Source organism: Bradyrhizobium aeschynomenes (genome assembly GCF_013178945.1).
Lineage (GTDB): Bacteria > Pseudomonadota > Alphaproteobacteria > Rhizobiales > Xanthobacteraceae > Bradyrhizobium > Bradyrhizobium aeschynomenes.
In genome coordinates, this window is record NZ_JABFDM010000006.1 from 57095 (window position 1) to 170822 (window position 113728).

Here is a 113728-nt window from a genome sequence, read left to right on the forward strand (position 1 = left end):
GTCCCCGTACCGCCACCGCCCGTCACGGGCGTGAAGGTGGTGGCGGCATGGTTGGCGGTCAACACCTTGGACGCAACGGCCTGCGTCGCCGTCACGGCGCCGTTGACCGTCAGGCTGAACGTGTTCGATGCGGTCGCGCTGTTGGCATCGGTGACCGTGACCGTGTAGGTCGTGGCGCCGCTCGTGACGGTCGGCGTTCCCGTGATCGCGCCGGTCGAGGTGTTCAACGACAGGCCGGTCGGCAGGGGGGGAGAGATGCCGTACGACAAGGGCGAGGTGCCCCCCGATCCGGTGACCGGCGTGAACGAGGCAGCGGAGGCATTCTGCGTCAGCGACTGGGTCGCCACAGACTGTGTCGCGCTGACGGCCTGGTTGACCGTCAGACTGAACGTATTGCTGGCCGTCGCGCTATTGGCGTCCGTGATGGTCACGGTGTAGGTGGTCGCGCCGCTGATCGCCGTCGGCGTGCCGGTAATCGCGCCGGTCGATGTGTTGAACGACAAGCCGGCGGGGAGCGACGGCGAGACCCCATAGCTGAGCGGTGCCGCGCCGCCTGAACCAGTGACGGGCGTGAACGACGTGGCCGCGAAGTTCTGTGTCAACGCTTTCGAGGCGATCGATTGTGTCGCCGTAGGGCCGACCACGCTCAAAGGCGTCGGGGTGGTCGCGGTACTGCCGGAGACGGAGCCCGGTCCGGTCGCCGATACGATACCCGTCGTGTAGGAATACGAGCCCGGCGTCGACGACGACACGGTCAGCGTCACGGTACAGCTCGAGCTGGCATTCACCGTGGCGCCACTCAGGCTGAGGCTGCTGCCCGCGAGCGTCGCCGTGCCGCCGCTACATGTTGTCCCTGCACCGGACCCCGCCAGGCCAGCCGGCAGCGCACTCGCGGCCACCGCGACGCCGGTCAAGGCAAAGCCAGAATTGGGGTTGTTGATCGTCAACGTGAGGGTCGCGGCCGACCCCGACGGAATTGATGTTGGCGAGAACGCTGCCGAGATGGTCGGCGCAACGATGTTGGCCGGGAGATTGGTGATGTTGACCGTGAAAGGGGTTGTGGCGTTGCCGTAGATATTGCTGTTCGTGTCAGAACCGGGTGCGTAGTACATTGTGAAGGAGTCGGCGCCGCCGGTCTCACCCACAGCCAGCGACGTGATCGTCACCTTGTAGTCGACGACGTAGCCCGAGATACCGTTGATGCCGGTTGGGCCGATGACCACTTGATAGGTGGCTTTCGAGGTGGAGAACGTACCCGCGTCGCCGCTGGCCGTGATTCCACCCGATCCCGAAACCGGAACGTTGTTACCAATGTCGGCGCCGTTCTGCTGATACAAACCGCTCTTGATGGCAGCGCAGTTGCCGGCCACGGAGAAGGTGACGCCCGACCCGTTGGCCACCTGCCCGTTCATGTCCACGCTTGAGCTGGGTGTGCACGACTGAGCCTGTGCCGCCGTCGGCAGCGAGGCTGCGGCTGCGAGCACGATGATCGCGATCAGAGCGTCCAAAGATGATTTCGACCAGCGCTGCAACTGCGCGTGCAGACGCTGAACAACTCGGTCGCCGAGTCTGGCTGCCAGTCTCACAATGCCCCCTCACGGCATCTCCTGATTCGGGAGCGCCGCCCTAAAAAACTTGATTCCAAATTAAGATAACTGAGGATTCAGCTTGGAGGCCCGTTCTCTCCCGGGCAAGTTATTTCACCGCGAAGGCATTGCTGTTTCTCTGTCAAGTTGCAGGACTGCCACAACCTCATCTGCCCGAAGCACTGCCCTTGACCAACGTCCTGCTCTCGACATACAATCTTTGCTTGAGTTTCTGATTTTCACAGTCGAAGATATATGGTGTGCGTGGAACGTGTTTCGGCGCGGTGGCCACGTTGACTCAATTAAGAAGCAGCCGTTTTGGGAGATAACGCATGCCATTGCAGCCCATCCTCGGGCAGATCATGCCTTTTGCCGGACCGCAGCCACCCAAGGGATGGGCGTTTTGCAACGGCGCGCTGCTGGCCGTTCAGACCAACCAGGCCTTGTTCTCGCTGCTCGGAACGTATTACGGCGGCAACGGCGTCACGACGTTCGCGCTGCCCGATCTCCGCGGCCGGGCCATCCTCGGGTCGACGGGAAGCGCTGGCCAGTATCCCGCCGGAATGATGAGCGGCTCTGAGACGGTGACGCTGACCCCTCCGCAGCTGCCCTCTCACAATCATCTGCTTTCGGCGAGGACCGACACCGGATCTGGGCGCGGGGCGAGCCCGTTGAACAATCTGTTCGCCACCAACACGCTGCCGACCGACAATCCCGGGCTGATCTTCACCGTTGCGGGGGCAGGCGAGGTGCCGCTGGCGCCCGATACCAACGTCGGCTCGTCCGGGGGCGGCCAGGCCCACAATAACATGCAGCCTTATCTGGCGATCAGCTACGTGATCGCGCTCAACGGCGTCTATCCCTCGCGGAACTGAGCGTTTCGTCGGAGCCTTCGGGGGTCTCGATCAGTTGCGTCGACACCGCCCATTTTCAACGAACGACGTCTTCAACGTATGACGTCCGTGCTCGGGCCGCGAAGCGAGGTCCGTGCTCGCCAAATGAAAGGAGCCCGGGATGTCTGACCCGTTTATCGCCGAGATCAGGTTATTCGCATTTCCACGCGTTCCAGACGGGTGGCTGTTGTGCGACGGAAAGTCTCTACCGATCTCGGAATACGAGACGCTGTATACGATCATTGGCACCACGTATGGCGGCGATGGCGTCCAGACCTTCAATACACCTGATTTGCGCGGCCGCGTTCCGATCGGACAAGGCACGGGGACCGGCTTGCAGACCTACGTGATCGGCCAGGCCGCGGGAGAAGACGAGCACAGCTTGAATAGCAACGAGATTCCGTCGCACAGCCATTCACTGCTGGCGTCAACGCAGCCCGCAAGCACGGCGACACCTGGCGAATCCGTTATTCTCGGGACGGCATCCGTCGACAATCTGTATGCGCCGGTCGCCAATGCGGCCCCTTATACGACGATGTCGACCCAAGCCGTCACGACCGCGGGGCAGGGCCTTGGCCACAACAACCTGATGCCAACCGTCGTTGGCAACTACTGCATCTGCTACGCGGGCGTTTTTCCTTCTCCCGGTTGAGCGGCTGCGCTTCGATCGACGTGATGGCGCATTCCAAGGAGACACAGCTTGTCAGATCCCTATATCGGCGAAATCCAGGCCTTTCCTTTCACTTTCGCGACCGATGGCTTCAACAATGCCTGGCTGCCTTGTTTCGGTCAGTTGCTCCCGATCCAGCGCTTTACGCCGCTATTCGCGCTGATCGGCACCTACTATGGCGGCAACGGCACCAGCAATTTCCAGCTGCCCAACCTGAGCGGCAGCATCACCAACGGCCAGGGTGACGGACCCGGCCTGCAGCCGCGCGTGATCGGCCAGACGATGGGCAGCAGCACCGTGAGCCTCACGACCGCCGAATTGGCGGGGCACACCCACGTGCTCCAGCTTGGCAACAAGGCTGCGGAGGGTGGCGCACTCGGCCCCGGCACCGGCAACGCCATCGCGGCCATCGATCCCGCATTCAACGGTTTCCTGCCGCCGCCCGCTCAGGTCACGCTCTCACCGCAGGCGATGACATTCACCGGGCAGAACATCCCGCACGACAACATGCAGCCGACCCAGGCGCTGATCTGGTGCATCGCCTATGCCGGCGTCTTCCCGTCGTTCAACAATTCCTGACCGAGCGTGACGACGATCGCAAGCGAGATCGTCTCGCAGGATGCCCGCTTGCGGCTAAGGCTTGCCGAAGCCGATGACGAGCCGTTCCTGCGCGACCTCTTCAAATCCGTCAAAGGCGCGCAGCTTTCCGCGGCCAATCTGCCGGAAGCGATGCTCGATCTTGTGGTGGCGCAACAATATCGCGCGCAGGTCGCGGGCCATGCGGCGCAGTGTCCTCAAGCGCAATCTCTGATCATCCTACGTGATGGGTCGCCGGTCGGGCGGCTGCTGCTCGATCGCGCGGCGTTGCGATGGCACGTGGTCGATCTCGCGCTGCTGCCGGGCACGCGCAACGCCGGCGTCGGGCGCGAGATCATGCAGTCGGTCGCCACGGCGGCCCGGGAGCAGGGCGCCGATGTGCTCTCGCTCGCGGTCGCCACCACGAACGACGATGCGTTGCGGTTCTATGCCCGATTGGGCTTCTGCGAGATCGCGGATGAGGCAAGCGCCTCGCATCGCTCGATGGAACTCGCGCTCGCGCGCTAGCGAACCGGGGCCACCTCGCGCAGGAACGCGATCAGCGCCGCATTCACCTCGTCGGCGCATTCCTGCTGGATCCAGTGACCCGCGCCGTCGATGATCAGCTTGCGCGTCAGGTTCGGCAGCACGCGCTCCATGTCCTGCAGGCGCTTGGCGCCGATAATGCCCTTGATCACGGCATCGTCGCTGCCGGCGACGAACAGTGAAGGCTGGCGGATCTGCGCATCCTGCCACGGCGCGGTCAGCTCCCAGTTGCGATCGATGTTGCGGTACCAGTTGAGGCCGCCGCGGAAGCCGGAGGCGCGGTAGGCGGCGATGAAGTCGGCAAAATCGGATTCGCTGAGCCATGCCGGTAAGGGCAAATTGGGATTCGTCTCCCCGAGGAAGCCCTTGCCGGGCGCGACGAACAGCGACTGCGGATCGGAGAAGCCGCGCGCCAGCATCGTGCGCATGGTCAGCGCGACGTCGCGCTCGAGCTCCGCCTCGGCAATCCCGGGTGTCTGAAAGTACTGCCAGTAGAAGTTCTCGACGCCGCCGGCGCGGAGCGTGTCGAGCGGCCGAGCGCGGCCGCGGAACGGCGGCGGCACGCTCAAGCCCGCGACGGCGGTGAACATGTCGGGGCGGAACAGCGCCGCGTGCCAGGCCACCGGCGCACCCCAATCATGGCCGATGATCACGGCCCTGTCTGCGCCGAGCGCTGAGACCAGCGCGACCATGTCGCCGACGTTGTCAAAGATGGAGTAGGCGGCGACATCGCGAGGTGCCTGCGAGCGGCCGAAGCCACGCATGTCGGGCGCTGCGACCCGATAGCCAGCCTCGGCCAGCGCCAGGATCTGATGCCGCCACGAATAGGACAGTTCAGGCCAGCCGTGGCAGAGCAGAACGAGCGGACCTTCGCCCTGTTCGCGCACGAACAGCTCGATCCCGTTGGCTTTGACGATCCGCCCCTGTGACACCGCGTCCTCCCTGTCGATTGTTCGTTCTTGGTCCAACGGTATCGCATCGCGCGCAGGGTGGTGCAAATCGCGGGACAGCCGCCTTTAGCGGCGGACTGCCGAGTTGTTTGCGCACCGCCCAGATGCTAGATTCCGAGCGCGCTCCAGAGCTTAGCCGATGAATCTCATGCCTTTACCGTTCCGCCGCGCCGGCACCACGTCCGGGCGGACGACGCGTGCCATCATCGCCCTGGCGGCCGCGCTGGCCGTCGGCTGGAGCGGCATGCTCTACGCCGCCAATCAGAGCGTCCAGGGCGCGAAGAAGGATGACGGCGGCTTCGACGGCGACGCGCCGACGGCGATTTTGATCGAGGCGAACAGCGGCAGCGTGCTGTTCGAGAAGAACGCGGATGAGCTGCGCGCGCCCTCCAGCATGATGAAGCTGATGACCGCCGAGGTGGTCTTCAACGCCGTCAAGCAGGGCACCATCAAGCTCAACGACGAATACCGGATCAGCGAGAATGCCTGGCGCAAGGGCGGGGCACCGTCGGGCACCTCGACGATGTTCGCCGCGCTCAACAGCAAGGTGTCGGTCAGCGACCTCCTGCACGGCGCGATCATCCAGAGCGGCAACGACGCCTGTATCGCACTCGCCGAGGGCATGGCCGGCAATGAGAAGATCTTTGCGGCCGATTACATGACCAAGCGGGCGCGCGAGCTCGGCCTGACCAAATCGACCTTCGCCAATTCGAACGGGCTGCCCGATCCCGGCAACAAGATGACGGTGCGCGAGCTGTCGATGCTCGCCCGCCACATCATCCTGGACTTCCCCGAATTCTATAAGCTGTTCGGGGAGAAGGAATTCACCTGGAACAAGATCCGGCAGCAGAATCGCAATCCCTTGCTCAATGCGATGGAAGGCGCCGACGGGCTGAAGACCGGCTACACCAAGGAGGGCGGCTACGGCATGGTCGGCTCGGCCGTGCAGAACGGCACGCGGCTGATCGTCGTGGTCAACGGCCTGGAGGATCCCGAGGATCGCGCCACCGAGGCCAAGAAGATGCTGGAATGGGGGTTCCGCAACTTCGAGACCCGCACTCTGTTCGCGGCGGGGCAGCCGGTCGGGTACGCCAAGGTGTTCGGCGGCGAGAGCCGTTCCGTCAAGCTGTCGAGCCCGGTGCCGCTCAAGGTGATGGTGCAGAAGAACGGCGGCGACAAGCTGATCGCGCGCATCGTCTACAGCGGCCCAGTCAAGGCTCCGATCGAGCCGGGGCAGAAGGTCGGGGTTGTCAGGGTCTGGCGCGGCCCCAATATCGCCATGGAGGCCCCCGTCTATGCGGCGGAGGCGGTGGGCAGGGGGTCCACGATGCGGCGCGCGATCGATGGGGCCAGCGAGCTCGTGATCGGGATGTTCCGCGCCGGAGCCGAGAAGCTCTAGAGACATGGCGGAAGCAGCTTTGAAACGTGGTCCGGGCCGCGGCCGATTCGTCACCTTCGAGGGCGGCGAGGGCGCCGGAAAATCCACGCAGATCAAGATGTTGGCAGACCGTCTGGAGAAAGAGGGTGTGCGCGTCGTCCTGACCCGCGAGCCCGGCGGCTCGCCCGGCGCCGAGATCATGCGCCACCTGGTGCTCTCCGGGATGGGCAAGCTGCTCGGCGCGGAAGCAGAGACGCTGCTGTTCGCCGCCGCCCGCGATGACCACGTCCGCAACGTGATTCTGCCGGCGCTGAACCAGGGCAGCTGGGTGCTGTGCGACCGCTTCTTCGATTCGACCAGGGCCTATCAGGGCAGCCAGGGTAAGGTCGCGCCCGACGTGCTCAATGCGATGCAGCGGGTGACGATCGGCGACCTCAAGCCGGACCTGACGCTCATCCTCGACGTGCCCGTCGAGGTCGGCCTGCAGCGCGCCTCGGCGCGGCGTGGCGGCGGCACGCCGGACCGCTTCGAGGGCGAGGATATCAAGTTCCACAAGGGCTTGCGCGACGCCTTTCACAAGATCGCGGCCGACGAGCCGCGGCGTTGCGTGTTGATCGATGCCACGGCGAACGCCGAGACCGTCTCGCTCATCGTGTGGGATGCCGTACGCGAGCGCCTGTTCACGGCGGTGGCGGCGGCATCATGAGCGCGCGCAAGGTCGAGCCGGAGATCACGGTCCGCCATCCGCGCGAGACCACGGCGCTGTTCGGGCATCGCGAGGCGGAGGCGGCGCTGCTAGCCGCCTATCGCAGCGGACGGATGGCCCATGCCTGGCTGATCGGCGGCCCGCAGGGCATCGGCAAGGCGACGCTGGCCTATCGCATGGCGCGCTTCGTGCTGACCCATCGTGATCCCCAATCGTCCGAGGTGCGCGCAGCCGAGTCGCTCCATGTCGATGCCGACGACCACGTCGCGCGGCTGATCGCCTCCGAAGCGCATGGCGGCTTGCTGACGCTCGAGCGCTCGGCCAACGACAAGGGCGTGTTGCGCACCGTCATCACAGTGGACGAGACGCGCGAGACGATCTCGTTCTTCGGCTCGACCGCGGCCGTCGAGGGCTGGCGGGTGTGCATCGTCGACACGGTCGACGAGCTCAATCCCAACGCGGCGAATGCGCTGCTCAAGATCCTCGAGGAGCCGCCGCAGCAATCGCTGTTCCTGCTCGTCAGCCACGCGCCGGCGCGGGTGCTCGCCACGATCAAATCGCGCTGCCGAAGGCTCTCGCTGCGGGCGCTGTCGACCGAGGACGTCATCAGCGCCGCGGCCGAGGCGACCGGCATGGACGGTGGCGATCCGGCGCTGCGCGAGGCCGCCAAGGCGTCCGAGGGCAGCGTCGCCCGGACCCTGATGCTGATGGGCGGTGACGGGCTGCAGCTGCAGACCCGCACCGCGGCGCTGCTCGCGAGCCTGCCCCGGATCGATCCAGGCGAGTTGCACGCACTGGGAGACGCGCTGGGCACCAGCGACCGCGTCGCCCTGGCAAGTTTCCTCGACAGCATCGAGCGCTGGGTGGCGGACCGGCTGCGGGCCGCCGATCCCAACGCGGAACTGCCGCGCCTTGCACGGCTGGCGGAGGTATGGGAAAAGATCGTCCGCGCCGCGCGCGACACCGAATCCTATAATCTGGAGCGAAAACCGCTGGTTTTCTCGGTGTTCGGGATGCTCGCCGAAGCCACGCGGTAACGCGCCGACCATCATCCCGGGATCATCAGGATCAATCCGTCGACCGACGACGTCAAAGAGGACTCTGCCGTGGCCAAGGCCAGCAAGACAACCGCGAAAAAGGGCAAGCCGGCGACCAAGGGCGCCACGAAGAAGGCTGTTGCCAAGAAGGCCACCAAGAAAGCTGCCAAGGCGCCTGCGAAGGCCAAGGCCGGCAAGTCCAAAGCCGCGGCGGACAAGGACGCAAAGGCCAAAGCCGCGAAAGCCAAGACGTCACCGGCGCCCGCCAAGAGCAGAGCTCCGAAGGCAGCCAAAAAGGGTGCTGGCAAAGGGGCTGCCAATAAGGCCGTGAAGGCGCCTGCCAAGAAGGCCGCGGCCAAGCCTGCAGCACCGGCCAAGAAGACCGCCACCAAGGCCGCCGCCAACAAGCCTGCGCCCTCGAAGAAGCCCGCAGCATCGAAGCCGGCGCCTGCTCCGAAGCAGGCTGCGCCAGCGGTCGCCGAGAGCCCTAAGCCGCCGCGCGCTGCAAAGCCGAAGGCGGCGCGCAAGCCGAAGGTTGAAGTCGTGGCAATTCCCGAGGTCGAAACGGCCGAGGTGGTTGATATCGTCGAGGTCGAGATTGCCGAAATCGAGGTGACCGAGGTCGAAGAGGCCGCCGCGCCCGTCGCGGCCGCGCCGGCCGACGCCAACACCTTCTACGTCACGACCGCGATCGCCTATCCCAATGGCAGCCCGCATATCGGCCACGCCTATGAGGCGATCGCGACAGATGCCATCGCGCGATTTGCGCGCCTCGACGGCAAGGACGTGTTCTTCCTGACCGGCACTGACGAGCACGGCCTTAAGATGGTTCAGACCGCGCAGAACGAGGGAATGACGCCGTCCGAGCTCGCGACCCGCAACGCCGGCCGCTTCCGCGAGATGGACGAGCGGCTCAATGTGTCGTTCGACCGCTTCATCCGCACCACCGAGCCCGCCCACCACAAATCGGTGCAGGCGATCTGGACGCGCATGCTCGAGAACGGCGACATCTACGCCGACGCCTATTCCGGCTGGTACTCGGTCCGCGATGAGGCCTATTACGCCGAGGACGAGACCACAGTCGGCGAGGACAACGTTCGCCGCGGGCCGCAGGGTACGCCGGTCGAGTGGGTCGAGGAAAAGAGCTACTTCTTCCGCCTCTCCGCCTATCAGGACAGGCTGCTGGCGCTGTATGAGAGCCAGCCCGATTTCATCGGGCCGGACGCGCGGCGCAATGAGATCACGAGCTTCGTCAAGGGCGGACTGAAGGACCTCTCGATCTCGCGCACCACCTTCGACTGGGGCGTCCGCGTGCCGCATGACGACGAGCACGTGATGTATGTCTGGGTCGATGCGCTGACCAACTACATCACCGGTGTCGGCTTCCCCGACGAGACCGATGCGAACTGGAAATATTGGCCAGCCGACGTGCACGTCATCGGCAAGGACATCATCCGCTTCCACGCGGTGTACTGGCCGGCGTTCCTGATGTCGGCCGGCGTGCCCGTGCCGAAGCGCGTCTATGCGCACGGCTTCCTGTTCAACAGGGGCGAGAAGATGTCGAAGTCGGTCGGCAACGTCGTCGATCCGTTCAATCTCGCCGACCAGTATGGCGTCGACCAATTGCGCTATTTCTTCCTGCGCGAGGTGCCGTTCGGCCAGGACGGCAACTACAATCACGAGGCGATCGTCGCGCGTATCAACGCCGATCTCGCCAACGACCTCGGCAACCTCGCGCAGCGCTCGCTGTCGATGATCACCAAGCAGCTCGGCGGCGTGCTGCCGGAGCCCGGCGAGTTCTCGGCCAACGACAAGGCGATCCTCGCCGAGGCCGATGCGATGATCGGCGCGGCGCGAAAGGCCATGGCGACGCAGCAGATTCATCAATGGCTCAACGCCGTGTGGTCGGTCGTGGCCGAGGCCAACCGCTATTTCGCGGGCGAGGCGCCGTGGGCGCTGGCGAAGACCGATCCGAAGCGCCAGCACACCGTGCTCTACGTCACCGCCGAGGTGATCCGCCAGGTCGCGATCCTGACCCAGCCGGTGATGCCCGCAGCGTCCGCAAAACTGCTCGACAGCCTGGGGATCCCCGAGGGTGAGCGGAGCTTCGCGCAGCTCGGGGGCGAGGTTCGCATCGCAGCCGGCACACAGCTGCCGGCGCCGCAGGCGGTGTTCCCGCGCTACATCGAGCCGACGGCGGCGTGATGCTGGTCGACAGCCACTGCCATCTGGATTTTCCGGATTTCGCCGAGGATCTGGACGGCATCGTCACGCGTGCCGCCGCCGCCGGCGTCGGCCGCCTGGTGACGATATCGACGCGCGTGCGCAGGCTGCCCGAGCTGCTGGCCATCGCCGAGCGGTTCGACAACGTCTACTGCTCGGTCGGCACGCATCCTCACAATGCGGACGAGGAGGACGGCATCCCCGCCGAGGAGCTGATCGCGCTGACGAAGCACCCGAAGGTGGTCGCGCTGGGCGAGGCCGGGCTCGACAATTTCTACGACCATGGCTCCAAGGACGCCCAGGAACGCGGGTTCCGCGCGCATATCGCGGCGGCCCGCGAAACCGGCCTGCCGCTCGTCATCCACACCCGCGAGGCCGACGAGCATTGCGGCCGCATCCTCGACGAGGAAATGGCGCGCGGACCTTTCAAGGCCGTGCTGCATTGCTACACCGGCGGACGCGAGCTGGCGATGAAGGCGATCGATCTCGGACTGCACATCTCGTTCACGGGCATCGTGACGTTCAAAAAGTCCGACACGCTGCGGGCGCTCGCCGCCGAGGTGCCGGCCGACCGCATCATGGTCGAGACCGACGCGCCGTATCTCGCGCCCGGCAAGTTCCGCGGCAAGCGCAACGAGCCGGCCTATGTCGTGGAGACCGCCAAGGTGCTGGCGGAGACGCGCGGCGTCTCGTTCGAGGATTTCTCGCGCCAGACCTCGGACACGTTCTTCAAGCTGTTCTCCAAGGTGCCGCGACCCGAGGTGCCAGCATGACCCTGACGCTCACCATTCTCGGCTGCGGCTCCTCGGCCGGCGTGCCGCGTCCGGCGCTGGGTTGGGGCGCCTGCGATCCAAACAATCCCAAGAATCGCCGGCGGCGCTGTTCGCTGCTGGCCGAGCGCCGCGGGCCGCATGGCGTGACGCGCGTCGTGATCGACACCTCGCCCGACCTGCGCGAGCAGTTGATCGATACGCAAGTCGATCACATCGACGCGGTGTTTCTCACGCATGAGCACGCCGACCAGACACATGGCATCGACGACCTGCGCTCCGTGGTGATGCATCAGCGTCGGCGCATTCCGGTCTACCTGAACCAGTCGACCGCCAAGGACATCATGCACCGGTTCTCGTATTGCTTCATTTCGCCTGCGGGGAGCGACTATCCGCCAATCCTGACGCAGCATTCCATCGAGGCCGGCGAGACCCAGGCAGTGGAAGGGAAGGGCGGCGAGTTGAATCTGACCGCGTTCCTGGTCCAGCACGGCAACATCCCCGCGCTCGGCTACCGCATCGGCAATGCCGCCTACACGCCGGATCTCAACGACATTCCTGAAGAGAGCTGGGGCGCGCTGGAGGACCTCGACCTCTGGATCGTCGACGGCCTGCGCCCGGCCTCGCATCCGAGCCATTTTTCGGTCAACGACGCGCTGGCCTGGATCGAGCGCTTCAAGCCGAAGCGCGCCGTCATCACCAACATGACCGCCGATCTCGACTACGAGGTGCTGCGCCAGAGCCTGCCGGCCGGTGTGGTGCCGGCGTATGACGGTATGCGGCTGGAGCTGACGGCGTAGGCCACCACGGCCGTCATTGCGAGGAGCCGAAGGCGACGAAGCAATCCAGAGCCGTTGCGGGACTCTGGATTGCTTCGCTTCGCTCGCAATGACGGTTTTGGCCAGCCACGAGGTTTCAAGCTCGGCCAATACCAGGGACATGGAGGCGCTACATGCTGTCGCTGTTCTTCGAGGTCGAGGTCAAGCCCGGCCATCTCGACCAGTATCTGCAGCTCGCAGCCGCGCTGCGGCCGGAGCTCGACGCGCTCGGCGGCTGCCTCTTTCTCGACCGCTTCAAGAGCCTGTCGCGCGCCAACCTGATCCTGTCCTACCAGATCTGGCAGGACGAGGGCGCCATGACCGCCTGGCGCGTCCACGCGCATCACCACGACATCCAGACGCTCGGCCGCGACAAGGTGTTTTCCGACTACCGCCTGCGCGTCGCGGAGCTGGTCCATGAGGCGAGGCCGGGGCAGGCGGCGTGGGTGCCGGAGCGGCGAGGGACGTACAACGATCCGAAGCGGCGTGCACCGACCTATGTGCTGGTGTTGGAGACGTCAGAGCCGGAGCTGAGCGCCGCTACAAACCTATCGGTCGAGAGCTTTTCCAGCGTCTATCGCGAAGGCCGCTTCGCGCATTTGATCGAGCTGCCGGACGAAGCCACCGGCATTGCGCTGAGCACGCAGCTGCTTGCCGAACCCGGCGCCGACAACATTCGCATCGTTGAAGTCAGCAGAGACTACGGCATGTACGACCGCCGCGAGGCGCCGCAGTATTATCCCGCGAAGAGTAGGGGCGGCTGAATCATGGTTCGCCTTTCCCTGGAAAATCAATCGCCGCCACCCGTCTGCCAATTTCGGTGTATCAGGACCGGCGAGCCCAAAGTATGCATGGTCGACGATGACAATGCGCAACAGAGAACTGGTTCTGGGCACACCTCGCGGAAGAGTGAGGGTGTTGGATGAGCCGACCTACACGTTTGGATCGGCCGACAATTTGCGTCGCTACGAAAGTGAAATCCATCTGGATGCCTCCAAACCTCATTCGATCCACGGGGTCAGCATCGACGAGAAGTGGTCGGTCGTTTTCGGTGCGGGTGGAGGGCCGACGACCGTACATCAACATTCTGCCGTCGAATTCGACGGTCGGTTGTTCCTTGCAGTCGGCAACCAGGTTGTGTGCCTCGACATGCAGACCGCGAGGATGGAATGGTCATTGGAGGTCGATTGGGCATCGTGTTTCGGTTTGTATTGGGACAACCGGCATCACGCGCTCATCTCCCACGGCGAACTCCAGATCTCGCGGCTATCCCTCAAGGGGGAAAAGATCTGGGCCACGGACGGTCGCGATATCTTCACCGAGGGATTTCGGTGCCTCCCAATGGCGATTGAAGTGATCGACTTCAATCACGAGGTTTATCTGCTGGACTACCTGACGGGCAGGGTGCTGAACCGGCGATAGGCCGCGCTGGTCTGGACCGATCCCTCAGCCACGCCATCCTGACGAGGAGCAAACGAGAGTTAGGACACCAAAGAAGCCGGCGGCAGCCGCAGCCGTGATGGCCCTGACTGTGCCCTCGCCCCTTGTGGGAGAGGGCTCAATGGTGCTCGCTGCGGACTCACTCGGGTGAGGGGTTCGTGCCTCAAACTCCGCTCCGAGTTCGTGGCAACCCCTCACCCGGTTTCGATGCTTTGCATCGAAACCACCCTCTCCCACAAGGGGCTAGTTTCAGCACACATCTTGGCCGCGACGAAATTTACCTCGCCCGCTTGCGGGGAGAGGTCGGATTGCATCGCGAGATGCAATCCGGGTGAGGGGGGCTTTCCGCATGGTCGGTGGGTGCGGCTGCCCCTCACCCCAACCCTCTCCCCGCAAGCGGGGCGAGGGAGCCTACCGTCCGTGCATTGAAGTGACTGGATCCGACTTCGAGATGTGTGCTCACGCTAGCCCACAAGGGGAGAGGGTGCACCGTCCGTGTCGATGCAGCTCATCAGCTCAGCTGATAGTTCGGCAGTCCTACGCCGAGATCGCCTTGGCCGAGTTCACCTCGTTCCGCAGCAGGAATTTCTGGATCTTCCCCGTCGACGTCTTGGGGATCGGGCCGAACACCACGACCTTCGGCGTCTTGAAGCCGGACATGTGGCTGCGGCAATAGGCGATGATCTCGGCTTCGGTGGCCTGGGCGCCGTCCTTCAGCTCGATGAAGGCGCAGGGGACCTCGCCCCATTTCGGATCGGGCTTGGCGACCACGGCCGCGAACAGCACGGCCGGGTGCTTGTAGAGGATGTCCTCGACCTCGACGGAGGAGATGTTCTCGCCGCCGGAGATGATGATGTCCTTGGAGCGGTCCTTGATGATGACGTAGCCGTGCTCGTCGAGCACGCCGAGATCGCCGGTGTGAAACCAGCCGCCGGCAAACGCCTCCTGGGTTGCCGTCTCGTTCTTCAGATAACCCTTCATGACGATGTTGCCGCGGAACATGACCTCGCCGATGGTCTCGCCGTCGCGTGGCACCTCCTGCATCGTCTCCGGATCGAGCACGGTGACGGCTTCCTGCAGCGGATACGGCACGCCCTGGCGGCGCTTCAGCCGAGCGCGCTCGGGCGCCGGCAAGTCGTCCCAACCCGGCTGCTCGGCGCAGACGGAGGCGGGGCCGTAGACCTCGGTGAGGCCGTAGACATGGGTCAGCTTGATGCCGATGCTCTCGGCGCCCTCGAGCACCGCGACCGGCGGTGCGGCGCCGGCGATCAGGCCGACCACCGGCTTGTCGCGCTTGGCCTTGGGTGCGTCGGGGGCGTTGATCAGCACGTTGTAGACGATCGGCGCACCGCACATGTGGGTGACGCCGTGGGTCTTGATCAGTTCGAAGATCTTCGTCGGTTCGACCTTGCGCAGGCAGACATTGACGCCGGCGGCCGCCGCCATGGTCCACGGGAAGCACCAGCCGTTGCAGTGGAACATCGGCAGCGTCCAGAGATAGACCGGATGCTGGCCGAGCCCGCCCGCAAGGATGTTGCTCACGGCGTTGAGATAGGCGCCGCGATGATGGGTGACGACGCCCTTGGGATTGCCTGTTGTCCCCGACGTGTAGCTCATCGCGATCGCGTCCCATTCGTCCGTGGGACGGCGCGGCTCGAAGGAGGGATCGCCCGCGGCGACGGCTTCCTCGTACTCGATCTCGCCGATGCGGCTGCCGCCGGCATAGGAGGCATCGTCGACGTCGATGACGAACGGCTTCGCGCCGCTCATCAGCTTCAGCGCCTCGCTGATCACGCCCGAGAATTCAGGGTCGACCAGGATGATCTTGGCCAGCCCGTGATCGAGCTGGAACGCGATCGACGGCGCGTCGAGCCGGATGTTCAGCGTATTGAGCACCGCGCCGGCCATCGGCACGGCGAAATGGACCTCGTTCATCGCCGGGATGTTCGGCAGCATCGCCGCGACCGTGTCGCCCTCACCGATGCCACGGCCCGCGAGATACGACGCGAAGCGCCGGCAGCGCTCATAGGTCTGGCGCCAGGTGAAGCTGCGGCCCTCATAGACCGTGCTGACATGGTCGGGATAGACGGCCGCGCTGCGGGCCAGGAAGCTGAGCGGGGTCAGAGGCACGTAGTTGGCCGGCGTCTTGTCCAGGCCGATCTGATACTGGTTCGTGCTCATCGCTGTCCTCCCTCGTCACCTCAAGAGTTTACAGGAACCCGGTCGAAATCCACGGAAAAATCGCAACGATGATCAGGCCGATGAGAAGCGCCAGCATGTAGCCCCAGATCGGCCGGATGCCCTCGGCAGGATCGACCCGGCCGATCGCGCAGGCGGCGTAATATCCGACCCCGAACGGCGGCGCGAACAGGCCGATTCCCATCGCCAGGATGACGATCATGGCATAATGCACCTCGTGAACGCCGACGGCGCGCGCGATCGGAAACAGCAAGGGACCGAACAGCACGATCGCCGGGATGCCCTCGAGCACGCTGCCGAGGATCGTGAAGGCCACGATCGAGACTGCGATGAAGGTCGCAGGCCCGCCCGGCAGCCCGGTCATCGCGGCCGCCAGCGAGCGCGAGAAGCCAGACTGCGTCAGGCCCCAGGCCATGCCGGTGGCCGTGCCGATGATCAGCAGGATGGCACCGGACAGCGCCGCGGTCTCGATCAGCATCGGCATCAGCCGGCGCCAGTCGAAGCGACGATAGATCAGCAGGCCGGCGAGCACGCCATAGACGATGCCGATGGTCGAGACTTCTGTGGCTGTGGCGATGCCCTCGACCACAGCGGCGCGGATCACGAAGGGCAGGGCCAGGGCAGGGACCGAGACGACGAACGCCTTGCCGATCTCGGCGCCGGTGGCGCGGCGCACGCCGCTCATGTCCTCGCCCCGATAGCGCCACCACACCAGCGCGCACAGCGTGGCTGCCAGCACCACGCCCGGCAGCAGGCCGCCGGTGAACAGCGCCGCGATCGAGACGCCGGTGACCGAGCCGATGGTGATCAGCACCAGGCTCGGCGGAATGGTCTCGGTCTGCGCGCCGGTCGCGGCGAGCAGGGCGACGAGATCGCCCGGCTTGGCGCCGCGCGCCTTCATCTCCGGAAACAGCACCGGCGCGACCGCCGCCATATCAGCGGCTTTGGCACCGGAGATGCCGGACACGAGATACATCGCGCCGACCAGCACGTAATGCAGTCCGCCGCGGACGTGGCCGAGCAGGCTCGCGAGGAACGCCACCATGGCGCGGGCCATGCCGGTCATTTCGATCAAGAGGCCGAGGAAGACGAACAGCGGCACGGAGAGCAGGATCAGGTGGCTCATGCCCTCGTCCATGCGGCCGACCAGCACCATCAGCGGCGTGCGCGTCGTCAGCGCCAGATAGCCGAAGATCGCGAGCCCGAACGCGAACGCGATCGGCACGCCGGCGAAGACGCAGAAGCCGACCACGCCGACGAAGAAGATCACGAGGTTGAGGTTGCCGAGCGGCTTCAGGACCGGCTGCGCCAGCCAGAACAGCGCCAGGATTGCCGCGATGGACACGACGGCCAGCAGCATCGTCCTGGCGTTTGCCGCGCGCGCCAGGCGGATCAGCGCGAACAGCGCCATCAGGCCGATGCCGACCGGCAGCGCCGCCGCGCGGCAGATGTTGGAGATCTGCAGCGCCGGCGTGGTGATGTAGCTTTCCTCGTAGGCGTATTCCCAGGCCGGCCAGGCGATCATGACCAGGAACGCCAGCGCGGCGGACGTTGCGACGAGATCGAGATAGGCACGCAAGCTCGGGCTTGCGCGCGCCACCATGGCCGTCATGCGCATGTGCTCGCCGCGACGGAACGCCACTGCGGCGCCGAGCATCGCGAGCCACAGGAACAGGATCGAGGCCAGCTCGTCCGACCAGATCAGCGGCTGGTGCAGGACGTAGCGCGCGACCACGCCAGCGAACAGGATGACGATCTCGGCCACGACGAGCAGCGCAGCCGGGATCTCGACCAGGAGGCCGAGCAGGGCCTCCAGCCGGTCGAGCCAGGACCACCGGCGAGGGGTCTCGATGACCACCTCGCTGATGGCTATTTCCGTGAACTCGGCATGCGCCATGACGTCACCCGAACGCGCGCAACTGAGACCAGCCTACGACAGCTTGCCGACCGCCTTTTCCAGCAAACCCCAGGCCTCGTCGCCATACTTGCCCTTCCATTCGGCGTAGAAGCCGGCGGTGCGCAGCTTGTCGCGGAACGGCGCGACGTTGGGCTGATTGAACGTCAGGCCCTTGGCCGCAAGGTCCGCCTGCAGGCCCGCATTGAGCTTGGCGACGTCCTCGCGCTCCTTCACCGCGGCGGCGTTGATGTGCTTGGCGACGGTCGCGCGCATATCGGCCGGCACGGCCTCCCAGGCGCGGCGATTGGCCAGGAACCAGAAGCCGTCCCACATGTGGTTGGTCAGCGAGCAGTATTTCTGGACCTCGTACAGCTTGGCCGTCGAGATGATCGCCAGCGGATTCTCCTGGCCTTCGACGACCTTGGTCTGCAGCGCCGAATAGACCTCGCTGAAATTGATCGAGGCGGGCGCCGCCTCGAACGCCTTGAACATCGAGGTCCACAGCGGCGACACCGGCACGCGGATCTTGAAGCCCTTGAGATCGTCCGGACCGTTGATCGCCTTGGTCGACGATGTCGTCTGGCGGAAGCCGTTGTCCCAGATCTTGTCCATGACCATCAGACCGGCCTTGTTGATCTGGCCGCGCACATAGGCGCCGAGATCGCCGTCCATGGCCTTCCAGACCGTATCGTAGTCCGGAAACGCAAAGCCGATGCCGTTGATGGATGCTGCCGGCACCAGGGTCGCCAGGATCAGGCCGGACAACGTGAAAAACTCGACGCCGCCGGAACGGATCTGGCTCAGCATGTCGGTGTCGGAGCCGAGCTGGTTGTTCGGGAAGATCTGCAGGTCGAACTTGCCGTTGGTCTCGGCCTTGATCGCCGCCGCCATCTCCTTGGCGCGGACGTTGAGCGGATGCGTGTCGGGCAGGTTGTTGGCGTATTTGTAGGTGAACTCGGCGCTCTCAGCGCGCGCGACATGCGGGGCCGCAATCCCACCCAGAACGGCCGAGGCCGCCGTGGCCTTCAACAGCGCGCGTCGTGACAGGCTCATTCTCGTTTCTCCCTGAAGAAGCTTCTTCTTGTTGCATCGCGCCGCGGGCGACGCCGGACGAATCCGGCGACGTCAGCGACATCATCTGCGCTTATTGCAGCGATGGGCCGCAGCAGCAATATCGGCGTTCGCAGCGGGCCATGCGCGGTGCGATTCCCGCCTGTCTGCAAGGTGCGGAAGATCGAGCTGCCGAGGCGTGCCGGAGCGTCCGCCGCGGCCGAAATATGAGGCTTTGGCGCCAAGCCCTTGATCTGTCGCGACATATAAATATTCCATAATATACCTTATGCGAATTGGTCATCTGGGGCTTGGCCAGCGCCCTCTATGGGTCCTCGTCTTCGCTTAGCATCGGGTCTCTCGCTATTTTGGGATTCAGGGCCCGCGTCCCCGCGCGAGCTGTCGCGACCGGACCATGACCAGATCACATGAGCCTCAGGGACCCAGACAGTGATACAACGGAGAATACTGAGCATCGTCAGGCGCGGGAATCCAGTCCATCGGATGGGCACAGAAGCCGCGCGCTTCGGCCAGCATGAGAAAGTCACGAAGCGAGCCGTTGCCGAACGGCGTTTCGTAGTCGAGAATGGCACGAAAGGCCATGCGCGCCCCATCGTTCATGCACGCGAGGCCGAGCTTCGGCAGATGCGACGTCAGTTGGGCGTCGGCGGCGCGGGTGACGGCATGGCGTCGTTTGATCTTCCGCAGCTGGCCAATGGACATCCGTTCATCCTTCGACCGTGTGGCGTTTGCCGCCAATTGATTTGTCTGCTTGTGCGCCCGGCCCTTTGACGCGGCACCCTAGCGGCCAGAGATTGAGGTTCGGCTAAGATCCATGCCCGGTCATCGAAACTGCACGTGGTCTTGTTTCCCTGTGCGAAATCGCCCCTCGTTGGTCACCCCTCAGTCTTCGTTTGGTCAAAGCCCTTGGCCAAATCGCTGGCGGGATTGGGCACGGGCGCATCGCGTACAGGACCCGAGGACATGTCAGTTCAGTCGACGCCGAAGGAAGTTGATCCGGGCGATGTCGCCGCGCTGCCGCCCGAGAAGGACATTTGCGAGGATATCTATCAGCGTGTCCTGGCCGAGGTCCGCGTCCGCATCGATCAGAGGATCGCGGCGATCGAGGCACGGGCGGCAGCTGACGCGGTCGAAGCCGGCGTCATTCCTGCAGACGACGAAGCTGCAGATGTGGAAGCTGTAGATGCGCCTCCGCCCCCACGCCGCCGGCCGCTGTTGCGAGCCGCCGTCACGCTGCTGGCCTCGGCCGGACTGGTCGGCGCTGTCGTCACCTTGGCGCGTGATCATACCGAGGCCATCACATCGGTCACGGACCGGATCGACGCAGCCATTCAGTCCGTCCGCGAGAACCTGCCGAAGACGGCGTCGACCGGCGCGTCCGACACGGTGACCAGTCAACCGCGTGCCGACGATCACGCGCAGATGGACCTTGCCTCAGCACCGCAGCCGGCCATCCCGTTGCCGGATGCCTCCCCCTCGCCCGATACGTCGGCTGGACGATCCAGCGACCCATCCTCGGCGATGGCCGAGGCCACGCCCGAACGGGACATGCCCCCAGCCGGCGATCGCGATATCGCTCCTCTGATCGAGAAGATCGCCCATGATGTCGCCGAGCTGCAGAGCGGGCTCCAGAACCTGAAGGCGAGCCAGGAGCAGGCGAGCCGCGATCACACCAGGGCGATCGAGCAGTTGCAGGCGAGCCAAGACCAGCTCGCGCGCGCATTCCGCGCCTCGAAGGCCGAGCCGGCGACCGTCGGCGCCGCTGCGCGGCTGGCGCCCCGACCGCCGCAGGCGCGCCCTCCCCGGTTTCCATGACGGCAGACCCAGCCGCCCGATTCCGATCGTTCGCGGCGGCTCGGATCTCCGCAGGCATCGCGTGCTCGACAGCATTGAAACGAGCCGGACGATCCCTGCTCTCCGCTCAAAACCTCACAGATAGTTCGCCGCGGCTTCGGCCTCGAATCGACCAGGCGGACCTTCCCAGACGATCCTGGCGTGATCGAGCACATAGACACGGTCGGCGTGCGGCAGCGCGAAGGTGACGTTCTGCTCGCCGAGCAGCACCGTGATGTTCGTCGTCTCGCGCAAGCGATCCAGCGCCTTCGACAGCGTTTCCAGGATGACCGGCGCGAGCCCGAGCGTCGGCTCGTCGAGGATCAGGAGCTTGGGCCTCATCATCAGCGCGCGGGCAATCGCCAGCATCTGCTGCTCGCCGCCGGACAACGTGCGTGCGAGCTGCGGCTGTCGCGACTTGAGAATGGGGAAGAGCCCGAACAGCCATTCGAGGCGGGCGCTGCGCTCCGCGTCTTCCAATGCATTGCCGCCGAGCTCGAGATTTTCGCGTACGGTCATGTCGCCGAACAGCTCGCGCGTTTCTGGGCATTGCACGATGCCGGAGCGCGCGATCTGCGCCGCCGAGCTGCCCAAAAGGCTGCGCCCTGCCCATTTCACCTCCCCGGAATACGGCACGAGACCTGAGATCGCGTTGAACAGCGTCGTCTTGCCGGCGCCGTTGAGGCCGACGACAGAGACGAACTCGCCCTCATGGACGTGCAGCGAGACGTCCTGCAGCGCCTGCGCCTTGCCATAGAGCACGCCGACATTGTCGACCTGCAGTGCGGGCAACACATCCTTGAAGCTCGCCTCCGGCCGCGCAGTCGAGACCAGCGCGCCGCCGAGATAGACGCGCCGGACGGTCTCGTCCTGCATCACGTCGGTCGCCCGTCCCTCGGCGATCCTCTCGCCGAGATACATCGCCAGCACGCGGTCGACCAGCGCCGAGACGCTCTTGACGTTGTGATCGACCAGCAGCACGGCCCTGCCGTCGTCGCGAAACTCGCGGATCAGATTGGAGAAGTCGGCGACCTCGGACGCGGTCAGGCCGGCAAAAGGCTCGTCCACCAGCACCAGCTTGGGGCTGCGCGCCACGGCCTTCGCAAGCTCCAGACGGCGCAGATCGGCAAAGGCGAGTGTCGGCGGCCGCCGGTCGATGACGCCACCGAGCCCGACGCGCTCGGCGATCGATCGCGCCCTGTGGTCCACGTCCTTGTCGGCGAACAGCCGCGTCAGCTTGTCGGGCAGCAGCGCGACCTTGATGTTCTCCAGCACGGTCTGGCGCGCGAGTGGACGGGAATGCTGAAACACCAGCCCGACGCCCATGCGCGCGATGCGGTGCGACGGCAACCCGGCCAGCTCGACGCCATCGAGCTTGACCGAGCCCGCGGTCGGCCGCTCGACGCCCATGACGCTTTTCATCGCGGTCGACTTGCCCGAGCCGTTCGGCCCGATCAGCCCGAGGATCTCACCGGGTCGGATCGAGAAGCTCAGGTTCTTGACGGCGACGAGGCCGCCGAAGCGCTTGGTGAGACCGCTGACCTCCAGCATCGGCGCACTCATGCTCTGGCCCCTCCCCTGATGATGCCGAGGAAACCGTCGGGAAAGAACAGGATGACCGCGAGCGCGATGACCGAGACGATCAGCGTGGCGAGCTCACCAAGCGGCCGCAGCAGCTCGCCCATGCCGATCAGGAAGACCGCACCGATCGCGGCGCCGATCACCGTGCGCCGGCCGCCGAGCACGGCGGCAATGATGATCTGCACGCCGACGCCGACATCGACGAAGGTCGAGACTGACGCCGTCCCCATGTAGAACACCATCAGCGCGCCGGCGAGCCCGGAGAAGAACGCGCTGACGACGAAGGCGGCGAGCTTGTGCTTGGTGACGTTGAAGCCGAGTGCGCCGGCCTGGACCTTGTCCTGGCCGCTCGCCTGCAGGATCAGGCCGATGGCGCTGCGCGACAAGCCGAACAGGATCGCGCCTGAGACCAGCATGAAGCCGAGCGCGATCCAGTAGTTGGTCCTGGCATCGATCGAGATCACGTCGGGCACGGCCAGGCCGATCTCACCGCCGGTGAGCCCCGCCGCGACGACGATGAAGTTCTGCAGCATCAGCACCGCCACCAGCGTGGTCAGGCCGAAATACGGCCCGCTGACGCGCAAGGCCGGCAGCGCCAGCACGACGCCGCCGATCACGGCCGCCAGCGCGCCGGCCGCGATGCACAGCCAGATCGACAGGCCTGGCGAAAAATGCGCATCGAGAATGCCCGCCGTATAGGCGCCGACGCCGATCAGGAAGGTCGGGCCGAAATTCACCTCGCCGGCAAAGCCGAACAGCAGGTCCCAGGACATTGCGAACACGGCCGTGTAGTACGCGACCGTCAACAGCCCGAGGACGTAGCCGGAGACGTAGGTCGGCAGCACCAGCGCGACGAGGACGGTGACCAGGCCGATCCAGAACAGTCGTGATGAAACGAATGCCGGCATGCTCACCTCCGTCCGAACAGCCCTTGCGGGCGCAGATACATGACGACGACGAGCAGCAGCAGCGCCGGGATGGTCCGGTAGGCCGGCGAGATCAGATAGGCCGTCCCCGTCTCCAGATAGCCGACGACATAGGCCGCGATCAGCGAGCCGGAGACGCTGCCGAGGCCGCCGAGCACCACGATCGAGAACGCGCTCGCCGTCAGCGGACCGACGCTGTAGGAGCTGACGCCCAAGAACATGCCGAGCAGGATGCCGGCCACCCCCGCCAGCAGGCCGTAGATGGCCCAGACGGTTAGGTAGATCGACGATAGTTCGATGCCCAGCAAGGTGACGCCGCGCGGATTCATCGACGCCGCCATGACAGCCTTGCCGCGCCTGGTGCGGTTGACCAGGAACCACAACAGCCCGATGGCGACCCAGCAGATCACGGCGGTGAAGTATTCGTTGCGTGGCGTGCGCACGCCGAGCACCGTAGTGACCCCCTCGACGATCGGCAGCACGGTCTTGGCATTGTTGGTGAAAAGATACGCGATCGCCTCCTGGATGATGATGCCCCACAGCAGCGTCGCGGTCAGGATGAAGATCTCCTTCTCCGATTCAGCAATCACCTTGGAGCGCTGGATCGGCCTGACGGCGATGAAGTAGGTGGCGAAGGCCAAAATGAAGCCGGCGAGGACTCCGATCAGCGCGCCGGTGTAGGGCCCGACACCGAATTCGCTGGCGGCAGCCCAGGCTGCAACCGCGGCGCCGACCATGATGGCGCCGTGGGAAAGGTTGAGCACACCCGAGACACCGAAGATCAGTGTGAAGCCGGTCGCGCCAAGGGCATACAGCGCGCTGATGGCAAAGCCATCGATCAAGATCTGCCAGAAAAGCATTGAAAATCGACCTGCAACGTCAGACTGAGGCACCAAGAAAATGGGCCGCTCCTTGAAGGAGCGGCCCCGCGATGCGTCAGTTGCTGGCCGCCTTGAGCTTGATGAAGGACGGCCAGGTGGCGGTGCCGGCGGCGAGCTCCTTGGGCCAGACGTTGACCTGCTTGCCGCTCTGCCATTGCAGCATCAGCCCGGTGATGTAGCCCTTTCCGGTCCGCAGCGCGTGCGGGTTCGGGTCGCCCTTCGGCTTGAAGGCGATGCGGCCGATCGTCCCGACATAGTCGGTCGCTTCCATCGCCTCGACCATCTTGTCGGGATCGGTGCCGCCGGCCCGATGGATCGCATCCGCGATCATGTAGACGTCGTCATAGGAGGTATAGCCGGCATAGGACGGGAAGTTTCCGAACTTCTTCTGATAGGCCTCCACGAACGGCAGCGTCTTCGGCGTCACCGCGACGCCCGGTCCCGACACGGCATTGTACATGACGCCCTCGACGGCGCCGTTGGTGTCTTTCCAGAACGTCGAGTTTGTCGCCTGCGAGGAGATGCCGAACATCGGGATCGGCACCTGCTGGCTCTTCCACTGCACCGTCGGCTGGGTGCCGACATGGGAGATGCCGGTGATCATCACATCCGGCTTCAGGCCTTCGATCTTGTTGAAGATCGGCGTGAAGTCGGTCGTGTCGGGCGACATGCGGATGTGGTCGACGACCTTCAGTCCGATCTCCGGCAGGCACTTCTCGTAGCCGGCATCGAGCGGCGTCGTCCACGCCGCGTCCTCGCTCATGATCACCGCCGTCTTCATCTTGTACGGCTCGACCAGCAGATCCTTGGCGGCGTCGCAGACCAGGCCCGCCAGCGAGGTCGATGTCAGATAGCCGTGGAAGGTGTATTTGAGCTGGTCGTAGTTCTTGGCAATGTTCTGGGTGATGACGTCGGAGGCGGCGCCGGGCGTGATCATCACGGTCTTGAGGCGCCCTGCCCACGGCTCGAGCGCGAGCACGACCTCGGAGATATAGCTCGCAATGACAGCGTTGACCTTGTCCTCACTGACCGCGCGCTGAAAGGCGCGTACCGACTCGGCTGACGACGAATGATTGTCGTAGACGACGATCTCGATCTTGCGCCCGTCGATGCCGCCCTTGGCGTTGATTTCTTCGGCCGCGAGCTGCGCGGCGGGTGCGATCGAGGAGCCGGCGACGGCTTGCGCTTCGGCGATGACGCCGATCTTGATCGGATCTGCGGCCCAGGCCGCCGACGACATGAGCGCAGTTGCGCAGCTCGCAAGCAAGAATGACTTGAGCGAAACCATGAGACCTCCCGAACTTTCTGGTGCGCCTCTGACGGGCGCTCGAGACATATGTGCGCGGACGCGCGACGGCCGCGAACTCGCAACGCTCTGTAAGCCTCTCAGCGTGAATTTGTTCCTCGCGAGCTGCACGGCATGTCACTGGGCAACCATGATGCAATGCAACGTCACGGGCTGCGAGCGGGCGGGAGGGAAGGTCGGGAGCGAAATGGAACTTCTGATCTTGGTTTTCGGCGCGGTTCAAGCGAACGTCCGCCACGCGCCCAGCATCTGGTGGACGTCATGGGTCATGCCGGCGGGAAGCGCCGCCGGCAGCAGCGTCTTCACGGACGACCGCTTGCGCTGTCGTTCCGCCGCTTGCGGCGCACAAAGCTCATGACCGCAGCTCCGACGCCGATGACGGCGAAGACGATGATCTTTGCGAACTTCAGGATGAAGGCGCCGGCCAGGGCCAGCAGGCCGAGCTTCTTGGCGGCGACGCCGCCGACCAGCGCCAGCAATCCATATTCGGCGACCCGGTCCGTGCCAGCGCTGAAATCCTCATAGCGCTTTCCGGCATTGTAGGAGAGATCGGACAGCAGCTCGTGCGCGACCGCCTTGTCGCCCGCGATCCGCTCCGAGCCGGACAGGAGGTTCAGGCTGAAATAGCCGTCGCGTCCGAGCGCGTAGGTGTTGTAGTTGACGTTCTTCGGCGCATCGTCGGGCTGGCCCTTCTCCTTCGCCAGGAGCGACCAGACGAGACGATGCGTCGTCGCGTCGTAGGCGGGTGGCTCGACCCAGCCGACGACAGCCATCTCCGGAAATCCGCGCGCAAGCCGATCCTTGTTCGCCTCCTCCGCGCCGGCGCGCAGATTGCTCAGGAGCTCGTCGGCATTCCAGTTCTTGGCATCGTCGTCTCTGATGTAGCCGTCCTTGATGTGCTTGAGCACCACCATCCAGTCGTCGTTCTGGCGTCTGCCGACGACCAGCCCGACGAAGGTCGCATCGTTGACGACGTTGCCGAGGGCGCGCAGCACACGCAGTCCCTCGCCCTTCGGAACGTAGAAGTAGTCTGGGGGGAGCTTCAGCACGCCCTGATCAGTCAGTGCGACGTCGCTCGGTCCGTCCGTACCGGCCTGGCTCGCGGCCTGCCAGGCCGCCATCAGCTCCGCCTTGCGCGTCGCCTCATCCGCCGGTGCGGCCTGCACGACCGCCGTCAGGCCCACGAATGCCGCGCACAGCACAGCGCACGCGACGGCAACCAAGATTCTCACAAGCGTCGATCCTTCAACCTCAGGACGATCCGCCGAATGCTACCTTGACCGTGCGCATCGATGCAAGGAACCCGGGCTTTTTCCGCGGCTCACCGTCGTTTCGAGGCACCGCTGCGGGGGTGAAGATTGTCCGAAAAGGCCCCCTCCTCGTCACGACGCTGTCTTGCTTTCGGCCAAAGCGGCGGGTCGAGTCACGTTTGAAAATTCAAAGAGAAATCGGCGTCGGCGGCGGGCGTTCAGGGTTTGGGGATCACCAATGCAGTCCACACAGAATGTGCAACAGATCGATCCGAGCGAGATCGGCCTCGCCCCGGAGAAGCCGGAGAAGACCAGCTACGATCAGTTGTATCGGCGGGTCCTGCGCGAGGTGCTGACGCGGATCGACACGCGGCTGGCGGCGATCGAGAAACCGGGCGTGGCGGCGGATGCTGCCGCAGCCGCCAGTACCCGCGACGCTGCAGGTCCTGCGGGCAGCCGCTGGACGCGCATCAAGGCACCGCTCGGCAAGTTGCGCGGCCGCAACGCCGTGGGGCTCGCGCTGCTGGTCGTCCTGGTCGGCGGATCCGTCGCCTGGTCGCAGCGCGACGCCGGCTCGTCGTTGATGGACCGCTGGATGCCTGGCGCGACCGAGGGGACACAGGACGAGGCGTCGGCCCAGCCGGGCAATGAGGACGCCATGATGTCGAACGCCTCGTTGAGAGGATCGGAAGACGGCGCCCGTGAGCCGGGAACGTTGATGCAGCGGATGGCGCGCGACATCGCCGAGCTGCAGCAGGGCATCGAGCAGATCAAGTCCACGCAGGATCAGGCCAGCCGCGATCATACCCGGGCCATCGAGCAGTTGCAGGCCGGCCAGGACCAGCTGATGCGCCTGGTGTCACGGATGTCGAACCAGGCAGCCCAGGCGCGCGGCGCAGGCGCGCCCCCGGCTCCGCCGCAGCAGATCGTGGTGACGCCGCAGCCGCGCACCACGACGGGGCTGGCGCGAAACCAGCCGCCGCAGCAGGGCTCGACGTTCGGGACGTTCCTGACCCGCAACAATTCGGGCATTCAATCGCCGATGCCGCGCTGATCCTGGATCAGCAGCGGCCGCCGGCACGATCCCAGCAATCGCGGTCAGGAGCAGGCGTGGAATTGCCCATCATAGCCGCGATAGGTGCCCTTCGCCGCATCATAGGTGCGGAAGGTCTTGCAGCTGACGCTGCCCCCCTTCGCCTCCCGCTTCAACTCGCTCTTCTTGCCGGCGTTGCGCTTTCGCTTGGCGGGCTTGTCCTGATCGCCATTGGCATGGTGATGGTGCGCGTGACCCTGGCGTTCGGGCTTGGCTGACGGGCTCGCAACGTCCTGCTTGGCGGCAGGCTTGTCCTGAGCGGCCGTCGGCTGCGCGGCCACGGCCGCAGACGGCAATTCGGGCTTGTTGGTCTCGGCTGCAGCAGGCGTTGGCTTCGCCTCCGCAGCGGCGGCAGGCTTCTCGGCAGGCGCTGAGACGGCGGGCTTGCTGTCAGCCTTTTCCTCAGGCTTGTCTTGGGCCGGGGCGGCGGCGTCCTTGGCGACGGCCGGCTGAACGACCGGCTCCGCCGGCTTGACCTCGGTGACGGCGGGCTTGGAAGCGGCATCGGCCTCCGGCTTGGATTCAGCCTTGGACTCGTCGGCCTTCGGCTCTCCGGGTTTGCTGGCTGCCGTTTCCGTCGGCGCCTCGGCGGCAGCCGCCGGCGGTGCGGGTTGGGCGGGCTTTTCGGCCGCCACCTTCTCCGGCTCAGCCGCACCCGCCGGCCGATCCGCGGCCTGCTCCACGGACTTGCCGTCGGTGCCCGCAGGTTTCGCGTCGGCCTCTACGAGCTTGTCGGACGGCGCGGTCGCGGAGCTTTCGGTGGCGGCCTTGGCCGCATCACCCGCCGAGCTCTGCGCCCAGGCGCCGGAGTTCGCGACCGCCCCCACGATGCACGACAACACGGCAGCGCGCAGGATCAGCGCGGGCGAACGAATGACAAAGATTTGCATGCAGGAATTCTCTGTTGAGGAGCCGACAGTCAGCGGTTTACGTCAAATTTCTCGTCCTTTCGCCCCGAAAACCTCGCATACGCAAAAGAGTCGCACGCGGTGTGCTTTCCAGATCATCGATCTGCAATCAGCACGTGAAAATTGCCGCTGATCAATCGACGCCGTGCGCGGCCCACCTGCTCACGCGCTCACGGCGTTGCGCGTGATGACGTGGCGATAATAGGACGCGCTGAGCTTGGGCGTGCGCACCTGGGTGTCGAAGTCGACGTGATAGACGCCGAAACGCTGCTTGTAGCCGAACACCCACTCGAAATTGTCCATCAGGCTCCACAGGAAATAGCCCTTCACCGGCACCCCTTCGGACGTCGCGCGCTGCAACTGGGCGAGATAGTTGCGCAAGTACATCACGCGATCGAGGTCGTGGACCTTGCCGTCGGCCGTGATCATGTCGTCCGACGAGGTGCCGTTCTCGGTAATGTAGATGGTCTTGAGATTCCAGATCTTGGCGGCGAGCTTCGGCACCCAATAGGCCGTCTCGGGCCCGACCAAGAGCCACGGCGAGCTCATATGGGGAAATGAAGCCGGCATCGGCAGCACTTCGAATCCCGCCGGCCGGTCCGAGGCCACGACATAGGCCTGCGGCGCGTAGATGTTGAGCCCGACGAAATCGACCGGCGCGGCGATCGTCTTCAGCTCGTCCGCCGTGAAGACCGGCGCATCCTTGCCCGACCAGGCCAGGAAGCCGTCGGTGTAGCGGCCCTCCAGGATGACGTTGAGGAATCCGGCATTCATCTCGCGCGTCGCGATCTCGGCGGCGCGGATGTTCTCCGGCGTATCGATCGCCGGCAGGCAGGCGGTGATGTTCTCGGCCATGCCGACACGCGTGCCCGCCCGTCCCTGGGCGCGGATCGCCTGGACGGCAAGACCGTGCGCCAGCGCCACGTGATGGCGCGCCTGATTGACCTCCTGCGGCGGCAGCTTCAGGCCGGGCGCATCGACGCCGAGGCCGTAGCCGAACGGGATGAAGCGGCCGCATTCGTTGATGGTGAAGATGGTCTTGACCCGGTCGCTCAGATGCTGCGCGACGTAGCCGGCGTAATGCGCAAAGGCCTTGGCGGTGTCGGCCGAGCGCCAGCCGCCGATGCGGTCCTGCAGCGCCTGCGGCAGGTCCCAATGGTACAGCGTCGCGTACGGCTCGATGCCGTTGGCCAGGAGCTCGTCGACCAGGCGGCTGTAGAAGTCGAGTCCCTTCGGATTGGGCGTCAGCCCGCCATCCGGAAACAACCGCGGCCAGGCGATCGAGAAGCGATAGGCGCGGCAGCCCAGCTCCCTGATGAGCCGTACGTCATCCTTGTAGCGGTTGTAGTGATCGCAAGCGACGTCGCCGGTGCTGGCGTCCTCGATGTTGCCCTGAATGCGCGTGAACACGTCCCAGATCGAGGGGCCGCGGCCATCGGCAGTGGCGCCGCCCTCGATCTGATAGGACGAGGTCGCCGTGCCCCAGACGAAATCGGCGGGGAAACGACGGCTGGCATCTTCCCTCACGGCGGCCTCCTCGGCTTGCGCCGGCCCGTTCGCCGCCCCAAGGGCAGCCAGTCCGGCCAGCTTCGCAAGATCACGGCGGGAGACGTCGTTCGGCATTGATGAACCTCAATCCTCTGGTCGTTTTGCCCCCTGCCCGGCAGGCATCGTCCAACAGGAAGCATAACTCGGCGCCGATTTGAACCTGTGGAACCCGCCGAAATGAAGTTACATTTTCAGCGTGCCTTCGCTACGCCTCACCACCAGGGAAACGCCTTGCTCGACAGTGCAGCGGGATCGCCCTATTTTCACGCCATGACCGATCACGATCACCCCCACGACCATCACCACGATCACTCGGAATTGTCCGAGACCGAGCTGCGTGTCCGGGCACTCGAGAGCATCCTTACCGAGAAGGGCTATATCGACCCGGCCGCGCTGGATGTGCTCATCGAGACCTATGAGAGCAAGGTCGGCCCCCGCAACGGCGCCCAGGTCGTGGCGCGGGCCTGGACCGACCCGGCCTTTCGCGACCGCCTGCTGTCGGATGCCACGCCGGCAATCGGCGAGCTCGGCTATGCCGGGCGGCAGGGCGAGCACATCGTGACCGTCGAGAACACGCCCGAGCTGCACAACATGGTGGTGTGCACCTTGTGCTCCTGCTATCCCTGGCCCGTGCTCGGCCTGCCGCCGGTCTGGTACAAGTCCGCCCCCTATCGCGCCAAGGCGGTCAAGGATCCGCGCGGCGTGCTCAAGGATTTCGGCTTCGAGCTGCCGCCGACGACCAGGATCCGGGTCTGGGATTCGACCGCGGAAATCCGCTATTTCGTGTTGCCGATGCGCCCCGCCGGCACCGACGGCTGGAGCGAGGAGCAGCTTGCGGAGCTCGTCACGCGCGACAGCATGATCGGCACCGGCCTGCCGAAGCGACCCGATGAGGTGCAGCGCTCCGAGGGGCGATCCTGATGGATGGCGCGCATGACATGGGCGGCGCGTCCGGCTTCGGCCCGGTCCGCCCCGAGCCGAACGAGCCGGTGTTTCACGCCCCGTGGGAGCGTCGCGCGCTCGCCATCACGTTGGCGATGGCGATGCCGGGCGGCTGGAACATCGACATGTCGCGCTTTGCGCGCGAGAACCGGCCGGCCGACGATTACCTCGGCATGAGCTACTACCAGATCTGGCTCGCCGGTCTCGCGCGCCTCATGCAGGAGCGCCATCTCGTCGAAGCCGACGAGCTCGCCGCCGGCAAGGTCCTGCATCCGCCGAAGCCCGTCGCGCGCATCCTCACGGCCGACGAGGTTGCTGGCACACTGCGTCGGGGTGGCCCGACGGAGCGCCCGGCAACCAGGCCCGCGCTGTTTGCGGTCGGCGACCGCGTGCGCGCCAAGGACATGCATCCGCCGACCCATACCCGCCTGCCGCGCTACGTCCGCGGCCATCTCGGCCGCATCGAGGCGGTCAGAGGGACGCACGTCTTCCCGGACAGCAACGCACATGGCGGCGGTGAGGATCCGCAATGGCTCTATACGGTGTCGTTCAGCGGCGCCGAGTTGTGGGCCGATGCGCCCGACCCGCTGCTCGAGGTGACCGTCGACGCCTTCGAGCCGTATCTGGAGCGCGCATGACGGGCCCCGATCATCACGCCGCGCTGGCGGCGACGCATGCCTTGCCCGGCATTCCCGTCGATGCCGACGGGCCGGTGTTTCGCGAGCCGTGGGAGGCCCACGCCTTCGCGATGGCGGTGACCTTGCACGCGCGCGGGCTGTTCACCTGGCCCGAATGGGCCGCAGCGCTCGCCGAGGAGATTGCGCGCGCGCAGGCCGAAGGCGATTCCGATTGCGGTGACACTTATTACCGGCATTGGCTCGCGACTCTGGAGCGCCTGGTCGCGGACAAGGGCGTGACCACGTCGGCCAACCTTGCCCGTTACCGCGACGCCTGGGATCACGCTGCCGACCGCACGCCCCACGGCAAGCCGATCGAGCTCTCGCCCGAAGATTTCGCCGGCTGAGCAGCGTTAAGCGCTGGTGACCAGCTTGCACGGCATTTGACGATCATGTCTTAACGGGCCGGTATTCATGACGCGAAGAGCCGTATTTGCGCGAAATTGAACGTTCACGAGTGTGTCCGTAGCGTCCTGCGCATCTTCTGTGCTGAAGTTGAGGGGGACGCCGACATGCCCGCGCCTGAGTCTTTCGCCACCGTCATCGACACGCTCATGAGCGTGCGCCGCGACTATCACGAAAAGCTGAAATCGATCCCGCAATACGAGGCCTTCCTGCTGATCGAGGACTCGACCGAGAAGGCGGCCGGCGCGCTGCATGGCACGGAGGCCTCTGGTTCGTCGATCGCGACCGACGTGATCGACTCGCTGCAATATGCGCGCACCCGGTTCGAGCAGCACATGACCTCGATCCCGCAATATCGCGTGCTCGTGGCGATCGACAGGGTGATCAAGGAAATCTCGCAGCATCTCGGCCTCACCGCGCAAGACGATGCGGCGGACGCGCCGAGTGTGGCTGCAGCCGCCGATCATGCGAAGCCCGAGACCGCCGCTGTGGACGCGGAGGCTGCGAGCACGACCGCGGAGACCGTCGCCGCCGAGGCGGAGGTCGAGCAGGACAATGCCGAGAACGAGGCGGTCGAGCCCGAGGTCGCAGAACGGCCCGCCGCCGAGCCCGCGGAAGCCGAGGTCGAAGCAGAGCCGGACACTCCCGCGCTGCGCGTCGTCGAGGCCAAATCGCCGTCGATCGTGCCCGCGGATCATGAGGCCGATGCCGGCCATGACGACGACATCGTCGTGCTCAACGCGCCAGCCTGGGAGAAGAGCGGCAAGGATGCGAAGGACGACATCACCGCCCGTCTCGCGGCCCAGGCGGCCTCCGCTGCCGTCAACCAGGCCGACGACAGCCATGACGAGGCCGACACCGATCTCGTCGTCGTCAGCAAGCGCGAGCCGTCCGACCACGAAGCGGCCTGACCTCGATCACGTCAATCTGCGCCTGAGGCGGGGCCCGATGGCCCCGCTTTCGTATCAGGACCCGCCGCCGACATACGCGTGCCAGCCATTGGCGCGCAGCTCGCAGGCGGGACATTGACCGCAGCCGTGCCCCCAATCGTGCCGTGCGCCGCGCTCGCCGAGGTAGCAGGTGTGCGACTGGTCGCGGATGAGATCGACGAGGCCCCTGCCCCCGAGATCATGGGCAAGCTGCCAGGTCGCCGCCTTCGACAGCCACATCAGCGGTGTATGCAGTTCGAAGGAACGGGCCATGCCGAGGCTCAGCGCCGTCTGCAGCGCCTTGATGGTCTCATCGCGGCAGTCCGGATAGCCGGAATAGTCGGTCTCGCACATGCCGCCGACGATGTGGCGGATGCCGCGCCGATAGGCCAAGGCCGCAGCAAAGGTCAGGAACACGAGGTTGCGGCCCGGCACGAAGGTGTTGGGCAGGCCGTCGGCGCCGATCTCGATGGCGACGTCGCGCGTCAGCGCTGTCTCCGAGATCGCCGCCAGCGTCGGAATGTCCAGCGTATGCTCGCAGCCGAGTTTGGCCGCCCAGTCGGGGCGCATGTGCGCAAGGCCTTCGAGCAGCCGGGCGCGGCAATCGAGCTCGATCGCATGGCGCTGTCCATAAGCGAATCCGATCGTCTCAACGCGGGCGAAGCGATCGAGCGCCCATGCGAGGCAGGTCGTCGAATCCTGCCCGCCCGAGAACAGCACCAGGGCCGTGTCATCCTGTTCACTCATGCCTCTCCGCTTAGCATCATCATCAGATCCGGCCAACCCGCTGCTCGATGCGCTCTCCGGCCGTTTTTGCTGGGACCAGCGCGTGGCTTGGGGCATACAGGAGCCGATCGAAAGACGCCGTCAGGACCTGCCATGATCCCTTCCCGCGACATCTCACGCCTGATCGAAATCATGGCAGCGCTGCGGACGCCCGTCACCGGCTGTCCTTGGGACGTCGAGCAGACCTTCCAGACGATCGCGCCCTATACGATCGAGGAAGCCTATGAGGTGGCGGATGCGATCACGCGCGAGGATCTCGACGACCTGCGCGAGGAGCTCGGCGATCTCCTGCTGCAGGTGGTGTATCACGCCCGCATCGCCGAGGAGCAAGGCGCGTTCGCGTTCGGTGACGTCGTCGAAGGCATCACGAAAAAGATGATCCGCCGCCATCCCCATGTGTTTCCCGATGCGGACGGCAAGGTCGCCAAGCCCAACAAGGGCAATTGGGATCGCATCAAGGCCGAGGAAAAGGCCGAGCGCGCCGCGCGGCGGCCGGCCGAGGAGCACACCAGCAAGTCCCCGCTGCTATCGGGCGTCAAGGCCGGGCAGCCGGCGCTGGTGCGCGCGATGGAGCTGCAGAAGAAGGCTGCCACCGTCGGCTTCGACTGGAACGATCCACGCGCGGTGTTGCAGAAGATCCGCGAGGAGGCCGACGAGATCGAAGCCGCGCTCGACAAGAGGGACGCGACCGAGCTGACTGCCGAGACCGGCGACCTGCTGTTCGCGCTGGTCAACCTCGCCCGCCACGCCCAAGTCGATCCCGAGACTGCGCTGCGCAGCACCAACGCCAAGTTCGAGCGTCGCTTCGCTCACATCGAGCACGCCCTCGCCGCCAAGGGACGCACGCTTGCGGAGGCCTCTCTCGACGAGATGGACGAGCTGTGGAACGAGGCGAAGCGGTTGGAGAAGTAGTAGAGCAAGCCGAATGGCGGCGGCCGTTCGGCTCCTCGGCGAACTCAGATCGACGACATTCTCGACATCGACGTCATAATAGCAGATCGTCAACGGCTCGAAGCGGTGTTTGAATCCATGCCCCATCTCGAGGGCGCAGGTCTCGACAGTCAATCCCAGGTAAAGCGCCGGAACTCGAATGGGATTGAACCGCCCACCCGGGCTCCTTCCCCTGACGTTGGCGAGAAAGCCCAACTCGGATCGTGCGCCCGATAGGCTAACCCAGCAAACCTCAAGCGAGTCCGCCAAGCGCCACGTAATCGAGAAAGTCCCTCACGGTCTCAGCCATTACCCCGTCCAGTTGGCGTTGGTGCCGCGGGTGTCGACGTGCACGAAGGACCGGTACACACCGATGCCTCCAGAGAAGACGCCGCGTGACCGGTACTCCTTCAGCTTGGCGGCCCAGATCGCCGGCGAGCCGGTGTCACAGCTGAAGTCGATCGCCTTGAACTGCATGTGGAAGCTGTTGACGGCCGATCCGTCGATGCACCTGTTGTAGAGCGGCGAGCGGTAGATGCTGAGGATGCGAATGGGGACGCCGAGGTCCTCCCGCAGCTTGTCGAGCACGGCCGCCGTCGGCGCAATGTTGGGCCACAGCGCTTCCGCCGGATAGGTGTTGAGGCCCTTGCAGGACCCTCCCGTATTCTGGCTTCCGAGGAACAGCAGCTCGTCGGCATCGAAGTGACGGAGGCCGAGTTGCGCGACGAAAGCGGCAAACCTGGCATAGAGCGGCCAGCCGGCATGGGGACTGGTGCCGGCCGCGGCTTCGACCAGCGGCGCCGAGCCACCTACCATCGCGGCTTCGCCCGATTCATCGGTTGGCGCCGTGATCTCGTCCTGCGACGACGTCGCCACGGAGCTGACGAGATCGATGATGGCCGAAGGCGCTGCGAGATCATCTGCGCTCGCCGCGGCAGAGCCGATGCCCCAGCACTCCAGCGAATATTGCGAGTCATGCACGGTGCCGGAGCCGTCGACGAACGTCATCTTGCGCGACAACACGTCCCGGCGCCATTTCGGGCTGCTGCCGTCGGCGATGATCGTCGCGAAGGCCCGCCGCAGCTCGTTGCCTGTCGCCGCGGAATGGCTCGCCTCCAGCAGCAACTCCCGCTCCTCGTTGTCGAGGGAGTTCTGAACGGCCGCGTCGAACCAGAACGCGGCATCCTCGACCGTCACCGGCTTTCCCGACATGAAGTCGGACATGCGAGACCGGGCGGTCTTCCAATAGACTTCATAGGCATGCTCGATCTGGGCGCGCCTGGCCTGCGGATAGGCGCCGACCCGCTTGAAGGCATCCTGCCAGGGCCTCGCCACATCGTACTTCTTCGCGCCGAGCGAGATGCTGTCGGCCCATGCGATCCGCTCGGTCCTGGAGGCGGACAGGATGGACATCAGCTGCGGATAGAGCGCGCCGAACGCCGTTGCAATCGAGCCGGGGCGCAGCGCCTCGATCCTGGTCAGCAGGCGGCCGATCTCGCCGTTTGCGAGCGTGAAGCCGATCAGTCCGAACGTGATGCCGGCGCCGTCGAAATTGCCGACCACACGATCGAACGAGGTGCCTTCGTAGTCGGCGGTGATGTTGAGACAGATATCGAACAATGCGGGAGCGCGTTCGCTGCGCGTGAGCTTCTTCCACTGCGCTTCGTCGATGCCGTCATGCTCCTCGAAGCCATTCGCCCTCTGCCAGCGGCGCAGCGCACCCGCGGTGATCTTGCCGAAGGAGCCGTCGGGCTCCAAGGCCTGGCCGGCCCGGATCAGGGCCGCCTGGAGTGCCATCACCAGCGGGCCATTTGGATCGCGGCAGCCGGCCGGCGCGCGGCCGAGCAGCAGGCGCCCGACCGGCGCGTGCGCGATCGGCGGCGGTGGCGGTGGCGGCGGTACCACGACGTTGGCCGGTCCACCGCCAAGATGGGGCGATGCCGGACCTGCCGGTGTCTTTCCGGCCTTCCGGTCGATCTTGTCCTTGAGCTCGTTGAGATCATCCAGGAAGAAGTTCGCGATGTTGTGCTTGATGCTCTCGATGGCCGTTTCGAGAATGGCACTGAGCCGATTGAGGACCGCGGCCCTTCTGAGCAGCTCGCCGAGCGCGATGTCTTCCTGGAGATCGGCCAGCGCGATGAGCTGCTCACGGATGTCCTGCTGGACCTCGGCGTTGTCCTTCGCTTCGGCAAACGCCGCGCGCAGGCTGTCTCTGGTCTCGTCGATCAGATCGTCCAGCTCGGCCATGAGTGCGTCCCCCTCGAGGGTTGGCGGCTATTTGGTTGCCAGCTCCGCCAGATGCTTGCGGGCGGCCTGGGATGCGGTTTCGAGCTCGGTTGCGACGGTGGTCAGTCCGGTGATCGATCCGCTCAGGGTGGGTGCCGCTTCCGCTGCCGCTCTTGCAAGATCGATCGACTTGATCGTCGCGTCGATCAGGATGACCCAGTCGGCGAGCAGCTTGCGATAGCCCTCGAGCTTCTCGATCTCCTGCTGTGTGAGCTTGCCATCCGCCACGCCCGTTGCGTCGCGCGACCGTCTCAATGTCGCTGCCGTCAGGACAGGGAAGATCGCCTCCGTGCCCTGTCGGAGCTCGACGAGAATGGCCCGCACCGGCTCGTGATACTCGATGACATAGCGGCGGAATTCCTCGCGCGACTGATAGGTCAGCCCCATCTGAACGAACGGCTGCGCCTGGGTGAAGGCCGCCTTCAAGAGTCCGCCGAGAACCTGAATCTTCGCCTGGTTCGCGATCCCGAGCAGCGCTCCGGCTTCACCCGCGGCATCGACGATCTTGCTGTTGAGCTGTCCCACCTTCGCGGTCAGGGTCGCTGCGGTCTGTCCCGTCGCCAGTCCATAGAGGAGTTCGTTGTACGCCTTGACGAGATCGATGGAATGACGGAACGCGGCCGTTCCAGGCGGATCGACGGCATCGGTGTAGTAGCGAGCGAGAGAGGGATCGAACCTCTGCGAGCTCGTCCTGCCGTTGATCGGATGCCGCCGCAAGAAAAGCGCCCGCTCCTGAACGGCGAGCTGATCGAGAATGGCCGTCGAGGCACCATACGTCTTGTCGAATGCTGCCCGGTAAGCTTCGAACTGCTCGACGCCCTGAATGCCGGCGCAGGAAGAGACGGCTAAGCCGACCATCACAATGGCCAGGACTCGCAACCGTCCAACGAACGTCGAATACGCCCTCGCCACGCCCGCCCCCACAAACGAGGTCCAGCTCTGTTGTTGTTATGAGCTCCGACGGTCTTCGCTGTGTCGCTATGAGCTCTGCTGGCCACCCCAAAAGCAATATGGCGAGAGTAAGTCATAATTGGGCACAGTGCAACTCGAAGCTGTCTCAGGGCGCCGCACGACGTTGGTCTCATTCCCGCAGCTGGCGGTGCTCGACCAGTTCACGCCACGCGCGGCACACCATGGTAGCGCTCCACCACGATGTCGCGCTTGGTAGCGTCGACGCGCACGGTCATGTCGTAGTGGCCCTCGTGCAGTTCCTTGGCGAGCACCTCGGCATTGCGATGCAGCCAGGAGATGCCGGCGCCGTCGGCGGCATCGATGGTGAGATCGAGTGTGGTTCGCGCCGCGGCGAGGCGATCCTCGATCGCTTGCAGCAGCGCGTCGACGCCCTCCCCGGTCTCGGCCGAGACCATCAGGCACGGCCGCTCCGGCGGCCGCCGGCTGGCGATGTTGGCAAGGTTCTCGCGCGCCGCGTCGTCGAGCCGGTCGATCTTGTTCCAGACCTCGATGAGGCTGTCGGTCGCCTCGGGATCGATGCCGAGCTGGCTGAGCACCAGCTCGACATCGTGCTGCTGCGCCTCGGCGTCCTCATGCGACATGTCGCGGACGTGCAGAATGACATCCGCCTCCAGCACCTCCTCCAGCGTGGCGCGGAACGCTGCGACGAGTTGCGTCGGCAGGTTGGAGATGAAGCCGACGGTATCGGACAGCATGGCCTTGCCACCATGCGGCAGACTGATTGCACGCAAGGTCGGATCGAGCGTTGCGAACAGCATGTCGGCCGCCTGCACGTCGGCGCGGGTCAGGCGATTGAACAGTGTCGACTTGCCCGCATTGGTGTAACCGACCAGCGCGACCACGCGATAAGGCACGCGCTGGCGGCCCGCGCGATGCAGCCGCCGCGTCGCCTGGACCTTCTTCAGCTCGTTTTCGAGTCGCGTGATGCGATCGCCGATCAATCGCCGATCCGCTTCGATCTGCGTCTCGCCGGGGCCCCCCATGAAGCCGAAGCCGCCGCGCTGGCGCTCGAGGTGGGTCCAGGACCGCACCAGACGGCTGCGTTGATAGTTGAGATGCGCGAGCTCGACCTGCAGCGCGCCTTCCTTGGTCTTGGCGCGGCGGCCGAAGATTTCGAGAATGAGCCCGGTGCGATCGAGCACCTTGGTGTTCCACGCCTTTTCGAGGTTGCGTTGCTGGATCGGCGACAGCGCGCAATCCATCACCACGAGCTCGGCATCCTGGCTGGCGATGACGCCGGCGATCTCGTCGACCTTGCCCTTGCCGAGATAGGTCGCAGGACGAATCTGACCGATCAGTGCGAGGATGGACTCGGCCACGGTGAGATTGATGGCGCGCGCCAGCCCCGCGGCCTCGTCGATCCGCGCCTCGACGTCACGCATTTCGGATTGGCTGGCCGACGCGCCGTCGTCACCGCGTCGTGTCCGCAAATACGGGCCGACCACGATGACTCGGCCCGTTGTCTTGACGTCATCCGGCCTCGCAAGGCCGATGGTCCCTTCGCGATCCCTGGGTTCCAATCAGGTTACTCTCACGCAGAGGCGTCCTCGCCGCCTTCGAACAGCTGGATCGGCGCGCCAGGCATGATGGTGGAGATCGCATGCTTGTAGACGAGCTGCGAATGACCGTCGCGCCGGAGCAACAGGCAGAAATTGTCGAACCATGTGACAATCCCCTGCAGTTTCACGCCATTGACCAGAAAGATCGTCAGCGGAGTCTTGGTTTTGCGGACATGGTTGAGAAAGGTGTCTTGTAGGTTTTGTGCGCGGTCTGCCGCCATTGTTGTTATCTCGCAGTCTTGTGCTTTTTCTTATTGAACCTCCGACGATCCGATCGCAGGCCCCGGATTCGTCGAGGTGGCCCATGGTCCATTGAGATCCCCCTCGAGGGACCATGGGATGCCGGATTAGAAGACAGGCGAGCATATTAGGCAAGCCGCTTGCAGCGAAGCCGGTTCCAAAAGAACCGGATTCGCCCGTAAAATTCCGGAACTGGACGAATTTTCCAATGTAAATTCGTCCAGCTCGGCAATTTTGGCCGGCCCGCGCGGATCACCCCACCCCGAGCGCCTTGAGCTTGCGATGCAGAGCCGAGCGCTCCATGCCGACGAACTCCGCGGTGCGCGAGATGTTGCCGGAGAAGCGGCTGATCTGCGCGATCAGATAATCGCGCTCGAACACCTCGCGGGCCTCGCGCAGCGGCAGCCCCATGATGTGCTCGCCATTGTTGCTGGTCGGCATCGCCGGCACCATCGAGCCGACGTCGGGCGGCAGCATGTCGGCGGTGATGATCACCTCCGGCCCGCCGGCGGCGAGAATCATCACGCGCTCGACGTTGTTGCGGAGCTGGCGGACGTTGCCGGGCCAGACGTGCGACTGCAGCACCGCCATTGCGTCCTGGCCGATCTGCCGCTTCGGCAGACCGGTCGTGACCGAGATCTGGTCCATGAAATAGTCGATCAGCTCGGGAATGTCCTCGCGCCGCTCCGACAGCGGCGGCACGCGGATCGGAACCACCGAGAGACGATGATAGAGATCCTCGCGGAAGCGGCCGCTGGCGATCTCCTCCTCCAGGTTCCGCGCCGTCGACGAGATGATGCGCACGTCAACGTGCACCTTGGTGGTGCCGCCGGCGCGCTGGAAGGTCTGATCGACCAGCACACGCAGAATCTTGTTCTGCGTCTCCCGCGGCATGTCGGCGATCTCGTCCACGAACAAGGTGCCGCCATGCGCCTCTTCGAGCGCGCCGGTCTTGCGCGACTGCTCGCCGTTGGACTGCTCGATGCCGAACAGCTCCTCTTCCATCCGTTCCGGCGTGATCGCGGCGGCGTTGATGACGACGAACGGTCCTTCGGCGCGCGGCGATTGCGCGTGCAGCGTGCGCGCGGCAAGCTCCTTGCCGGAGCCGGGAGGACCGACGATCAGGATGCGACTGTTGGCCTTGGCGGCGCGCTCGATGGTCTGGCGCAGCTGATTCATCGACGGCGAGCGGCCGGTCATCGCGCTTGCGGTCGGCGCCAGCTGCTTGAGCTCGCGTACCTCGCGCTTCAACCGGGAGGTCTCCAGCGCCCGCGTCGCGACCAGGATCAGGCGGTCCGACTTGAATGGCTTCTCGATGAAGTCGTAGGCGCCACGCTTGATCGCCGCGACCGCGGTCTCGATGTTGCCGTGGCCGGAGATCATCACGACCGGCAGATCCGGGTGATCCTTCTTGATCTGCTCGAGCAGCTGCAGGCCATCGAGCTTCGAGCCCTGCAGCCAGATGTCGAGAAACACGAGATTCGGCCGGCGGCCCGCGATCTCGGCGAGCGCCGAATCGCTGTCGCGAGCCGTTCGAGTCGTGAAGCCTTCGTCGTCCAGGATGCCGGCCACCAGCTCCCGGATATCGGCCTCGTCGTCGACAATCAGAATATCACTCGCCATGGGTCACGCCTGTCTCGTCAGCTGCCGGTTGCGGCTTGGATTTTTGGTTGATCATTGGTCGCTTGAACGGTGCCCGCGGTTTCCCCGCTGGCCTCGGTCGTCTGCGTATTGCTCGAAGCGGCCGCGAGCTCCTTCGACCCGGGCTGCTGCGCGGCCTGGCCGGACACCGCAAAGCGCAGCCGCATCCAGGCCCCGCGCTGACCGGAACGGAAGTCGGACGCGTCTTTCAGCTCCAGCTTGCCGCCATGGTCTTCCAGCACACGGCCGACGATCGCGAGCCCGAGGCCGGTGCCCTTGGCGCGCGTGGTGACGTACGGCTCGAGCAGCCGCTGCCGTGCCACCTTCGGCAGGCCGATGCCATTGTCGATCACGTCGATCAGCACGTCGTCGCCTTCGCGCGAGGCCACGACGTCGATGCGCCCCTTGCCGAGCTCCGCCTCGGGCACCACCTCGATCGCTTCGGTCGCGTTCTTGATGATGTTGGTCAGCGCCTGCGAGATCAGCCGGCGATCGAACTGCGCGCGCAGCGGGTCCTGCTTGATCTCGGTCTCGATATCGATCTCGGGATGCGCGACCTTCATCAGGAACACGGCCTGACGCACCGTGTCGGCGACGTCCTCGCCTTCCATCACCGGCTTCGGCATCCGCGCAAAGCGCGAGAACTCGTCGACCATTCGCCTGATGTCGTCGACCTGCCGCACGATCGTCTCGGTACATTGCTCAAATACGGCCTTGTCCTCGGTGATGACCTTGCCGAATTTGCGGCGGATTCGCTCGGCCGAGAGTTGAATAGGCGTCAGCGGATTCTTGATCTCATGCGCGATGCGGCGCGCGACGTCGCCCCAGGCCGAGGTGCGCTGCGCCGACACCAGTTCGGTGATGTCGTCGAGCGTGATGATGTAGCTGTCGCGTGCCTGGTTGGTCTGCTCGGCGGTGACGCGCACCGAGAGATTGCGCTCATGTCCGTCGCGCTGGATCGTGATCTGCCCCTGCACCAGGCGCTGCTTGCCCTCGCGCGCGGTCTTCATCATGTCGTCGAGCTCGGGCAGCACGTCCGACAGCGGATGATCGAGCACCTCCTGCTCGGCATGACCGATCAGCTTCTCGGCGGAGCGGTTGAGGATGCCGACGCTGCCGGACGCATCGACGCCGATGATGCCGGCGGAGGCCGACGACAGCACCGCCTCGATGAAGCGCCGCCGGCTGTCGATGAGTTCGCTGGCGCTGACCAGCTCGTCGCGCTGGGTGCGCAGCTCCTGCGTCATCTTGTTGAAGGTGTGGCCGAGCTGGGCGAGATCGCCTTCGGAGCGATGCTCTGGGACCCGGACGTTGAGATCGCCGGTCGCAACCGTGTGCGCGGCGTTCATCAGCTGCCGGATCGGCGACACCAACCAGTTGGCGAAGTTCAATCCGATCAGCACCGAGGCCATCAGGATGGTCAGCGCGATCACCGCGAACATCAGGGCGAAGGCGACCTGGATGCCGAGGCGGCGCGACTCGACCTGGGCGTATTCGGCGACCGAGGTCTCGGTCTGCTTGAGCTGCGCGATCACCCGCGGATCGAGCAGCCGCGCGACGTAGAGGAAGGTGTCGTTGAAGGCGCGCAGGCGGATCACGGCGGCGACGTAATTGGCGTCGGGGAACACCGCGATCTGCGGCTCGGTCTCGTTGACGTTGCTGAGGAAGTCGGCCGGCGGCGTCTGGAAGGTCTGCTGGATGCCGGTCTCGGCGGTCTCCAGGACGTTGCGGTCCTTGTCGATCAGCATCGCGCCCGGCAGATTGCGCGAGGCGGCGCTGGCGGTGAGCAGCTCGCGGAACGTGCCGCGGTCCTGGTCGTAGAGCGGCCGGGCGTGCGCGATGTCGTTGGCCATGCCGAGGATATCGCCGCGGATCAGCTGGGCATGCTCATAGGTGTAGGCGCGGGCCACCGTCAGCGAGTTCTGGATTGCCTCCTTGGCGGGCCCCGAGAACAGCCGGTCGAGACCGCGGTCGATGGTGACGTTGGCGACCAGCGACACCAGAACGGCCGGCAGCACCGCGATCACCGAGAACAGGCTGACGATCTGGACATGCAGGCGCGCCGCGGCCCGGCCCCGCCGCCGCGCCTGGACCATCTGCCAGACCTCGCGGATGATGATCCCGACCAGGATCAGGATCGTTCCGGCGTCGATCAGCAGGAAGGTGCTGACGACCTCGGGCGTCGGCTCGATCGGGCTCAGGCCCACCAGCACGATGAAGGTCAAAAAGGCCGACAGCAGTGCGAGCCCGACCGCCACCGGCGCCAGCCAGGTGCGCCAGGTCCAGCGCCGGCCATCGGCGGACGAGGAGTCGAAGGGGGTGGCCGAGGCCTCTGCGCTGGTCATTCCGGCAATTGGTGTGATGCTGAACGCGGCACGTCCGGGAATCGGACTGATGCATTCCTACCACGCTGTTGCCAAATTGCGACAAATCCGCGGCGCGGGAGGGCGTCGCGGATTTGTCTACAATATTTCTCATCTGCGGCCGTCCCGGCCGGGCCGGTATGGTATTATTTAACCGTCATCAACCGCCGCTGCGGTAGACCTGGATGTCGAGGTCACGGATCTTCTTGCGCAGCGTGTTGCGGTTGAGGCCGAGCAAATCGGCCGCGCGGATCTGATTTCCCCGTGTCGCCGCCAGCGCGGCGGTGAGCAACGGGATCTCGATTTCCTTCAGGATGCGGTGATACAGGCCCGGCGGCGGCACGCCGTTCGGAAATCCCTGGAAATGCGACGACAGGTAGGCCTCTACCGCGCCGCCGAGATTGTCGATCGAAGTCGGCGTGTTGGAGCCGGTGGTCACCGCCGGCGGCGCCAGCTCGCCATCGATCACCGACGCGGTGATGACGTCCTGCGGATACAGCGCGGCGAGGCGGCGGGCGAGATTCTCCAGCTCGCGGACGTTGCCCGGCCAGCGGTGCTGCTTGAGCCGTTCGAGCGCGGCGGCATCGAGCTTCTTTGGCGGCAGCCCGTCCTTCTCGGCCAGCGCAAAGAAGTGGCGGACGAGATCCGGCAAATCCTCGATGCGCTCGCGCAGCGGCGGCAGCCGCAGCGGCACGACGTTGAGGCGGAAGAACAGATCTTCCCGGAACAGACCCTGCTGGATCAGGATGCGCAGGTCCTTGTTCGACGCCGCGACGATACGCACGTCGGTCTTGATCGGGGTGCGGCCGCCGACGGTGGTGTACTCGCCCTGCTGCAGCACGCGCAAAAGCCGCGTCTGCGCCTCCATCGGCATGTCGCCGATCTCGTCGAGGAACAAGGTGCCGCCCTCGGCCTGCTCGAACCGGCCGGAGGCGCGGGTGTTGGCGCCGGTGAACGCGCCGCGCTCGTGGCCGAACAATTCCGATTCGATCAGGTCGCGCGGGATCGCCGCCATGTTGACGGCGACGAACGGGCCGTTGCGGCGCTTGCCGTAATCGTGCAGCGCGCGCGCCACCAGCTCCTTGCCGGTGCCGCTCTCGCCGGAGATCATCACCGTGAGGTCGGTCTGCATCAGACGCGCCAGCACGCGGTAGATGTCCTGCATCGCCGGCGAGCGGCCGACCAGCGGGATCGATTCGAACTCGCTGTCATCGGGCTGGCTCGCCGCCCGCTCCTTCGGCTCGGCCAGCGCGCGGCCGACGATCGCGATCAGCTCCTTCAGGTCGAACGGCTTCGGCAGATACTCATAGGCGCCGCGCTCGGAGGCCTTGATCGCGGTCATGAAGGTGTTCTGCGCGCTCATCACGATGACCGGCAGGTTCGGCCGCATCTTCTTGATCCGCGGCAAGAGGTCGAACGCGTTCTCGTCGGGCATCACCACGTCGGTGATGACGAGATCACCCTCGCCCTGGCTCACCCAGCGCCACAGCGTCGCGGCATTGCCGGTCAGCCGCACCTCGTAGCCGGCGCGTGACAGCGCCTGGTTCAGGACCGTGCGGATGGCCGTATCGTCGTCGGCAACGAGAATGCTACCTGCAGGCATAGGTGGTCCTCAATTTGATCCCTGAGAGGCATGCAACGGCGTCCCCGAAACGTCATCGCGATTGCTTTGGTCTGGTTGTTTGCTTGCGCTGTACATCGGCATCAGCACCCGGAAGGTCGTCTTGCGCGGCTGCGACTCGCACTCGATGATCCCGCCATGGTCGCCGATGATCTTGGCGACCAATGCAAGACCGAGGCCGCTTCCTGTCGGCTTGGTGGTCACGAACGGATCGAACAAATTGGGCATCAGGTCTTCCGGCACGCCGGGGCCGTTGTCCTTGACGCAGAACTCCAGCGGCAGCGACACGCGCGACTTCTTGCCGGGTACCGACAGCCGCACGCCCGGGCGGAACGCGGTGGTCAGCTGGATCTCGGCATCCGAACCGAGGTCGACGACCGCCTCGGCGGCGTTCTTGACCAGGTTCAGGAATACCTGGATCAGCTGATCCTGGTTGGCCAGCACGGGCGGCAGCGACGGGTCGTAGTCCTCGATGAAGCGGATGTTGCGGGCAAAGCCCGACTGCGCCAGCCGCTTCACGTGGTCGAGCACGGAGTGGATGTTGACCGGCCCGCGCGCCACCGGGCGGTCGTCGCCGAACACCTCCATGCGGTCGACCAAAGTGACGATGCGGTCGGCCTCGTCGCAGATCAGCCGGGTCAGCATGCGGTCCTCGGACGAGGCCTGCTGCTCCAGGAGCTGCGCAGCGCCGCGGATGCCCGACAGCGGGTTCTTGATCTCATGCGCTAGCATCGCGGCCAGCGCGATCACCGAGCGCGCGGCGCTGCGGTGGGTGAGCTGGCGGTCCATCTTGTCGGCGATGGTGCGCTCCTGCAGCATCACCACGATATGGCCCGGCCGCTCCGGCAATGGGGCGACGTGAAGATCGACGAGCCGGTCTGCGCCGGTGCGCGGCGTGCCCAGATCGACCTTGTACTCGTTGACCGGCGCGCTGGTCGTCCGCACCTGGTCGATCAGCGCCAGCAAGGGACTACCGAATGGCACAAGCTTCTTCAGCGACTGCCGCTGCAGAAACTGCGTCGAGGAATCGAAGAACGATTCCGCCGCCATGTTGGCGTCCATGATCATGCCGTCCGGGCCGATGACGAGCACCGGATTCGGCAGAGCGTTGAGGATGGCGTCGCCATCCGAGGGAAGGCGCTTGCGCTGTTCTGCGGCTGAGCTCATGCGGCTGCACTCCAGGCAAAATCGTCGAAGGCGTCACGCAGCGCCCGATGCACCAGGGACGGCTGCTCGGATGTCAGGATACGCTCGCGCCACGCCTTCAGTTTTTCGGCAGGCGCGTCGGCGTGCCGGGCGGCGACGTCGAGCCCCCAGCCGAGATGCTTGCGGGCGTGGCGCAGGCCGACACGCTCGCCATAGTGGCGGCAGATCTCGTCATAGAGCGCCGTGAGAAGTGCGAGCTGCTGCGCCAGCTCCGGCGCTCCCTCCTCCGCGCCGCCGTCGAGGCGGCGGCCGATCTGGCCCGGCAGCCAGGGGGCGCCCTGCGCGCCCCGGCCGATCATCACGGCATCGGCGCCGGAGGCGTCGAGCGCCTCGCGCGCATCCGCGTAGGTGGTGATGTCGCCGTTGACGACGACCGGCAGGTCGACGGCATCCTTCACCGCGCGCACCGCGCTCCAGTCCGCCTCGCCCTTGTAGAACTGCTGCCGCGTGCGGCCGTGCACGGTGATCAGCTTTACGCCGGCGGCTTCGGCGCGGCGCGCCAGCTCCGGCGCATTGAGGCTGCGCTCGTCCCAGCCGAGTCGCATCTTCAGGGTGACCGGCACGTCGACAGCTTCGACCGTCGCCTCGATCAGGGTCAGCGCATGGTCGAGATCGCGCATCAGCGCCGAGCCGGACTGGCCGCCGGTGACATGCCGCGCCGGGCAGCCCATGTTGATGTCGATGATGTCGGCGCCGCCATCCTCGGCGACCTTGGCGCCCTCGGCCATCCAGTGCGCCTCGCAGCCGGCGAGTTGCACCACATGCGGCCCGATGCCGCTGGCCTCGCAGCGCAACCGGGATATCCACCGCCCGCGCACCAGATCGTCGCTTGCGGTCATCTCGGACACCACCAGCCCGGCACCGAGCTCGGCCGCGAGTCGGCGAAACGGCGCGTCGGTGATGCCCGACATTGGCGCGAGAATGGCCCGGTTCGCGAGCGAAACGTCGCCTATCTTCAAAGCGTTGGCGGGTGTATTGGCCGGACCGGTCACGAACGACTCTTAAAGCTCTTCCGACGCATCATTGCGTCTGCCTGCACTGTTGAGCACAATTCTTGGGCAGTCAAGCGTCATGCCTACACTTTAGCCAAAACCCCCAGCATTTCAAGTGCAGTGCAGCAAATTATGCTTGTTCGGCAGTCATGGTAAACCCTTGAGCCGCCGGATTTTTGCATGGCTCGCGGGCGACTTCCGCGAGCCGGTCGTCGGACCCACGATGCGTCCTGCACCTGCGTCGGGATTGCAGCCGCCGCTCATGCAATGTGTGATCCTGCTCGCTTAACATCCTCTGCAGATGTAAGAAGCCGCGACCATTCACCGCTTCCTCATCTCCTCAGCACCGATACCCTGTTCCCATGACGACTTCTCAGCGGACTGCAGCCATTCTCGTCGCGGCCGGACGCGGCCTGCGTGCCGGCGCCGGCGGTCCGAAGCAATACCGCACGATCGGCGGCCGCACCGTCATCCATCGCGCGCTCGCGGCGTTCGCGGATCATCCCGACGTGGCCGTCGTGCAGCCGGTGGTGAACCCCGATGACATCGACGTCTTCAATGCCGCGGTATCGGGCCTGCGCCACGAGGCGCCCGCGCATGGCGGCGCGACGCGCCAGGCCTCGGTGCTATCAGGACTCGAAGCGCTGGTGCCGCACAAGCCGGAGATCGTGCTGATCCACGACGCCGCCCGCCCCTTCGTGACGCCGGCGGTGATCTCGCGCGCGATTCAAGCTGCGAACAAGACCGGCGCCGCGATCCCCGTCGTGCCGGTCACCGACACGATCAAGGAGGTCGGCGCCGGCGGTGACATCACCGCGACGCCGGAGCGCGCCAAGCTGCGCATTGCGCAGACTCCGCAGACCTTCAAGTTCGAGGCGATCCTCGAGGCGCATCGCCGCGCCGCGCGCGAGGGCCTCACCGAGTTCACAGATGATGCGGCGATTGCCGAATGGGCGGGATTGACCGTCGCGACCTTTGAGGGCGATGTTGCCAACATGAAGCTCACCACACCGGAAGATTTCGTGCGCGAGGAAGCGCGGCTGGCAGCCTCGCTCGGCGACATCAGGACCGGCACCGGCTACGACGTCCACGCCTTCGGCGAAGGCGACCATGTCTGGCTGTGCGGCCTGCGTGTGCCGCATAGCAAGGGCTTCCTGGCCCACTCCGACGGCGACGTCGGCCTGCACGCTCTGGTTGATGCAATTTTGGGCGCCCTGGCCGACGGCGACATCGGCTCGCACTTCCCACCCTCCGACATGAAGTGGAAGGGCGCCTCCTCCGACCAGTTCCTGAAATACGCCATCGAGCGCGTCACCGCCCGCGGCGGCCGCGTCGCCAATCTCGAGGTCACGATGATCTGCGAGCGCCCGAAGATCGGCCCTCTCCGCGACCAGATGCGCGCCCGCATCGCCGAGATCTCCGGCGTCGACATCTCCCGCATCGCGGTGAAAGCCACCACCAGCGAACGCCTCGGCTTCACCGGCCGCGAGGAAGGCATTGCAGCGACCGCCAGCGCGACGATCAGGTTGCCGTGGGGTGGGTAGCGAGTGGGACTGGATCGATCTGACTGGTTGGTGGAGACCTCCGCCACCGACATTGACCTACGAGATCGATCCAATCCGAGTTTGAGTCGAGCTATCACCGCGACAGCGGTGCGCCCCCTCGCCCCGTTCTTACGGGGAGAGGGTTGGGGTGAGGGGCAGCCGCACGGGAAGTGTGTGCGGATAGCCCCTCACCCGAGCCCATGGAAGCGTCTCGAATCCATCGGGGCACTCTATTTTCGGCGCGGTGTTGTTGAAGTAGCTATCGCTTCGAGGATGAGCGGGGACATGGCGAGCGAACGTCAAATCGGCTCCACCAGCGCGCTGGCCCGCTCGCTGCTCGACCTCTGCCGGTCGCGCAAGCTGATGATCGCGACCGCCGAGTCCTGCACTGGCGGCCTGGTCGCCGCGGCGCTGACCGAGATCCCCGGCTCCTCCGACGTCATCGACCGCGGCTTCGTCACCTACTCCAACGAGGCCAAGCGCGCGATGCTCGGCGTCGAGGCCTCGACCCTGCAGACCTTCGGCGCCGTCTCCAAGGAGACCGCGATCCAGATGGCCGTCGGCGCGCTCGAACGCGCCGACGTCGACCTCGCGGTGGCCATCACCGGCATCGCCGGCCCCGGCGGTGCCACCCCCGGCAAGCCGGTCGGCCTCGTGCATTTCGCCGTCGCCGCCCGCGACGGCCGCATCACCCACCGCGAACACCGTTTTGGTGCCATCGGCCGCAGCACGGTGCGGACACGGTCGGTGATCGAGGCGCTGCGGATGCTGATGGAACTGGCAAGGCCGCAGGTGCCGGCGAAGCCGAAGCGCGCGGCGGCGACCCGGCTGCGTCCACGCGTGGCACGGGCGCCGCGGCTGCATCCGGTGAAGCGGCCGAGACGGCCGCGGACTTAACTGGCCACAGGATGCGGGCCGCACGAGTCGTGAAGCGAAGCCTCAGAGACCGTGCTTGGCCCATATGGCCTTGATCTCGTCTGCCGCCTCAACCTCCGTCGTCATCCCCGCGAAAGCGGGGATCCATAGCCACAGAATCCCGTGTGGCGGCACGTCGGTGGCTCAGATCTCATTCCACCACACCTGCTGCGGCGTATGGATTCCGGGTCGGCGCCTCCACGGCGCTTCGCGCCGTTCCGGCTTGCCCGGGATGACAATTGTGGGTGGGCCGCCACTTCGGTCTCAGCTCGAAGTCCTCATGCGCGCCAGAACGGCCGCCGGCACAGCCGCCGCGCTTCGTCGCGCGTCAGGCCGTAGTCCTCCAGCACCTCGTCGGCGAGCCAGGGCAGCTCCCTGACGAAGCGGCGCCGCTCGCGCCAGCGTGCCCACCAGAGCCGAAGCAGCGATTTTGACTCGGGCTCAGCGCGGGCGGGGTCGGCAACCACATGCGGCAAGTAGTAGACGTTGCCTCCAGGCTTCGGCGAAGCAGGACGTCGCGCGGAGCGATCGCGACCGCGCTCGAAGATCCGCGGCCCATGCGCGACACCACGAAATCCGCGCGTGCCGATGGCGCTGAGGCTCGGATCGTCGGTCGTGCTCTGCATGGCGGACTCCCTTGAAAAGAAGAACCTGCCGGCAACAAAAAAGCCGCCAGGTTCCTGGCGGCTGTTCGGATCAAAAACTGCAATTCATCAGATTGCGCGTGATCCTCCCGCCGCCCGCGAGCTACGGTGCGTCCAACGACCGAAACGATGGGTGGCGACGGTGATCATGGTTGGCTCTATAGCTGATCGATCTGAGGTTGTCATCTGCCGGTCCGGCCAAAGATCGGCACCCGCCCTGTCCAATCCGTCAGGCCGGAAAAGCGTCCACCGTCCGCGCAAGCTGCCGCGCCAACGGTCCCGGCAACACCTGATCGAAGATCCCGCTCAGCGTGCGGTAGTACCAGATCGTCCCATCTTTTCCGCCGCTGAAGCGCTGCCACACAGCGTCGCCGACCTCGGCGAAGTCGCACGCGATCGCCTCGGCATTGTCGACCTTGTCCGCGAGAGAGACCAAGAGCGATGACGCGGGCTTGTGCGGCAGCTTCGCGAGATAGGCTTCCTTTCGGGGACGCCATTCCGGCTTCGGCTCTACCCAGGAATCCGTACAGTCCGCGACGATGTCGGCGACGCCATCACCGAACCGCCGGCGGATCTCGTCCAGAATCGGCTGGCCGCCCTGGTCTTCGGCGGCGTCGTGCAGCAGGCCGGCGATCGCCTGCACCTCGCTGCCGCCGGCGGACAGCACACGGCTGGAGACGCTCAGCAGATGCGCGATGTAGGGCACGTTGCTGCCCTTGCGGAATTGGCTGCGATGCAGCTGCGCTGCATAGACCAGCGCGTCGTCGTAGATTGTCGAGAGTGACATCGGTTCGCTTTCTTCTCCTCGTGATCGCAGATCATCGTCGCAGACGTGAGATGTAGCCAGTCGCCCCAGGGGACATCGTGCGCCAGCATAGCCCGCCCGTCGGGCAAATCAGCAATGCTCCCGGCTTGCGGCGGTCGCCGTTTCCACCCTGCAGCGGCCGGAAAGCGAAGCAGAAGCCGTGCGTCGCGCGGCGAATTTCTCCTGTGCATTCAACACCCGACTCACTGTCCAGTCCTCACAGCAAAAATATCCTACTTTCATTTTTCCGAATTTCATGTTTTCTCCCCTCATCCCGCCTCGACACGAGGGACGTATCGCGATCGTCACGAGACGCGAGGTGGGGAGGCGATGGCCGCCGGTGAGCCGCAGCGCGTCCAAGGACGTGCCGACGAACGGCTCTGGGCGGACGTGAAGTCGCAGCGTCCTGACACCCCGATGCTGGTGTCACGCCGGCGGTGATGATCCGCCGGTCACGGGGGCAAGACAGCCGGTCCCCGGGGAGACTGCGTATAAGCGTGAAGACCATCGCGCAGGGAATGCCGGATGTCGGCTGAACCTGTGGTGACTGCCGCCTGCTTTTTTGTTGCAGGCGGGCCATGGGTTGCGGCCAGCGCCCGGCATTCCCTGCGCCCTCGTGATTGTCCGAGGGTGATCGACGAGCACAGCCCGGGCGTTATCGCGCCGCGGAAGACGCGGCTGCACGCCCGCAGCCACTCACACCCGTATTTGTCCGGACCGCGCCCCTCCCGATGAATATCGCTCACCGGCCGTGCGCCGAAAGGTTTTGGTTAATTTTGTCCTGCTAGCTCTCGCTCATTCTTCTCTGACAGTGGATTCGGTATCCCCATGGCTTTCTTCTCCGGCAAGTCGGCTGATCGCGTGCACAACCTCCTGATGGCCGAGCTGTTCGAACGCCATCGCGACGCCATCCTGGTGATGTCCGAGGGCAAGATCATCGCCTGCAACGAAAGTGCGGTGCGCTTCGGCGGTTTCCGCAGCAAGCAGGATCTGCTGTCGCGCTCGCCGGCGGCGATGGCGCCGGAAGTCCAGCCCAACGGCAAGAAATCCGCCGACATGGTGCGCGAGATGGACGCCAAGGCCAAGCGCGAGGGCCACGCCAGCTTCGAATGGACCACCAAGCGCGCTGACGGCAGCCCGGCGCTGGTGCAGATCACGCTGGTGCCGACCACGATCGAGGGCCAGACCTACGTCTTCAGCTTCCGCCGCGATCTCTCCGACCTCGTCGCCGCGCGCGAGGAGAAAAAGCGTGCGCTGGACCGGATCGCCAAGGATTTCGAGGCTAGCGTCGGCGCGATCGCCAATGCCATCTCCGGCGCCTCGCGGGAGGTCGAGACCACGGCGGCCTCGCTGACCACGACGGCGGATCAGGCCGCGCAGCGTGTGGCGCTGGTGGCCTCGGCTTCGAGCTCGGCGTCGTCCAACGTCCAGTCGGTGGCCGGCGCGACTGAGGAGCTGTCGACCTCGGTCAGCGAGATCAACCGCCAGGTCGCGACCTCCTCGACCATCGCCGCCGAGGCGGTCGAGGCGTCCTCGCGCACCAATGATCTCGTCAACAGCCTCGCGGACGCCGCCGCCAAGATCGGCGCGGTCACCGACATGATCAACGCGATCGCGAGCCAGACCAACCTGCTGGCGTTGAACGCGACCATCGAGGCAGCACGCGCCGGCGATGCCGGTCGCGGCTTCGCCGTCGTGGCCTCCGAGGTGAAGAGCCTGTCGAGCCAGACAGCCAAGGCGACCGACGAGATCTCGGCCCACATCAGCGCGATGCAGCGCGCCACCAGCGACACGGTCGCGGCGATCCAGGGCATCGGCGGCACCATCGGCCAGATCAGCGAGATCGCCAAAACGATTGCGACCGCGGTCGATCAGCAGGGCCACGCGACGCAGGAGATCGCGCGCTCGGTGAGCCAGGCCGCCAGCGGCACCCGCGAGGTCGCCACCAACATCGGCTCGGTCAGCCAGACGGTGGAATCCGCCGGCGGCGCCGCGCGGCAGATGCTGGGAGCTGCGGGTCAGCTCTCCAAGCATGCCGACGAGCTGCGCGGCAAGGTGAAGGACTTTTTGACCGCCGTGCAGGCGGCGTAGGGTTCGGTCGTCCACGGCTGACGTCGGCGCTCAGGACGGCTCCGCGGGTTTAGCTCGCGGAGCAGCTGTTTGAAGACGTGGATAGGATTTTGAAGCCAAGTCGCGCTGGCAGCGGCTCGGCCGGTGCAGCTCTGCTCTGAGTTGGCACGCGGCCAACCCCACCCTCCGCTGTCGTCCCGGGCAAGCCGCAGCGGCGCAAAGCGCCGCGGAGGCGGTGACCCGGGATCCATACTCCGCGGCGGATGTGGTGAGACGAGTTGGAAACGACGGGCGTGCCGCCACACGGCACCCTGTGGTTATGGGTCACGGCGTTCGCCGGGACGACAGCGGAGACTGGGGCGCGGCCGGAGATCGATCGCTGGCGGCGATCAACGAGCCTTACGTCGACGACACCGCCGCCTTACGCCCATAGATCGCGTCGGCGCGCTTCTCGAACGCCGCAGACATCCGTGCGAACACCGTGTCGAACATCGAGCCCATCAGCATCGACAGCATCCGGCTCTTGAATTCATAGGCGATGAAGAACGACACGTCGCAGGCGCCCTCGCCGCTCGGCTCGAAGCTCCAGCGGTTCTCCAGGCTCGAGAACGGCCCGTTGACATACTCGACCAGGATCTTACGGCCCGCGCGATCGAGCGTGACGCGGCTGGTGAAGGTCTCGCGTACCAGCTTGAACGACACCGTCATGTCGGCGACGATCATCTCGGTGCCGTCGGGCCGCTGGGTGCGCTGGCGCACCACCAGCCGCTGGCACAGCGGCACGAACTCGGGATAGCGCTCGACATCGGCGACCAGGTCGAACATCTGGTCGGCCGTATGCGGCACGCGGCGCTTGTTGGAAAATCTCGGCATCTGGTCTCGATCAGCGCGCGAGCGCGTCGCGCGCGGCCTTCAGCTTGGCGAAATCCTCGCCGGCATGGTGCGAGGAGCGCGTGAGCGGGCTCGCCGACACCATCAGGAAGCCCTTGGTGTAGGCGACGGTCTCGTAGCTCGAGAACTCCTCCGGCGTGACGTAGTTCATCACGGCGTGGTGCTTCCTGGTCGGCTGCAGATACTGCCCGATGGTGAGGAAGTCGACCTCGGCCGAGCGCAAATCGTCCATCACCTGCAGCACCTCGTGGCGCTGCTCGCCGAGGCCGACCATGATGCCGGACTTGGTGAAGATGGTGGGATCGATCTCCTTGACCCGCTGCAGCAGCCGGATCGAGTGGAAATAGCGTGCACCGGGACGCACCGACAGGTAGCGCGACGGCACGGTCTCGAGATTGTGGTTGAAGACGTCGGGCTTCGCGGCGACGACCTGCTCCAATGCGCCATCCTTGCGCAGGAAGTCGGGCGTGAGCACCTCGATCGTCGTGGTCGGGCACTTCGCGCGGATAGCGCGGATGGTCGCGGCGATATGCGCGGCGCCGCCGTCGGCGAGATCGTCGCGGTCGACCGAGGTGACGACGACATGGGTCAGGCCGAGCTTGAAGGTCGCCTCCGCGACGTGCTCGGGCTCACCGGCATCGAGCGCGGCCGGCAGGCCGGTCTTGACGTTGCAGAAGGCGCAGGCCCGCGTGCAGGTGTCGCCCATGATCATGAAGGTGGCGTGCTTCTTGTCCCAGCACTCGCCGATGTTCGGGCAGCCGGCCTCCTCGCACACCGTGACGAGGCCGTTCTCGCGGACGATGTTGCGGGTGTCGGCATAGCCGCGCGTGGTGGGCGCCTTGACCCGGATCCAGGACGGCTTGGCCGGCGAGACCGAGTCCGGGCGGTTCGCCTTCTCCGGGTGGCGCGGGCGCAGCGGCGTGTTCGCGTTGATGTCGACGATGGTGACCATGATGCCCAGCAAATCTCTGTTGCGCCCTAGCTATTCCGTGTCGGCCCGCGCCGCAACCGGCTGGCCGAGGATACCAAGGCATGGCAGATATGGGCAGCGCGGAACAGCGCTGATCCCGGCGGAATTCTTCGAGAATGGCGCAAAAACCGGCAAGAACCACCGGAGTTTCACGGCCGCGGCGCGTCGCGCCGGGCAAGCGGCTCACGCGGGCGTTCTTCGCCCGTGACGTGCTCGTGGTGGCGCCGGAGCTGATCGGGGCGACGTTCCTGGTCGACGGCGTCGGCGGGGTGATCGTCGAGGTCGAGGCGTATCACCACACCGACCCGGCGGCGCATTCGTTCCGGGGGCCGACGCCGCGCAACCAGGTGATGTTCGGTCCGCCCGGCTTTGCCTATGTCTACCGTTCCTACGGCATCCACTGGTGCGTGAACTTCGTGTGCGAGCCGGAGGGCTCGGCCAGCGCGGTGCTGATCCGGGCGATCGAGCCGACGCTGGGGATCGGGGAGATGAAGCGGCGGCGCGGGATCGAGGATGTTAGGGCGCTGTGCTCCGGGCCGGGCAAGCTGACGGAGGCGATGGGCGTGACGATCGCGCACAACGCGCTGCCCCTCGATGCTCCGCCGATCGAGCTGTTTGCCCGCCCCGATGATGTCGAGGTGGTCACCGGCGTCCGCATCGGCATCACCAAGGCTGTCGAGAAGCCCTGGCGCTTCGGCCTAAAGGGCTCGCGGTTCGTGAGCAAGCCGTTTCCGCCGTCATCGCGAGGAGCATAAGCGACGAAGCGATCCAGGGGGCTGCGCGTGGGACCCTGGATTGCTTCGCTGCGCCGCTGCGCTCGCAATACGCGGAGGGCGCGTCGCGTCAGACGCCCTGAAGCCGCGACAGCGCGTCCTGGAACTTGGCCTTGCGGGCCAGCGCCGCCTCGCGCTTCTCCTTCTCCTCCTCGACGAGTTCCTCGGGCGCGTTGGCGACGAACTTCTCGTTGCCGAGCTTCTTGTCGACGCGCTCGATGTCCGCCTCGGCCTTGGCGATTTCTTTTCCGAGCCGGGTGCGCTCGGCAGCGAGATCGACGACGCCCTTGAGCGGCAGCGCGGCCACCTCGCCGCGAACCACCAGCTGGGCGGAGCCTTCGGGTGCCGTGTCAGCGAAGGTGATGTCCGACAGCCTGGCGAGGCGCTTGATCACCTCGCTCCAGCGCGGCGCGCGGTCACGGGTCTCCGCGGAGGCACCGACCAGCGCGAGCGGCATCAGAGTCGCCGGCGGGATGTTCATCTCCGCGCGGACCGAGCGGATCGCGGTGACGAGATCGACCACCCAGCCGATCTCGGCCTCGGCCGCCTCGTCCTTGAAGCTGGCGGCGTCGAACGACACCAGCACCGGCGGCACCAGCGGATCGCCGAAGCTGGCAGCGGACAGCGCGGCGATCTTGGCGACGGTCGGCGTGTCGACGCGATGCGGCCACGGCGAGAGCGTGAGAAGGCTGTCGCGCTTCGCCGTCGACTCCCACAGCGCCTCGGTGATGAAGGGCATGAAGGGATGCAGGAGCTTGAGAATCTCGTCGCGCGCCCAGGCGACCATCGCCTTGGTCTCGTTCTTGGCCGGTCCCTCGTCGCCGAGCAAGGTCGGCTTGGAGAGCTCGACATACCAGTCGCAATAGACGTCCCAGACGAAGCGGTAGATCGCGTTGGCCGCATCGTTGAAGCGATAGGCCTCGAGCGCCTCGGTGACCTCGCGCGTGGCAGCGGCCGCCTCATGGGCGATCCAGCGGTTGAGCGTCTCCTTGGCCGAGGCCGGATCGAAGCCCTCGGGCACGGTGCAGCCGTTCATCTCGGCGAAGCGGCTGGCGTTCCAGAGCTTGTTGGCGAACTTGCGATAGCCCTCGACGCGCTGCGTCGACAGCTTGATGTCGCGGCCCTGGGCGGCCATCGCGGCCAAGGTGAAGCGCAGCGCGTCCGCGCCGTGCTCGTCGATCAGCGCGAGGGGGTCGATGACGTTGCCCTTCGACTTCGACATCTTGGCGCCCTTCTCGTCGCGGACGAGCGCGTGGATGTAGACAGTCGAGAACGGCACCTCCTTCATGAAATGGATGCCCATCATCATCATGCGGGCGACCCAGAAGAAGATGATGTCGAAGCCGGTGACCAGCACGTTGGTCGGGTAGTAGCGCTTCACCTCCGGCGTATCGTCGGGCCAGCCGAGCGTCGAGAAAGGCCACAGCGCCGAGGAGAACCAGGTGTCGAGCACGTCCTCGTCACGCGTGATGAAGCCCTCGCGCTTGTTGCGGTCGAGCGCCATCTCGCGGCCCTGCTCCGCCGTGATGACCTCCTGCTCGACGTAGTAGCCGATGGCGTGGCCGACGGCCTCCTCCTCGGTCTCGGCGACGAACACCTTGCCGTCGGGGCCGTACCAGGCCGGGATCTGATGGCCCCACCACAGCTGGCGCGAGATGCACCAGGGCTGGATGTTCTCCATCCACTCGAAATAGGTCTTCTCCCAGTTGCGCGGCACGAATGTCGTCGCGCCCGAACGCACCGCGGCGATCGCCGGCTGCGCCAGGGTCTTGGCGTCGACATACCACTGGTCAGTCAGATAGGGCTCGATGACGACGCCGGAGCGATCGCCATGCGGCACCATGTGCGTGTTGGGCTCGACCCTCTCCAGGAAGCCGAAGGTCTCCAGCCGCTCCAGGATCTTCTTGCGCGCGGCAAAGCGCTCGACGCCGTGGAACTCCCTGGCGAACTCTTCCGAACCCTCGGGAAGGCCGTGCAAATAATCCTCGTTGTCGACCAGCGCGATGCAGCCCTCGCGGTCGAGGATGCTGATCTGCGGCAGGCCGTGGCGGCGGCCGACCTCGAAGTCGTTGAAGTCGTGCGCCGGCGTGATCTTGACCGCGCCGGTGCCCTTCTCCGGATCCGAATACGTATCGGCGACGATCGGGATCTCGCGCCCGACCAGCGGCAGGATCACCCGCTTGCCGACGAGATGCTGATAGCGCTCGTCGTCCGGGTGCACGGCGACCGCGCTGTCGCCGAGCATGGTCTCGGGACGCGTCGTGGCGACGACGATGAAGCTCGTGGGGTCCTCCGGGCTGAATGTCTTGCCCTCGATCGGATAGCGCAGGTACCAGAGGTTGCCCTTGACCTCGATCTGCTGGACCTCGAGGTCGGAGATCGCGGTCAAGAGCTTCGGGTCCCAGTTGACGAGCCGCTTGTCCTTGTAGATCAGGCCGGCGCGGTGCAGCTCGACGAACACCTTCACGACGGCCTTGGACAGGCCCTCGTCCATGGTGAAGCGCTCGCGGCCCCAGTCGCAGGACGCGCCGAGGCGCTTGAGCTGGTTGATGATGGTGCCGCCGCTCTCGTCCTTCCACTGCCAGACGCGTTCGAGAAACTTCTCGCGGCCCATCTCGCGGCGGCCGGGCTGCTGGCGCTCCATCAGCTGGCGCTCCACGACCATCTGGGTGGCGATGCCGGCATGGTCGGTGCCGGGCTGCCACAGCACGTCCCGGCCGCGCATGCGCTCGAACCGGCACAGGATGTCCTGCAGCGTGTTGTTGAGCGCGTGCCCCATGTGCAGCGAGCCGGTAACGTTCGGCGGCGGGATCACGATGGTGAAGGGATCGGCGCCGCGGCGATCGGGGCGGCCGGCGGAGAACGCGCGGGCATCCTCCCAGATCAGGGACATGCGTCCCTCGAGGTCGGCGGGCTGATAATTCTTCTCGATCATGACACTTCCAGCGGGCGCAAGGCCGCCGTCCAATTCGGGATGGCGCGGCTCGTCCGGGTCTTCATGCGACCTGAAAAAGCTCGCGCAAGCTATTGGGGCTTGGGCTCTTTTCGGACCGACGTCCGGCCACCTTTCGCGCTCTCGGAGAGCTCTCTCCGATCCGCCCGGCCGGCATCAGCTTGAACAGGCTAGAAAGCCGCCGCGGGCCGCCAAGTCAACAGCGGCGGCCAACATTGACGGCAGCGTGAGAGCCCTGCCCTGTCCTCAGCGGCCCCGCGAGACCCGTTCGATTTCGGCCTTGACGATGCGCTCGACCAGGGCCGGAAGATTGTCGTCCAGCCAGGATTTGAGCATCGGGCGCAGCATCTCCTTGACGAGATCCTCCAGCGTCCGGGCATTGTTGCTCAGCACCGTGTTGGCCAGCGCGTTGAACGCGGACTCGACGGCGTTGACCGTGGATGGCGCCATGATCGGCTGCTTCGGCGAGACCTGCTCGAACGAGGATTCGAAGCTGGCGGCCTTGTGGTTGAGCCGCCCGGACTCGATGAACTCGATGTCGTCCTGCGGATCCACCTTGCGGAAGGAGGCCGCGGCGGGGGCCGGAGCGGGGGTCGGTGGTGCCACTGCCATGTCGTCCGTCAACTCGAGTACTTCTGGTTCGGGATCAGGCTCGGGTTCCGCCGGCCTGGCCTCCGCGACCGGAGTCGTTTCATCCAAACCCGCCAGCAATGCGTCAATGTCGTCCTGATTGTTCGTCGCAGCCGGCGCAGGCGGCGGCGCCGGTGGCGCAGGCTTGGCGGGAGCCGCCGCAATCTTCGACGGCGGGATGTCGTTCATCACGGGCTTGGGGGCTGGAGCGGGCGCAGCAGCAGGCTTCTCGGCCTTCACGGGCTCCGGGGCAGCCGCCTTCTCGGCTGCCGGCGGCTTGGCTTCGTCGTCGGCAATGATACGCCGGATCGACGCCAGAATCTCCTCCATGGAGGGTTCTTGGACCTTCGCAGGCTGCGTCATTTCCGACTCCAAATCAGCGATGCCGCCGCACGCGTCGGCTTAGCGCAAAAGTCCCAGGCGCCGGATCCAATTGGCTTGGACTTCTCAACGGACATGCCAAACTGTCTCCAGACGAGGCCCGATTGATACAAAACAACAGAACGATACTGCTCATCTCGGAGTCTATTCTTGGAACAACATCCGACGTAGTCCGAATCGTTCGGCGGCCATTTTGAGGCTATGTCATGGCAACAAATGAAAGCAAGCAACGCCCGCCGCGAACCGGTGGAGCACGGAGTTCGCCGGGCAAGCGTCGCGCAATCATCACAACCACAGCATGTGCCATAAAAAAATCCCCCGGCCAAGGACCGAGGGATCAGCACCGATATTAAGATTTCACTAACGACCATCGGGGGTCCGTGCACCCGCCCAACTGTCCCGAACCTGGTGGTAGTGCACGCTCGGATCGTAGGTGGTCGTCGGCAGGTTCAGCACCTGCGGCGAAAGGCGTCCGACGGTCTGAAGGACCGAATAGGATGCAACCACGCGGTCGTGCTGAGCGGTCACGAGCGAGACCCGCGCGTTGACGAGCGCCTGCTGGGCGTTCAGGACGTCGAGAGTGGTGCGCTGGCCGGCCTTGGCCTCCTCGCGGACGCCATTCAAGGCGATCTCCGAGGCCGAGACCTGGGCCTGCGCCGACTGCACCTGGGCCTTGCCGGCGAGCAGCTTGCCCCAGGCAGATACCACATCGGAGCGAGCCTGATCACGCGTCTGCTCAAGGACCAGACGCTGCTGCGACAACGACTCCTTGGATTGACGGATAAGCGCATATTCCGCGCCTCCGTTGTAGATCGGGACGTTCACCGAGGCGACGGCCGAAGCGGTGAAGCCACGGTAGGACTGCAGGCTCGACTCATAGCCTTGCTGAGCTTGAGCCTGGAGGTTGACCGTCGGCAGCAACGCACCTTCGTTGATCCTGACCTGCAGGTATTGGACGTCGATGCCGTACATCGCCGAGGTCACGCTCGGGCTTTCCGTCAGCGCCGTTTCGATCGACTGCTGCAGAGACGGCGGCAAGTACCGGTCGACAGGAGAGCCCGGCGCCAAGTTCTCGGGATCGTTGCCGATGATGCGGCGAAAATTCGAGCGCGTCGCAGTCAGGTTGGCTTCGGCCGTGAGCTGCTGGGTGCGGCCCGCGGCGAGCTGCGCTTCGGATTGTGCGACGTCGGTTCGGGTCACCTCGCCAACGTTGAAACGATCGCGGGTCTGCTTGAGTGTCTGCTCCAGCACCCGCGTGTTGCTGCGCTGGACCTCGACGATCGCCGCGTCGCGCAGATAGTCCATGTAGATAGTGGCCGCCTGCAGCAGGACCTGCTGCTCCAGCACGCGGAGGGCCTCGCGTTGCGCCGAGACGTTCGCCTCGGCCCTGCGCACGCCGTTTGCCGTCTGCTGGCCGTTGTAGAGATTCTGGTTGACGGTCAGACCGACGCTGCGGGGCCTTTGTACGCCGTTAGCGGCCGGTGCCCCCGGCGCTGCCTGCAAGTCCGTATATTGAATGCCCGCTGTCGCAGTCAGATTGACCTTCGGCCGATACCCGGAGAGCGCCTGAGGGACGCCTTCGTCGACCGCACGCGCCTGCGCCCGCGACGCGTTCAGTTGCGGGTTGTTCTGATAAGCGCGCACCAGCGCAGCCTCGATCGTGTCGGCAAGCGCAGGCGCCGGGCCCGCACAAGCCATCACGAGAACCGCAGCCGCCGCCGCGGTGACGAGCTTCACCCCAAACATCCCTGTTCCATTCATTTTGTTACCGGCTCGAACGCCAGAGCCGGGCCGTAACTTGTTGAAGAGACTCCCGCGCACCTCGCACCTTATTCCCCATGCAAGCGCAACGGAACCACCCTCCCCTGGAACTCCTGCGGAAATCTCCCCACGTGCAGCATCCGAGCCACACTTCTGATTTGAAACAGAATTTTGCCTGAGCGGAGCCGCCAAGACGACTCAACGACGTCCCATTGCACGACCGGAATTGCACGACCGGATGACCGCGCGCCCGAGCGAATCGAGAGGGAACGTCGACGAACGTCTAGAACACGAACTCGGGGACCCGTTCGAGACCGGGAATGACCGGTGCCGCGGCATCGAAGAGGACCCTGCTGCCGATGTCACCATGCGATCGCGTAAAGATCATGGCACGGGCGGGCCTGGTTTTGGCGAAGACGCCGACGAGCCGTCCGGCGTCCTTGAGCTGGCGACAGAGGCCGTCGACAGCGATCTCGGTGGCCCCATTGAGCAGAATCACGTCGAACCGGCCGTCGGCCGGATCGCCCTGCACGGCAGGCGCCACGCGAATCGTAACAGGGCACCCTTCGGCCGCGCCGAGCAACTGCTTGGCACGGCCTTCCAAGGCGGGATCGATCTCGGTGGCGGTCACGCTGCCGGCCAGCCTGGCGGCCAGGGCGGCGAGATAGCCGGTCGCGCAGCCCACGACCAGGACGCTGTCGGTCGGCTTGATCTCGGCAGCCTGAAGCAGCTTTCCTGTCAGCATCGGCTTCATCAGAAACCGCTTCGTGCCAGCAGTTTCAGACACGTCGAGATCGAGATCCAGATAGGCCAGCGCCTGTCGGTCGGCGGGAGCATAAGCCTCCCGCGGCACGGTCAACATGGCGTCCAGCACGCGGTGGTCGGTAACGTCGTTGGTCCGTACCTGACCATCGACCATTTTCTGGCGCGCCGTCGCGAATGAAGACATGAGCAGACCTGCAAGCAAAGCGGATGGACCGCGAACGATCTGCGCAATCTTTTGGTACAAGGCTCCCGAAAAGGCAACACGCGGTTCGAACGGATCCGCCGCGATGTCCGGTGATCGTCGACGGGACTACTCGATCACCACAGCCAGCCGGCCGATCAGTTGCACGATCTCGTCCAGATGCTCCGATTCGCCGCGCGTCACGGCGTCGGCCAATCGCGTGAGGCACTCGTCATCGCTGAGACGCTCGAGCGGGTCGGGAATCAGCGAGGGCGCAGCGACAGCCTGGGTAAACTGGATGATGGTGTTCGGCATCTGACAACACTCCCCTGACCCGGTGACTGGCAAGTTCCAGCAACTATCGGTGCCGGTTTGCCGCCGTCCAAGTGAAATTCTTGTCATCCAACTGTGGGCGCCAGCTGCCCACCAACCGTTCAAAATCAGAGTAAGCTGCTGAAAAATCATGAAATTGGCTGCGCAACCGTAATTGTCATCGAGATGCGATTTCGTTCTATGCAAGGCGAAAGGGCTTTGTTATACGCACCCCGCTCGCGAACATTGCTTCGCCTGTTCCTCGGTAGCTCAGCGGTAGAGCATTCGACTGTTAATCGAATGGTCGCTGGTTCGAATCCAGCCCGGGGAGCCATTCTGGCCATGCCGAATGGTTCTTCTTCACCCCCATCTCTTCACCCCGTGAATGATCCCTCTCGGCGTTCGGTGCGGACCGATGCGCTGCCACATGGGCAGCCCGCACGATCACCGGCCGAATCCAGCCGGGATCTGCTCGCGGAGGGCCCGTCTTGACGGCGCCCGAGGGCTCGGGCAAGCGGGGCCCGACCTCCTGCGAGTGACGACCAGAGATGCCCATTTCCGATCATCTGAAAGCCATCCGCAGCAAGATCGGCCACGATCTCCTGGCGACGACGGCGGTCTCGATCTCCATTTTCGACGACCAAGGCCGAATCCTGCTGGGGCGCGACGCCGAAACCAACCTTTGGACCTTGCCCGGCGGCGCCATCGATCCGAACGAGCATCCGGCCGACGCAGCCAGCCGAGAATGCTTCGAGGAGACTGGGCTCATCGTGCGGCCGCGGCGCCTGCTCGGCGTCTTCGGCGGCCCCGAATTTCTCATCCGCTACCCCAATGGCGACCTGACCTATTACACCGTGATCGCCTTTGAAGCCGTGATCGTCGGCGGCGCGCTCGTGCCCGACGGCGAGGAGATCGCGACCCTGCGATTCGTCGATCGCGAGGAATGGGAACAGCTCCCAGTGTCGCCGTCGAGCCGAATCATCTCTCGCCAGGCGTTTGACCACGAGGTGGCACCGTATTTTGCTGCAGCAGGCTGGCAGCCCGAGAACTGATCTCCGAGCCCCGATACACCAAGGCCCTGCAACGTTGGACCCTGTCGCTGCCATTCTGATGCTGCTGGCTGGTCTGTTGCATGCGACCTGGCATGCGATCGTCAAGACCGGCAGCGGGCTGTCCATCCTGGCCGGCATGGGTCTGGTGAGCAGCGTGCTGACGATGCCCTTCATGTTCGTCGTTCCAATGCCATCCGGATCGACATGGCCTATCATTCTCGCTTCGCTCGTTTTGCACGCCGGATACAAGACAAGTCTGGCAACGGCCTACCGCTCGGCCGAGTTCGGGCGCTCCTACCCGATCGCCCGCGGCACCGTGCCACTGTTCGCGACGCTGTTCGCCTATGTCGGGCTGCAGCAACGGCCCGGCCTCGAGCAGCTCGTCGGCGTCCTCATCGTCGTCCTTGGCATCCTCGGCCTTGCACGTGACCGCATCCATGGTCCGATCGACCGCCGTGCGTTCTGGGCTGCAGTCTCTGCCGCGGCCATGGTCGCCGCCTACTCTGTCGTTGATGGCGCGGGCACCAGGCAGATCGAGGGATGGGCGTCATTCACGGTCTGGCTGATCGTGCTCGACAGCGTCGTCTTCTTCGGTGTCGCGACAGCACTGCAAGGCCCGGCAATCCTGTCGGATATTCGTAACGCCCTGCTCCCGGTTCTCGTCGCGGGAGCATTGGGCGTCATCTCGTTCGCCGTTTTCCTGTGGGCCCTGAGCCGAAATCCGATCGCCAGCGTCGTCGCCTTTCGCGAATGCAGCGTCTTGTTTGCGACGTTGATCGGCGTGCTGTTTCTGAAAGAGCGTCCAACACCACGACGGCTCTGCTGCGCAGCACTGATCGCAGGAGGCCTGGTCGTCATCGCATTGCTCAAGCCGGCCTGAGCTATCCTGTCGCTGCACCCTGCGGAGGAACGCTGCCGAACGCCATAGTTCCATGTTCATCGCAGTGTGCATAGATGTGCCGCGATGATGCACGAGAACGAAACTTCCGTAAAACTCCTGGTTGCAAATCGGAGGCAACTAATTCAGTGTTAATCACTTTGTCATTTTTGAGTCCCGGCCCCATTGTCCTTGTAGCGTGAGAGTCCTTCAGTCCAGCTGATACTGAGGTGGCCCATGCCTACTGTCCTCATTATTGATGATGATTATGCCACGCGCGCTGCGCTGGAAACGTTGTTGAAGAAGAAGCGATTCTGCGTGTTTCTTGCGCCGGACGGACCAACCGGCATTCGGCTGATCGGCAGCGTCTCGTTCGATGCCGTCGTGATCGACATGTTCATGCCGGGCATGGACGGAATCGCGACCATTCGCGAGCTTATCAAGATTGATCCCACGGTGCCGTTCATCGCGATCTCCGGCTACGCCTTCACCGACAAGAAGCAGGGAGCTCCGGACTTCCTCGGCATGGCGATCAAGCTCGGAGCGACGGCGGCTCTGCAGAAGCCGTTCGACATTCTTGACCTGCTCGAGGCCGTGGATCGCGCGATCGAGGTCCGTCAACAGCTGCTGGTCGAAGCCCGGCAACCCGGCTCTGCAGCCACATCTGTCAGGAAAGCCTCATGACGAACATCCTGGTTGTCGATGACGAGGTTGGCGTCTGCTGTGTCATCCAACACCTTCTGGTTCGCGAAGGCTATGCTGTCACCGCTGTCACGGACGGTCGACTGGCGATGGACGCCGTGGCACGCGACGATTTCGCCGCCGCCCTGATCGATCTCAACTTGGCCGATATGGACGGTAACGAGGTCATTCGGGCCGCGCGAGCAGCGCGGCCGCACATGCCGATCGTGATGATGTCGGGCATGGTACTGGAGTCCGGACATGGCACGCCCGACTTCCTCGGACTCTCGGCCCGGGTGGTCGGCCTGCATCGTCTGGCAAAGCCGTTCAAGCCACGCGATCTGTCGCAGCTGATGCGAGACATTCTCGCGCACGACGCCGAGCCCCTTGCCGTCGCGACGATGACCCGGCAGTAGGATGACGCGGACGTGAGTCGTTGACGCGCGCGCCGGCTCCGCCGTTCGTTACGGGACGGCATGCGTCGCCGACAGTCGGGGCCGCCGCGCGCGAGTCGCCGAATTGCAGCGGTGCACATTCATGCCGGAACGCGCGCTCGCGAGGTTGACTCGTCAGCCCCGGGCGATCGCGAATCGCCTGAACGGCCGGCGCCGGACTGATGCGAGAAGGAACAGGTTCAGAAAGAGCTTGAGCGTCGAGCTTGGCGAAGCTCGATAGCCTGCGACAAAGCGTCGTCCGAATCGCGGCTTCATCTTTTTCATCCCATTCTATCCGGACACGCGCTGTCCTGGAGCCATTGAGGAACGATTAAGTTCGATGGGATGTGACCTCGTTCACACCAGACGGCTCGCAGACTGAGATACCTATCGCTGGAACGAAAGGCACCGGTAACCAATTAGGTCTTTCGCTCCGGATCGATAGAATTTGAGTGATCCGCTCAATTTGAACAAAGTGAAGCTTTGCGATCTTGCTCGCAGTTGCGCGAGGTCACGATGAGCGAAGCCGAATACGAGTTGTTGATGGACGTTGTAAGAACGGCTATTGCGCCAGAGCTTGAGATCGATTCCATGGCCCGCTTGTTTTCAATTTCAACCTTCCCGAAGGCTGCCAACGACAATCAGGGCGCTTGGCCGCTGATCCCGTTTCCGGATGGCTGGTTCGCGGCCTGCTGATTGCTGCCGGTCCTGCCTGCGTCCGGTTAGCCTCGAGATCCGATCAACGGCCACCATCTGACTTGGCGCGTCGCCGATTGCCGTCGATTCAATGGCGACGGCTCCGAGGCCGCCGCCATGCTGATCCCGCCGGCTACTTCTTGATGGCGAAGACCCAGACCACGCCGCCTTGCGGCACGTTGTCCTCCAGCCCCGTGTTCCCCTTGGCGAGCGCATCCTGAATGCGCTGCGCATCGACGCCCCAGCCGGACTGCACGGCGATGTACTGGGTACCGTCGACCTCATAGGCAACCGGCATGCCCATGATTCCCGAGTTGGTCTTCTGCTCCCACAGCAGCTCACCGGTCTTGGCGTGGAAGGCGCGGAACATCCGGTCGTTGGTACCGCCAACCAGGACGAGATCGCCCGCGGTCGCCGTCACCGAGCCGAACAATTGCGACTTCGGGAAGTTGTGCGACCAGACCTTCTTGCCTGACGCCGGATCCCAGGCCTGCAGCTCGCCGAAATGATCCGCGCCGGGCCGCACCGTCAACCCGATGTCCTCGGCCTTGGTGCCGAGCCAGAGCTGCCCGGGAACGAGCGGCAGCTTCTCGCCGGTAAAGCCGCCGCAGAAGTTCTCGTTGGCCGGCACGTAGACGAAGCGCGTCTTCTGGCTGTACGCCGCCGACGGCCAATCCTTACCGCCCCAGAGCGATGGACAGAAATCGACGCGCTTGCCGAGCGTCGGCTTGTGCGCGGGATCGACGATCGGCCGCCCCGTCTCCGGCTCGATGCCCTTCCAGACGTCGGTGTGAACGAAGTTCCAGCCGTTGACGTATTTGATGCGCTCCGGCGTGCTCTCGAGCACCCAGAAGATCGCATCGCGTCCGGGATGGATCAGGCTCTTGAAGGTGCGGCCGTCGCGCTGCAGATCGATCAGCATGGGTGCATCGACCTCATCCCAATCCCATGAATCGTTCTGGTGATATTGGAAGTGCGTCTTGATCTTGCCGGTCGACGGATCGAGCGCGATGACCGAGCTGGTATAGAGATTGTCACCGGGATGCAGGTTCCCCGGCCATGGTGCGGCGTTGCCCACGCCCCAATACACCGTCTTCGTGTCCTTGTCGTAGGTGCCGGTCATCCAGGCAGAACCACCGCCGTTCTTCCAATCGTCGCCACTCCAGGTGTCATGCCCGGGCTCGCCCTCGGCCGGGATCGTGAAGGTGCGCCACAGCTCCTTGCCGTCCTCGGCATCGTAAGCGGCGACATAGCCGCGCACGCCGAACTCTCCGCCCGAGCCGCCGACCATGACCTTGCCGTCGACGACGAGCGGCATCAGCGTGAGATATTGTCCCTTCTTGTAGTCCTGGACCTTCTTGTCCCACAGCACCTTGCCGGTCTTGGCGTCGAGCGCGACGAGATGATCGTCCGTGGTGGCGAGATAGAGCTTGTCCTGCCACAACCCGACGCCGCGGTTGGTCGGATGCAGCTGGAACAGATCCTCGGGCAGCTCGCGCTTGTAGCGCCAGTACTGATCGCCGGTCTTGGCATTGAGCGCGATCACCTGCCCCATCGGCGTCGTGATGAACATGACGCCGTTGTTCACCAGCGGCGGCGCCTCGTGCCCCTCGACCACGCCAGTAGCGAAGGTCCAGACCGGCACCATGCTCTTGACGTTGGCGGTATTGATCTGGTCGAGCGGGCTGTAGCCATGGCCATCATAGGTGCGGCGATAGAGCATCCAGTTGCCGGGCTCCGGATTTTCGAGCCGCGCCGGCGTAACCGGACTGTAATTGTCGATCGGACCGGCGATGGCCGCCGGTGCGGCGAGACAGCTGAACGCGACGGCGCTCGATAGCAGCCATTGTTTGATCGTGGTGGACGTGATGGACATGGACAAACCTCCCCTGCTTCGTTTTTCGCTTCAATTGTCGTGACAGTAATTTGTCGTGACAGTCGTCCTGAGGACGCGAGTTCCGATAGGCACACGAGATCTCATCAGCCCTGCTGGCCACCTACCTTTCCGATGAAAGGCGCGGCGATCACGAGCACGCCGTCCTTGATCACGAGGGGCAACGCGGCAAGCCGCCGCGGCGCGGGACCGAACACGACCTGCGCCCCGCGCCGTGGGTCGTATTCGGAGTTGTGGCACATGCATTTGAAGACATCGTCGTTGCCTTCGCTGGCCTTGATCCAGGCGGTCACCGGGCATCCCGCATGCGAGCAGATCGCCGAATAGGCGACGATGCCCTCCGCTGCGCGCGGACGCGTGGTCTCGTCGAGCTCGTTCGGATCCAGCCTGACGAGAAGCACTTCGTTCAGCCGCGAACCGTCGCGCACGATCGCATCCATCGGATCCTTCGGCCATGCATGAACCGGAGGCTCTCCGACCTTCATGTCGCTGAGCGTGATCGTCTGTCCTTCGCGCGCCCCTTCCGAGAAGACGAGCAGGTCGCCTTTTTGTGGCCGCTTCTCCTTACGAGGATCATCGTCATCGGCCGCTGCGCCTGCGACCGACGCGCAAGCAGCAAGCGTGCCGAGAACCACCGAACGACGTGTCGGATGCTCGTCCATGATAGATCTTTGCATGTGATGTTGTGTGTGAGTTCTGGGAATGCTGCCTTACACCCGCCGTCCCGCAGCGCACCCTGACATAGAATGATTAGAACAATACAACCCGACGAAATCAAGGCGCGCAGCGCGATTTCGCCGCGATGTTTTCAAATATCGTCGCTGCTTCGCGTCATCGCGGCCGCAGCAGCCGGCGAACGCAGCGGTTGCAGGGCGTGCGCTCACGCACTACGATTGTGTCATGGATCGCGCTTGAGCATCCTGCAGCAAGGATCCGACAGTCGCAGCGCGGGGCCCTTCATTTTGCGGCGGCCGATCACACGGATATGCAGGAAATCGAACTCGATGCGAGGAACTGGAGAACGCCTGACGATTTCCGATCGGCGCTGAAAAGTGCGATTGGAGCGCCGATATGGCACGGCGACAGCTTAGGTGCGTTCTTGGATTCTATTTTTGGAGGCGGCTTGAACACGCTCAAGCCGCCCTACATCATCAAGGTCGTGAACACGGCGGGCCAATCAACCGAACTGAAGGCATTGATCCAAGATTTGTCCTCCGCAATTGATGACACGCGAACTCGGAGGCTTGCACGGACAGGCGAGGATGTTGTGGTTGGTCTCACCATCGCGGAATGAACGCCGCAACGTCATGTTGGAAGCCATGATCAGATCTCGCCGGACGATCGGCGATGTAGCTTGAAACGTACACGGAACGTGACATCCGGCGGGTGCGTGACGATAGCGCCTCCGCTCGGCCAACCGTTACACTTGCGACATGCGACGGAAAAGTCTAAGGCATGCGCCATGGGGCCACGTGGCGGAGTGGTTACGCAGCGGTCTGCAAAACCGTTTACACCAGTTCAATTCTGGTCGTGGCCTCCACTCAATCAAATCAAGCGGTTGGACCACCCGTCGCATCGAGATCGGCGCTAGATGGGCAGATCGTCGATGCCGCCGGGATAGCTGACCTGAGCACGCGGCCAGGTCAGGACCGCCCCTCGCTCGCCAGCCGAGACACCGGCCCGTTCGGAGCCGGACCTGCCGGCCCGCCGGGGCGCATAGTCTCGGAACTGCACCACGTTGGATTTTTCTGCTTCCTGCATGGCTCTCATCCTCGTTCCATGCTGCAATGCAAGAAGCGTACCTAGGGTTCCTAAACCCGGCGTTTACGGCTACGCCAGTCGGGCTTGCGGGGCTTGGGCCGCGGCGTGAGTTCGGGGTGCGCCTTCTCCACCTCCCGATACCTTGCCAGCATCCGCTCGAAGCTGGCGTCGAGGGTCGTGGCAATCTCCGGCCGGCGCTCCAGCGCCGCCATCAGCAGGCCCGCCGCCTCGATGGTCGACAGACCGTCGCGGCGCGGCTCGCGGCGCAGATGCCCATAGCGGGAGGGGCGGCGCGGTCCGAGAATGACGCGCTGGCATTTCAGCATCCACGGATTGCGCCACCACAGCGCCTTGGCCTGGCTCCAGGTGCCGTCGAGCAGGATCACGCCCTCGATCGATTTGAGGATGGCGCGCTGGTTCTCGGCCATCTCGCCCTTGCGGGTCAGCGCCATCACCTCGCTCTCGGGATCCAACTCGGCCGCCTTGGCCGAGCCGAGATAGAGGATCGCCCAGCGGGCCGGGTCCGCAACCGGCCGGCCCAGCGCCTTGGCAAGGCTCGGCCAGGACAGCCCGACCTTGACCACCGCGTTCTTGAAATGCTGCGCGGCCAGCCGCGCGGTGCCGAGCGCGCGGTTCTGCTCCTGCGGGTGCTGCAGAATCAGGAGCCCCAGCCGGCTCTCCAGCGGGATGACGCTGTCGCAGACGCACAGCGGCAACGGCTTCTGGCAGCGCGGACAGTCGGGCGGCGGCTCGGCGGCGAGCGGCGGATGGTGGTGAGACTGGTCGGACATATCGCGCCTATACGCGCCCGCAGGCAGCGCGACAATCGCTCATTCCGCGGGCGCGGCCAGCGGCTCCGGCGCGGAGCGGCGGCGCAGCCGGTCGATCAGCAGATAGATCACCGGCGTGGTGTAGAGCGTCAGGATCTGCGACACCAGCAGACCGCCGATGATGGTGATGCCGAGCGGCCGGCGCAGCTCGGTGCCGGGGCCGGTCGCGATCACCAGCGGCAGGCCGGCGAACAGCGCCGCCAGCGTCGTCATCAGGATCGGCCGAAAACGGACCCGGCACGCCTCGAAGATCGCGTCCGCCGAAGACATGCCCCGCTGGCGCTCGGCCTCGAGCGCGAAGTCGACCAGCATGATGCCGTTCTTTTTGACGATGCCGATCAGGAGGATGATGCCGACGAAGGCGATCACGGTGAGCGGCGTATTGGTGATCTGCAAGGCGAGCAGCGCGCCGAGCCCGGCCGACGGCAGGGTCGAGATGATGGTCAACGGATGCGCCAGGCTCTCATAGAGCACGCCGAGCACGATATACATCGCGACCAGCGCGGAGAGGATCAGCAGCGGCTGCCGTCCGCTGCTCTTGTTGAAATCGCCGGCATTGCCGTCGAAGCTGCCGCGGATGCCCTCGGGCATATGCAACTCGTCGACGGCGCGCTGGATGTTCGTCGTTGCCGCCTGCAGCGGCACGTCGGGCAGCAGGTTGAACGATACGGTGGTCGAGGGGAACGACTGCGAGTGATAGACCGCGAGCGGCGACAAGCCGCGCTCGGCCTTCACCAGCGCCGAGAGCGGGACCTGCGCGTCCCCTGCCCCGGCCACATAGATGCGGTCGAGATTCGACGGATCGGTCTGAAGCTTCGGATCGATCTCCAGCACCACCATGTACTGGTTGCGCTGGCTGTAGACGATCGAGACCTGGCGTTGCGCGAACGCGTTGTTGAGCGCGTTGTCGATGTCCTGGACGCGCACGCCCATGCTCGCCGCCTTCTGCCGATCGATCTTCAGCGCCAGCTGCAGGCCGCCGGGATCGCGGTCGCTGGAGATGTCGGTGATGCCCTCGACCGTCTCCAGCCGCTTGGCCACGATCGGCGCCCATTTCTGCAACAGGTCCAGATCGGGGCTGCTCAGCGTGTATTGATAGTCGGAATCGCTCTGCCGACCGCCCGTGCGCACGTCCTGGGCGGCGAACATGAAGAGACGGATGCCGGGAACCATGAACAGGCTCCGCCGCAGACGGTCGATCACGGCCTGCGTCGAGACGCCCCCCCGCTCCTCCGGCGGCTTGAGATTGATGAACATCGTGCCCCGGTTCGACGTCGCGCCGCCCGGCCCGCCGCCGCCTCCGATCGTCGAGCCGAGACCCGCCACGGCGGGATCGGCCATCACGATGTCGGCGAGGCGCTGCTGCAGGCTCAGCATCGACTGGAACGAGATGTCGGCGGAGGCGCGCGTCGCGCCGATGATGAAGCCGGAATCATCGGTCGGAAAATAGCCCTTGGGCACCTTGATGTAGAGCGTCACCGTGAGCGCGATCGTGGCGAAGAACACGAGCAGGGTCAGGAACGGAAACATCAGCACGGTACGGAGAGTCCACGTGTAGAAGCCGACCATGCCCGAAAGCGTGCCTTCAACGATGCGGTCGAACCAGGTGGCACGGTCGGACGGCGTCTCCTTGATGTAATGCGCGCAGATCATCGGCGTGACCGTCAGCGACACCAGGGTCGACACCACGATCGCAAAGGTCAGCGTCAGGGAGAACTCGCGCAGGAGACGGCCGACCACGCCATCCATGAAGATCAGCGGCACGAAGGCGGCAATCAACGAGAGACTGATCGACAGCACGGTGAAGCCGATCTGGCGCGCGCCGTCGAGCGCCGCGCGCATCGGCGACAGGCCATGCTCGAGATTGCGGAACATGTTCTCGATCATCACGATGGCGTCGTCGACCACGAAGCCGACGGAGATCGCAAGCGCCATCAGCGACAGATTGTCGATCGAGAAGCCGGCGAGCCACATCGCGGCACAGGTGCCGGCCAGCGCCAGCGGCACCGAGACGCCGGCCGCGACCGTCGGCACCAAGCGGCGCAGGAACAGGAACACGACCACCATCACCAGCACGGCGGTCGCGAGCAGGGTCCACTGCATGTCCTCGACCGAGGCGCGGATGGTGCCGGTGCGGTCGACCAGAGTGGCGATCTCGATGCCCGCCGGCAGCCATTGCTTGAGCTCCGGGATCAGCGCCTTCACGCGGTCGACGGTCTCGATCACGTTCGCATCGCCCTGCTTGGCGATCTGGATCAGCACCGCCGGCTGCTTGTTGAACCAGGCGATCGAGCGCACGTTGCGCACGGAATCCTCGACATCGGCGACATCCGACAGCCGTACGAAGCTGCCATTGCTGCTCTTGATCAGAATGTCGCGGAATTCCGCGGCGGTGCGCATCTGCTTGTTGACCGCGATAGTCTCGCTCTGCCGTCCGCCCTCGAAGATCCCGACCGGCCCGATCGGATTGGCGTTGACGATGGCGGTCCTGACGTCGTCGGTCGAAATCCCGGCATTGGCGAGTGACACCGGATTGAGCGCGATGCGCACCGCCGGCTGATCGGCGCCGCTGACCGTGACATTGCCGACGCCCGGCACCTGGAACAGGCGCTGCGCCAGAACGGTGTCGGCGACGTCGTACATCGTGCTCGGCGTCAGCGTCTTCGAGGTCAGCGCCAGCACGAACACGGGAGCAGCCGCCGTGTTGGCCTTGCGGAAGCGCGGCAGCGCCGGCAGGTCGCTCGGCAGGTCCGACAGCGAAGCGTTGATCGCCGCCTGCACGTCGCGCGCCGCCTTGTCGATGTCGCGGCCGATCGAGAACTGGATCTGGATGTTGGTGGTGCCGAGCGAACTCGTCGAGGTGATCTGGTCGACGCCGGCGATCTCGCCGAGCCGCCGCTCCAGCGGTGCTGCGACCGTCGCCGCCATGACCGAGGGATCGGCGCCCGGCCGCGATGCGCTCACGAAGATCGACGGGAAATCGACATTCGGAACCGGCGCGACCGGCAGGAAAATGTAGGCCACGATGCCGAGCAGGAACAGGCCGATCGACAGCAGCGTGGTGCCGACCGGCCGGCGAATGAACGGCTCGGAGATCGAGGCCATCACTGGATGCCTTCGGTGGCACCCGCGATCGGCGGCGATGGCAGGTCGGGCGCAGGCGGCAAGGCGCGCTCGAAGCGGCGATTGATCCGGTCGAGCGCAAGATAGATAACCGGCGTCGTGTACAGTGTCAGCAGCTGGCTGAGCAGCAGGCCGCCGATGATGGAGATGCCGAGCGGAAAGCGCAGCTCCGAGCCGGTGCCGCTTTCGATCGCCAGCGGCAGCGCGCCGAACAGCGCGGCGAGCGTCGTCATCATGATCGGCCGGAAGCGCAGCAGGCAGGCCTGCACGATCGCGTCGTAAGGCGTGCGGCTGTCGTGCCGCTCGGCCTCGAGCGCGAAGTCGATCATCATGATCGCGTTCTTCTTGACGATGCCCATCAACAGGATGATGCCGATCAGCCCGATCACGGAGAGATCCTGGCCAAACAGCATCAAGGCGAGGATGGCGCCGACGCCGGCCGACGGCAATGTCGAAAGGATCGTGATGGGATGGATGTAGCTCTCATAGAGCACGCCGAGCACGATGTAGATCGTAATGACGGCGGCCAGCAGCAGCCAGGGCTGGCCGGCCAGCGATTTGGCGAATTCGGCAGCATCGCCCGAGTACACGCCGATGATGCTGCCGGGCATGCCGATACGGTTCTCCGTGGCGTGGAGCGCGTCCACCGCTTCGCTCAGCGCCACACCGGGCGCGAGGTTGAAGCTCAAGGAGACCGCCGGGAATTGCGCCTGATGCGAGATCGCCAGCGGCGCCGTGGTGCGCTTCAGGCTGGCCACCGCCGACAGCGGCACCTGGCCGCCGGCGCCGGGCAGGTAGAGCTTGGACAGGATCGACGGATCGCGCTGATACATCGGCAGCGCCTCCAGCACCACGCGGTACTGGTTGGCCTGACCGTAGATGGTCGAGATCTGCCGCTGCGCGAAGGCGTCGTTGAGCGTATCCGTGACGCCCTGCAGGCTGACGCCGAGTTGGCCGGCGCGCTGGCGATCGATCGTCAGCTCCGCGCGCAGGCCCCCCTCTTGTGCCTCTGAGGAGACGTCGCGGAACAGCGGATCGCGCCGCATCTCCGCCACCAACTGCCGCGCCCATTTCGACACGTCGCCGGCATCGGCGCCGGTCAGCGTGTACTGGTATTGCGAGCGGCTCGCCTGCGTCGAGATCTGCACGTCCTGGACCGGCTGGAAGTACACGGTCATGCCGGGGACGCCCGACGTTTTCTGCTTGAGCCGGTCGATGACCTCGGAGACGCCATCATGGCGTTCGCCGAGCGGCTTCAAGGTCATGACCAGGCGGCCGACATTGGTGGTCGGGTTGACCGATCCGGCGCCGATCACCGAGACCACGCCGATCACATCGGGATCGGCCTGGATGGCGGCCGCGACCTCCGCCTGCCGCTTCTTCATCTCGGTAAACGAGACATCGGGACCTGCCTCGGTCACCGCGGTGATCGAGCCGGTGTCCTGCAGCGGCAGGAACCCCTTGGGCGCGGCGACATAAAGCGCCAGCGTCGCGGCCAGGGTCGCGAAGGTGACGACCAGAGTCTCGGTCTGGCGGTCCAGCACCCAAAGCAGGCTGCGGTGATAGACGGCCACCGTGCGGTCGATGAAGCGGCTGATCGCGTTCAGCCCGGGCAGCACCCATTCCTCGCTGGCATGCTTGAGCAGCCTCGAGCACATCATTGGCGTCAGCGTCAGCGACACCACCGCCGAGGTCACCACCGCGATCGTCAGCGTCAGCGCAAATTCGCGGAACATGCGGCCGACCAGTCCGGACATGAACAGCAGCGGAATAAAGACCGCGATCAGCGACACCGTCAGCGAGATCACGGTGAAGCCGATCTCACGCGCGCCGCGCAGCGAGGCATTCATCGCGCTCTCGCCGTTCTCCATGTGGCGCACGATGTTCTCGATCATGACGATCGCATCGTCGACCACGAAGCCGGTCCCGATCGTCAGCGCCATCAGCGAGAGATTGTCGAGGCTGAAGCCGGCGAAATACATCACGCCGAAGCTCGTGATCAGCGACAGCGGCAATGCGACGCCGGCGATGATCGTGGCGCGCAGCGAACGCAGGAACAGCAGCACGACGAGCGTCACCAGCACCACGCTCAGCACCAGGGTGAACTGCACGTCGTGCACCGAGGCGCGGATCGTGACCGTACGGTCGCTGACAATGGCGAGCTTCACGCCGGCGGGGATCGTGCGCTGCAGCTTGGGAATCTCGGCGCGGATCTGCCGGACGACCTCGATGACATTGGCGCCGGGCTGGCGCTGAATATCGAGGATCACGGCCGGCACGCCCTGGTACCAGCCGCCGGTGCGGTCGTTTTCGAGTCCATCGACGATGGTGGCGACGTCGCCGATCGTGACCGGCGAGCCGTTGCGGTAGGCGATAATGATCGGCTTGTAGGCGTCGGCGGCCGCAATCTGATCGTTGGCCGTAATCAGATAGGCCTGCTGGGCGCCGTCCAGCGAGCCCTTGGGACCAGAGACGTTGGCGCCGGCGATGGCGGCGCGCAGATCCTCCATCGAGATGCCGTAGGCCGCGAGCCGCGCCAGATCAGCCTGAACACGGACCGCCGGCTTCAGCCCGCCGAGCACCGACACGCGGCCGACGCCGGACACCTGACTTAGCCGCTGCGCCAGGATCGTATCGGCCATGTCGCTCATCGCACGCAGCGAGATCGTGTCCGAGGTCAGCGCGAGCGTCATCACGGGGGCGTCGGCCGGATTGACCTTGGCGTAGGTCGGCGGATAGGGCAGCGACTTCGGCAGCACGCCGGCAGCGGCGTTGATCGCGGCCTGCACGTCCTGCGTGGCGCCGTCAATGTCGCGTCCGAGATCGAACTGCAGCGAGATCTGGCTGACGCCGAACGAACTCGTCGAGTTCATCGCCGAGAGCGAGGGGATCTGACCGAGCTGACGCTCCAGCGGCGCAGTAATCAGCGAGGCGATCACGTCAGGGCTGCCGCCCGGCAGCTGTGTCGTCACCTGCACCGTCGGGAAGTCGACCTGCGGCAGCGCCGAGACCGGCAGCGCGAGATAGCCGAGCAGGCCGCCGATCAGCAGCGCGACGCCGAGCAGCGACGTTGCGATCGGACGGCGGATGAAGGGTTCTGAGACGCTCATCGCGACCTGCTCGTCAGCCTCTCATTCGGGTCATGGCTGCGCCCTCGTGCCGCGCCCCTGCTCACCACCTCCCTGGGATGGCGCACCGCCGGTGTCGTTCTGACCATCGGCTTGCGGTCTGCGACGGCGCTCGCCATCCTTCGGCGCGCCTTCGCGCAGAGCGCCCTCCTTCGCCTGATCCTTGCCCTGCGGGTTGCGGCTACGCTTGCGCGGCGCGAGATCCGCCTGCGGCGTCTGCTCGGCGCGTCCGACCACGACCTTCACACCATCGGCAAGATTGGCGAAGCCCGTCGTGACAACCCGATCCGAGGGGCTCAAGCCGCTCGCGATCACCGCCTCACTCTCGTTCTGCTGAACGACAGTCACCGGATGCGCCGAGGCGATGTCGCCTTCCCCGATCACATAGCTGAAGGTGCCCGCGGGCCCGCGCTGCACGGCCGACGTCGGCACCGTGATCGCCTGGGACAAGGTCTCCACCTTCAGGCGGACATTGACGAACTGGCCGGGCCAGAGCTGAAACTTGGCATTGGGGAACTCCGCCTTCAGCTTCAGCGTGCCGGTGGTCTGATCGACCTGATTGTCGATGCCCCTCAACGTTCCGGTGTCGATGACGGTCGCGCCGTCATTGCCGAACACATCGACCGCGAGCGGTCCTTTCGCCGAGGCCGCGTTGACCCGCATGATCTGCTGCTGCGGCAGGCTGAACTGGACCGCGATCGGCTGCAATTGCGTGATCACGACGAGGCCGGTCGTATCCGACGCGCGGATGATGTTGCCCTGGTCGACCTGGCGCAGACCAGCGCGGCCCGAGATCGGCGCCACGATCTTGGTGTAGCTCAGCGTTGCCGCGGCATTGTCGATCGCGGCCTGATCGGCCTTGATCAGCGCCTGCTGCTGCGCCACGACGGCGCGCTGCGTGTCGGCCTGCTGTTTGGAGCCGGCACTGCTGGCGGCGAGTTGCTCATAACGGGCGAGGTCGAGCTTCTGGTTGGCGAGCTGCGCCTCGTCCTGCGCCTTCTTGGCGACGGCCTGGTCGTACTGGGCCTGATAGATCGCCGGATCGATCTCGGCGAGCACGTCGCCCTGTTTGACGTCCTGCCCTTCGACGAAATTCACCGCGATCAGCTTGCCGTCGACCTGCGAGCGCACCGTCACCGTGTTGAGCGCGCGCACCGAGCCGACGCCGTCGAGATAGACCGGCACGTCCTTGATCGCCGGCGACGCCGCCAGGACGGGTACGGGAAGGTCGGGCCGGGCGAAGCGGTTGTTGGCCTGCTGCTTCTGCTGCATCGCCATCCAGCCGACATAGCCGAGGCCGCCGACGATCAGCAGCGTGATCGTGATCGACACCAGCCGCCGGGCAACGCTCGACCGCGCCCGCTTCACCGCGCCTGCCCCGCCTTCGTCAGGTTTAAAGAGCATCGGCCGACTTCTCCATGCGCGGCTCCCAGCCGCCGCCGAGCGCCTGATAGAGGCTGACGAACGCCTGCAGGCGGGCCAGCTGCGCCTGCCATAGCGCGTCCTCGGCCTGGAACAGCGTCAATTGCGTATTCAAGACGGTCACGATGTCGGCAGTTCCAGCACGCAGCTGCTGCTCCGAAAGCTCGAACGCGCGGCGCGAGGCGGCCACGACCTGGCGCTGCAATTGCAGCCTCAGCGTGGTCTGCTTGATCGAAAACAGCGCATTGTTGACGTCAGTGAAGGCCTGGATGACGGTCTTGCGATAGGTCTGCAACAGCTCGTCCTGGCGCGCCCTCGCATTCTCGAAATTGCCCAGGATCCGGCCGCCGTCGAAGATCGGCTGGGTGAGGCTGCCGGCCAGGCTGAAGAATGCCGCATGCGGCTGAAACAGCGAGACGAGTGCAGCACTCTGATAGCCGCCGTTGCTCGTCAGTTGGATGCTCGGGAAGAACTGCGCGCGCGCGCTGCCGACGTTGGCGGTGGCCGATGCGAGCTGTGCCTCCTGGCGGCGGATGTCCGGCCGCTGCGTCAGGAGCTCCGACGGCAGCCCTGGCGTGACGCGGGGCGTCCTGATCTGATCCAGCGATCCGCCTGAAATGCGGATGCCCTCGGGCGAGCGCGCCACCAGCACGGCGAGCGCGTTGACGTTCTGATCGAGCGTCTGGCGAAGCGGTGGCACCGCGGCCTTCTGGTTGGCGAGCACGCTTTCCTGTTGGGCGACGTCGAGATCGTTGCCGGTGCCCGCTTTCTGCCGCTCGCGGATCGCATCGAGCACGCGCGTGGCGCTTGCGATGTTGCGCTCGGCGGTGCGAATGCGATCCTGCGCCGCCAACACCTGGAAATAGGCGTTCGCAACGGTCGCGAGCGTCGTCAGCTGGGTGACGTCGCGGTCGAAGCGGTTTGCGACCGCGGTTTCCTCGGCCGCCTGCAGCGCATCGCGATTCTGGCCAAAGAAGTCGAGCTGATAGCTGGCCGAGAGCGAGGCCTGGTAATTGACGACCTCGCGGCCGCCATTGGTGAGCCCGCTCGAGCTCGAGCCCGACGTGCGCGAGTATGTCTCCTGCCCCGTCGTCGACAGGCTCGGCAGCAGCGCGGCACCGGCCTGGCGGGCCAACGCATCGGCCTGCCTGAACCTTGCCACAGCGGCGGCGATATCGAGGTTCACGCTCTGCGCTTCCTCCATCAGCTGCGTCAGCTCGCGCGAACCGAAGCCGCGCCACCAGTCGAGGGGCGGAGGTGCCTCGAGGTCGGCTCCCGAAGCAGACTTGTAGCGCCTTGGGAGGTCCAGGGCCGGATCGGGGATGTCCTGCGTCAGGAGGCAGCCGGCCGAGCTGGCCGCCAGTCCGACCGCTGCGATCCAGCGGGCGAAATGTCGCAGGCCCGCCCGGTTGCGGCTCTCGCGCTTTCCCGCGACAGTCCGCGTGTGAGCTGACGCGCGGCAAGGCTCGTCGACGGCGATTCCCACTGGTGACACTGGCGTGATGCTTCCCTGTAGTCTTGGGAATCATTCTAGCCGCAGCCCATGGCGGCGGACAGCCCTGCAGCAGCCCTGTCCCCGGTGCACGAGACCGCCGTCATCGGCCCGCAAACCAACGAATTTCCCGTAATTCAGCGGGTTTTCGAGCCACAAAGGCCACAGGCCTCCCCCCATAGCCTTACCAAGATTTCATCTGCCGACGGCCGTTTTGGGCGTGGTGTGACGCGGGGAGCGCGCTCTGAAACCCTTTGCGGGGGGAGCCGTAACTTGCACGTGAACTTCAGGGGGGAATACATGCGAGTTGCGGTGGTCGGAACGGGTATTGCGGGAAATGCCGCAGCCTGGTCCCTGGCGAAGCGTTATCCGATCACCGTCTATGAGCGCGATATCCGTCCGGGCGGCCACAGCCACACCGTGACCATCGACTATGACGGCGCGCCAGTCTCGGTCGATATCGGCTTCATCGTCTACAATGAGCTGAATTATCCGGATCTGACTGCATTATTCGATCATCTCGGGGTCGAGACGGTCCAGAGCAGCATGAGCTTCGCGGTGACGGCGGATGCCGGCCGCTTCGAGTGGAAAGGCGGCGGCGACAACTGGCTCGACACCGCGAGAGGACTGTTTGCTCAGCCAAGCAACCTGCTGTCGACATCCTATCTCTGGATGCTCAGGGACATCCTCACCTTCAACGAGCAGAGCATCGCCGATTTCAAGGCCGGCCGGCTGGGGGGGCTGACGCTCGGGGACTATTTCCGGCGCAACCATTTCGCGCCAAGGCTCCTGACCGACTATCTGGCCCCGATGGGCGCCGCGATCTGGTCTGCCCCGGCGTCCGAGATGCTGGAGTTTCCGGCCGAGAACTTCGTGGCGTTCTTCAGCAACCACCGGCTGCTGCAGTATGACCGCCCGATCTGGCGCACCGTGAAGGGCGGCAGCCGCCGCTATGTCGATAAGCTGACGTCCAGCTTCCGCAACCATGTCAGGCTTGGCAGCGCGGTGACCAACATCGAGCGCACGCCCCAAGGGGTTGTGGTCGAGGACAGCAGCGGCCATCGGGACTCCTATGATCATGTGGTGATCGCCGCCCACAGCGATCAGGCCCTCGCGATGCTCGGCGATGCGGACGAGCATGAGCGCAGCGTGCTCGGCGCGATCAAATACTCGCCCAATACAATCTATCTGCACCGCGACACCAGGCTGATGCCGAAGCGGCGCCGCGCCTGGGCTTCCTGGAATTTTCTGCGCTGGCAGCGCGAGGGTGTTCCAATGAACGACGTTGCGGTGACCTATTGGATGAACAATCTGCAGGGCATCGACCATCACAGGCCGCTGTTCGTCAGCCTCAACCCACCCTTCGCTCCGGCTCCGGAGCTGACCTTCGGCAAATATGTCTGTGAGCACCCACAATACACCGCTGCCGCCTTTGCGGCGCAGAAGCGTCTGGCAACGATTCAGGGGCACCGCCATACCTGGTTCTGCGGGGCATGGACCGGCTATGGTTTTCACGAGGACGGGCTGCGCTCGGGCCTCGCTGTGGCGGAGGCGCTCGGCGCCGGCGTGCCATGGCGCGGGCTTCCTGCCGGGCTCGCCGAGGCCGCGGAATAGACGCGAGATGGATACGGACCCAAGCGCACAGCACCACCAGCGAGAAGCGGCTGCGCTCTATGTCGGCGAGGTCATGCATGCCCGCATGCGGCCGACCACGCACCGCTTCCAGTATCGCGTGATGAGCCTGCTGGTCGATCTCGGTCGGCTCGACGAGGCGGACCGGCAGTCGGTGCTGTTCGGGATCAACCGCCGCGCGCTCTACAGCTTTCACGAGCGCGACCATGGCCGGCGCGACGGCTCCTCGCTGCTGGCCTATGCGCAGCACTGTGCAGCCGAGCACGGCATCGATCTCGCCGGAGGCCGCGTCCTGCTGCTGTGCTATCCGCGGCTGCTCGGCTACGTCTTCAATCCGCTCTCGGTTTATTTCTGTTATCGCAGCGAGGGCACCCTGGCGCTGATGATCTACGAGGTCCGCAACACTTTCGGCGAGATCAAGCCCTATGTGCTGCCGGTCAAGCCGGGCGAGTTCACGGACGCCGGACTGCGCCAGGAGCAGGACAAGACATTCTACGTCTCCCCCTTCATCGACATGGCGATGCGCTACCATTTCCGGGTCACGCCGCCCGGCGACAATGTGAAGTTGCGGATTCTCGAAACCAGTGGCGACGGCCCCCTGCTCGCCGCCACCTTCTTCGGCCGCCGCCGTGCCCTCACCTCGCGGTCCTTGCTGGCGGCGTTCGCCTCCCTGCCCCTGGTCACCCTCAAGATCTTCGGTGCCATTCACTGGGAGGCGCTACGGCTCTGGACCAAGGGCGTCCGCCTCGTTCCGCGGGGCGAACCCGCCGCAAGCCCTGGAACCAATACTGGCTTGGCGGGAAACGGCAGCCACGCTTATATATCTCGGCGCTGACCATCAGCGGCCAGCGCGCTCTCGTCCGATCAGTCGAGCCCGACCAGGTGTCCATCGCGCGCCGTCCGGGAGACTGGGACGCCGAGCTGTTTGCGTGAATGGACCTGCCATGCCGGACGTCATTGCCGTCACTCCTGACAACATCGACGAGGTGCTCGCCGACCTGCCCCGCCTGCCCAGGCTGGCGCTCGGCTTCGGCTCGCGGTTGCGCAAGGGAACGCTCGACGTCACGCTGCCCGACGGCCGCATCGTCCGGCTCGGCGGCGTCGAGCCGGGGCCGGCGGCGGAGATGATCCTGGCCAATTACGGCTTCGCCTCCGGCATCATCAACGGCGGCGATATCGGCATTGCCGAGGCCTATTTGAACGGGGACTGGGATACCCCCGATCTTACGCAGTTTCTTTATCTGTTCTGCGTGAACCAGCATCTGCTGCAGTCGATGCTGGAGGACAAGCCGCTGATCCGGTTTGCCCAGCTGGTACGACACTGGTTCAACCGCAACACCAAGCGCCAGGCGAAGCGCAACATCTATGCCCATTACGACATCGGCAACGCGTTCTATTCGCGCTGGCTCGATCCCAGCATGACCTATTCCTCGGCCCTGTTCGAGGAGCACACGACCGACCTCACTGCGGCGCAGACCAACAAGTACAAGCGGCTCGCCGAAGCGATCGATCTGAAGCCCGGCCAGACGCTGCTCGAGATCGGCTGCGGCTGGGGCGGCTTTGCCGAATATGCGGCCAGGACGTACGGCGCGAAGGTCGTCGGGCTGACGATCAGCGAGCAGCAGCGCGACTTCGCCCAGCGCCGCATCCAGGAGGCGGGGCTGGCCGACAAGGTCGAGATCCGTTTGCAGGACTATCGTGACGAACGCGACCGCTACGATCGCATCGCGTCGATCGAGATGATCGAGGCCGTCGGCGAGCAGTTCTGGCCGAAATATTTCTCGCAGCTGCGAGACCGGCTGCTGCCGGGCGGACTGGCCGGTGTCCAGGCGATCACCATCCAGGACAGCCTGTTCCAGCACTATCGGCGCGAGGTCGACTTCATCCAGCGCTATGTATTCCCCGGCGGCATGCTGCCGACGCCGCAGATCCTGAAGTCGCTTGGCGAACGCTTTGGAATACCCGTTATCCGCGAGCGCATCTTCGGGGAAGATTATGCTAAGACGCTCGCCATCTGGCGAAGTAATTTCCGCGCGGCCTGGCCGGACCTGACGCCTGCGGGATTCGACGAGCGCTTCCGCCGGCTGTGGGAATACTATCTGTCCTATTGCGAAGCAGGTTTCCTCTCCGGGAACATCGACGTCAGGCAGGTCGTTTTTGCCAAGTCGGGGTCCTGACGCGGCGGCTTACGCTGCTCTGGATATCGGGCTAGGGTCCTCTTAAGTGTGATCGAGGAAACTCCTACGGTAACTGCAAAATGACCATTCATAACGACGTCGTCGCGGCGATCGGCAACACGCCCCTGATCAAGCTCAAGCGCGCCTCGGAAGCGACCGGCTGCACCATTCTCGGCAAGGCCGAGTTCATGAATCCCGGCCAATCGGTCAAGGACCGCGCAGGCAAGTGGATGATCCTGGAAGCCGAGAAGCGCGGCGACCTCAAGCCGGGCGGCCTCGTGGTGGAAGCCACGGCCGGCAACACCGGCATCGGGCTCGCAGTGGTCGCCAGCGCACGCGGCTATCGCACCCTGATCGTGATTCCGGAGACGCAGAGCCAGGAAAAGAAGGACACGCTGCGGCTGTGCGGCGCGGAGCTGGTCGAGGTGCCGGCGTTGCCGTTCAGCAACCCCAACAACTACCAGCATGTCGGCCGCAGGCTCGCCGACGAGTTGCGCAGGACCGAGCCGAATGGCGTCCTGTTCGCCGACCAGTGGAATAACCTCGACAATGCCAAGGCTCATTACGAGTCGACGGGTCCGGAGATCTGGGAGCAGACCGGCGGCAAGGTCGACGGCTTCATCTGCGCGCTCGGGACCGGCGGCACGATCGCCGGAACGAGCCGGTATCTGAAGGACAGGAACAAGAACATCGTGATCGCCTGCGCCGACCCGCATGGCTTTGCGATGTACGAATGGTTCAAGAACGGCGTGGTCAAATCCACGCCGGGCGACTCCATCACCGAAGGCATCGGCATCGGCCGGGTGACGCCGGTGATCGAAACCGCGAAGGTCGACACGGCCTTCCTGATCTCGGACGAGGTCGCCATCAACACGATCTACGACCTGGTGCAGCACGAGGGCCTGTGCCTGGGCGGGTCGAGCGGCGTCAATGTCGCCGGCGCGGTGGAGCTGGCAAAGCATCTCGGCCCGGGCCACACGATCGTGACCATCCTGTGCGACTCCGGCAACCGCTATCAGTCGAAACTGTACAATCCGGCCTTCATGCGCTCGAAGAACCTGCCAGTGCCGGAATGGCTGGAGCGCCGCAGCGGAATCAAGCCGCCCTTCGTGTGAGCGCGAGTAGCGAGTAGCGAGTAGCGAGTAGCGAGTAGCGAGTAGCGAGTAGCGAACGGATCGTTCCTCGAATCGAGGCTCGCAATCCCTATTCGCTATTCGCCCTGGTCAATGCCGCAGGATCTGGCTCAGGAACAGCTTGCTGCGCGCATGCTGCGGATTGGCGAAGAACTCCTGCGGCGTGTTGGATTCGATGATCTGGCCGGCGTCCATGAACACGACGCGGTTGGCGACCTCGCGGGCGAAGCCCATCTCGTGGGTGACGACCAGCATGGTCATGCCCTCCTTGGCGAGGTCCACCATCGTGTCGAGCACCTCCTTGACCATCTCGGGATCCAGCGCCGACGTCGGCTCGTCGAACAACATGACCTTCGGGTTCATCGTCAGCGCGCGGGCGATGGCGACGCGCTGCTGCTGACCGCCAGACATCTGCCCCGGATATTTCTGCGCCTGGTGCGGGATCTTGACCCGCTCCAGGAACTTCATCGCGGTCGCCTCGGCTTCCTTCTGGGGGATGTTGCGCACCCAGATCGGCGCCAGCGTGCAGTTCTCCAGCACGGTCAGATGCGGGAACAGGTTGAAGCTCTGGAACACCATGCCGACCTCGCGGCGGACCTCGTCGACCCGCTTGAGGTTGGGACCGAGATCGATGCCGTCGACATTGATCTCGCCCTCCTGGAATTCCTCCAGCGCATTGATGCAGCGGATCAAGGTCGACTTGCCCGAGCCCGAGGGCCCGCAGATCACGATGCGCTCCCCCTTGGCGACGGACATGTTGATGTCCCGCAGGACGTGGAACTCACCATACCATTTGTTGAGGGCGGAAATGCTGACGATCGAATTTGCAGCCATTGATCTGTTACTCGATGATCTCTGTTCAATTGCGCCGGTGCGCGTTGAGGCGGCGCTCGACCGACAGGGAGTAGCGTGACATGCCGAAGCAGAAGGCGAAGTAGATCAGTCCGGTGAAGGCAAAGCCGGTGAAGGCCGTCGTCGGGGTCGCCCACACCGGATCGGCGAACGAGGCCTTGAGGCTGCCGAGCAGGTCGAACAGCGCCACGATCGACACCAGCGAGGTGTCCTTGAACAGCGAGATGAAGCTGTTGACGATGCCGGGAATGACATGGCGCAGCGCCTGCGGCAGCACGATGAAGCTCGTGGTCTTCCACCAGGACAGGCCGAGCGCGCTCGCCGCTTCCGCCTGGCCGCGTGGAATGGCCTGCAGGCCGCCACGGATCACCTCTGCCATGTAGGCGCCGGAGAACAGCGCGACGCCGATCAGCGCGCGCACCAGGCCGTCGACGCGCACATTGCCGGGCAGGAACAGCGGCAGCATGTAGGTGGCGAAGAACAGCACCGTGATCAGCGGCACGCCGCGCACGAGCTCGATGAAGGCGATCGAAAAGATCCGGATCAGCGGAATCGTCGAACGCCGGCCGAGCGCCAGCGCGATTCCGATCGGCATCGAGGCGACGATGCCGATCACCGAGACGACCAGCGTCACCAGCATGCCGCCCCACAGCCGGGTGTCGACGATCGGAAGGCCGCCGCGATCGAGACCCATGACGGCAATGACGATCGCGATGCCGACGAAGGTCGCGGCCGTCGCGATCACGCTGCGCAGCGCCCTGCTGCCGCCGCCGACCACGAATACGAGCGCGGTGACGGCGATGGCCGTGAGCGCGAGATCATTCCACACCGGCTGGTGGGATTGCTGCAGCTCATGGCGGATCCAGACCAGCGGCCAGATCACCAGGGATGCGAGGGTTCCGATCAGCAAGACGAGCTTGCCGAGCAGCCACAACAGCATGCCGACGACCGGCACGTTGGCGCCGGCGCGGATAAGCGCATTGCCGGCCGTATCGATGCTCTCCACGAACAACTGCAACGTGCTCGTCGTCCAGCTCACGCCGAAGCCCGACAGGCCGCCGCCATACAGCAGAAAGAATGCGACCACCGGCAGCGCGACAAAGAACAGACCCGCATTCAGGCCCTTGGCCGGCAAACGGGGGATCAGCAGCGGCACCAGCAGCACCACCGCGAGCGCGTAGGTCAGATTGACCCGCCAGCGCTCGGCGTCCGGATAGAAGCCGTACATGAACTGGCCGAACTTGGCCGTGACATAAGGCCAGCAGGCGCCGACCGCACGGCCGGCGTTATCCGCGAGACAGGCATCGCGATCCTTGCCGACCCAGACCGCATCCACCAGCATGAACTTCAAGGCGGGGATGACGGTGAACCAGATCAGCAGCGCGCTCACCAGCGTGAGCAGGATGTTGGTCGGCGAGTTCAGGAGCCGGGTGCGGACGAAACCGACGAAGCCCGTCGTCTTGACCGGCGCCGGCCGCTCCCCGGCCATGTCCTGACGAATGAAGGTCGAAGCGGTGATATCGGTCATGCGCCCATTCTCGTCATGCGCCAAATCTTCGTGCGCCAAATCGTCATGCGCCAAGCGTTCATGCACCAAGCCTCTTGCCGAGCCGCCAGCTGTAGAAGCTCATCATCGCGCTCGTGATGAGCGACAGCGCCAGATAGACACCCATGGTGATGCCGATGATCTCGATGGCCTGTCCGGTCTGGCTCATGGTCGTGCCGGCGAACACCGAGACGAGGTCGGGATAGCCGATCGCGACCGCGAGCGACGAGTTCTTGGTCAGGTTCAGATACTGGTTGGTCAGCGGCGGTAGGATGACGCGCAGCGCCTGCGGCACGACGATCAGGCGCAGCACGGTGCCGCGGCTCAGCCCAAGCGAAAGCCCCGCTTCCATCTGTCCCTTGTGGACCGATAGAATGCCGGCGCGCACGACCTCGGCGATGAACGAGGCCGTGTACATGGTGAGCGCCAATGTCAGCGCGACGAGCTCGGGAATGATCCGGGAGCCGCCGGCGAAGTTGAAGCCCTTGAGCGCCGGCACTTCGAACGCGATGGGCGCGCCGAACACCACGATCGCAACGACCGGCAATCCGACCAAGAGCCCCACCACATAGGGCCAGATCCGCATCGCGTGGCCGCGCACGAACAGCTCGTGCCGCGCATAGTAGTGCAGACCAATGGAGCCGACGATCGCGACACCGAGCGCGATCAGGAACGGCATCAGGCCGGGCTCCTCGACCGGGCGCGGAACGATGAAGCCGCGATTGTTGAGGAAGAAGGTCGAGAACAGCGAGATGCTCTGGCGCGGTCCGGGCAGCGCCGCCAGCACCGCAAGGTACCAGAACAGGATCTGGAACAGCAGCGGCAGGTTGCGGATCAACTCGACATAGGCGCCGGAGACACGCGACAGCAGCGCGTTCGGCGACAGGCGGCCCAGCGCCACCAGGAAGCCGAGGATGGTCGCCAGCACGATGCCGATGACCGAGACCAGCAGCGTGTTCAGGACGCCGACGATCAGCACGCGGCTATAGGTGTCGGACCCGGAATAGCTGATCAGAGTCTGGTTGACGTCGAAACCGGCCGTGTTGTTGAGGAACCCGAAGCCCGACGTGATGCGCTGGGCTGCGAGGTTGCTGCGTGCGTTGGCGACGATCTCATAACCAACCCACACCAGGACTGCGACGAACAGGATCTGCAGGATGATGCCGTTCCATCCTGCCTTGCCTCCGAGCATGCGCTTCAGACGAAGCCCATATTGCGGAGGCGGTAGCCTCGCTTCGATACTCATTCGCCGCAGCCCCGATATCGTGCAGGTCTTAGCGGATCGGCGGTGCGTATTGCAGGCCGCCCTTGTTCCAGAGCTGGTTCAGACCGCGCGCGATCTGCAGCTTGGAGCCGGCGCCGACGTTGCGATCATACATCTCGCCGTAGTTGCCGACCGCCTTGACGATCCGCGAGAACCAGTCCTTGGTGAGGCCGAGCTGCTCGCCGAGATTGCCGTCGGTGCCGAAGGCGCGCTTGAACTCGGGCTTGTCGGACTTGGCCATCTCGTCGGCGTTCGCCTGGGTGACGCCGAGCTCCTCGGCCGTGATCAGCCCGAACAGCGTCCACTTGACGATATCGAACCACTGGTCGTCGCCGTGGCGGACCATCGGACCCAGCGGCTCCTTCGAGATCACCTCGGGCAGCACGACGTGATCGGCCGGATTGGAGAGCTTCAGGCGCTCGGCGTACAGACCCGAGACGTCGGTGGTGAACACGTCGCAGCGGCCGGACTCATAGGCCTTCACGGTCTCGTCGGCGCCGGCGAACGCGATCACCTCGTACTTCATCTTGTTGGCCTTGAAGTAGTCGGCGAGGTTCTGCTCGGTCGTGGTGCCGGTCTGCACGCAGACCGAGGCGCTGTTGAGCTCGAGCGCCGAATTGACCTTGAGGGCCTTCTTCACCATGAAGCCCTGGCCGTCATAGTAGGTCACGCCGGCGAAATTGGCGCCCAGCGAGGTGTCGCGCGAAAGGGTCCAGGTGGTGTTGCGCGACAGCACGTCGACTTCACCCGACTGCAGCGCGGTAAAGCGGTCCTTGGCGGAGAGCGGAACGAACTTGACCTTGGTCGGATCGTTGAAGATCGCAGCGGCGATGGCGCGGCAGACGTCGACGTCGAGCCCGGTCCAGTTGCCCTTGTCGTCGGGCGACGAGAAGCCCGGGAGGCCCTGGCTGACGCCGCAGGCGAGCATGCCGCGATCCTTGACGGTCTTCAGCGTTTCGGCCTGAGCGCCGACGCTCGCCAGCACCGGGGCGAGAGCAAGAGTGAGAGCCAGAGTGACGCATTTCATAATACAGCCTTTCGCAAGTCGTCCTTGGGGAGCGATGAAATCTCAGCGCGTGGATGGGCCGACCTGAATCCGCGTCTGCAAACGCCGTACCAACAATATGGCGTTCGCCATGCACAACGAAGCCGTGCATGCTTGATCGAGCGGAAATCGCGGCAAGCCCCTCAACGTGCAGCGATCGAATTGCGCCGGCATCACAGAACGACTGGCGGTCCGGGTCAAGGGGTTGACGGCCCTCTTCTGCATTCTGTTATTAACCACCGCAGTCCGGCCCGATTTCAGCTATCCTTGCAGACCGAAAAGAGAAAAGACACGCGAATGGCATCATCGAACGACCCCGCTGCGGCGGTGCGACAAAACGTCGAGACACGGCTGGTGACGGCGGGACGGGACACGAAGGCGCAGCACGGTTTCGTGAATCCTCCGGTCGTTCATGGCTCGACCGTTCTGTATCCGACCGCAGAGGACCTGCACGCGCACCGCGGCGAATTCCAATATGGCCGTCACGGCACGCCGACGACGAAGGCGCTGCAGCAGGTGCTGATGGCGCTGGAGGGGCCGCAATGCGCCGGCGTCGGCATCGCGCCGTCGGGCCTGGGAGCCATTTCAACGACCCTGTTGTCGGTGCTCAAGGCCGGCGACCATGTGCTCGTCTGCGACAGCATCTACCGCCCGACCCGCAATTTCTCCAACGGCATGCTGGCGCGCTACGGCGTCGAGACGACTTATTTCGACCCATTGATCGGCACAGGAATTGAGCAACTGCTCAAACCGAATACACGCGCGGTGGTTGTCGAGGCGCCCGGCTCGCAGTCGTTCGAAATGCCGGACATCCCGGCCATTGCGGCGGTCGCACACGCTCATGGCGCGCTCGTCATCGACGACAACACCTGGGCCACGCCGCTGTACCACCGCTCGCTCGACCAGGGCGTCGACATCAGCATGCAGGCGGCCACCAAATACATCGGCGGCCACTCCGACATCATGTTCGGTACGATTTCGGCCAATGCGAAGGCTTGGCCTCTGATCTCCGAGGGCATCCGCCTGCTCGGTGTCTGCGCCGGCCCGGACGACGTGTTCCTCGCGTTGCGCGGCGTGCGGACGCTCGGGGTGCGCCTGGCCCAGCATCACCGGTCCGGCCTCGAGATGGCACGCTGGCTCGCCGCACGCCCCGAAGTGATCACGGTGCTGCACCCGGCGCTTGAGAGCCATCCCGGGCACGCGATCTGGAAGCGCGACTTCACCGGCGCCTCCGGCCTGTTCAGCATCGTGTTGCAACCGAAGCCGCAGGTGGCCGTTGATGCCATGCTCGATTCGCTGACCCTGTTCGGCATGGGCTACTCCTGGGGCGGCTTCGAGAGCCTGGCAATCCCGTTCGACTGCGCCAGCTACCGCACCGCGACGACCTGGTCCCCCGGTGGTCCGACGCTGCGGCTGCACATCGGCCTTGAGAATACCGACGACCTCAAGGCCGATCTCGATCGCGGCTTTGCCGCGTTCAACGCGGCCTGACCATACCGCCTGCAGGACAGAGCGCCGCCGGATCGAGCAACCGTGGCCGACAAATTGGCGTTGATCCCCCACCAATTGGGCGTAGCCTTCGCCTGAACACACGTGGGAATGAACGCGAATCATGGTTCTGCTCGATCTGATGGGCGGCGTAGCGCTGCTGCTGTGGGGCCTGCACATGGTCCACAGCGGCATCCTGCGCGCCTTTGGCCCGGATCTGCGGCTGCTGCTGTCACGTGCGCTACGAAACCGGTTCACCGCGCTCGCCGCCGGGCTCGGCCTCACCGCGCTGCTCCAGAGCAGCACGGCGACCGCGCTGATCACCACGTCCTTCGCAGCGGAAGGTCTGGTCGGGCTGGTCCCGGCGCTGGCCATCATGCTCGGCGCCAATATCGGCACCACGCTGATCGTCCAGGTGCTGTCCTTCAACGTGGCGGCGGTCGCACCGATCCTGTTCGTACTCGGGCTGGTGGCGTTCCGCAGCGGACCCAGGTCACGAATCAAGGACATCGGCCGGGTATCGATCGGCCTCGGCCTGATGCTGCTCTCGCTCCACATCCTGATCGACACGCTGGCGCCGGCCGAGGAAGCGCCGGCCATGCGCGTGTTCATGCAGGCCATCACCGCCGACGCGACGCTGTGCATCATCTTCGGTGCGGTCGTGACCTGGATCGTGCATTCGAGCGTCGCCAGCGTGCTGCTGGTCATGTCGCTGGCCTATGCGCATTTCATCACGGCCGATGCGGCGCTGGCGCTGGTGCTCGGCGCCAATCTCGGCAGCGCGGTCAATCCCGTGTTCGAGGGGGCGCGCCGAGACAATCCCGCGAGCTATCGTCTGCCCGTCGGCAATCTCCTCAACCGCATCATCGGCGTGGCGCTGATTGCGCCTTTCCTGCATCCGCTGGCCGCACAACTGCAGCTCTGGCAGCCGGATCTGTCGAAGCTGACCGCACAGTTTCACATGGCCTTCAACCTCGGGACGGCGGTGGTCTTCATCGGCCTGCTCGGCGGCATGGAGAAGCTGCTCGTCAGACTGTTTCCGGACCGTCCGGCGGAAATCGATCCGGCCAAGCCGCGCTATCTCGACGAGACCGCGCTGGAAACCCCGTCGCTGGCGCTCGCCGATGCGGCGCGCGAGGCGTTGCGCATGGGCGACCTGGTCGAGACCATGTTGCGCAACGTGATGACCGCGATGATGACCAATGATCGCGGCCTCGTCGATCAGGTCTCGCGTACGGACAACATCGTCGATCGGCTCGATGAGGCGATCAAGCTCTACATCACCAAGCTGACCCGCGGCAGCCTGGACGAGCGCGAGGGCAAGCGCGCGATGGAGATCATCTCCTTCGCGATCAACCTCGAGCACATCGGCGACATCATCGACAAGAACCTCAGCGAGCTCGCGACCAAGAAGATCAAGCGCCGATTCCAGTTCTCGATCGAAGGCGCCGAGGAGTTGCAGGCGTTCCACCGCCAGATCATGGAATCGCTGCGCATCGCCTTCGGCATCTTCATGTCGGGCGATGCCCAGCCGGCCCATCGACTGCTCGACCAGAAGGCCGAGCTCCGCAACGCCGAGCTCGCCGCCACCGAGCGGCATCTGGAGCGCCTGCGCGAGGGCCGCTCGGAAACGCTGGAGACCACCTCATTGCATCTCGACGTGCTGCGCGATCTCCGGCGCATCCACTCGCACATCTGCTCGGTCGCTTATCCGGTGCTGGATGCGGCCGGCGAGCTCGCAAGCCGCCGCGGCGAAACGACCGACAGCGTTCCAACCGTCGCCGTGCCCGCCTCGTCCGCGCAGCCGCTGCCGCGCTGAGCGTCCCGCCATCGGCATCTGCTATCTTCCCGTCATTCCGGGGCAATGGTCGAAGGGTATACGCAACGCGGCTGCGATTCGGCGATTGAACCCGGAATCTGCTTGTCGTTGAAAACTGACGCAAGCCGATCTCGAGATTCCGGGTTCAAGGCCTGCGGCCTTGCCCCGGAATGACGTAGTGGCGCGAGGCCCCCGCCCCGCTCAATTGCTCAGCGTCTGCGATTCCCGCTGGCGGTTCTTGAAGATCAGCATCACGTTGCGGACGTAGATGATGTTCGACAGCAGCTGGCCGAAGATGATCACCGGCTCGCGCTTCACGAGGCCGTAGATCAGCGTCATCAACCCGCCACCGATCGAGAAGAACCAGAACGCGAGCGGCACGACGCTCTTGCCCGCGCGCTCGCTCGCGATCCACTGCACCAGGAAGCGCGCCGCAAAGGCGAGCTGCGCGGCGAGGCCGAACACCAGCCAGAAATCGAACTTGGCGATGAAGATGTCGTAGAGATAGTTGCTGAAAGCCTGCCCGAATTGAATCAGCATCATGTCACCTCGATCGCGACCGGCGTCGGCTTCTTGCGGCGGATCAGCCACCACACGCCGGCGAGATCCATGATCCCGATCCACAGCCGGTCGAAGAAGCCGTAGTTCGATACGCCCGAATGCCGGGGACGATCGATCACGTCGATATAGGCGATGTCATAGCCCTCGCGCCGCACCAAAGCCGGCAAAAAGCGGTGCAGACCATCGAAATACGGCATCATCAGGAACACGTCGCGGCGAACCGCCTTGAGGCCGCAGCCGGTGTCCCGGGTGCCGTCCTTAAGCACCGCGTTGCGAATCTTGTTGGCGATCCGCGACTGCAGCTTCTTGAAGCCGGTGTCCTTGCGGCCGACGCGCTGGCCGGCGACGAGACCGACGCGCGCGCCGCCCTTTTCCAGGGCCGCGATCAGCTCGGGAAGAAAGGCCGGATTGTTCTGTCCGTCGCCATCGAGCGTCGCAACCATGCCGCCATGTGCGGCGCGGATGCCGCTGCGGACCGCAGCCGATTGCCCCGACGACTTCTCATGGCGCAGGACGCGCAAGTTCGGCCGGCGTGCCATCTCCTCGGACAGCCGCTGCGCGGTGTCGTCGGTCGACCCGTCATTGACGTAGATGATCTCGTACGGCCACAGACCGTCGAGCGCAGCCGCGATCTCGGTGATCAGAGGCGTGATGTTGCCGGCCTCGTTGCGCACGGGAACGACGATGGAGACGGCAACGGGGGTTTCGGTCGACAAAATGGGACTCGTGATGGCTTGATCGGACCGGTTCCTGCCCCGGGCGCTGCGGCGGAGGCTTATTATGGGGCTTGGAGCCGGCTATCAACCCCCTTAGCGCGGTACGATTTGGCCGTCCTTGGCCAGGCGAAAACCGAGCCGCCGGGCTGCGAACCAGTAGCGGACCAGCATGGCGCAGGCGAGGCCCACCACGGCGCCGGCGACGACGTCACTCGGATGGTGGGCCAGCAGAACGAGCCGGCTGAAGGCGATCACGACGGCATAGATGAACATGGGAACACGCAATCGCGGCCAGACGGCAGCCATGGCAAAGGCGAGCGCGAAAGCCGTCACTGCATGCGCGGAGGGCATGCTGAAATAGGCAGGCGTGCCGTTGAACGGATCGAAGTTGAAGGCGTTCGCCTTGCCGCCGACGAACGGCCGGCCGCGGCCGATGATGTATTTCAGCGCTTGGGCTGATAGCACCGAGGTCAGCACCGCGAAGAAGAAGAACTGAACATGCGTCGCGAAATTCAGCAGGCGGCTGCGCGTGGCCTCGGGCCACAGCGGCGCGACCAGGATCGTGACGACGACGCCAATCGCCAGCAGGCCCAGCACGTATTCATCCTGGCCGAACTCGGTGACGATTCGCCACGGCCACAGGCTGGGCGTGCCGCGCGGGGGCATCAGCCCGATCTCGTAGGCATCGAAAGTGACCATCAGCACCAGGATGGTCCCGATGCCGATGGCACCGACCAGTATCAGCTCACGCCACAGGCGCCGCCGGCTCGATGCATCCGGCGCGGTCTGTGGTCGCCGCAGCAACCGCCCCAACGAGAATTTCCCGACCAGCGCGAGCTGAGAAAGATAGCCGGACGAGGACGATGGGGTCTCGGCCGACATCTACTCGGTCCCTTCCGACCGGTAGATCGCGATCGAGACCGGACGGCCCTGCGAGATGTTGTAGCCGTCGATGCGCTTGGCGACGTTGTAGCGCAACCCGATGGCTTCGGCGCGCTGCACGAAGGCGCGTTCGGTGCGCTGCTCGATCAGGGCAAAACGGCAGGTGCCCTGGCTCAGGAAGTCGGCGGCGCCGGAGCCGTCCGTCAGTTGCGTCGACGTTCCCGTCATGAAGACGAGGCTCGGTTCGTGAAACCCTGCAGCGGCCGCCTTGGGCCCGACGCAGACGACGTTGCGCAAGGCGCGCGCAATCTCGGCGCTGGGAAACAGCGGCGTCAGTGCCGGCAGCACCACGCCGTAGACCACGAACGCCAGGAACATTGCCGCCACGCCGGCATTCAGCAGGGAGCGCTCGGCGCGGCCGTCGTCATAGAGCCACCACGCGAACAGGCCGAAGATCAGTGATGCAGCCACGAATGGCCATGCCAGGAACACCGGCTGATGCGTCACGATGATGGCGCCGATCACCGCGACCACCGAGGTGATGGCCGGAATTGCGAACCACCAGGCGGCGCCGCGCCGCAGCCAGGAGCGTGACAGCACGCGCCGCTCCAGCGCGCCCGCGGTGAGGATGGCGATCGCCGGATACAGCGGCAGCACGTAGTGCGGCAGTTTGGTAAGCACGGCCTCGAATACGACCCACGACGGCAGTAGCCAGGCCAGCAGGAACTGCGCGCCCGGCTCGCGCCGCGCCCGCCACACCGCAGGCGCGGCCATCGCGGCCAGTGGCGCGCCGGGCCAGAAGGTGATGAACAAGAGGAGCAGATAAAGGCCGGGCGGCGCGCCGTGCGACTCCTGTGCACCGATCTTGCTCAGCATGTCGCCGCCGACGGAGTCCGCAAAGAAGGTATCGCCGGCGCGCAGGAAGATCAGCACGAACCAGGGCAGCACCAGCACGAGCATCCACATCAGCCCCCAGACTGGCCGTAGACGCCACAGCCACGCCGCGCCGCGATCCATGATCGCGAGCGCAACGATCGTGAGGCCCGCGAACATCAGGATCAGCGGGCCCTTGATCAGGATGCCGCCTGCCAGCGCCGTCCAGAAGATCGCCGGCGGGCCCCACGGCGGATGCTCCGGATCCTCGCCCCGCTGCCAGGACAGATAGACGCGCGCCAGCGCGCCCATCGCGGCCACGACGGTGAACAGCAGCATGGCGTCGGTCTTGGCGAGCCGCGCCTCGACGCCGAGCAGCACCGAGCAACACATCAGGAGCGCCGCGAATACGGCGCCGCGCCGCGTGACGAAGGCGAGCGCGGTCCAATAGGTCAGCAGCACCGCGCCGATGGCGCCGATCAGCGAGGGAATGCGATAGACCCAGATGCGCAGCTGCGCACGCGGCAGCCCGATCGCGGACGCGGTCTCAACGACAGCCGATTGCAACCAGTAGATGCCGACCGGCTTCTTGTAGCGCACGTCGTCCTGGAAGCGGATGTCGACATAGTCGCCGCTCTCGACCATCTGCTTGGTCGCCTGCGCGAAGCGCGCCTCGTCGCGATCGATCGGCGGAATCGTGAAGAAGCCGGGCAGAAACAGCAGCAAGCCGCAGACGAGCAGGAACGCAACCGCCCTGGCATGGCTCACGGTGACGGCATCGATCATCCGCACCAGCCGATTGCCCGGATTCACCAGGTTCTTCGGCTCGCGCGGCTCTCCAAAACGGGGGCGGGCATAGGTCTCGACCATGGGGTTCCGAATACGCTGAAACCGCCATGCCGACAACCGCTTAGCGAACGGTCACTGGATTCTGACCACAACTGTGTCCGCAGCGCCCGTGGCGTCGATGACGGTGAGGCGGGCAAAGCCCGGCCCAGGCGGGTCGATCAGCCGCTGGCGCCGGCTGTCGATCTCGCCGACCGGCAGGCCGTTCACCAGCATCGTCAGCGGCAGCACGCCGCCCGAGACCTTCACAGGCATCACGGACGCTTCGGGCCCTGCGGAACGGTCGACGTCAATGCGCGAGCCGTTCAGCGGGAACTGGATGTGCGGCGCCTGCTCCGCGCCCGTGCGCACGAGTTCGCCGACCGGCCGGAACCGGCGCAGCGGCAGCGGCAACTTGGAATTGCTGGCGACCAGTGCGCCCTTGGGCGGCTTCGGCAGCGCCGCCGGCAGCTTGCCCGAGCGCGCGAACGCGTCGAACAGGATCGGCGCCGCCGCCACGCGGCCGATCAGGCCGGGCACCGGCGCGCCGTCGGGACGGCCGACCCAGACGCCGATGGTGACGCGCCCGTCGAAGCCGACCGACCAGGCGTCGCGATAGCCGTAGCTGGTGCCGGTCTTGAAGGCGATGCGGTTGCGCGCGGCGTTCTCCGGCGGCGGCGTCCCCAGCAGCACATTGCCGACCTGCCAGGCGGCTGCCGGATCCATCAGCCGCATCGGCTCACGCGCATCGCCCTTCTCGTCGGCGGTCATGATCTCGCGCAGTGGCCGGGTGGTGCCGAGCCGCGGGAAGCCGGCATAGAGCTGCGCGAGATCCTGGAGGGTCACGCCGACGCCGCCAAGGCCCATCGCGAGGCCCGGAGCTTCGTCCTTCGGTAGCACCAGATTGCCGCCCGCCTGCTTCAGCCGCGACGACAACCGGCTGGCGCCGACACGGTCGAGCAACACGATGGCCGGCACGTTCAGGGACAGTTGCAGCGCCTTGCGCACCGGCACCGTGCCCTGGAACGTCATGTCGAAATTCTCCGGCGCGTAGGAGCCGAAGCGCACCGGGCGGTCCTCGATCAGGCTCTCCGGATGCACGAAGCCGTCCTCGAAGGCGAGGCCGTAGATGAACGGCTTCAAGGTCGAGCCCGGCGAGCGCACCGCGCGGGTCATGTCGACCTGCCCTGCCCGCTTCTCGTCGAAATAATCCGCCGAACCCACATGCGCGAGCACGTCGCCGCTGTCATTGTCGATGACGATCATGCCGACCGAGACGCTCGGTCCCAATGCGATGGCGCGGTCGCGCGCCAGCGGCTCCAGCACCTTCTGCAAGGAGGCATCCAGCGTCAGCCGGATGATCGGCTGGTCCTTCACGATGGCCGTGGCCTGGTCGGCGGCATGCGGCGCCAGGATCGGCATGGGTTTGCGGAACGCCGGCACGGCTTGCGCCTTCGCCTGGGCGGCCTCCTCGGCCGAGATCACGTTCTCCGAGACCATGCGGTCGAGCACGCGGTCGCGGCCGCGACGCGCGGCCTCCGGGTGCCGATCGAGCCGTCGCGTCTCCGGCGACTGCGGCAGCGCCACCAGCAGCGCGGCCTCGGCGAGCGACAGGCGCTTCGGCTCCTTGCCGAAATAGGCGATGGACGCCGCACGGATGCCCTCGAGATTGCCTCCGTAAGGCGCGAGCGTCAGATAAAGATCGAGGATCTCGTCCTTGCCAAGCTTTTGCTCGAGCTCGAGCGCGCGCACGATCTGCCTGAGCTTGGCATGCAGCGAGCGCTGCCGCCTCGGCTCCAGCAGCCGCGCGAGTTGCATCGTGATGGTCGAACCACCGGAGACGATATGGCCATGCGAGCCGAGCTGGATCGCAGCGCGGGCCAGCGCGCGCGGGTCGACGCCGTGATGGTCGAAGAAGCGCTGATCCTCATAGGCAAACAGTAGCTTCAGATAGGTCGGATCGACGTCCTTCTTCGCGCTGACCGGCAGCCGCCACCGCCCATCCGCCATCGCATAGGCGCGCAGCAGCTTGCCGTGGCGATCGACGACCGTGGTGGAGACGGCTCTTGCCTCGCGCAGCGGCAGCGGGCCTAGGGAGATGGTGTAGACGGTGAGGGCCGTCGTTATGACCAAGATCAGCAGGAGCGCAAGTGCCACCAGACGTTTTGCGACGCGCCCTCCCCTCTCGTCATGCCCGGGCTTGACCCGGGCATCCACGCCGTCCTCGCGCGCGGCCGTGGATGGCCGGGTCAAGCCCGGCCATGACGACGGAGAGTGGAGCTCCGTCGTGCGTCCATCACCGCTGGTTCCACCCTCGCTCATTTCGCCGCGCGGACCTCCACCGAGCCCGTCCCGGTGCGACCATAGCGCGAGGGATTGTACATGTCCTCGACATAGGCCTGCGGCAGCACGTACTTGCCGGGCGACACCGCGCGGACGATGTAGGCGACCGTGAACACCGCCTTGGAATCGGCGGCACGGTCGAGCGCGGCCGTGAAGCGGTCGTCGCGGAACTCGGTGTTCACCGGTTCCTGGCCGTCCTCTATCCAGTCGAGCGTGCCGCTGTCACCCGACGACACCAGGCGCGGATTGTCGATCTCGAGCCCCGCCGGCAGATAGTCCGACACCATGATGTGCCCATATTCCGGCTTGGCCTCGGTGACCTTCAGCACCACGGCGAAGCGGTCGTTCTGCTTGGCCGTCTTGATGTCGGCCGGCTTGCCGTCGAGCGTGTAGTAGCCGCGCTCGATCTTGAAGCCGTTCGACGCCGCCGGCTCCGGCGTCAGCGGCGAGCCGGACACCGAGACCACCGCCTGCACCGGCGCCTCGCCGGTGTTGGTGATCTTCAGCGGCTGGCCCGACAGCTCGGCCGCCTTGTAGCTGCGGTACAGCGCCTGCTTCACCGCCTGGCCGTTGACATCCAGCGTCAGCGTCTCCTTGGCGAGCGCGCGCGCCGCCAGCACCATCCACGCATTCTCCTGCGTCGAGGTGTACGGCGTCAGGCCCCGTGCCGCTTCGACACGGGCCACCGCCTGCGTCAAGGTCGCGCGCGGCGCATTGCCTTCGCCCGCCAGCGAGACCAGCGCGGCGGCATCGCGCAGGTCCGAGCCGTAGTCGGTGCGGCCGAACACCAGCACCGGCTTTGGCGCGAGGCTGTCGGCCGCGGCGCCATAGACCCGCTCGGCGCGGGCGCGGTCGCCGACCAGCGCGAGCGCGGCGGCGAGCTGCGCCTTGGCGATCGGCGTTGCGAGATTGCCGAGCTTGGTGTCGGCGAGGTAGCGCAGGTCGCCGATCGGCGCCGCGCCATTGCGCGCCAGCACGTAGAGGCCATAGGCGAGATCGCGGCCGCCCGTCTTCTCCGGCTCCTCGGCATTGACCACCGAGTTCCTGACGCGGTCGAGCGCGCTCTTGAACAGCACGTCCGGCACCGCAAAGCCCTTTTCGCGGGCGCGGGTCAGGAAGTCCGTCACATAGGCGTCGAGCCAGGGATCGTCACCGCCGGCCGACCACAGCCCGAACGAGCCGTTCGAGCCCTGCCGCGCCAGCAACCGGTCGATCGAGTCGCGGATGCGCTGGTCGACCTCGGTGTCCATGGCGAGATGCGCTCCCGCTGCCAACTCGTTGACATAGAGCAGCGGCATCGCGCGGCTGGTGATCTGCTCCGAGCAGCCATGCGGATAGCGATCGAGCGCCTTTAGGATCGTCGCCGCGTCGAGCGCGGTCGACAGCCCCGCCGACAGCGACACCGTGCCGGTGCCGGCCACGAGATCTGAGAACATGTCCGACGTCAGCGTCAGGCTCTCGCCCTTCGCCAAGGTGCGGATCGAACGCCGCGCCAGCACCTGTGTCGCCGGCTTGACGTCGAGCTGATAGTGCCGTGCCAGCGTCAGGCCATTCGGCCCCTTGATGTCGACATCGAGCTGCGCCTTGCCCGTGCCAGAGGCCTCCAGCGGCAAGGTCGACGACGCCCGCTGCTTGGCCGCGAGCTTCAAGGTGACGCTGGCATTGCCGGACACCTTGACCGGCCCGCTCGCCTTGATGCTGACGACATAGTCGCCGGGCGCGCCCTCGACATTGTCGACGTCGAACGACAGCGTGCCGCGGTCGCCAGACAGCAGGAAGCGTGGCAAGGTCGCGGTCAGCACCACGGGATCGCGCACGGTGACGTCGACATTGGCGCGGCCGACCTTGGTCGCGCTCCACGCCACCGCCATGACGCGCGCCGTGCCGGCGAACTCCGGAATGTCGAAGCTCACCTCAGCGTTGCCGTCGGGCCCGACGGTGACGATGCCCGAATACAGCGCCAGCGGCTTCTGCGTCGGCGGCGAGCCCTGCAGCTCGGCTCCGCCACTGTCACCGCCGGAGCGGATCTGGCCGCGCGAGCCCTGCATGCCGTCGATCAGCTGGCCATAGAGGTCGCGGACCTCCGCCGAGAGCTGGCGCTGGCCGAGATAATAATCGTCCGGCGCCGGCGGCTTGTAGTTGGTGAGATTGAGAATGCCGACATCGACCGCGGCGATCACGATCTTGGCGTCCTCGCCGGGATTGAGCCCGCCGACCTTCACCGGGATCTTCAGCGCCGAACCCGGCCGCACCAGCGCCGGCGGGCTCAGCGCGACATTCAACGTGCGCGCGGATTTGTCGATGCCGAACCAGGCCAACCCGAGCGCGCGGCCCGGCATGCGCTGCGCGGCCGCATCGAGCGGACGGCGGAGCGTCGTCACGACATAGGCGCCCGTGCCCCAATCCTTGCCGACGGCAAGCTTGACCTGGTTGGTGCCCTCCTTGACGTCCGTGGTCTGCGTCGTCAGCAGCCGGTCGCCGAGCACGTTGACCGTGAGCTTGCCGGCGGTGCGCGCATTCACCGTGACGACCATCGTGTCGCCCGACTGATACTGCGGCTTGTCGATCGAAGTCTCCAGCAGGTCCGGCGTATCGGCGCTGCCCTCGGTGTACCAGCCGACGTCGAACTGTAGCGAGGTCACTGGCCCGTCGGCCTCCGCCGATTTCACATCGAGCCGGTAGCGCCCGGCCTCCGGCTGGAAGCTCAGCCGCGCCGGCTTGTTCGCCGCGATCGTAACGTCGCCGTCGCCGACGCGTTTGGTCGACTTCACCGGCTCATACGCCCAATAGGAATTCTGCCGGTACCACTGATAACGCGACTCGATCTTCAAGAGCTCATAGCGCAAGCCGTTGCGCGCCAGCGTCTTGCCCTCGGGCGAGACGAACACGATGTCGAACTCGGCCTTGTCGCCCTCGCCGACGCTCCTGCCGGAGAAGGACGGCTTGATGCCGATCTGCGCCGCCTTCGGCGCCACCGGCAAGGTCAGCTTGCGCTCGACGGCGCGGCCGCCGGTCTCGGCCATGCGCACATAGATCTGCGCCTCCTGCGGCCGGCTGGAGGATGGCGGCTTCGGCAGGCTGACCGGGAAGGTTGCCGCCCCCTTGTCGTCGGTCTCCGGCATCCCCTCGATCGGCGTGCGCTCGTTGGAGGCGCTCTCCTCGTCGGCGACGCCGAACTGATAGCCCGGAAAACCCGGCCGCTCGGCGGCGGTGGTGACCAGCAGATCGCCCTCGAGCTGGAGGCTCGATGCCGGCGCGCCATAGAGGAAATGGCCGTCGACCTTCACCTCTACCGGAACATCAGCCTTGATCTGCTTGTCCTTGGAGGACAAGTCGAATTCCAGCCGCTCGGGAACGTAGTCCTCGACCATGAAAGTGGTCTCGCCGACCGCCGCGCCCTTCGGATCGGTGAAGGCGCGCACGCGGTAGGTGCCGGTCGGCACCGCCGAGTTCAACGCCACCGCGAAGGAGCGCCCACCCGCGCCCTGGTCGGGGAGCACGGCCCGGCGGAATTCGACGCCGTCGGGACGCTCGACCACCAGGGTCAGCGGCGTGCCGGTCATGGCATTGCCCTTGCCGTCGCGCAGCAGCGCCGTGAGATAGACGGTCTCGCTGGACCGATAGACCCCGCGCTCGGAATAGACGAACGCGTCCGGCCCGCTGGGCGCTTCGCGCCCGGACACGCCGCGATCGGACAGATCGAACGCCGTCGTCTTCAGGCTGAGGAAGGCATAGTCGGCCTTCTCGCCGGACACCGTCAGCATCGCCGGCGACAGCCCGCCCTCGCCGCGCGCCAGCCCCGTCTCGAACAGCACGTGGCCGGCCTCGTCGGTCTTGCGCGTTGCCAGGATCTCGTTGTTGCGCGCCACCAGCCGCACCTCGGCACGCGCCACCGGATCGGTCGACGCCAGCGAGTTCACGAACACGTGGATGCCGTCATTGCCGGAGAACGCGGCGACGCCGAGGTCGGAGACGATGAACCATTGCGTGGCGAGCTGGCCGCTGTCCTCGTCGCTGTTGCCGCTGGCCGGGCCCTTCGGCGCCGCCGTCATCACATAGACGCCGGGCTGCATGTCGCTGATCGCCTGGTCGACCGGGAACGCGGTGGTGACGTCCTGGTTCAAGGTCATCGCGGTCGAGAGCTCGCCGCTCCACACCTTCATGCCGCGCTGGTCGCCGAGCTCGCTGAGCTGGTAGCTCGACAGCGGCCGCTGGAAATCGCTGTCGATGACCGTGTTGATCAGGTTGCGGTCGCCGATCCGGAACACGTTGACGTTCACCGCCGGCGTGTTGACGCTGACCAGCGGAATGCCCTTCTGCCCGGTGCGCGGCAGCACATAGGCCTTGCCGGTGAAGCGCACGAACGGCTTGCGGTCGCGGACATAGATGTTGAACTCGGCCGATTTCGGCAGGCTCTCCTTGACGCCAGAGGGCAGGCCGGCGCGCAGATTGATGTTGTAGCGCTCGCCATGTTTGAGGCCCTCGACGCAGAGCTGCTTCTCCTCCGAGGTCAGCGCCGGCTTGTCATTGCCGGCCTGCGCCACGAAGGGCGAGAAGTCGGTGCGCTTGGCGAGATCCTCGGAGAACTGGAAGCAGGCGCGCGGGCTCGCCGAGTCCGAATCCACGGTGTAGTCGAGCAGCTTGAAGCCGTGCTCGTCGCGCATCCGCTCATATTGCCCACGGACATCCGCGACCTCGCGCAGATCGAGTGACATCCGCAGCGTATCCAGCGCCGGCCGCCACAGCTTGCGCTCGGCCATGGTCCTGCCGAGCACGGCGAGCGCATCCGCCTCCTCGCCGGCATTGCCGGCGCGCTGATAGGCGATATAGGCCGCCGTCGAGGCCCGCTCCAGCAGGAAGGTCTGCTCGGACGTGTTGATCGGCTTGATCTGGTTAAGCACGGTGCGCGCCAGCCGCAGCCAGTTGCCGGAATCATCCGGCGCCGCGGTCGCGATCTGGCCGAGGATCTGCAAGCCCGTGCGCAGGTCGTTCCGCCGCAGCGCCGCGTCGGCATCGGTGCGCAAGGTCGACAGCGGCTTGTTGACCGCCCCCGCCTCGCTCTTGATCTGCGCCTCCAGCTTGATGGCGGCGTCCGCCAGATCGTCGCGCTTGAACGCCTTGTCGGCCGCGTCGGCCGAACCGGCGGCAAAGACGAGACCGAGCGCCATGATGGCGCAGAGGACGGCGGCGCGAACCAGACCGATCATGGGACAGCTCCTTGGACGGATCTTTTGGGCGGCTCTTCGGCACGAGCGGAAGGCCGCCCGTGTTTGGCCGATTCGTGGCGAGAATGGACGCGAAATGGTGACGGACTGATGGCAGCGGTTGTAGCGCCAGAATAGCGCCCCGCCGTGGGGGCGGCCATCGGCGGGCGCGTCCGGCCGTAAAAATCTGTTCATCAACGGCAATTCACAGGACATGGCATACCGGCAAGGCCCGTAGCGGCCGTCAACCGGCGCCACGAACACGGGAAACGAGGGCGCGCGCCCTCCTCCGCCTCCGCTTGGTCGCGCCTCGCGCCGTTCCGGTTCGGCCGGACTTGGCGAAACCGAAGATTTTTCATATGACCCGTGCTATGGATGCCGCGCCGGCCGGGCCTCCCGGCCCGCAAGCGTTCATCCCGTGACGCCCTCGCCGACGCTCACGCCGTGACGACGGTCCCATAGCTCAACTGGATAGAGTAGCGGATTTCTACTCCGCGGGTTGCAGGTTCGAGTCCTGCTGGGATCGCCACGCGGGCATCAGGCCGATGACGTCATGCAACGGCGTCCCTCAATCAGACATCGGGTCGCCGATCTCCGTCTGTACGTACGGCGAGCCCTCGCTGGCGGCACCACCATTTCGGTCGAACGCCGGCCTGAGCCGCAAGAGCCTTGAAATTCAGAAGCCCGGCGGAATTGCCCGGCCGGGCTCGTCCACTCGCGGTTTCGCTGCGCGCCGCTCGCTCAGGTGTCCGGCGCCAGCTGAAACACGCCCGCCTCCTCCACGCGCTTCACGCCGGGACGGCCCGCAACGTCGACAGCTGGGACGGATCGATCGAACCGGTCACGATCGCCAGCCGGGGCAGGACGCGATCGACCGTGACCCCTGCGGGGCTGAGCTTGCCAAGCAGAACGGCGTCGTCGCCGGACACCGGCTCGCCCATCAGGATCGTCACATTCAGTTTCATCGCGTTTCGCCTCCTCAAGGGAGAGTGGATCACCCCCTGGCATCTGCCGCAACTCCTACGACCTGCGGTAGTCTCCGAAAGGGAAAAGATTAGGACAGTACCGCACGATTGCCGGGCCCAAGACCGCTGGCGGACGGGGCCACAAGCCTATGCGCAGCAGCGAGCATCCAACCAGGGCATCGGCGCCGTCTTCCGCAAACGCCACGCGGCGCCGCCTTGGCGCCATGCTGCCGCCGCGGCCGGCCTTCATGTCTGAATGTTGCGGTAACGGCGGGGAAGGCCTAGGCATCCGGTCCCAGAATCATTGGCGGGACCGACTCGTGGTCGGAGGGTTGATTGGCGACGCATGAAGCACTGCGGTTCCTGGTGAGGGTCTTGCGATCCAGGTATCGCGACCACCGGACCGAGCTGGCCGAGCTGCGGCGAAACATCAGGCCCGGCGACATCGTCTGCGACATCGGCGCCAACAAGGGCAGCTTTCTTTATTGGCTTGCGCAATGGTCCGCGCCGGGGCGTGTCATCGCCTTCGAGCCGCAGCCGGAGCTCGCCGCAGGATTGTCCCGGCTCTGCCGCAGGTTTTCGCTCGACAACGTCGTCGTGGAGCCACGGGCCGTATATTCGTCGTCGAGCAGGAAGACACTGTTCGTGCCCGAGGGACACCAGCCCGGCGCCTCGCTGCTGCAGCCCGCGGAGACTTCGACGGCGATCGAGGTGCAGACGATCTCGCTGGACGATTACCTTCCTGCAAGCGGCAACGTCTCCGCGCTCAAGATCGACGTCGAGGGCGCCGAGCTCGACGTGCTGCGCGGCGCCGAGCGCACCTTGCGCCGCTGCCGGCCGCTGATCGTCATCGAATGCGATCGCCGTCTCGCCACGCTGGATCGGGTCAAGGAGACCTTTTCGCTGCTGCGCGGCCTCGGCTATGCCGGGGAGTTTCTCAGCAAGGGCCGGCTGCTCCCCTTGTCTGCGTTCGATCCGGAGATTCACCAGCGCGCCGACGGTGAATGGTTCTGGAAGCGGAAGGATTATTGCAACAACTTCATCTTCGGGAATGCGGAAGCGCGGGCGTCGTAGCGGGACGGCGCGAAACCGGGCCGCGGCCGGACGAAACCGTTTCCCCTGCCCCACGACAATGTCCGGAAACAGGAGGCCGGCATCCTCCACCCACTTGATCAACCGGTGGGGCGACCGATGTCCGCATTGCTGAATTTCATTTTCGAATCCTACTGCCTGAGCTGCCGGGCGATGTTCCCGGAGCTGGATGCGGATCGTCCGGCCGTTGCGGAGTAATCGTTGCGGCCTCGGATGGCCGCCGAAGTTGCCGCCGAGACGTCACTTGCGCACGCGCCACACCGCGATCTTGGCGGACGGGCCGACATCCACCGGCTCGAGAAATCCGGGCGTTTCGCCTCGAAACAGCATTGCCTCCAGGCCGTTGGGAGCGCGCCCCATCACGAGCCGGTTCGGCGCGGTCCGGCAGGTGACGACGTAGTCGACCTGCCGGTCCAACAGGATCTGATGCGCCAGCAGACCTGGCGCGAGCATCAGCTGGAAGAATGCGAGATTGCCGTCATTGTTGCGATGATACGGGGCGGCAAAGACCTCGTGGTCGGTCTCGACGAGAATGGCGGGCCCGATATCGGTCGGCGCCATGACGCGTCCCTTGGGAAGTCGCCGCATCGGCGTGGCATCCGAAACGCTCCGGCACATCGTCGCCGGGTCGTCGAACACCAACGGCTCCCATTTGAACGCCGCAGCAATCAGCGGCTTGGCCGTGCCGGACAGCGTCGCAAACATCGCCGGCGAGACGACGAAGGCCAACAGCACGAGATTGCCTCCGATCGCGAGCGATGGCCAGAGCACCGCGACGCCTGCCGCGAAGACCGGCGCAGCGACCATCGCAGCCCCGGCCGCCCCGCGCATCTCCCACAGGCTGACCCCGAGCAGTGAGGCGAGCGTCAGGATCACGATCACCCAGCGGAACCGATCCGACGGATCGGAGCGCAGCAACGCCGCAACGGCGACCCCCAGCGCAATCACAGGACAGGCATAGAAGCCGAGCGCCTCTTCCGGACCGAGCCGGAGCATCTTCGGCAGCGAGATCGTCTCCTGCACGTTGTCGAGCCATAACGAGACGACCAGCGGATCGAGCTGCGCGTACGGAAACATCAGGGACTTTCCGAACAGCAGATAGGATGCCGCCAGCAGAGCGGCCGCAACTCCCATTGCAGCGACGAGGCGCAGCGGCGGGCTCGAGCGAAGACGATCGAGCCCGACCATGAGGATCAAGCCGGCGCCGCCGCCGACCGTCAACAGCAGCAGCGGCCCGCCGAGCGCGTCCATGACCGGCGCCGCGAGCGTGGACAGCGGGAGCAGAAGCAGTGCGAAACCCAGGGACGACGCCGCGAGCGCGCCGGCGAACGCCGAGACCTGTGGCGCGACCGGCGCCCCTCGCCAGATGAAGAGACCGGCCACGGCAACGCTCACCGTCGCGATCGCCGGCAGCATCTCGACGCCGACGGCCAGCGATGCCGACGCCGCAATGCCGGCACATGCGGCCTTGAACGCGCTGCGCTCGATCTGCAGCGCGAACAACATCATGGCCAGCACCAGGACGATCTGCGCGTTGTGATGATCGATGCTGCCCGGCCGAAAATGCGCCAGGGCCGGCATTGCCAGCATTGCCAGCACGAGGGCTCCCAGCATCGCCGTCGGCGCGCCGCCGCTCATCTGCCGGGCGATTGCAGCAACCAGCGCGAGCGCGACCGCAAACAGCAACAGCGGCCATAGGGTCAGCGTCACCAGCTCGGCCTGGTGCGTTCCTAGCAGAGGTTTCAGCAGCAGGATCGAGAGGGCCAGCGGCAGATCGATCAGCCGCGACCAGTGCATCAGGAGGCCGGGCGGATCCAGCCGGTATTGGTGGAGGTCGGACCAGGCCTGGCCATTGATCAGATCGCGAACCTCAACCAGTCGCATGGCGTCGTCGGTCGACATGGCATCCAGCACGCCGGTCTTGATCCAGAGCACCTTGATCGCGAACGCGGCCGCAAGTCCGAGCACTGCGACCAGGAGGCCGGCACTCCACCGTCGCCGCTCCTTTGGAAGAAAGCTCGAAGCTGAAACGAGATCTGACATGCGGAGCCCATCAATCTGCGAGGCGATGACGACCGACGTGCACCTCGTTGGCGGCACCTGTGGCGGTGGTCCACGCAAGGTCCGTGGCGATCAGGTCGTGCTCGACGGCCGTCGGGCCGGCCCCCCGACCAAGCCGTCCTCGCTCGCGTCAGCGCGCCATCCACCCCACGCAACGTTCGCCCCCATGACTACGGCTCATTGCCTAAGGTAGCGTGAACGGTAGCCGGTCCGGCATCGGGCTCCCCGCGACCATCGGGGGGCCAATCGCCCTCTCTGCCGCACCGGAACGTCCGAAAAGCCCCCTGCAGACCGCGGTGAACGCCGCGCGGCCAGCCTGCGCGGGACCCGCCGGACCATTCGGTCATGGTGTTAAGCTTTCCTCTTCAGCTTAACGGCGGCTTCCGTTTGACGCCTGCGGCTGCATCCGCCACGTCGTCACTGGTGGAGCTTTTGACATGTTCGAACTGGCCATTTTCAGCGCATTTTGTTTGATTGCCGCCGTTGCCCTCGTCACGATCTACCAGCGACGGCAGGACGTCCTTTACGGACCCTATATCGAGGACGTCTCCTGGCCTCCGGCTCGACCTGACGACAGCATCGGGGCATCGTCCTGAGCCAGGTGATCTCCAGGTGATCTGATGATGAGGACCGGACCTGTGAGCAGGCTCGACACCGTCATGCCCAAGCGCCCGCACCGGGCTGGCATCACAGGCCGACGCGGCCTCCGGAATCGCTGAGCAACGCGTCCAGCCGGTCTGGACTGATGCTCTGGCCGCCGGGCGTCTCGATGCTGACGCAGGCGGCGCCCAGGCGCAGATAGGTGTTGGCCGTGAGCAGCGCATCCTGCGCGCTGCGGCACCTGATGGTGGCGATCGCGCTGACACTCTCGGCCCGGACGGTGAAGGAGGCAGCAGCCATGAAGGAGAAGCCCGTTTGCCAGCGGCGGCTGAAAGGAAGCCGGAGCTTATGCAACGGGACCCGACGGCCTCATTGAGCTGGATCAAACCGCACGGGCGATGGTGGCCGCGCCGTCCTCAGCCTCGGCTGAGCGACAGGCTGATCCGGGTCACCAGGCCGTCCCAATCGCGCTCCCAGGCCCGGGGATAGTTGATGAGAACGCAGTGCACGTAACGGCCGACGAAGTTGCAGCGGTTGTACCAGACGTAATCGCCCTTGTAGCTCGACACGGCGAAGAAGCGTGCGGTGATGCGCTTGTACTGGATGTTCGGTGGAGGGTTCTTCCTGGCAAGGAACCGCGCCGGCGAATCCCCGGTGTCGTTCGCCATCGACTGCACCGTGAGATTGGCGCGGCCGTCGGCGGTCTGGAAGCGTTGGCCGTAGCCATCGGGTCGACCGGCCATGTCGCTGAAGACCGAGACGGGAATGTCGACCGAGGTGCCGGTCTCCGGGATGCGATAGGTGCTCCAGCGTACCGGCTCGGCCTGTGCGCCGGCGCTCCAGCAGACGGCGCATGCGAGCGCGGAAAGAGCCTTGATGATCGATGTCATGTCTGTCGTTCCGAACAGCCTGGGAAAGCCGCGACGTTAGCTCAGCTTCGCGGCCCTGCGAAGGCACCGCTATAGTCTCGCCGGACGAACGCACGGCAACGCCCAAGGTTCATGGCGCGCCCCGAACATCCAGCGGACTCGCCGCTCGGCGCGGCCAAACGCGGTGTCCGGCACGAAGGGCTCGCTCGCGCGAAACCACCCGGCCCTGCCCGTCGGCCAAATCGCCCTCCATCGCGCGCGCCATGCCCCGCCGATTTCAATGCAACGCGGACCATTGATGCCTGCGCGCGGAACGTCATTTCACGAGCGCGCTCAAGGTGATTTGGGCTGTCCAGTCGTCCGCGGAAAAATATCGTTGTTTCCTTTTTTCGGAATTCGTGTTGACTGTCTTCGTCCCGCCTCGCAGCAGAGGGGCGCATCGCGATCGTCACGAGCGTTGGGTGCGGGATATGATGGGCGCAGCGGACTGCAGCATGCTGGTCATGCGGACGAACAGTTCATTGCGCACGGTCAAGTCGCGCGGTCCTGATATCCCGACGCTGATATCAAGGTCGTGAGCTCGACGAGGGCTCCGACCGATGGTGGCCAGAAGCCGGCGCACCAGGGAGAACGCGAAGCAGCCGTTAAAGCCATTGTGCAGGGGAGGCTGGGAGTGTCCGGCTGCGCCTGTGGTTCCTGCCCCGTGCAATCTTTCCGCACGGGGGCCGCGGGTGTCAGTGGATGCCCGGCCTTCCCTGCGCCCTCCTCCTCGAACGAGGGCGAAGCGACTGCCATGACTCGGGCATGCGGTGCCGCGAGAGCGCCAGCGCTCGGCCGGTGCAACGTCCCCGCCATGCCGACGCCTCACCTGGGCTCAACGCGAGACGCGCGTGGGATACGACCTCGATGAATATGCGGCTGTTGTTGGATGAGCACATCGAGAGAGAGAATTCCGAAGCGGCCTTCCGTCGGCGTCATTCACATGATACCAGTCATGCCACAGATGCTGGCGACCTCGTGGCGACAACGCCACAGGGGTTAATGCCTCGCCACATATTGGCCGAGCGCGCGACATGCCGGCCCTATACTTCGAGTTGCTTTTGCAACCCGCACGACGGGCGGGCTCACTTGGCCGTTCGCAACGATCCGGCCGGGCAGGCCAGGATCGCTCAGAATGCTTTTCCGACAAGAATTAAGCTTACCAACGTGCGCGGCTGCGCCTTGGCAACCTGGCAACTTCATTCAGCAGCCAAGACGTGCAACAATACTATGCGCAACTAATATCAACCTGAGATTTAATTTACCGAACATTTACTTTCCTCAACTTTGCCCCAAAAACTGCACGATGCTGGGTTCCTCTTTCACAATTAGAACTCTTCTGGAGCCCTACAAAAACACCGCCCCAGAACGGGTTCTAACAAGCCTCGAATATTCTTTCATCACTCACTCTCCGTCTTCGTTTCGCGTACAGAGGTCCCACCATGACGACACTGACCAAGGCTCTCCCGACCCATCTCGAAGAGACGCGCATCGACTCCGAGAAGCTGCGGACGATTCTGATGCTTTGCGGCGCAACGGCGTTCGGCTTCATTCTTCACGCCACCTACGGCCTCGATCTCAGCTACGCCTTCTTCTGATTGGATCAGCCTTCCGGCCGCGGCTGGCGGGCTCTTCATTGCCGGACGCGATCGTCGTCCTTCCCGGCTCGCGGGGTTCTGGAATCAGCCCCGCGCGCCGTTTCGTCGAAGCGCGACGCGTGTCACGCGAGGATTTTTGGCAGATGCCGCCACCACAGGCCGGTCGCAATTTTGCACAGCCTGGACGCGCAACTCCCACAATTCCGCCTTGACCACGGGACACGCTGAGGGTGTCGAGACTTGCGGTTGCTTGAGGACGAGTAGCGTCATGCGTTCGCCAGTATATGATCTGTATCAGATGAAGCAGGACCGATTGCCGAAGGGAGCCCGTTCGGCATGGCTGAGAACGCGGCCGAACGAGCCGCCAGCCTCGGCGGATGATTGGGTCTTCGTCGGCAAGGAGCGCCATCCGAGCCGATGGACCATTGCCGAGATGAACGAGAAGGGCACCTGCTATCGTGAGATTCCGATCTGGCTGTCGAGCCGGCGGAGCATGATGGCCGGATCAGCCGCCGACAGCAGCGTGCAGACGCCGGCGGCCTGAGCGCGGAGCGCAGTCGGGACGCGGGGGCGTCAGGCGAGCCGGACCCCGTAATAGTCGTCGACCTTGCGGCCGGTCGCGAGATCACCCCAGTCCCACTCGCGCTCGTCGGAATATCGCGGCGCTCCTCGAAGCTGATCCTCGGTGACTCCCGTGACGTAGCCGCCGAGCCGCGTGTCGTATTTCAGCGACTGCCACGGCAGCGGATAGTGGTCGTTGCCGAGACCGAGAAAGCCGCCGAACGCGAGCACGACATAGGACACGCGACCGCTCAACTTGTCGATCATCACGCGCTCGATGGTGCCGATCTTGTTGTCGTCGGCGCCATAGACTGACGTGCCCTCGACCTTGTCGCTCCCGATCAGATTGCCATATTCACGCTGCTCGAGCATCGCTGAATCAACCATGGATGTCATTTCGGTCTCCACTCCTGCAAGGAAAAACGTCAACCCGCGCCGGACGTTCCCATTCGCGCGGGGTCAGCGGGATCCCGGCGCCTTGCGGTCCTTCTCCTCAGGACGCCCCGTCGCCTCACGGCTCGGCGAGTTGGGCGACGTCGTCTGATGTGCGAGCTGCGCCCGATCCTTGTCGGCGGGCTGCTCCTCGCCACGACCTGTTTTGACGATGCCTTGGCTCGTCTGATCCATCGCAGACCTCCTCCATTTTCCTGTCAATGCAGCACATCCAGCGGAACACGGCAGATCTCGTCGCCTTCCTCGTTGGTGACCAGAACCGCATAGTTCTGATTGCGCAACTCGGGATGATCCGAAACCAGCTGTCGCGCGATCACGTCAGCCGAGTCCATTGCCTCGACGTCGCCGGGCAACTCGACGTAACGATCTCCGGCGATCGATTCGCTGTTCGTCAAATCAAAATGATAGAACGGCATGATCCCACCCGTGCCCTGAATCGCGACGATCCAACCGCGCGACAATCCGCAATCGAGATTTCCCTGACACGACGCGTGCTGGCGGCATTTGTTC

General features: G+C 65.3%; 97 protein-coding genes, 3 tRNA genes and 1 pseudogene (1 of these 101 only partly in view). 42 read left to right on the forward strand and 59 right to left on the reverse strand.

Annotated features, from left to right (window positions below; all coding sequences use genetic code 11):
- A protein-coding gene (locus tag HL666_RS18525; RefSeq protein WP_246741567.1) for a putative Ig domain-containing protein crosses the window boundary here: on the reverse strand, window positions 1–1412 show its beginning. It extends 2713 nt beyond the left edge of the window; only the first 1412 of its 4125 coding nucleotides appear in the window; the start codon lies at window positions 1410–1412; its stop codon lies off the left edge, out of view.
- A gap of 506 nt (window positions 1413–1918) precedes the next feature.
- On the opposite strand from HL666_RS18525, the gene HL666_RS18530 reads away from it, so the two are divergent.
- The 3 genes from HL666_RS18530 to HL666_RS18540 all read left to right on the forward strand — a co-directional run bounded on the left by HL666_RS18530 (window position 1919) and on the right by HL666_RS18540 (window position 3728).
- The gene (locus tag HL666_RS18530) at window positions 1919–2461 is read left to right on the forward strand and encodes a phage tail protein (protein WP_172133082.1); all 543 of its coding nucleotides are present in this window, start codon (window positions 1919–1921) and stop codon (window positions 2459–2461) included.
- A gap of 139 nt (window positions 2462–2600) precedes the next feature.
- Window positions 2601–3131 (forward strand): phage tail protein, encoded by a 531-nt coding sequence (locus HL666_RS18535; RefSeq protein ID WP_172108898.1) that lies wholly within the window; start codon window positions 2601–2603, stop codon window positions 3129–3131.
- A 48-nt stretch (window positions 3132–3179) separates the two neighbouring features.
- Entirely contained in the window at window positions 3180–3728 is a 549-nt protein-coding gene (locus HL666_RS18540) for a phage tail protein (RefSeq protein WP_172108896.1), read from the forward strand.
- Window positions 3729–3782: 54 nt separating this feature from the next.
- Here the strand turns inward: HL666_RS18540 and HL666_RS34240 are convergent, their stop codons facing one another.
- Window positions 3783–3929 carry a hypothetical protein gene (locus HL666_RS34240; RefSeq protein WP_246739086.1) on the reverse strand — a complete coding sequence of 49 codons (147 nt, stop codon included), beginning with the start codon at window positions 3927–3929 and terminating at the stop codon, window positions 3783–3785.
- Between HL666_RS34240 and HL666_RS18545 the strand changes: the two genes are divergently transcribed.
- The gene (locus tag HL666_RS18545; RefSeq protein ID WP_246741583.1) at window positions 3879–4253 is read left to right on the forward strand and encodes a GNAT family N-acetyltransferase; all 375 of its coding nucleotides are present in this window, start codon (window positions 3879–3881) and stop codon (window positions 4251–4253) included. The genes HL666_RS34240 and HL666_RS18545 overlap by 51 nt on opposite strands.
- Here the strand turns inward: HL666_RS18545 and HL666_RS18550 are convergent.
- Window positions 4250–5203, reverse strand: coding sequence for an alpha/beta fold hydrolase (locus HL666_RS18550; protein WP_172182879.1), 954 nt, complete (start codon window positions 5201–5203; stop codon window positions 4250–4252). The two genes, HL666_RS18545 and HL666_RS18550, sit on opposite strands and share 4 nt — an antisense overlap.
- Window positions 5204–5369: 166 nt before the next feature.
- Here HL666_RS18550 and HL666_RS18555 point away from each other — a divergent pair, with 166 nt between their 5' ends.
- From HL666_RS18555 to HL666_RS18590, 8 genes are all read left to right on the forward strand, one after another.
- On the forward strand, window positions 5370–6620 hold the full coding sequence (locus HL666_RS18555; RefSeq protein ID WP_376698600.1) for a D-alanyl-D-alanine carboxypeptidase family protein: 1251 nt from the start codon (window positions 5370–5372) through the stop codon (window positions 6618–6620).
- A 4-nt stretch (window positions 6621–6624) separates the two neighbouring features.
- Entirely contained in the window at window positions 6625–7305 is a 681-nt protein-coding gene (tmk, locus tag HL666_RS18560) for a dTMP kinase (protein WP_172182881.1), read from the forward strand.
- Window positions 7302–8342, forward strand: coding sequence for a DNA polymerase III subunit delta' (locus tag HL666_RS18565; protein ID WP_172182883.1), 1041 nt, complete (start codon window positions 7302–7304; stop codon window positions 8340–8342). Before tmk ends, HL666_RS18565 begins: the two co-directional genes overlap by 4 nt.
- A gap of 69 nt (window positions 8343–8411) precedes the next feature.
- Window positions 8412–10547, forward strand: a complete 2136-nt coding sequence (gene metG, locus HL666_RS18570) for a methionine--tRNA ligase (protein ID WP_172182885.1) — start codon at window positions 8412–8414, stop codon at window positions 10545–10547.
- Window positions 10547–11338, forward strand: coding sequence for a TatD family hydrolase (locus HL666_RS18575; protein ID WP_172182887.1), 792 nt, complete (start codon window positions 10547–10549; stop codon window positions 11336–11338). Before metG ends, HL666_RS18575 begins: the two co-directional genes overlap by 1 nt.
- Window positions 11335–12135 carry an MBL fold metallo-hydrolase gene (locus HL666_RS18580; RefSeq protein ID WP_172108884.1) on the forward strand — a complete coding sequence of 267 codons (801 nt, stop codon included), beginning with the start codon at window positions 11335–11337 and terminating at the stop codon, window positions 12133–12135. The genes HL666_RS18575 and HL666_RS18580 overlap by 4 nt, the downstream gene beginning before the upstream one ends.
- A gap of 152 nt (window positions 12136–12287) precedes the next feature.
- Window positions 12288–12917, forward strand: coding sequence for an antibiotic biosynthesis monooxygenase family protein (locus tag HL666_RS18585; RefSeq protein WP_172182889.1), 630 nt, complete (start codon window positions 12288–12290; stop codon window positions 12915–12917).
- A gap of 154 nt (window positions 12918–13071) precedes the next feature.
- Window positions 13072–13575: a hypothetical protein gene (locus HL666_RS18590; RefSeq protein WP_210261977.1), complete on the forward strand. Its 504-nt coding sequence runs from the start codon at window positions 13072–13074 to the stop codon at window positions 13573–13575.
- A 555-nt stretch (window positions 13576–14130) separates the two neighbouring features.
- Here the strand turns inward: HL666_RS18590 and HL666_RS18595 are convergent.
- From HL666_RS18595 to HL666_RS18610, 4 genes are all read right to left on the reverse strand, one after another.
- Window positions 14131–15774, reverse strand: a complete 1644-nt coding sequence (locus HL666_RS18595) for an acyl-CoA synthetase (RefSeq protein ID WP_172182891.1) — start codon at window positions 15772–15774, stop codon at window positions 14131–14133.
- 28 nt (window positions 15775–15802) lie between these two features.
- Window positions 15803–17689: a TRAP transporter large permease gene (locus tag HL666_RS18600; RefSeq protein WP_172182893.1), complete on the reverse strand. Its 1887-nt coding sequence runs from the start codon at window positions 17687–17689 to the stop codon at window positions 15803–15805.
- Window positions 17690–17722: 33 nt separating this feature from the next.
- The gene (locus tag HL666_RS18605; RefSeq protein ID WP_172182895.1) at window positions 17723–18742 is read right to left on the reverse strand and encodes a TRAP transporter substrate-binding protein; all 1020 of its coding nucleotides are present in this window, start codon (window positions 18740–18742) and stop codon (window positions 17723–17725) included.
- Between the two features lie 432 nt (window positions 18743–19174).
- Window positions 19175–19462 carry a hypothetical protein gene (locus HL666_RS18610; protein WP_172182897.1) on the reverse strand — a complete coding sequence of 96 codons (288 nt, stop codon included), beginning with the start codon at window positions 19460–19462 and terminating at the stop codon, window positions 19175–19177.
- A gap of 261 nt (window positions 19463–19723) precedes the next feature.
- Between HL666_RS18610 and HL666_RS18615 the strand changes: the two genes are divergently transcribed.
- On the forward strand, window positions 19724–20575 hold the full coding sequence (locus HL666_RS18615) for a hypothetical protein (protein ID WP_172133093.1): 852 nt from the start codon (window positions 19724–19726) through the stop codon (window positions 20573–20575).
- 114 nt (window positions 20576–20689) lie between these two features.
- Here HL666_RS18615 and HL666_RS18620 read toward each other — a convergent pair whose 3' ends face one another.
- The 5 genes from HL666_RS18620 to HL666_RS18640 all read right to left on the reverse strand — a co-directional run bounded on the left by HL666_RS18620 (window position 20690) and on the right by HL666_RS18640 (window position 26519).
- Window positions 20690–22156 (reverse strand): ATP-binding cassette domain-containing protein, encoded by a 1467-nt coding sequence (locus tag HL666_RS18620; RefSeq protein ID WP_172108870.1) that lies wholly within the window; start codon window positions 22154–22156, stop codon window positions 20690–20692.
- Window positions 22153–23082, reverse strand: coding sequence for a branched-chain amino acid ABC transporter permease (locus tag HL666_RS18625; RefSeq protein ID WP_172108868.1), 930 nt, complete (start codon window positions 23080–23082; stop codon window positions 22153–22155). Before HL666_RS18625 ends, HL666_RS18620 begins: the two co-directional genes overlap by 4 nt.
- A 2-nt stretch (window positions 23083–23084) precedes the next feature.
- A complete protein-coding gene (locus HL666_RS18630) occupies window positions 23085–23960 on the reverse strand; it encodes a branched-chain amino acid ABC transporter permease (protein WP_172108866.1) in 876 nt (291 codons plus the stop codon).
- 76 nt (window positions 23961–24036) lie between these two features.
- On the reverse strand, window positions 24037–25269 hold the full coding sequence (locus HL666_RS18635; protein ID WP_246739020.1) for an ABC transporter substrate-binding protein: 1233 nt from the start codon (window positions 25267–25269) through the stop codon (window positions 24037–24039).
- Between the two features lie 320 nt (window positions 25270–25589).
- Window positions 25590–26519, reverse strand: coding sequence for a DUF2167 domain-containing protein (locus tag HL666_RS18640; protein WP_172108862.1), 930 nt, complete (start codon window positions 26517–26519; stop codon window positions 25590–25592).
- Window positions 26520–26775: 256 nt separating this feature from the next.
- Here HL666_RS18640 and HL666_RS18645 point away from each other — a divergent pair, with 256 nt between their 5' ends.
- Window positions 26776–27591 carry a hypothetical protein gene (locus HL666_RS18645; RefSeq protein WP_172133097.1) on the forward strand — a complete coding sequence of 272 codons (816 nt, stop codon included), beginning with the start codon at window positions 26776–26778 and terminating at the stop codon, window positions 27589–27591.
- Window positions 27592–27635: 44 nt separating this feature from the next.
- On the opposite strand, the gene HL666_RS18650 is transcribed toward HL666_RS18645, so the two are convergent.
- Both HL666_RS18650 and HL666_RS18655 read right to left on the reverse strand, forming a co-directional pair.
- Window positions 27636–28520, reverse strand: coding sequence for a BA14K family protein (locus tag HL666_RS18650; RefSeq protein WP_246741568.1), 885 nt, complete (start codon window positions 28518–28520; stop codon window positions 27636–27638).
- A 180-nt stretch (window positions 28521–28700) separates the two neighbouring features.
- A complete protein-coding gene (locus HL666_RS18655) occupies window positions 28701–30161 on the reverse strand; it encodes a GH1 family beta-glucosidase (RefSeq protein ID WP_172182901.1) in 1461 nt (486 codons plus the stop codon).
- A 195-nt stretch (window positions 30162–30356) separates the two neighbouring features.
- Between HL666_RS18655 and nthA the strand changes: the two genes are divergently transcribed.
- The 4 genes from nthA (at window position 30357) to HL666_RS18675 (ending at window position 33021) form a co-directional block, all read left to right on the forward strand.
- Window positions 30357–31007, forward strand: a complete 651-nt coding sequence (gene nthA / locus HL666_RS18660) for a nitrile hydratase subunit alpha (protein ID WP_172109785.1) — start codon at window positions 30357–30359, stop codon at window positions 31005–31007.
- Window positions 31007–31666 (forward strand): nitrile hydratase subunit beta, encoded by a 660-nt coding sequence (nthB, locus tag HL666_RS18665; protein ID WP_172182903.1) that lies wholly within the window; start codon window positions 31007–31009, stop codon window positions 31664–31666. Before nthA ends, nthB begins: the two co-directional genes overlap by 1 nt.
- Entirely contained in the window at window positions 31663–32052 is a 390-nt protein-coding gene (locus HL666_RS18670; RefSeq protein ID WP_172182905.1) for a nitrile hydratase accessory protein, read from the forward strand. Before nthB ends, HL666_RS18670 begins: the two co-directional genes overlap by 4 nt.
- A gap of 165 nt (window positions 32053–32217) precedes the next feature.
- Entirely contained in the window at window positions 32218–33021 is an 804-nt protein-coding gene (locus HL666_RS18675) for a hypothetical protein (RefSeq protein WP_172182907.1), read from the forward strand.
- Window positions 33022–33075: 54 nt separating this feature from the next.
- Here the strand turns inward: HL666_RS18675 and queC are convergent, their stop codons facing one another.
- A complete protein-coding gene (gene queC / locus HL666_RS18680; RefSeq protein WP_172108850.1) occupies window positions 33076–33786 on the reverse strand; it encodes a 7-cyano-7-deazaguanine synthase QueC in 711 nt (236 codons plus the stop codon).
- Window positions 33787–33918: 132 nt separating this feature from the next.
- Between queC and mazG the strand changes: the two genes are divergently transcribed.
- A complete protein-coding gene (gene mazG, locus HL666_RS18685; protein ID WP_172108848.1) occupies window positions 33919–34737 on the forward strand; it encodes a nucleoside triphosphate pyrophosphohydrolase in 819 nt (272 codons plus the stop codon).
- A gap of 90 nt (window positions 34738–34827) precedes the next feature.
- On the opposite strand, the pseudogene HL666_RS34600 reads toward mazG, so the two are convergent.
- The 10 genes and pseudogenes from HL666_RS34600 to dusB all read right to left on the reverse strand — a co-directional run.
- Window positions 34828–35025 (reverse strand): annotated as a pseudogene (locus HL666_RS34600) (RES domain-containing protein); the annotation flags it as partial.
- A 39-nt stretch (window positions 35026–35064) separates the two neighbouring features.
- Window positions 35065–37002 (reverse strand): D-Ala-D-Ala carboxypeptidase family metallohydrolase, encoded by a 1938-nt coding sequence (locus HL666_RS18695; RefSeq protein WP_172108844.1) that lies wholly within the window; start codon window positions 37000–37002, stop codon window positions 35065–35067.
- A gap of 27 nt (window positions 37003–37029) precedes the next feature.
- Window positions 37030–37899, reverse strand: coding sequence for a hypothetical protein (locus tag HL666_RS18700; protein WP_172108842.1), 870 nt, complete (start codon window positions 37897–37899; stop codon window positions 37030–37032).
- Window positions 37900–38153: 254 nt separating this feature from the next.
- The gene (gene hflX, locus HL666_RS18705) at window positions 38154–39533 is read right to left on the reverse strand and encodes a GTPase HflX (RefSeq protein ID WP_172108840.1); all 1380 of its coding nucleotides are present in this window, start codon (window positions 39531–39533) and stop codon (window positions 38154–38156) included.
- A gap of 11 nt (window positions 39534–39544) precedes the next feature.
- On the reverse strand, window positions 39545–39793 hold the full coding sequence (gene hfq, locus HL666_RS18710) for an RNA chaperone Hfq (RefSeq protein WP_006613906.1): 249 nt from the start codon (window positions 39791–39793) through the stop codon (window positions 39545–39547).
- Between the two features lie 271 nt (window positions 39794–40064).
- A complete protein-coding gene (gene ntrX, locus HL666_RS18715) occupies window positions 40065–41435 on the reverse strand; it encodes a nitrogen assimilation response regulator NtrX (RefSeq protein WP_172108838.1) in 1371 nt (456 codons plus the stop codon).
- A gap of 17 nt (window positions 41436–41452) precedes the next feature.
- Window positions 41453–43798 (reverse strand): sensor histidine kinase NtrY-like, encoded by a 2346-nt coding sequence (locus HL666_RS18720; protein ID WP_172182909.1) that lies wholly within the window; start codon window positions 43796–43798, stop codon window positions 41453–41455.
- Between the two features lie 178 nt (window positions 43799–43976).
- Window positions 43977–45419, reverse strand: coding sequence for a nitrogen regulation protein NR(I) (ntrC, locus tag HL666_RS18725; protein ID WP_172108835.1), 1443 nt, complete (start codon window positions 45417–45419; stop codon window positions 43977–43979).
- A 9-nt stretch (window positions 45420–45428) separates the two neighbouring features.
- On the reverse strand, window positions 45429–46604 hold the full coding sequence (locus tag HL666_RS18730) for a two-component system sensor histidine kinase NtrB (RefSeq protein ID WP_172108833.1): 1176 nt from the start codon (window positions 46602–46604) through the stop codon (window positions 45429–45431).
- Complete coding sequence (gene dusB / locus HL666_RS18735) at window positions 46601–47602, reverse strand: tRNA dihydrouridine synthase DusB (RefSeq protein WP_172183256.1); 1002 nt, start codon at window positions 47600–47602, stop codon at window positions 46601–46603. Before dusB ends, HL666_RS18730 begins: the two co-directional genes overlap by 4 nt.
- Window positions 47603–47997: 395 nt before the next feature.
- Here dusB and HL666_RS18740 point away from each other — a divergent pair, with 395 nt between their 5' ends.
- Both HL666_RS18740 and HL666_RS18745 read left to right on the forward strand, forming a co-directional pair.
- Window positions 47998–49179: a bifunctional 2-C-methyl-D-erythritol 4-phosphate cytidylyltransferase/2-C-methyl-D-erythritol 2,4-cyclodiphosphate synthase gene (locus HL666_RS18740; RefSeq protein WP_172182911.1), complete on the forward strand. Its 1182-nt coding sequence runs from the start codon at window positions 47998–48000 to the stop codon at window positions 49177–49179.
- A 285-nt stretch (window positions 49180–49464) separates the two neighbouring features.
- Window positions 49465–50076, forward strand: a complete 612-nt coding sequence (locus tag HL666_RS18745; protein ID WP_172133103.1) for a CinA family protein — start codon at window positions 49465–49467, stop codon at window positions 50074–50076.
- Between the two features lie 296 nt (window positions 50077–50372).
- Here HL666_RS18745 and HL666_RS18750 read toward each other — a convergent pair whose 3' ends face one another.
- Both HL666_RS18750 and HL666_RS18755 read right to left on the reverse strand, forming a co-directional pair.
- On the reverse strand, window positions 50373–50720 hold the full coding sequence (locus HL666_RS18750) for a YjiS-like domain-containing protein (RefSeq protein ID WP_172182913.1): 348 nt from the start codon (window positions 50718–50720) through the stop codon (window positions 50373–50375).
- 247 nt (window positions 50721–50967) lie between these two features.
- Window positions 50968–51525 carry an HD domain-containing protein gene (locus tag HL666_RS18755; RefSeq protein WP_172182915.1) on the reverse strand — a complete coding sequence of 186 codons (558 nt, stop codon included), beginning with the start codon at window positions 51523–51525 and terminating at the stop codon, window positions 50968–50970.
- A gap of 846 nt (window positions 51526–52371) precedes the next feature.
- Between HL666_RS18755 and HL666_RS18760 the strand changes: the two genes are divergently transcribed.
- Window positions 52372–53634: a methyl-accepting chemotaxis protein gene (locus tag HL666_RS18760; RefSeq protein ID WP_172182917.1), complete on the forward strand. Its 1263-nt coding sequence runs from the start codon at window positions 52372–52374 to the stop codon at window positions 53632–53634.
- A gap of 378 nt (window positions 53635–54012) precedes the next feature.
- Here HL666_RS18760 and HL666_RS18765 read toward each other — a convergent pair whose 3' ends face one another.
- Entirely contained in the window at window positions 54013–54486 is a 474-nt protein-coding gene (locus HL666_RS18765) for a type II toxin-antitoxin system RatA family toxin (protein WP_172182919.1), read from the reverse strand.
- Between the two features lie 10 nt (window positions 54487–54496).
- The gene (gene lipA / locus HL666_RS18770) at window positions 54497–55456 is read right to left on the reverse strand and encodes a lipoyl synthase (protein ID WP_172182921.1); all 960 of its coding nucleotides are present in this window, start codon (window positions 55454–55456) and stop codon (window positions 54497–54499) included.
- A 134-nt stretch (window positions 55457–55590) separates the two neighbouring features.
- On the opposite strand from lipA, the gene HL666_RS18775 reads away from it, so the two are divergent.
- Window positions 55591–56229 carry a DNA-3-methyladenine glycosylase gene (locus tag HL666_RS18775; RefSeq protein ID WP_172182923.1) on the forward strand — a complete coding sequence of 213 codons (639 nt, stop codon included), beginning with the start codon at window positions 55591–55593 and terminating at the stop codon, window positions 56227–56229.
- A gap of 88 nt (window positions 56230–56317) precedes the next feature.
- Here the strand turns inward: HL666_RS18775 and HL666_RS18780 are convergent, their stop codons facing one another.
- The 5 genes from HL666_RS18780 to HL666_RS18800 all read right to left on the reverse strand — a co-directional run bounded on the left by HL666_RS18780 (window position 56318) and on the right by HL666_RS18800 (window position 63233).
- The gene (locus HL666_RS18780; protein ID WP_172133109.1) at window positions 56318–59182 is read right to left on the reverse strand and encodes a valine--tRNA ligase; all 2865 of its coding nucleotides are present in this window, start codon (window positions 59180–59182) and stop codon (window positions 56318–56320) included.
- Between the two features lie 264 nt (window positions 59183–59446).
- The gene (locus HL666_RS18785) at window positions 59447–60193 is read right to left on the reverse strand and encodes a PopZ family protein (protein WP_172133110.1); all 747 of its coding nucleotides are present in this window, start codon (window positions 60191–60193) and stop codon (window positions 59447–59449) included.
- 378 nt (window positions 60194–60571) lie between these two features.
- Window positions 60572–61957 carry a TolC family outer membrane protein gene (locus tag HL666_RS18790; protein ID WP_172133111.1) on the reverse strand — a complete coding sequence of 462 codons (1386 nt, stop codon included), beginning with the start codon at window positions 61955–61957 and terminating at the stop codon, window positions 60572–60574.
- A 298-nt stretch (window positions 61958–62255) separates the two neighbouring features.
- Window positions 62256–62921 carry a protein-L-isoaspartate O-methyltransferase family protein gene (locus tag HL666_RS18795; protein WP_172133242.1) on the reverse strand — a complete coding sequence of 222 codons (666 nt, stop codon included), beginning with the start codon at window positions 62919–62921 and terminating at the stop codon, window positions 62256–62258.
- A gap of 126 nt (window positions 62922–63047) precedes the next feature.
- A complete protein-coding gene (locus HL666_RS18800; RefSeq protein ID WP_172182925.1) occupies window positions 63048–63233 on the reverse strand; it encodes a hypothetical protein in 186 nt (61 codons plus the stop codon).
- Window positions 63234–63489: 256 nt separating this feature from the next.
- On the opposite strand from HL666_RS18800, the gene HL666_RS18805 reads away from it, so the two are divergent.
- From HL666_RS18805 to HL666_RS18830, 6 genes are all read left to right on the forward strand, one after another.
- A tRNA-Asn gene (locus HL666_RS18805) sits at window positions 63490–63564 on the forward strand.
- A 214-nt stretch (window positions 63565–63778) separates the two neighbouring features.
- The gene (locus HL666_RS18810) at window positions 63779–64282 is read left to right on the forward strand and encodes an NUDIX domain-containing protein (protein ID WP_172182927.1); all 504 of its coding nucleotides are present in this window, start codon (window positions 63779–63781) and stop codon (window positions 64280–64282) included.
- 34 nt (window positions 64283–64316) lie between these two features.
- Window positions 64317–65162: an EamA family transporter gene (locus HL666_RS18815; protein WP_172182929.1), complete on the forward strand. Its 846-nt coding sequence runs from the start codon at window positions 64317–64319 to the stop codon at window positions 65160–65162.
- 234 nt (window positions 65163–65396) lie between these two features.
- The gene (locus HL666_RS18820) at window positions 65397–65843 is read left to right on the forward strand and encodes a response regulator (protein WP_172108801.1); all 447 of its coding nucleotides are present in this window, start codon (window positions 65397–65399) and stop codon (window positions 65841–65843) included.
- A complete protein-coding gene (locus HL666_RS18825) occupies window positions 65840–66256 on the forward strand; it encodes a response regulator (RefSeq protein WP_172108799.1) in 417 nt (138 codons plus the stop codon). Before HL666_RS18820 ends, HL666_RS18825 begins: the two co-directional genes overlap by 4 nt.
- A gap of 534 nt (window positions 66257–66790) precedes the next feature.
- Window positions 66791–66970 (forward strand): hypothetical protein, encoded by a 180-nt coding sequence (locus HL666_RS18830; protein ID WP_172108797.1) that lies wholly within the window; start codon window positions 66791–66793, stop codon window positions 66968–66970.
- A 133-nt stretch (window positions 66971–67103) separates the two neighbouring features.
- On the opposite strand, the gene HL666_RS18835 is transcribed toward HL666_RS18830, so the two are convergent.
- Entirely contained in the window at window positions 67104–68846 is a 1743-nt protein-coding gene (locus HL666_RS18835) for a methanol/ethanol family PQQ-dependent dehydrogenase (RefSeq protein ID WP_172108795.1), read from the reverse strand.
- A 104-nt stretch (window positions 68847–68950) separates the two neighbouring features.
- Window positions 68951–69526, reverse strand: coding sequence for a QcrA and Rieske domain-containing protein (locus HL666_RS18840; protein ID WP_172108793.1), 576 nt, complete (start codon window positions 69524–69526; stop codon window positions 68951–68953).
- A gap of 140 nt (window positions 69527–69666) precedes the next feature.
- Between HL666_RS18840 and HL666_RS18845 the strand changes: the two genes are divergently transcribed.
- Both HL666_RS18845 and HL666_RS18850 read left to right on the forward strand, forming a co-directional pair.
- Complete coding sequence (locus HL666_RS18845) at window positions 69667–70158, forward strand: barstar family protein (protein WP_172108791.1); 492 nt, start codon at window positions 69667–69669, stop codon at window positions 70156–70158.
- Window positions 70159–70330: 172 nt separating this feature from the next.
- A tRNA-Cys gene (locus HL666_RS18850) sits at window positions 70331–70404 on the forward strand.
- Window positions 70405–70451: 47 nt separating this feature from the next.
- On the opposite strand, the gene HL666_RS18855 is transcribed toward HL666_RS18850, so the two are convergent.
- The 6 genes from HL666_RS18855 to HL666_RS18880 are packed head-to-tail and all read right to left on the reverse strand — an operon-like array spanning window position 70452 to window position 80623.
- Window positions 70452–70625: a hypothetical protein gene (locus HL666_RS18855; RefSeq protein WP_172108789.1), complete on the reverse strand. Its 174-nt coding sequence runs from the start codon at window positions 70623–70625 to the stop codon at window positions 70452–70454.
- A 50-nt stretch (window positions 70626–70675) separates the two neighbouring features.
- On the reverse strand, window positions 70676–71416 hold the full coding sequence (locus HL666_RS18860) for a tRNA-uridine aminocarboxypropyltransferase (protein WP_172182931.1): 741 nt from the start codon (window positions 71414–71416) through the stop codon (window positions 70676–70678).
- Window positions 71417–71455: 39 nt separating this feature from the next.
- A complete protein-coding gene (locus HL666_RS18865) occupies window positions 71456–74560 on the reverse strand; it encodes an efflux RND transporter permease subunit (RefSeq protein ID WP_172182933.1) in 3105 nt (1034 codons plus the stop codon).
- Window positions 74560–77688, reverse strand: coding sequence for an efflux RND transporter permease subunit (locus tag HL666_RS18870; RefSeq protein WP_172108783.1), 3129 nt, complete (start codon window positions 77686–77688; stop codon window positions 74560–74562). Before HL666_RS18870 ends, HL666_RS18865 begins: the two co-directional genes overlap by 1 nt.
- Before the next feature lie 30 nt (window positions 77689–77718).
- Window positions 77719–79110: an efflux RND transporter periplasmic adaptor subunit gene (locus HL666_RS18875; RefSeq protein ID WP_172108781.1), complete on the reverse strand. Its 1392-nt coding sequence runs from the start codon at window positions 79108–79110 to the stop codon at window positions 77719–77721.
- On the reverse strand, window positions 79100–80623 hold the full coding sequence (locus HL666_RS18880; RefSeq protein ID WP_172108779.1) for an efflux transporter outer membrane subunit: 1524 nt from the start codon (window positions 80621–80623) through the stop codon (window positions 79100–79102). The genes HL666_RS18875 and HL666_RS18880 overlap by 11 nt, the downstream gene beginning before the upstream one ends.
- 297 nt (window positions 80624–80920) lie before the next feature.
- Here HL666_RS18880 and HL666_RS18885 point away from each other — a divergent pair, with 297 nt between their 5' ends.
- The 4 genes from HL666_RS18885 to HL666_RS18900 all read left to right on the forward strand — a co-directional run bounded on the left by HL666_RS18885 (window position 80921) and on the right by HL666_RS18900 (window position 85544).
- Window positions 80921–82234 carry an NAD(P)/FAD-dependent oxidoreductase gene (locus HL666_RS18885; protein ID WP_172109781.1) on the forward strand — a complete coding sequence of 438 codons (1314 nt, stop codon included), beginning with the start codon at window positions 80921–80923 and terminating at the stop codon, window positions 82232–82234.
- Between the two features lie 7 nt (window positions 82235–82241).
- Window positions 82242–83087: a DUF1365 domain-containing protein gene (locus tag HL666_RS18890; RefSeq protein WP_172108777.1), complete on the forward strand. Its 846-nt coding sequence runs from the start codon at window positions 82242–82244 to the stop codon at window positions 83085–83087.
- A gap of 109 nt (window positions 83088–83196) precedes the next feature.
- The gene (locus HL666_RS18895; protein ID WP_172108775.1) at window positions 83197–84429 is read left to right on the forward strand and encodes an SAM-dependent methyltransferase; all 1233 of its coding nucleotides are present in this window, start codon (window positions 83197–83199) and stop codon (window positions 84427–84429) included.
- Between the two features lie 80 nt (window positions 84430–84509).
- Entirely contained in the window at window positions 84510–85544 is a 1035-nt protein-coding gene (locus HL666_RS18900) for a cysteine synthase A (RefSeq protein WP_172182935.1), read from the forward strand.
- A 108-nt stretch (window positions 85545–85652) separates the two neighbouring features.
- On the opposite strand, the gene HL666_RS18905 is transcribed toward HL666_RS18900, so the two are convergent.
- From HL666_RS18905 to HL666_RS18920, 4 genes are read right to left on the reverse strand one after another with little or no spacing between them, the layout of a single operon-like run.
- Entirely contained in the window at window positions 85653–86396 is a 744-nt protein-coding gene (locus tag HL666_RS18905) for an amino acid ABC transporter ATP-binding protein (RefSeq protein ID WP_172108771.1), read from the reverse strand.
- Between the two features lie 25 nt (window positions 86397–86421).
- Window positions 86422–87942, reverse strand: coding sequence for an amino acid ABC transporter permease (locus tag HL666_RS18910; RefSeq protein ID WP_172182937.1), 1521 nt, complete (start codon window positions 87940–87942; stop codon window positions 86422–86424).
- A 58-nt stretch (window positions 87943–88000) separates the two neighbouring features.
- Window positions 88001–89206 (reverse strand): amino acid ABC transporter permease, encoded by a 1206-nt coding sequence (locus tag HL666_RS18915; protein WP_172108767.1) that lies wholly within the window; start codon window positions 89204–89206, stop codon window positions 88001–88003.
- A 28-nt stretch (window positions 89207–89234) separates the two neighbouring features.
- Complete coding sequence (locus HL666_RS18920) at window positions 89235–90251, reverse strand: amino acid ABC transporter substrate-binding protein (RefSeq protein WP_172182939.1); 1017 nt, start codon at window positions 90249–90251, stop codon at window positions 89235–89237.
- A gap of 315 nt (window positions 90252–90566) precedes the next feature.
- Between HL666_RS18920 and metC the strand changes: the two genes are divergently transcribed.
- Together metC and HL666_RS18930 are read left to right on the forward strand one after the other, a co-directional pair.
- Entirely contained in the window at window positions 90567–91760 is a 1194-nt protein-coding gene (gene metC, locus HL666_RS18925) for a cystathionine beta-lyase (RefSeq protein WP_172183258.1), read from the forward strand.
- A 121-nt stretch (window positions 91761–91881) separates the two neighbouring features.
- The gene (locus HL666_RS18930; RefSeq protein ID WP_172182941.1) at window positions 91882–93576 is read left to right on the forward strand and encodes a Na/Pi cotransporter family protein; all 1695 of its coding nucleotides are present in this window, start codon (window positions 91882–91884) and stop codon (window positions 93574–93576) included.
- 201 nt (window positions 93577–93777) lie between these two features.
- Here HL666_RS18930 and HL666_RS18935 read toward each other — a convergent pair whose 3' ends face one another.
- The 6 genes from HL666_RS18935 to HL666_RS18960 form a co-directional block, all read right to left on the reverse strand.
- On the reverse strand, window positions 93778–94116 hold the full coding sequence (locus tag HL666_RS18935) for a lipid-A-disaccharide synthase N-terminal domain-containing protein (protein ID WP_172109779.1): 339 nt from the start codon (window positions 94114–94116) through the stop codon (window positions 93778–93780).
- The gene (locus tag HL666_RS18940; RefSeq protein ID WP_172108761.1) at window positions 94116–94853 is read right to left on the reverse strand and encodes a glycosyltransferase family 2 protein; all 738 of its coding nucleotides are present in this window, start codon (window positions 94851–94853) and stop codon (window positions 94116–94118) included. The genes HL666_RS18935 and HL666_RS18940 overlap by 1 nt, the downstream gene beginning before the upstream one ends.
- A gap of 93 nt (window positions 94854–94946) precedes the next feature.
- Window positions 94947–95735, reverse strand: a complete 789-nt coding sequence (locus HL666_RS18945) for a phosphatase PAP2 family protein (RefSeq protein ID WP_172108759.1) — start codon at window positions 95733–95735, stop codon at window positions 94947–94949.
- Window positions 95736–97478: an ArnT family glycosyltransferase gene (locus HL666_RS18950; protein WP_172108757.1), complete on the reverse strand. Its 1743-nt coding sequence runs from the start codon at window positions 97476–97478 to the stop codon at window positions 95736–95738. It lies immediately after the preceding gene.
- A 51-nt stretch (window positions 97479–97529) separates the two neighbouring features.
- Entirely contained in the window at window positions 97530–99650 is a 2121-nt protein-coding gene (gene pbpC / locus HL666_RS18955; protein WP_512699048.1) for a penicillin-binding protein 1C, read from the reverse strand.
- 101 nt (window positions 99651–99751) lie between these two features.
- Entirely contained in the window at window positions 99752–104983 is a 5232-nt protein-coding gene (locus HL666_RS18960) for an alpha-2-macroglobulin family protein (RefSeq protein WP_172182945.1), read from the reverse strand.
- Window positions 104984–105432: 449 nt separating this feature from the next.
- Here HL666_RS18960 and HL666_RS18965 point away from each other — a divergent pair.
- Window positions 105433–105509 (forward strand) — tRNA-Arg (locus HL666_RS18965).
- Window positions 105510–105768: 259 nt separating this feature from the next.
- Here HL666_RS18965 and HL666_RS18970 read toward each other — a convergent pair.
- Window positions 105769–105945, reverse strand: a complete 177-nt coding sequence (locus tag HL666_RS18970) for a hypothetical protein (protein ID WP_172182947.1) — start codon at window positions 105943–105945, stop codon at window positions 105769–105771.
- 336 nt (window positions 105946–106281) lie between these two features.
- On the opposite strand from HL666_RS18970, the gene HL666_RS18975 reads away from it, so the two are divergent.
- A complete protein-coding gene (locus HL666_RS18975; RefSeq protein WP_172108749.1) occupies window positions 106282–107019 on the forward strand; it encodes an FkbM family methyltransferase in 738 nt (245 codons plus the stop codon).
- Between the two features lie 258 nt (window positions 107020–107277).
- Here HL666_RS18975 and HL666_RS18980 read toward each other — a convergent pair whose 3' ends face one another.
- Window positions 107278–109080, reverse strand: a complete 1803-nt coding sequence (locus tag HL666_RS18980; protein ID WP_172182949.1) for a hypothetical protein — start codon at window positions 109078–109080, stop codon at window positions 107278–107280.
- A 455-nt stretch (window positions 109081–109535) separates the two neighbouring features.
- Between HL666_RS18980 and HL666_RS18985 the strand changes: the two genes are divergently transcribed.
- Window positions 109536–109694, forward strand: a complete 159-nt coding sequence (locus HL666_RS18985) for a hypothetical protein (RefSeq protein WP_172108745.1) — start codon at window positions 109536–109538, stop codon at window positions 109692–109694.
- 91 nt (window positions 109695–109785) lie between these two features.
- On the opposite strand, the gene HL666_RS18990 is transcribed toward HL666_RS18985, so the two are convergent.
- Both HL666_RS18990 and HL666_RS18995 read right to left on the reverse strand, forming a co-directional pair.
- Complete coding sequence (locus HL666_RS18990; protein WP_172108743.1) at window positions 109786–109998, reverse strand: hypothetical protein; 213 nt, start codon at window positions 109996–109998, stop codon at window positions 109786–109788.
- Window positions 109999–110114: 116 nt separating this feature from the next.
- The gene (locus HL666_RS18995; RefSeq protein ID WP_172133131.1) at window positions 110115–110588 is read right to left on the reverse strand and encodes a hypothetical protein; all 474 of its coding nucleotides are present in this window, start codon (window positions 110586–110588) and stop codon (window positions 110115–110117) included.
- 1460 nt (window positions 110589–112048) lie between these two features.
- On the opposite strand from HL666_RS18995, the gene HL666_RS19000 reads away from it, so the two are divergent.
- Both HL666_RS19000 and HL666_RS19005 read left to right on the forward strand, forming a co-directional pair.
- Window positions 112049–112204 (forward strand): hypothetical protein, encoded by a 156-nt coding sequence (locus tag HL666_RS19000; protein WP_012043977.1) that lies wholly within the window; start codon window positions 112049–112051, stop codon window positions 112202–112204.
- A gap of 268 nt (window positions 112205–112472) precedes the next feature.
- Window positions 112473–112748, forward strand: a complete 276-nt coding sequence (locus tag HL666_RS19005) for a hypothetical protein (protein WP_172108739.1) — start codon at window positions 112473–112475, stop codon at window positions 112746–112748.
- Window positions 112749–112777: 29 nt separating this feature from the next.
- On the opposite strand, the gene HL666_RS19010 is transcribed toward HL666_RS19005, so the two are convergent.
- The 3 genes from HL666_RS19010 to HL666_RS19020 all read right to left on the reverse strand — a co-directional run bounded on the left by HL666_RS19010 (window position 112778) and on the right by HL666_RS19020 (window position 113634).
- Window positions 112778–113161 carry a PRC-barrel domain-containing protein gene (locus tag HL666_RS19010; protein WP_376698601.1) on the reverse strand — a complete coding sequence of 128 codons (384 nt, stop codon included), beginning with the start codon at window positions 113159–113161 and terminating at the stop codon, window positions 112778–112780.
- A 63-nt stretch (window positions 113162–113224) separates the two neighbouring features.
- Window positions 113225–113392: a hypothetical protein gene (locus HL666_RS19015; protein ID WP_172108735.1), complete on the reverse strand. Its 168-nt coding sequence runs from the start codon at window positions 113390–113392 to the stop codon at window positions 113225–113227.
- 23 nt (window positions 113393–113415) lie between these two features.
- Window positions 113416–113634, reverse strand: a complete 219-nt coding sequence (locus HL666_RS19020) for a DUF6894 family protein (RefSeq protein ID WP_172108733.1) — start codon at window positions 113632–113634, stop codon at window positions 113416–113418.
- Window positions 113635–113728 lie beyond the last annotated feature (94 nt).

What these genes read in the sequence shown, in the direction of transcription:
- HL666_RS18530 (WP_172133082.1), top strand. Translation starts at nt 1,919, where the DNA reads ATGCCATTGCAGCCCATCCTCGGGCAGATCATGCCTTTTGCCGGACCG.
- HL666_RS18535 (WP_172108898.1), top strand. Translation starts at nt 2,601, where the DNA reads ATGTCTGACCCGTTTATCGCCGAGATCAGGTTATTCGCATTTCCACGC.
- HL666_RS18545 (WP_246741583.1), top strand. Translation starts at nt 3,879, where the DNA reads ATGCTCGATCTTGTGGTGGCGCAACAATATCGCGCGCAGGTCGCGGGC.
- HL666_RS34240 (WP_246739086.1), bottom strand. Translation starts at nt 3,929, where the DNA reads ATGGCCCGCGACCTGCGCGCGATATTGTTGCGCCACCACAAGATCGAG.
- HL666_RS18555 (WP_376698600.1), top strand. Translation starts at nt 5,370, where the DNA reads ATGCCTTTACCGTTCCGCCGCGCCGGCACCACGTCCGGGCGGACGACG.
- tmk (WP_172182881.1), top strand. Translation starts at nt 6,625, where the DNA reads ATGGCGGAAGCAGCTTTGAAACGTGGTCCGGGCCGCGGCCGATTCGTC.
- HL666_RS18565 (WP_172182883.1), top strand. Translation starts at nt 7,302, where the DNA reads ATGAGCGCGCGCAAGGTCGAGCCGGAGATCACGGTCCGCCATCCGCGC.
- HL666_RS18575 (WP_172182887.1), top strand. Translation starts at nt 10,547, where the DNA reads ATGCTGGTCGACAGCCACTGCCATCTGGATTTTCCGGATTTCGCCGAG.
- HL666_RS18580 (WP_172108884.1), top strand. Translation starts at nt 11,335, where the DNA reads ATGACCCTGACGCTCACCATTCTCGGCTGCGGCTCCTCGGCCGGCGTG.
- HL666_RS18585 (WP_172182889.1), top strand. Translation starts at nt 12,288, where the DNA reads ATGCTGTCGCTGTTCTTCGAGGTCGAGGTCAAGCCCGGCCATCTCGAC.
- HL666_RS18595 (WP_172182891.1), bottom strand. Translation starts at nt 15,774, where the DNA reads ATGAGCACGAACCAGTATCAGATCGGCCTGGACAAGACGCCGGCCAAC.
- HL666_RS18600 (WP_172182893.1), bottom strand. Translation starts at nt 17,689, where the DNA reads ATGGCGCATGCCGAGTTCACGGAAATAGCCATCAGCGAGGTGGTCATC.
- HL666_RS18605 (WP_172182895.1), bottom strand. Translation starts at nt 18,742, where the DNA reads ATGAGCCTGTCACGACGCGCGCTGTTGAAGGCCACGGCGGCCTCGGCC.
- HL666_RS18610 (WP_172182897.1), bottom strand. Translation starts at nt 19,462, where the DNA reads ATGTCCATTGGCCAGCTGCGGAAGATCAAACGACGCCATGCCGTCACC.
- HL666_RS18615 (WP_172133093.1), top strand. Translation starts at nt 19,724, where the DNA reads ATGTCAGTTCAGTCGACGCCGAAGGAAGTTGATCCGGGCGATGTCGCC.
- HL666_RS18620 (WP_172108870.1), bottom strand. Translation starts at nt 22,156, where the DNA reads ATGAGTGCGCCGATGCTGGAGGTCAGCGGTCTCACCAAGCGCTTCGGC.
- HL666_RS18625 (WP_172108868.1), bottom strand. Translation starts at nt 23,082, where the DNA reads ATGCCGGCATTCGTTTCATCACGACTGTTCTGGATCGGCCTGGTCACC.
- HL666_RS18630 (WP_172108866.1), bottom strand. Translation starts at nt 23,960, where the DNA reads ATGCTTTTCTGGCAGATCTTGATCGATGGCTTTGCCATCAGCGCGCTG.
- HL666_RS18635 (WP_246739020.1), bottom strand. Translation starts at nt 25,269, where the DNA reads ATGGTTTCGCTCAAGTCATTCTTGCTTGCGAGCTGCGCAACTGCGCTC.
- HL666_RS18645 (WP_172133097.1), top strand. Translation starts at nt 26,776, where the DNA reads ATGCAGTCCACACAGAATGTGCAACAGATCGATCCGAGCGAGATCGGC.
- HL666_RS18650 (WP_246741568.1), bottom strand. Translation starts at nt 28,520, where the DNA reads ATGCAAATCTTTGTCATTCGTTCGCCCGCGCTGATCCTGCGCGCTGCC.
- HL666_RS18655 (WP_172182901.1), bottom strand. Translation starts at nt 30,161, where the DNA reads ATGCCGAACGACGTCTCCCGCCGTGATCTTGCGAAGCTGGCCGGACTG.
- nthA (WP_172109785.1), top strand. Translation starts at nt 30,357, where the DNA reads ATGACCGATCACGATCACCCCCACGACCATCACCACGATCACTCGGAA.
- nthB (WP_172182903.1), top strand. Translation starts at nt 31,007, where the DNA reads ATGGATGGCGCGCATGACATGGGCGGCGCGTCCGGCTTCGGCCCGGTC.
- HL666_RS18670 (WP_172182905.1), top strand. Translation starts at nt 31,663, where the DNA reads ATGACGGGCCCCGATCATCACGCCGCGCTGGCGGCGACGCATGCCTTG.
- HL666_RS18675 (WP_172182907.1), top strand. Translation starts at nt 32,218, where the DNA reads ATGCCCGCGCCTGAGTCTTTCGCCACCGTCATCGACACGCTCATGAGC.
- queC (WP_172108850.1), bottom strand. Translation starts at nt 33,786, where the DNA reads ATGAGTGAACAGGATGACACGGCCCTGGTGCTGTTCTCGGGCGGGCAG.
- mazG (WP_172108848.1), top strand. Translation starts at nt 33,919, where the DNA reads ATGATCCCTTCCCGCGACATCTCACGCCTGATCGAAATCATGGCAGCG.
- HL666_RS18695 (WP_172108844.1), bottom strand. Translation starts at nt 37,002, where the DNA reads ATGGCCGAGCTGGACGATCTGATCGACGAGACCAGAGACAGCCTGCGC.
- HL666_RS18700 (WP_172108842.1), bottom strand. Translation starts at nt 37,899, where the DNA reads ATGGTCGGCTTAGCCGTCTCTTCCTGCGCCGGCATTCAGGGCGTCGAG.
- hfq (WP_006613906.1), bottom strand. Translation starts at nt 39,793, where the DNA reads ATGGCGGCAGACCGCGCACAAAACCTACAAGACACCTTTCTCAACCAT.
- ntrX (WP_172108838.1), bottom strand. Translation starts at nt 41,435, where the DNA reads ATGGCGAGTGATATTCTGATTGTCGACGACGAGGCCGATATCCGGGAG.
- HL666_RS18720 (WP_172182909.1), bottom strand. Translation starts at nt 43,798, where the DNA reads ATGACCAGCGCAGAGGCCTCGGCCACCCCCTTCGACTCCTCGTCCGCC.
- ntrC (WP_172108835.1), bottom strand. Translation starts at nt 45,419, where the DNA reads ATGCCTGCAGGTAGCATTCTCGTTGCCGACGACGATACGGCCATCCGC.
- HL666_RS18730 (WP_172108833.1), bottom strand. Translation starts at nt 46,604, where the DNA reads ATGAGCTCAGCCGCAGAACAGCGCAAGCGCCTTCCCTCGGATGGCGAC.
- HL666_RS18740 (WP_172182911.1), top strand. Translation starts at nt 47,998, where the DNA reads ATGACGACTTCTCAGCGGACTGCAGCCATTCTCGTCGCGGCCGGACGC.
- HL666_RS18745 (WP_172133103.1), top strand. Translation starts at nt 49,465, where the DNA reads ATGGCGAGCGAACGTCAAATCGGCTCCACCAGCGCGCTGGCCCGCTCG.
- HL666_RS18750 (WP_172182913.1), bottom strand. Translation starts at nt 50,720, where the DNA reads ATGCAGAGCACGACCGACGATCCGAGCCTCAGCGCCATCGGCACGCGC.
- HL666_RS18755 (WP_172182915.1), bottom strand. Translation starts at nt 51,525, where the DNA reads ATGTCACTCTCGACAATCTACGACGACGCGCTGGTCTATGCAGCGCAG.
- HL666_RS18760 (WP_172182917.1), top strand. Translation starts at nt 52,372, where the DNA reads ATGGCTTTCTTCTCCGGCAAGTCGGCTGATCGCGTGCACAACCTCCTG.
- HL666_RS18765 (WP_172182919.1), bottom strand. Translation starts at nt 54,486, where the DNA reads ATGCCGAGATTTTCCAACAAGCGCCGCGTGCCGCATACGGCCGACCAG.
- lipA (WP_172182921.1), bottom strand. Translation starts at nt 55,456, where the DNA reads ATGGTCACCATCGTCGACATCAACGCGAACACGCCGCTGCGCCCGCGC.
- HL666_RS18775 (WP_172182923.1), top strand. Translation starts at nt 55,591, where the DNA reads ATGGCGCAAAAACCGGCAAGAACCACCGGAGTTTCACGGCCGCGGCGC.
- HL666_RS18780 (WP_172133109.1), bottom strand. Translation starts at nt 59,182, where the DNA reads ATGATCGAGAAGAATTATCAGCCCGCCGACCTCGAGGGACGCATGTCC.
- HL666_RS18785 (WP_172133110.1), bottom strand. Translation starts at nt 60,193, where the DNA reads ATGACGCAGCCTGCGAAGGTCCAAGAACCCTCCATGGAGGAGATTCTG.
- HL666_RS18790 (WP_172133111.1), bottom strand. Translation starts at nt 61,957, where the DNA reads ATGTTTGGGGTGAAGCTCGTCACCGCGGCGGCGGCTGCGGTTCTCGTG.
- HL666_RS18795 (WP_172133242.1), bottom strand. Translation starts at nt 62,921, where the DNA reads ATGTCTTCATTCGCGACGGCGCGCCAGAAAATGGTCGATGGTCAGGTA.
- HL666_RS18800 (WP_172182925.1), bottom strand. Translation starts at nt 63,233, where the DNA reads ATGCCGAACACCATCATCCAGTTTACCCAGGCTGTCGCTGCGCCCTCG.
- HL666_RS18810 (WP_172182927.1), top strand. Translation starts at nt 63,779, where the DNA reads ATGCCCATTTCCGATCATCTGAAAGCCATCCGCAGCAAGATCGGCCAC.
- HL666_RS18820 (WP_172108801.1), top strand. Translation starts at nt 65,397, where the DNA reads ATGCCTACTGTCCTCATTATTGATGATGATTATGCCACGCGCGCTGCG.
- HL666_RS18825 (WP_172108799.1), top strand. Translation starts at nt 65,840, where the DNA reads ATGACGAACATCCTGGTTGTCGATGACGAGGTTGGCGTCTGCTGTGTC.
- HL666_RS18830 (WP_172108797.1), top strand. Translation starts at nt 66,791, where the DNA reads ATGAGCGAAGCCGAATACGAGTTGTTGATGGACGTTGTAAGAACGGCT.
- HL666_RS18835 (WP_172108795.1), bottom strand. Translation starts at nt 68,846, where the DNA reads ATGTCCATCACGTCCACCACGATCAAACAATGGCTGCTATCGAGCGCC.
- HL666_RS18840 (WP_172108793.1), bottom strand. Translation starts at nt 69,526, where the DNA reads ATGGACGAGCATCCGACACGTCGTTCGGTGGTTCTCGGCACGCTTGCT.
- HL666_RS18845 (WP_172108791.1), top strand. Translation starts at nt 69,667, where the DNA reads ATGTTTTCAAATATCGTCGCTGCTTCGCGTCATCGCGGCCGCAGCAGC.
- HL666_RS18855 (WP_172108789.1), bottom strand. Translation starts at nt 70,625, where the DNA reads ATGCAGGAAGCAGAAAAATCCAACGTGGTGCAGTTCCGAGACTATGCG.
- HL666_RS18860 (WP_172182931.1), bottom strand. Translation starts at nt 71,416, where the DNA reads ATGTCCGACCAGTCTCACCACCATCCGCCGCTCGCCGCCGAGCCGCCG.
- HL666_RS18865 (WP_172182933.1), bottom strand. Translation starts at nt 74,560, where the DNA reads ATGGCCTCGATCTCCGAGCCGTTCATTCGCCGGCCGGTCGGCACCACG.
- HL666_RS18870 (WP_172108783.1), bottom strand. Translation starts at nt 77,688, where the DNA reads ATGAGCGTCTCAGAACCCTTCATCCGCCGTCCGATCGCAACGTCGCTG.
- HL666_RS18875 (WP_172108781.1), bottom strand. Translation starts at nt 79,110, where the DNA reads ATGCTCTTTAAACCTGACGAAGGCGGGGCAGGCGCGGTGAAGCGGGCG.
- HL666_RS18885 (WP_172109781.1), top strand. Translation starts at nt 80,921, where the DNA reads ATGCGAGTTGCGGTGGTCGGAACGGGTATTGCGGGAAATGCCGCAGCC.
- HL666_RS18890 (WP_172108777.1), top strand. Translation starts at nt 82,242, where the DNA reads ATGGATACGGACCCAAGCGCACAGCACCACCAGCGAGAAGCGGCTGCG.
- HL666_RS18895 (WP_172108775.1), top strand. Translation starts at nt 83,197, where the DNA reads ATGCCGGACGTCATTGCCGTCACTCCTGACAACATCGACGAGGTGCTC.
- HL666_RS18900 (WP_172182935.1), top strand. Translation starts at nt 84,510, where the DNA reads ATGACCATTCATAACGACGTCGTCGCGGCGATCGGCAACACGCCCCTG.
- HL666_RS18905 (WP_172108771.1), bottom strand. Translation starts at nt 86,396, where the DNA reads ATGGCTGCAAATTCGATCGTCAGCATTTCCGCCCTCAACAAATGGTAT.
- HL666_RS18910 (WP_172182937.1), bottom strand. Translation starts at nt 87,942, where the DNA reads ATGACCGATATCACCGCTTCGACCTTCATTCGTCAGGACATGGCCGGG.
- HL666_RS18915 (WP_172108767.1), bottom strand. Translation starts at nt 89,206, where the DNA reads ATGAGTATCGAAGCGAGGCTACCGCCTCCGCAATATGGGCTTCGTCTG.
- HL666_RS18920 (WP_172182939.1), bottom strand. Translation starts at nt 90,251, where the DNA reads ATGAAATGCGTCACTCTGGCTCTCACTCTTGCTCTCGCCCCGGTGCTG.
- metC (WP_172183258.1), top strand. Translation starts at nt 90,567, where the DNA reads ATGGCATCATCGAACGACCCCGCTGCGGCGGTGCGACAAAACGTCGAG.
- HL666_RS18930 (WP_172182941.1), top strand. Translation starts at nt 91,882, where the DNA reads ATGGTTCTGCTCGATCTGATGGGCGGCGTAGCGCTGCTGCTGTGGGGC.
- HL666_RS18935 (WP_172109779.1), bottom strand. Translation starts at nt 94,116, where the DNA reads ATGCTGATTCAATTCGGGCAGGCTTTCAGCAACTATCTCTACGACATC.
- HL666_RS18945 (WP_172108759.1), bottom strand. Translation starts at nt 95,735, where the DNA reads ATGTCGGCCGAGACCCCATCGTCCTCGTCCGGCTATCTTTCTCAGCTC.
- HL666_RS18950 (WP_172108757.1), bottom strand. Translation starts at nt 97,478, where the DNA reads ATGGTCGAGACCTATGCCCGCCCCCGTTTTGGAGAGCCGCGCGAGCCG.
- HL666_RS18960 (WP_172182945.1), bottom strand. Translation starts at nt 104,983, where the DNA reads ATGATCGGTCTGGTTCGCGCCGCCGTCCTCTGCGCCATCATGGCGCTC.
- HL666_RS18970 (WP_172182947.1), bottom strand. Translation starts at nt 105,945, where the DNA reads ATGAAACTGAATGTGACGATCCTGATGGGCGAGCCGGTGTCCGGCGAC.
- HL666_RS18980 (WP_172182949.1), bottom strand. Translation starts at nt 109,080, where the DNA reads ATGTCAGATCTCGTTTCAGCTTCGAGCTTTCTTCCAAAGGAGCGGCGA.
- HL666_RS18985 (WP_172108745.1), top strand. Translation starts at nt 109,536, where the DNA reads ATGTTCGAACTGGCCATTTTCAGCGCATTTTGTTTGATTGCCGCCGTT.
- HL666_RS18990 (WP_172108743.1), bottom strand. Translation starts at nt 109,998, where the DNA reads ATGGCTGCTGCCTCCTTCACCGTCCGGGCCGAGAGTGTCAGCGCGATC.
- HL666_RS18995 (WP_172133131.1), bottom strand. Translation starts at nt 110,588, where the DNA reads ATGACATCGATCATCAAGGCTCTTTCCGCGCTCGCATGCGCCGTCTGC.
- HL666_RS19000 (WP_012043977.1), top strand. Translation starts at nt 112,049, where the DNA reads ATGACGACACTGACCAAGGCTCTCCCGACCCATCTCGAAGAGACGCGC.
- HL666_RS19005 (WP_172108739.1), top strand. Translation starts at nt 112,473, where the DNA reads ATGCGTTCGCCAGTATATGATCTGTATCAGATGAAGCAGGACCGATTG.
- HL666_RS19010 (WP_376698601.1), bottom strand. Translation starts at nt 113,161, where the DNA reads ATGACATCCATGGTTGATTCAGCGATGCTCGAGCAGCGTGAATATGGC.
- HL666_RS19015 (WP_172108735.1), bottom strand. Translation starts at nt 113,392, where the DNA reads ATGGATCAGACGAGCCAAGGCATCGTCAAAACAGGTCGTGGCGAGGAG.
- HL666_RS19020 (WP_172108733.1), bottom strand. Translation starts at nt 113,634, where the DNA reads ATGCCGTTCTATCATTTTGATTTGACGAACAGCGAATCGATCGCCGGA.